The sequence below is a fragment of the Pseudoalteromonas sp. GW168-MNA-CIBAN-0100 genome, assembly GCF_040309225.1.
In the GTDB taxonomy this organism is placed as follows: Bacteria; Pseudomonadota; Gammaproteobacteria; order Enterobacterales; family Alteromonadaceae; genus Pseudoalteromonas; species Pseudoalteromonas arctica.
This window is the reverse complement of record NZ_JBEOOL010000008.1, coordinates 1-115,343: the sequence shown is the minus strand read 5'-3', so window position 1 is coordinate 115,343 and position 115,343 is coordinate 1. Positions and strand designations below refer to the sequence as shown.

Here is a 115,343-nt window from a genome sequence, read left to right as displayed (position 1 = left end):
AATGGAGTCCATTGGCCTCATTGCCAATAATAACCCTAGAGGATGGGCTAAAGAATTTGTTGATAATTTAAAAAATTACAGTAGCTCAAATACACCGTTATTAGAGTTACAAACAATCCCTATTACCAATTTAAAACAGCCTACAGAAAATAGCGAAGACGACACTTACAATAAGTGGTATGAAAGGGAAATAATTCAAAAAAACGTAAAGAGTATTCAAGCGTATGTGTTGGCAAAAACGAGGGCTGTTGTATTAAGTATTAACCCAAACATCCCGCTTCTTTCTCCGGGTGAAAATATTGTTTTGTCGTCGCCTATAGGTAGAGATATACCAGCTACTTTCGTCACTGAAACTAACTTAGCGGTGATAACCGGTACTAACAAGATACTACCCAAAGGGTTGTATAGAGTAAAAATAAGGCTTCAGCGGAATACCTATGAGGCCAATATTGCAAGCTGGTGTACTAAATCTATTAAATTTGACGGCACACATTATTACTATGAACTTGCCGAAATGATCCACTTTGATATAAAAAATGAGGCAGGTGAGTTTGATGTAATTAACTGCGATCCGCTTTCGGTTGAAGAGGCAATAATAAAGCAATTTCCTCGCTTTTATAGCCACTTAATAAGTTATGCAAAAGATTTAAAAACCGAGCATGCTACCTATGACCCTAAAAATATTAGTATTAAAGATGAAAACGGTAAAGAGGTTGGTCGCGCAAAAGTTAGTGATGAACCAATAAAAATAGCCAGCGGCTTTGAGAGCTTTTGCCATGGATGGGCGGTGGCTAAAGGCCGTGCACAATTAGCCGCAGGGTTAATAAATACCGATATAACAGCCAGTGCCAGTAACGGTAATTTTACCACTAATGGTAAGTTTGTTTTAGGGAGTAAAATTGCTAAAGCAATACATACTCATTTAAACGAAACAGAAGATAAAACTATTCAAGCAACGCTAGATTCCGTGTTTGCTATGCAAGATGGTCAGGATGCTTGGAAAAAGCTACGTGAAGCTCGCGCAGCCTTTACAACCGATGCTTGGCGGCAAGCACTTGCAGAAAATTTGTGGCGCTTACCAGCTAACACTCCAGCAGCAATGGAAAGCTATAATAAAAGTTTAGGTAAAAAGCTCGGCATTCCTAAGGTGGCAATGGATGCAGCAGGTAATGCACTCAATATAGCTGACTTAACCACAAATATTGCAGCACTTGGGCAAACTACGTTGCAGCAATTTGGTACAAATATCCCTAATTTAGCGCAAGCTAAACGGCACTATAAAACGGTTGCTAACGATTACTTTGAGCATTTAAGTGCCAAAGAAATTGTAAAAGATGTCGTAATTGAAGGAACGTTTTCGCTTAATAGCGAGCAAGTAACCGATGATTACCGCAATACTATTTTGCAGCAAAGCGAGGCCGTTATAAAAGCGCTTAAGCAAAATGAGAACCTTAAAGTAACCGTGGCAGGCCACACCTGCGATATAGGTAATTACGATTATAATATTGCGTTATCTGAGCGACGAGCAGAGGCTGTTAAGCACATTTTAGTGACCCAAGCAGGCATTGATGAAGCGCGTATTGAAGTGCTTGGGCTGGGTTATGCTCAACCACTTATAAATAATAAAGATGAGGCAAGCCGAGCACAAAACCGCCGTGTACATATTGCGGCGTATGCTATTAGCCAAATAAATGTTTGCCCATCTCGTGAAGGTATGGACAGTTTAGAGCGCTTTCGTAATTTAACCGTAGCCAATGATATAAAAGTAGATGAAACAGGCGACGATATGGCGTGGCAAATGATTAACATTGCTCTGGGTGTTATGGCATTTATCCCAATAACAGCTCCCATTGCCGCGGCAGTAGCGGTAATAAAAGCGGGTGGCGCTATTGCTACGTCGGCTGCGAATTTAATGGATGAAGCACTCCTCGATAACGCCTGTAAACAATTCTACGCAGAAATTCAGCGAGATAAACGCCTAGGCCAGGAGTGTGCAGCTAATCAAGGTATGATGCATGAGCTATTAAGTGAATATAATAAAGACGGAAAAACGCAGCAAAGTACACAATGGGCAGCTCAATTTAGGCTGCGCTCAGAGGCAATATCGGGCCTTATGGGATTGCTACTAAGGGCTCAGCGTGAAGGTGATAAAAGCCAATATTATTCAAATTTAGAACGCTATAAAGTAAAACAATACATAGAAAACTTTTTATTAGGTGATAGCTGGGCACTGCCTAATTTGCCCGGTGCATCAATTAGGATGGATACATTTTGGGTATTTTTAATTGATAGCATTACCAATCAAAAGCAAAGTAAAAATGGTGATAAAAAAGCACTTTACGGCTTTAGTGATAACTACAGCTTGCTAGATAAAGCGACACGTAAAGCCGTAGTTACAGATCCTGAAAACACGCTTTATTTGCAATCGCAATCTAACCCGTATGGTTTTTATATGATGACGGTGCCGACAGTAGCGCGTGAGCATAATTATATTACGGCTGAATTTCAAAATTACTTCCCCATTCACACATTTGCTACGCAAGAAAAAGAAGGCAATAAATACCTCGAAAGCTTTGCAAACACATTTGAACCAGTATTTTCTGACTATGGTGAGGCGAGCTATCATCACAGCGCTATATATTATCAAGACCAGACTTCAAAAAAATGGTTGCCAATTATTGCCAATAAACTAAAGCGGCTAACGCCATTCACCCCGATTCGTGTTCTCGTTGTGTTTAACGATACGATGACCGGTATTGCCCCTATTACCTTGAAAGTAACGCGCTGTGATGGCGTAAATAACGAGCTTGCTTATAAAGAGCTAGTAAGGCCGCTTGTAGAGTCTGAGCTATTAAATAATGAAAAGCACTTTGCCGGAAAGTTTGGTTGTGTATTTACACCATTTTTTCAGTTGGGGCCAAAAACGTATTTAGGTACCAAGCCTATGGTGCACGAAGAAGCTTTTTACTCGATTATAAACGACTCTGCAGTTGAATATTATCAAGATGACAATTTCTCTGATATGCGTTATTTCATTGGTGCGCAAGTTGGCAGTAGCCGTGAAGTTGTATTGCCACTAATGGGGGAGCGTAAAGATAATAGTGATGAGATGATTTTTGAGTCTGACACTGCTGAGGTCCTCTATGCCTTAGGCATAAAAAATAAGTTTGTGGCGAATGAGTTTTATGTTGATTTAAATACAAAGCGTAACGGTGGTAATGAAGAGTCACTATTAATAAAAGATTTTTTAACGAGCAGTAGCTCAAGCTTTGTATATCCAGAGCTTTTTGCTGGGGAAAAAAGCATTAGAATTTTGGTGCGCTTTGGTGGTGAGGGTAAACCTTATTTAATAACCAGTAAAATACAAAGGCAAGGGCAATTTATTCGTTTATTTGAGAGTGAATTTGCTGCCGCACAAAGTTTAGGGTTTAAAGTACGCCAGTTTGGCGATGACATAATATTTGATGACTTTGATTGGAATACCCAAGTCGATATTATGGTTGTAGCCACCTGTACAGAGCTAGAGTCTGATAATTATACAAAAAAACTCATTGGTTTAGATTGGCGTAGTGTGCCATGTGATTTAATACTGCAGCAAACTATTGGTATTAATGATCAAGGCCCGAAGTATAAGTCAAAACTTTGCTATTTAGGCAAAGCTACACGTAATGCAAATAAAGGTTATAAAACAGAGCGTATTTTAAATAAAATGGTGGATACGTGGCATGACGATGACTATCAATTTGAGGATAAGTGGTATGACAACCAGTGCCAAATTGATGAGCAGGTAGGCCCAGAGTATGAAGAGTTAATTGAATTATTGAATAACGCAGGCCCTTATAACGAAAAAGGTAAACAGGCTCGAGCGCTGCTTAATTGGCATAATAAAGACGCTGAAGCATTTGCCGGTGAAGAGCAGGTTTTTGTTTTTGCGGCAAATTTTAGTTTGAAATATGAGTCGCCAAAGCGTGTTGAAGTAAACGGCTTAAGGCCTTTTGGAGACATATTTACAAGCCAATTTAGTGATATGTTTACTGACAAAGAGGACAGGCAATATACGATGGAGCTAGGTATTGCTAGCTTTAACTCGGCGGGAAATTCGGGCTTTAATTTTAATGATATCGGTTCGATGACTGATAAAATTAGCAACCATGGCTTGCAGTTAAAGTTACCACTACCGAACCCTACAAATAGCAATTTACCTTGGGGTAAAACATTACCAGAAGCTGATTTAAAAGAATTAGCCGCTGAGCTAAATAGCGATCATTCAACCCCATCACAAAAAGACCTATATAAGCGCTTGTCAGAGGAAGGGTTGACTGAAGATGAAGTGAAACAGTGGTTTGTTGAAGATGCTACAAAGAAGAAAGTAAGGCCGCTAGGAGCTTTTAAAAGCGAATAAATTTATTCGTAATTTAAGTAGTCACCACTAACATAACTGAGCGCAACAGCGCAATTATAGCAAGAATAAAAAGCTCATGAATATGAGCTTTTTATTTATTAGGGTATGGGCATAGTGTGCAGATTGGCTCAGTACTTTAACTGCTTAAAAGGATTTTAATAATGACGTTTTTAAAAAATCACAGCGTGCTTTGCGTCCTCTGCGTTTGTTTTAGCTTATTGCTAAGCGGTTGCTCAGAGCCATCATCGCAAAGTACAAAAAACACAACAGCCGTTGACGTTTCTAAATACCCATGGGTTAAAGAGCACAAAAACCATCCAGAGTGGCCACTTGAAATACGCGAAGAGGTGTATGGTGATGCAGATACATTTTCAACCCCGCGGTTAATGTTTTGGAATAAATATAAATACAGTGCAGTGCGCACGCTGTGGTCATCACGGTTAGATGGCTCAGACAGGCGCCGTATTATTCCAGAAGAGGTATTTCAAAAGCTTGAATCTATTAGTATTCATGCACCAGCACGCTCACCAGATAACCGTTATATTGCTATTTCGGGCTATATAAATGACCGAGCGACTCGCCAGTTATACGATACCAAAGAGAAAAAACTCATTACCATGTCAAGCGGGGGCGGCTACCCTTGGTTTAACTGGACCTCAGACAGTGAAAACGTCATTTTTTACTCAGATGGTAAAAATTTTAACTACAATGTACCAACAGGGGAACTAACCTCTCGGCCGCAAATTCACCACAGTGGCGCTGCTTTTTTACTCCCAGGTGATAAAGAGTTTTTAGCTGTAAAGCACGATGGCTTTTGGATACATAAGTTTAATGGTGAAGTAGTGCGTAAAGTGAACTTTGGTTTTCCGAGGAAATGGGAGATGCTGGACCACCGTATCTCACCGGATGGAAAATACTTAGCGTTTATGACTCATATTAGACCAAAAGCGCATTTTCATTGGGTGAATATTGCCAATCCTGAAATAGAGCATTCAGAGAAAGGTATGGGCAGCAATGTAATTTTTTCACTTGATAAAGACGTTACCCTCAAATTTGGCTATAACGATTTTAAAAGGCCAACTAGTCGGGATGAAGTGCCTGACATATACAGTATTATGACTAAAACGAATATTTTAACAGGTGAAAAAAAATCACACGCGTAAAGGAAATGGGTATTTGGGGTCTTGATACTTTAGGTCCAATAGCGATTACAAATGTAGCAGCGCAGGGGTTGTAACCATACATGCCTTTCTCTAAATAAAAGCCAAAAAGGATTTTGATAATGACGTTTATAAAAAATCACAGCGTGCTTTGCGCCCTCTGCGTTTGTTTTAGCTTATTGCTAAGCGGTTGCTCAGAGCCCTCATCGCAAAGTTCACCACAAGTAGAAGTTGATGTTGCTAAATACCCATGGGCTAAAGAGCATAAAAACCATCCAGAGTGGCCACTAGAAATACGTGAAGAGGTGTATGGCGATGCAGATACATTTTCAACCCCGCGGCTAATGTTTTGGAATAAATATAAATACAGTGAAGTACGCACGCTGTGGTCATCACGGTTAGATGGCTCAGACAGGCGCCGTATTATTCCAGAAGAAATTTTTACCCAACTGGAGCCTGCGGGATTGCATCCACCAGCACGCTTACCAGATAACCGTTATATTGCTATTTCGGGTTATATAAATGACCGAGCGACTCGCCAGTTATACGACACCAAAGAGAAAAAGCTAATTACTATGTCAGGCGGGGGTGGCTACCCTTGGTTTAACTGGACCTCAGACAGTGAAAACGTCATTTTTTACTCAGATGGCAAACACTTTAATTACCATGTACCAACAGGGGAACTCATCTCTCGACCGCAAATTCATCATAGCGGCGCTGCTTTTTTACTGCCTGGTGATAAAGAGTTTTTAGCGATAAAGCACGATGGCTTTTGGATACATAAGTTTAATGGTGAAATAGTACGCAAAGTTAATTTTGGTTTTCCGAAAGCGTGGGAGATGAAAAACCACCGTATTTCACCTGATGGGAAGTATTTAGCATTTATGACTCATTCAAGGCCAAAAGCACATTTTCATTGGGTGAATATTGCTAACCCGGAAATAAAGAACTCAGAAATAGGAGAAGGTAATGGCGTTATTTTCTCTGATAAAGAAGATTATCAGCTGGAATATACCAATCGCAATTTGCCTGAGCGTAATGAGAAAGGGTGGTTCCTTTCCGAGCGTATTATAAGAATAATAAACATAGTGACAGGCGAACAATCAGAAGCATTAGAAAAAGAGAATAATATTTGGGGTATGGGCTCAATATACCCTATAGCAATTACTAATTCGGCAATGCAAGGAAGTTAATATGCATGAACTAAGCAAAGGATCTGCAAGCCCAATAGTTTACTTATTAACAGAATACTTTGAACAGAATGAATCGATTCTATTGATATGCAAGTAGGCTCAATATAGCTCAAATCACTTTGACTATTTTGTCGATAAAGTGAGTAATGGCACTTTTTAATTATTAAACATGGGATTACTTTATAAGCCCAGATAAAAATAATAAAACTTATCTAATCGGAGATCACTTTAAAGCCGATTTGATTATGGTGGCAAGAAGCGTGTTTGGTATTTTTAATCTTGTTATTTAAGGTTTATTGGTTTTTATTTTCTTTATGATTATGTTTTAAAGGTGTTTTGTGGAATTTTTATGCTTGCTTCCATGGCTTTGTAATGTTAAAAATAGGCTTCACTGAACACACACATAAGAAAACAAGATGCATATTATTCGTTTAATTACACTAAAACTTAACCTCTTACTGCTATGGCAAGTAAGCGGGGATTAGTGTGTTTGCATCGAGTTGAACACTAAAAAACCCCGCAATTGCGGGGTTTTTTTTATCTCGCGGCTGGGATTAATTGAAATTTGGGTAACATAGGAATGAGGGGCAGTTATGCAAGAGCAAGATAAAGTATGGATTTTTGATACCACCTTACGTGATGGCGAACAGGCACTTAAAGCAAGCCTTACTGAAGATGATAAAATTCAATTAGCACATACAATTAGCCGCTTGAATGTGGATGTGATGGAAGTAGGCTTTCCGGTTTCGAGCCCTGCTGATTTTCGCTCGGTGCAACGTATTGCAACCGAAGTAAAAGGTCCTATTATTTGTGGTTTAGCACGCTCAGTTGCTAAAGACATTGAAGCCTGTGGCGAAGCTCTTCGCACAGCTCAGCAAAGCCGTATTCATACTTTTATTGCTACAAGCCCTTTGCACCTTGAACATAAATTACGTATGAGCCTAGACGATGCAACGGCCATGGCTGTTAAATCAATTAAATTGGCACGTAACTATACTGATGATGTTGAGTTTTCGTGTGAAGATGCCGGTCGTACGCCGCACTGGGATTTATGTAAAATTGTTGAGCAGGCAATTAATGCCGGAGCTTCAACTATTAACTTGCCAGACACCGTTGGTTTTGTAACGCCAGACGAATACGCCGCGATGATCCGCCATTTAATGAATAACGTGCCAAATATTGATAAAGCGCGCTTAAGCGTGCATTGCCACAATGATTTAGGTTTAGCAGTAGCAAACTCGGTAGCCGCAGTGCAAGCCGGTGCGCGCCAAATTGAGTGTACTATTAATGGCATTGGTGAGCGTGCTGGTAACTGCTCGCTTGAAGAAGTGGCGATGATCATGAAAATGCGCCACGACCACTTAAAAGTATACACCGATATTAAAAGTGAAGAAATTTACCGCGCATCTCGTCAAGTGGCTAAAATTTGTAATATGCCAGTACAACCAAATAAAGCGATTGTTGGCGAAAACGCCTTTGCGCATAGTTCTGGCATTCACCAAGACGGTGTATTAAAAGCGCAAAATACGTATGAGATTATGTCGCCAGAAAGCGTTGGTGTGCCAAGTAACCAATTAAATATGACTTCGCGTTCGGGTCGTCATGTTATTGAGCATCGCCTAGAAGAGTTAGGCTATCAAAAATCTGATTACGATATGGATGGCTTATACAAAAGCTTTATTGAGTTGGCTGACCAAAAAGGCACCGTATACGATTACGACCTTGAGGCGATGATTTACTTTAATCAAATTAACGACAAAGACGAAAAATACCAATTAGAATTTGTTAACTCAGCCTCTAACTCACAATCAGTAGCAAGCTCTACCATTGGAATGCGTATTGATGGCGAAGCTAAACAAGAAGCGGCGACAGGTAATGGTCCAGTTGAAGCCTCGTTTGCAGCTATTGAGCGTTTAACCGGTATGAGCGTTGAAATGATTGAATATAACTTAGAAGCAACAGGCCAAGGTGCAAGCTCATTAGGCCAAGTAAATATTATAGCTAAATACGATGGCCGACCTTACCACGGTGCGGGCATTGCAGCGGATGTGGTTGAAGCGTCGGTACGCGCCATGATCCGTGTTTATAACTTAATTTATCGTGCACAAAAAGTGTCTGATTTAAAACAACAAAGGAAAGCAGGATGAGTAAAACAAACTACAGCGTTGCAGTATTAGCTGGCGACGGTATTGGTCCAGAAGTAATGGCAGCAGCAGAGCAAGTACTTGATGCTGTGAGCAATAAGTTTGGTTTTACCCTAAACCGTCAGCATCATGCTATTGGTGGCGCAGCCATTGATGAATTTGGTGAAGCATTACCAGAGAGCACGCTTACTGCATGTGAAAACTCAGACGCTATTTTATTTGGTTCGGTAGGCGGTCCTAAATGGGAAAACTTACCACCAAACGAGCAGCCTGAGCGCGCATCGTTATTGCCGCTTCGTAAGCACTTTGGTTTGTTTTGTAATTTACGCCCTGCACAGTTATTACCTGCATTAAGTGCAGCGTCGCCACTTCGCGCTGATATTAGTGAAAAAGGTTTTGATATTTTGTGCGTGCGCGAACTAACTGGCGGCATTTATTTTGGTGAAAAAGGTCGCAGTGGTGAAGGCGCAGAAGAGTTTGCATTTGATACGCAAACATACTCACGAAAAGAAATCGAACGTATTGCACGCTTTGCTTTTGAAGCGGCAAAACTACGTAGTAACCACGTTACCTCTGTTGATAAAGCCAATGTATTAGCATCAAGCGTATTATGGCGCGAAGTAGTAACTGAAGTTAGTAAAGACTACCCAGAAGTAAGCTTAGATTACATTTACGTAGATAACGCGGCTATGCAGTTAGTTAAACAGCCTAGCCAGTTTGACGTACTACTTTGCGATAACTTATTTGGTGATATTTTGTCAGATGAGTGCGCTATGATCACAGGCTCAATGGGCTTATTACCATCGGCAAGCTTGAATCAATCGGGTTTTGGATTGTACGAGCCAGCAGGCGGCTCAGCGCCAGACATTGCAGGTAAAGGCGTTGCAAATCCAATAGCACAAATTTTAAGTGCCGCATTAATGTTACGTTACTCGCTAGGGCAAGACGAAGCGGCTCGCACGATTGAAAAAGCAGTAGCAGAAGCCGTAGAAGCAGGCGTTGGCACTCCAGATATATATCCAAATGCAGGTTACAGCACAAGCGATGTAGCAGCAGCCATCGTTTCACGCATTTAATAACATAGTAAAGTTGCAGCACCGTTATGCTGCAACTCAAACAGATTAGGGAATTAGCAAGTGGCCCAAACGTTATACGAAAAAATTTGGCAAGCACACACCGTTGCCAGCATAAACGAGCAAACCGACTTACTTTATATTGACCGCCATTTAGTGCACGAGGTGACTTCTCCGCAGGCTTTTGCAGGTCTACGTGAAAAAAACCGTACTGTACGTTGCCCAGAAAAAACCTTTGCAACGATGGATCATAACGTATCGACTAAAAGCCGATCACTTGATGCCGCAAGCGAAGTATCTAAAAACCAATTAATGGCGCTTGATAAAAACTGTAAAGAGTTTGGTATTGTACTTTACGATTTAAACTCAATTAACCAAGGCATTGTCCATGTAATGGGCCCAGAGCAAGGCATTACTTTGCCAGGCACAACCATTGTATGTGGCGATAGCCATACTTCTACACATGGTGCGTTTGGCGCATTAGCGCATGGTATTGGTACGTCTGAGGTTGAGCACGTATTAGCAACGCAAACGCTACAGCAAAAAAAGGCGAAATCGTTAAAAATTCAAATTAACGGTGTATTGCGTCCAACGGTTACGGCTAAAGATTTAATTATGGCGGTAATTGGCAAGTTAGGTACCGCTGGTGGCACAGGTTATGTAGCAGAGTTTTGTGGTGCAGGCATTGAAGCGCTTTCAATGGAAGCCCGTATGACGCTATGTAATATGAGCATAGAAATGGGTGCAAAAGCGGGTTTAATTGCATCTGACCAAATTACTTATGATTACTTAAAAGGTCGTCCGTTTGCACCAAAAGGCGCAGATTTTGATGCAGCCGTTGAATATTGGGAAACATTAAAAACAGATGAAGGCGCACACTTTGATTTAGTTGTTGAGCTAAATGCTGACGACATTCAACCGCAAATTACCTGGGGCACAAGCCCAGAGCAAGTAATTGGTGTTGATGAGTGCATACCCGATCCAGATAAAGAGCCAGATTTAATTAAAGCCGATGCTATTCGCAGCGCACTTAAATACATGGACTTAAAAGCGGGCGATAAATTATCAAGCGCGAAAGTAGACACGGTATTTATTGGCTCATGTACAAATAGCCGCATTGAAGACTTGCGCGCTGCTGCAAAAATTGTAGAAGGCAAACAGGTTGTAGCCGGCATAGAGGCGTTAATTGTACCGGGCTCTGGCTTAGTTAAAAAACAAGCCGAAGACGAAGGCTTAGCTGATATTTTTAAAGCCGCTGGCTTTGAATGGCGCGAACCGGGTTGTTCTATGTGTTTAGCGATGAACGATGACCGCCTAGGAGCAGGCAAGCGTTGTGCATCTACTTCTAACCGTAACTTTGAGGGTCGCCAAGGTCGTGGTGGGCGTACCCATTTAGTTAGTCCCGCAATGGCGGCAGCCGCTGCAATACATGGTCACTTTGTTGATATTAGAGGAGAAGCCTAATGAGCGTATTTTTTAGTGGCTTAATGGCCCCACTTGATAAAAACAATGTAGATACTGACCAAATTATCCCTAAGCAGTTTTTAACATCAACTAGCCGCGAAGGCTTTGATGCGGCATTGTTTTATGATTGGCGTTACCTAGATAACGACGAGCCAAACCCTGACTTTATTTTAAACCGCCCATGCTACCAAGGCGCGCAAATATTATTAACGCGCGACAACTTTGGTTGTGGCTCATCTCGTGAGCACGCGCCATGGGCGCTGAAGCAATATGGCTTTGAAGTTATTTTAGCTGAAAGCTTTGCAGATATTTTCTTTAATAACTGTGGTAACAACCAAATGTTAGCCATAGCGTTACCTGCCGACACGCTTGAGCAACTGTTTGTACTTAGCGAGCAGCACGACGATATTAACATTGAAATCGACCTTGAAAATCAAACACTAACAAGCAGTAAGTTTGCACCAATTAGTTTTGATATTAGTAAAGAGGTAAAAGAACGTTTGTTAAGTGGTTTAGACTTTATTGGTGTAACCGAAACGCTAAACCCACAAATTGATGCGTTTGAAAAACAACTAGCGACTGAGCGTTCTTGGCAGTAATTGCTTAACCGTGTGTATTAAAAATCACGTATTAAAAAGCACGGCAATTGCCGTGCTTTTTTGTGGGTAAATATGAGATGTAATAGCTAAAGGTTAATGCCTAAAGTCAGCCATTAACGCAGGTATACCGGGTAACATGCCTACAATTGCCATTACAGTGGTAAGTAACACAAACATAATAAGTGGAATCACCCAGCGGCTCATTTTAGTTAGCTCAGCGCTGCGCTCTTTACAGCCAATCAGCCCTAAGTTATCAAGTAACATAGTAAGTGACCAACCAAAAGCAGGATTAACCAAGGTCGAAGCAAACACCACAATAGCGGCGGATTGCGTCGTTTTACCTTCGCGCGTCATTTCCATGCCAGCTTCAAGTAGCGGGATAAACACCCCAACAATAAGCGCTACACACAATACAGGCTGCCAAATTGCTAAATCCATAGGGTAACCCCATAAACCAGCAATAATACAAAATAATGCAGTTAAAATAGCGCCAGCAGGGATAGGGCGTTTAGCAATAGCGGCAGGCACAATATAAGTACCCCAAGAGGACGCAAAGTTAGCACCACCGGCAAGTGAGCCAAATGTTTGTCTAACCGATGCGCTCAGCATGGTGTCGTCGATATTCATTTGTACTTTTTCAGTACGTTGCGGATAGCTTATTTTTTGAAATACTTGATGACCTAAAAAATCTGGCGACCACATGGCAACGGCAAGCACTGCAAACGGGAGTACAACAACAAAGCTTTCAAGTGTTGGTAAACCTAGCATCCAGCCCGTGTTTTCACCCCACCAGTAAGCTGGGTTCATATTTGGTAAACCCGGTGCAGTATGAAACTCAAACGGTGCACCTAAGGCAAAGGCAACCACACCACCAATAAGGCAGCTTAACGGCACTGCTAACCAACGTTTTTTAAAGTGCTCTAATAGCGCATACAATAAAATGGTGGCTAAAATAACAATAAATGCAATGTGTGCCATATCAATGGCTTCCGCCCAAGCAAACAGCTTTTTAACTTGCGAAATAGTACCAATAAAGCCTAAATAAATGAGCAGCCCGCCACATACACCTTTACTGGTTAGGCGCGCGAGCATACTTCCTCCCTTGGTTATGGCTAAAATAAAACCAAAGGCACCAATGAGTAAGCCAAACGCCATAGGGTGACCGCCAGCAGCAACAACAATAGGAATTAACGGAATAAGCGGGCCGTGAGTACCAGCCAAGTTGGCTGTTGGTAAAATAAAGCCTGAGAATAAGATGATAAAAATAGAAACAATGAGTAATTCGTAACGTACATTTTCTAAAACAAATGCATCGCTTAAACCAAGAGGCGCCGCAAAGGTTGCTGCAATAGCCCCCACCATAACGACTTTACCAATAGTGCCCGCCATTGCTGGAATGGTGTCTTCAAATTCAAATCGGTAATCTCTAAACGGTAAATTAGGACGCCAGCGCTTAGGCTGCATAATTTGTAATTCATGTTCGAGATACTCGTCGCGAGTATTAAACTCTGAACTCGGCTTGTGAAGTTGCTCGTAGCTTTGAGCATCCTTGTGCGTGTTTGATGGTGCATCACCGGGTGGTGTAGTTTGCATGCGTTCTCCTGCAACATTGTTGCTTAATCAAATAAATACGGCTTTTGTTAAAGCAAATGAATATTGAACATGCAGGGTAAATCAGCTCTTAGGCTGGGATGTATAGGCAAAAGGTCGTGCATGGTTGTTTTTAATACAGTTAATCTGACAATCAGCTTTACGTTAAAAATTATAAAACTACACAAAATGATTTAAAGTTATTACAAATCAATAGCTTGGTTTTTATTTCAAGGAGTTTGATCACTGTTTATAGCGGGAAATAGTGTTAATGGCAGGTTATTATCCTTTAGTCTTAGTGGCTGTAAAAGCCGCTTTGTTTGAAAAGCTTATTGGTAGCAGCCGTTAATTTCGTTTTATTTGTGGTGAAATAATACTTCTGTTACTTTCGGATTGTTAATAACAACAATAAAGAATAGAGATGCAACTCAACTCCCCTAAATCAATTGGTATTTTACTTGGTACGCTTTACGGCATATTTATGCGGCTGTTTGTAGAGCTAGTCAATGCTTACAATTTAGGTAGCTTAGTCTCTATATCATTTATGTTTTTAGTGCCCGTTGCAATTGGTTATATTCGTGTTCATTTTGAATTTAAAAGCACAGAAACATTAACTAAAAGGCAAATGATCACGATTGCTTGGCAGCCTATTTTTGTTTTTTTATTTGTAAGTGTAATTACTTTGCTTGAAGGGAGCATTTGTGTGGCAATGGCTTTGCCTGCTTTTATGTTTTTTGCCAGCATTGGTGGGTTACTTGCGGGCTTTGTTAGAAAACGTAAAATAAAAAAAGCGAATAGTTCTTTATTATCAATCGCGTTATTACCTATATTGCTCTCACCTATTGAAGTTAACTTTTTACATTTATCAAAAACATACGAAGTAACAAATTCAATAGCTATTAACGCGCCCATCAATGTTGTGTGGCAGCAGTTAGCTAATGTGAGTGACATAAAACCACAGGAAGTGCCTTTTTCACTCACTCAATTAATTGGTGTACCAAAGCCATTAAAGGCAAGTATGAATGCTAGCGGTATAGGCGCTGTTCGCACAAGTACTTGGCAAAAAGGCGTTGTGTTTAAAGAAGTAATAACCGACTGGCAACCAAATAAACAGATGCATTATAGATTTGATATAGACCCAGATGCTATCCCCGATGACGCACTCGATAAACACGTAAAACTAGGCGGTGAATACTTTTCACCTCTTTACGGTGGATATGAGTTAAGTGAAGATAAAAGCGGCAATACGATTTTAACGTTAAAAACGACCGTGCAAGATAATACAAATTTTGGTGTTTATTCGCGAATATGGGGTGAGGTGATATTTCAAGATTTTCATCATTCACTTTTAACGTTGATGAAAAACAGAGCTGAAAAATCACTTATCGTAACTGTTTATTATAATTAGCTTAAACCATCATATTTTTAAAAAATATTACACGCTAAAAGGTAAAGCCTTTGCATTTGCAAAGGCTTTTGTTTTAACTGCTAACTTTTACCAAATCATTTCTACAAATTCAGGGTGGTCGATATACGGGTTACGATTACCTTGAAATTCAAACGCTGCTTGGTTACGGTCAAGTTCCATTTGGCTTACAGGATCGCTGTTATGCCAGTTAAGCAGCATGGCTACAACCCAGTTCTCGAATACTTGGTTGCTTGAACCATTAAGTACAGCATTACTTGAGGTCGTTTTGGTTTGCCAAGTGCCTATTACATTTTCGTAGCGCGTTGCCATGTAAAAATAAGCGCGAGCAAAGTCACCTTTAAATTCGTCAATTGGCTCAAATACAGTACCTGAGTAATTTAATGAATTTGCGGCAGAACCTAATTTACTTCCGTTAGTTGATGTAAATGAAGCGCTTGCTACTTCACCAAATGGGAAGTTACTACGTTTTGAGTTTACATAACCGTCGGTTGCGTAAATATGATGCACATCTGAGTTCATTGGCTCAATAGTGCCGCCAAACCAGCTTTTAGGAAATGAATGCTCACGGTTGTAACAGCCGCCTTCTCCACTATAGTTACCACATTGATCGCTCACCGCAGCATAATTGTAGCTATCTGAGCCGTTTGGTTTTTCGCTATACATATCTAAAATGCTGTTATCGTTTTCAAAGTATGTATCACGTGCAGATGAATCGTAAAAATTCCAAATAGCCGAGTAACCCTGTGCATTATGATCTTTAATAATATTATAAAGCTCAGTTTTTAGTGAATAGCCCGATAGCCCTTGAGCTGTACCATAGTAGCCAGTGGGTGTTGGGTTGGTCCCGCCGCCATCACCAGAGCCACTACTTAAAGTAAATGCCGTGCTGTCTGTATTATTAAAACTTGCACCGCTAGCAAGTGTGGTAGAGCCTTGCTTAAGCGCATAACTGCCATTACCTGTTGAACAACACATGCCATCGCCGTAGCTGTCGTTAATAACAAGTGTGTAAGTTCCATCAGTTAGGCATATTTGCTCATCATACTGAGTGTTTGATGCGTAACCACTGCCGTTAGCAACAGCGCTACCTTGATTGTTATTAACGGCCCAGCTAGTTTCGCTACCGTAATTATCGGTATTAAGCGTTAAGGTAAGGCTATTGTCGGTACAGCTTGTTGATGCGCTGCCATCAGCGTTTGGTAAAAAGTTATCTACGTATACGGTTTCGCTGCCATCAAATCCACTTACATCATAAAACCTAAGCCCTACGCTAATTGTTTTATCACTACTTGCTGTATAGCTATGGCTAACTGTTTGCCATTGGTTAGTTTGTGCTTGATTTGAATAGCCTTGATAACCATCTACATACAAGCGAGCTTTAATTTTACCTTCGGTGTGGTAAACATCAGCCGAAAAGTTATAGGTTTTACCTGCTTCTACAGCAACTTGTTGTAGTAAATCAGTGTTACTTTGCGACCCTGTAGTTACATTTACAGCAGCAGAGCTACTGCCACTTTTAACTGTGCTGGTTGAGCGAGATAAAGCAATTCCGCTATCTATCGTAGTCCATGCATCAGGTGTATTACCTGACCATTGTTCAAATCCGCCATTAGCTACATTGGCCATTACAGGTAATGAGCCAAGTAACAATGCGGTACTAAGTAGTTTATTTTTATATTTCCCGTGTAACATAGTTGTTCCTATTTTTATTTTGAATGAGGAATATACCCTACATTAGTTAGGTTACAAAATTGTTAATTTAAAGTGCTGTAAAAGGCAATAATTGCCCTTTAATCTGTTTTTGAAGGTATTTTTATAAATTAATAACTAAATGGAATATCAAAGCAGATTCTATTCTTTTTTTATCTATGCAGAGCCCGTTATCCTACATACTTAGAAAACCTCAACAGATACGCTCTGGATGAGGTAAAACTCATTTTTAACAATACACAAAGTGTGTTGTGTTTAATTTTCAGGGTTATGGGGAATCGATTCATGTTGTTAGGTCAACTAAATGCTGCGGCAAGCCCGCTATCGCAAGATCAAGTACAAAAGCTGCAAGGTTTAGTGGCTGAACTTAATCCAATTCAACAAGCATGGGTAAGTGGTTACTTAGCTGCAAATGCTAATTCGGCTGCGTTAGGTGCCCCTACGGCAGGCGTACCGGCTGCGGGTGATGCAGCAGCGCTAACTATTTTATATGGTTCGCAAACAGGTAACGCAAAAGGTGTAGCTACCAAAATGAAAGAGCAGGCTGAGTCGCGAGGCTTAGCAGTTAAGCTTGTTAGCATGTCAGATTACAAACCAACAGCCCTGAAAAAAGAAAAGTTTTTAACTATCGTTGTATCTACTTACGGCGAAGGTGAGCCACCTGAAGACGCAGAAACACTTCACGAATTTTTAGCCACTAAAAAAGCGCCAAAACTAGAAGATGTAAAAATAGCGGTTATTGGCTTAGGTGATTCTAGCTATGAGTTTTTCTGCCAAACAGCAAAAGATTTTGAAGAACGTTTAAATAAACTCGGTGCACAAACCATATATCAACGTGCTGATTTAGATGTAGATTACGAAGATGAAGCTGCAACATGGATTGCCGGTGCAGTTGATGCATTTGAACCTGATTTAAAAGCGCAGCAAGAAGCCGCTGGTGGTCAAGTTGTATCAATGCCATTTGGAGCACCAACGACCGCTTCAAGCCAATACACAAAGCAAAATCCATTTGAAGCAGAGCTATTAACAGTTCAAAAAATTACCGGTCGCGACTCAACTAAAGATGTACGCCACGTTGAAATTTCGCTTGAAGGTTCAGACATTACTTACACACCTGGTGATTCATTAGGTGTGTACTTTTTAAATGATGATGTATTAGTTGATGAAGTACTTACACTTACTCAAATAGATGCAACAAGCATTGTAAAAGTAGGTGATGAAGAGCTAAGCGTACGCGGCGCACTTATTGAAAAACTAGAGCTGACTCAGTCATACCCTGGTTTTGTAGAAAAATACGCAATAGCAACTGGTACGCCTGAATTATTAAAGCTTGTAGAAGATAAAGCCGCAATGCGTGCGTATATTGAACCTCGCCAAATATTTGATGTAATTCGCCAAAACCCTGCAAAAATTGATGCGCAAACATTAGTAGACTGCCTACGTAAACTACAAGCTCGTTTGTACTCAATTGCATCTAGCCAAGCTGAGGTTGAAGACGAAGTACATTTAACACTAGGTCTAGTGCAATTTGATGCATTTGATAGCGAGCATTTAGGTGGTTGTACTGGTTACTTAACTCGTCGTGCAGAAGAAGGTTGTAAAGTTAAAGTATTTAGCGAACACAACGACAATTTCCGCCTACCCACTAACGATGATACACCTGTGATTATGGTTGGTCCTGGTACGGGTATTGCGCCGTTTCGTGCATTTTTACAAGAACGTGATTCGCGTGAAGCGCAAGGCAAAAACTGGTTGTTTTTTGGTAACCCACATTTCACTCAAGACTTTTTATACCAAGTAGAAATACAGGGTTATTTAAAATCGGGTTTACTTAACAAAGTAGATGTTGCATTTAGCCGTGACCAAGCAGAAAAAGTATATGTGCAAGATAAGTTACGCAGTAACAGTAAAGACGTGTTTGAATGGTTAGAAGCTGGCGCTCACTTTTATATTTGTGGCGATGCAAATCGCATGGCAAAAGATGTACACAACGCCTTGCTTGATATTGTTAAAGAAAACACAGGCAAGAGCAATGAAGACGCAGAGCAATATTTAAAAGATTTGCGTAGCGCAAACCGCTATCAGAAAGACGTGTATTAATCACGTTTCTTATTTTATTTAACAGCTAGCAGCCGTCACTGTAACAAATTTAGGATTTAAAATGAGCGAACAAGATAAAAACGTAAAACTTTCTGATAACGAACGTTTGAAAAGAGAAAGTAACTTTTTACGTGGCACCATAGAAAAAGATTTAACAGACGAAATTACCGGTGGCTTTACAGCCGATAACTTTCAGCTAATTCGTTTTCATGGCATGTATCAGCAAGATGACCGCGATATACGTGGTGAGCGCGCTAAGCAAAAGCTAGAGCCGCTACATAATGTAATGTTACGTGCACGTATGCCTGGCGGTATTATTAAGCCAGAGCAGTGGTTAGCAATCGACAAGTTTGCAGATGACAAAACAAGCTACGGCAGTATTCGTTTAACTACGCGTCAAACATTTCAGTTTCATGGAGTGTTAAAGCCAAATATTAAAGGCATGCACCAAATGCTTGATAGCGTAGGTATAGACTCTATTGCTACAGCAGGTGACGTTAACCGTAATGTACTTTGTACTACTAACCCCGTTGAGTCTGAGTTACATCAAGAAGCTTACGATTGGGCTGCAAAAATTTCTGAACACTTATTACCAAAAACGAAAGCGTATGCCGAAATTTGGTTAAATGGCGAAAAAGCAGAAACCACAGAAGAGCCAATTTTAGGATCTAACTACTTACCGCGTAAGTTTAAAACCACGGTGACTATTCCACCTAACAACGAAGTTGATGTGCACGCTAACGATTTAAACTTTGTGGCAATTGCTGATAACGGCAAGCTAGTTGGTTTTAACGTATTAGTGGGCGGTGGCCTTGCCATGACGCACGGCGATACAGCAACGTATCCGCGTAAGGCTGATGACTTTGGCTTTATCGCGCTAGAAGATACCTTAAAAATTGCAGAGCATGTTGTATCTGTGCAGCGCGATTGGGGTAATCGTTCAAACCGTAAAAATGCAAAAACTAAATACACATTAGACCGTGTAGGTGTTGATGTATTTAAAGCAGAAGTAGAAAAACGCTCAGGCGTTACGTTTGCACCAAGCCGTCCGTTTGAGTTTACTCATCGTGGCGACCGCATTGGTTGGGTTGAAGGCATTGATGGTAAGCACCACTTAACGCTATTTATTCAAAGTGGTCGTATTTTAGACTATCCAGGCAAGCCGCTTAAAACAGGTTGTCGTAAAATCGCAGAAGTTCACCAAGGTGACATGCGTATGACGGCAAACCAAAACTTAATTATTGCTGGCGTACCTGCAGATCAAAAAGCCGTGATTGAAGAGATTGCACGTAGCCATGGCCTGATTGATGACACAGATTCGCAGCAGCGTAAAAATTCTATGGCGTGTGTTTCACTGCCAACGTGCCCACTTGCAATGGCCGAAGCAGAGCGTTACTTACCAAGCCTAGTAGAAAAAACTGAAGCATTACTTGCTAAGCACGGTATACCCGATGACAGCATTATTATGCGCGTTGTAGGTTGCCCGAACGGCTGTGGCCGCGCAATGCTTGCAGAAGCTGGTTTAGTGGGTAAAGGCCCAGGTAAATACAACGTTTACTTAGGTGGTAATTTAGAAGGTACACGTATTCCTAAATTGTACCTTGAGAACGTAGGCGAAGACGTTTACCTAGAAGCATTCGATAAGCTCATTGGCCAATGGGCAAGCGAGCGCAATGACGGTGAGTGTTTTGGTGACTTTGTTATACGCAAAGGCATTGTTGCTGAAGTAAAAGTATCGGTAACCGATTTTCACGCTTAATTAAATACCAGCGCTTTGGCGCTAGTGAGGTTTGGAATTTACCATGAGTGAATTTAAAAACATTTTACAGCTAGATAAACAAAGCCAGGCGGCTATGTTAGCTGATGCTAATGGTTTACTAGCGAATATGAGCGCAGAACAGCGTGTTGCATGGGCGCTTGATAACTTGCCTAATACGGCTTTTTTATCATCTAGCTTTGGTATTCAAGCGGCAGTAATGCTGCATTTAATGACCTCACAACGTCCAGATATTCCCGTTGTATTAACCGATACAGGCTATTTGTTTCCTGAAACGTATCAGTTTATTGAGCAAATGAGTGAGCGTTTATCACTTAACTTAAAGGTGTATAGAGCGCCGCTTAGCCCAGCATGGCAAGAGGCTAAATTCGGTAAACTATGGGAGAAAGGCGAAGACGGCATTAAGCAATATAATCAGCTTAATAAAGTAGAGCCGATGACCCGCGCGTTAAAAGAAATAGAAGCGGGCACGTGGTTTAGTGGTCTGCGCCGCGATCAATCATCTACACGTGCTGATAAGCAATTTGTAGAAATTAGCCGTGGTACCGTCAAAGTGTACCCGATTATTGAATGGTCTAACCGCGACGTGTATCAGTATCTTACTAAGCACGATTTACCTTACCACCCATTATGGGAGCAAGGTTATGTGTCTATGGGAGACGTACATACAACACGTAAGTTAGAACCAGGAATGACTGAGGAAGAAACTCGCTTTTTTGGTTTAAACCGAGAATGTGGACTACACATGGATGGTGACGGTATTTAACGCGACTACGGTGTAGTTAAATTGCAAATAAAAACGCAGCTTCTGCTGTAATGCCGATCATTTAAGAATTAGTTAATAGCACTTGAACGATCTTCTAGGTATGTAAGAATCCGAATTCTTTTGTAGAATTCGGATTTTTTTATGCAACTTTCTAATGCTCTCGATATTATTAACAACATCAAACCTAATGACGTTGAAACACTCGCAGATTTACTCCCTTTATCTCTTATCGAAGAAGCCTATGCACTGACCGAAACCGTTACACTACGAAAAAGAAAACTAACCCTAGAATCGATGGCTTGGTTGTTGATCGGGATGGTTATTTATAATGACAAATCGATGGCCGATGTCGTTAATATGCTCGACATTGTTGACCGCGATGGTAAGCCATTTGTTGCGCCAAGTGCTTTAACTCAGCGTCGTAAAAACCTAGGTGAAGCCGCCATGAAAGCCTTATTTGAATGCACCCAAAGGCATTGGAATAATGGCGCTAATCATCCTCATTGGAATGGGCTTACCTTGCTTGGTGTCGATGGTGTTGTTTGGCGTACGGATGACTCACCCCAAAACAATGAAGCCTTTACAAAACCGACCAATACACAATACCCACAGGTCAGAATGGTGTGTCAAATGGAGCTAAGCAGCCACCTAATCACGGGGAGTGCTTTTGATGATTACAAGGTCAATGAAATGGTGCTGGCTGAAAAGCTTATAGAAACCACACCCGATAACAGTCTCACTTTATTCGGCAAAGGTTTCTATTCTTTAGGGCTTTTACATAAATGGCAAACAACTGGCAGTGAACGCCATTGGCTAATCCCCCTGAAAAAAAATGTGCAATATGAAGTTATTCAAACATTAGGGCGTAATGATAAATTAGTCCAACTTAGCAGCAACCCAAGAGCAAGAAAGATGTGGCCAACGCTGCCTAACACCTTAATCGCGAGGTTAGTGACTCGAAAAATAAAGGGGAAGTCATATAGTGTGATGACATCTATGACAGATCCGATGCGATATCTGTCAGCCGATATAGGCGATTTGTACAGTCACCGCTGGGAGATAGAGCTTGGTTATCGGGAACAAAAGCAATATATGCTGGGCAATCGATTAACATTAAGAAGTCGCTTACCAGCGCTTGTAAAGCAAGAGCTGTGGGGAGTGTTGCTTACTTATAATATGGTGCGATATCAGATGGTAAAAATGTGCCACACATTAAAAGGTGATTATTTACCGTACCAACTGAGTTTCAATGGTAGTTTAGCTCAAATAATGAGGTTGCTTGTTGGATTACCTTATTCAACACCTGGAGCCATACCACGTCAATTAAAATACTTTTATGCGATGGCAGAAAGCCTAATTCTAGAGCCTCGAAGGGAACGAGGTTTTCCTCGTGCAGTCAAGCCAAGACCACAGCGGTACGCTAGAAATAAAAAAGCCGCTCACCTTAAGTGAACGGCATTACAGCTTCTGCTGCGTTTTTATTTTTTTATTAGGGTACAAAAAATTGCCTAATTAAGTATTTTTTATTAGACTCAGGGCAATAAAGGATTAATTAAAGCAGGAACGCTATGAAATACTTTACCTACTTAGCTATATCAATCATGGCTATTGCAGTTATCTCTTTGTTTTATTTAAAAAAGCCCGATGGTCAAACATGGCTTTCTGCATCATCAATTAGCAGTGAATCTCAACAAATTAAAGAAAAAATGGTTGCGCTATCTAGCAATACTTTGGACCAAGCAGTGCAGGGCTTTAAGCAAGCAGGCGATAAAATTGCGAGCAGTATTTCTGATGAACCAATCCCTGAAAGTACTACCTCAAGTAGCAAAATTTTTAAGTGGCAAGATGAAACAGGCCAATGGCACTTTTCTGATACACCTAACCCGCATGCAAAAAGTATTGAAGTAAAACTCGACCCTAAAGATATTACTGTTATTGCTGCAGAAGACACGTCTATTTTAAATACCACTCCAAGTAAAAATACAATGTCGGCTGCACCAGAGGGGATCAGTATTTTGAACCCAGACTCGGTTAAAAAGTTATTTAATGACGCCGAAAATGTAAAAGACAAACTAGAAAAACGTAATAAAGAAATTAATAATTTAAGTGCACTCTAATTATTTAGAGTGAGTGCTTTTATGGTTTTTTAAATAACGTTTTTCGGCTTCCATCAATAATACGGTTAAATATATTTTAGTGGGAAGCGACAGCAGTACACCTACAGCAATGCATGCCGCCGCTATAATTATTCCTTTAATACCATGCTCGACAGTAAAGTAACTCGACACAATTAAAGTGTGGCCAGTCACGATAAGGCACAACCCAAGCACTATTGATGTTTTAAGCAGCCTAATTATCATTGTTTGCGACATAGTTACCTCACTAATAGTCGCTATAGTGTAGGCACGCTTTAAATGCTTAGCATTGATTTAAGACAACAAACAGCACACATAAAAAAGCCCAGCTTATTACTAAGCTGGGCTTTTAAATGTATTAACTACTGTCTTTGTTAGTCGAGCATATTACGCAGTACATATTGTAAAATACCGCCGTGTTTGTAGTAATCCCACTCTTTAGGGGTATCAATACGTACGTCAGCACTCAAGGTTACTTTTTTACCTTCGGCATTTGTAGCAATAACGGTTACTTCATCGGTTTTATCGTACAGGCCATCAATATCAAATTGTTCTTGCCCTGTTAACCCATGAGACTCGTAGCTTTCACCTTCTTTAAATTGCAGCGGTAATACACCCATACCAATTAAGTTAGAGCGATGAATTCGCTCATAGCTTTGTGCTACAACCGCTTTAACGCCTAGTAAAAGTGAGCCTTTGGCCGCCCAGTCACGAGATGAACCCGTACCGTACTCTTTACCCGCTAAAATAATGAGTGGCGTATTATTTTTTTGATACTCCATTGCTGCATCATAAATACTCTCTAGCGTATCGCCAGGCTGAGTACGTGTTACGCCGCCTTCAGTACCTGGTGCTAGTAAGTTTTTAAGACGAACATTAGCAAACGTGCCACGCATCATTACTTCGTGATTACCACGGCGTGAACCGTACGAGTTAAACTGCGCTTTATCTACGCCATTTTCTTGCAAGTATAAACCTGCTGGTGCATCTGCTTTAATAGCGCCCGCAGGAGAAATATGGTCAGTGGTTACTGAATCCCCAAGCTTAGCTAAACAACGTGCACCTTCGATAGTAGGAATACCCGGTGGTTCTACTTTCATACCATCAAAAAATGGTGCTTTTTTAATGTAGGTAGATGCGTCATCCCAATCGTAAAGTTTGCCATCTGGTATTTTAATTTGCTGCCAACGGCTATCGCCTTCGTAAACGTTAGCGTAGCTTTTTTCGAACATTTCTTTAGTTACTGTTTCTTTAACTAGGTCACTTACTTCTTTAACGCTCGGCCAAATATTTTTAAGGTAAATATCGTTACCGTTAGCATCTTGAGCCAGGGGTTCGTTGTATACGTCAATATCGGTTCTGCCCGCAATGGCGTAAGCAACAACAAGCGGAGGGGATGCTAAAAAGTTCATTTTAACATCTTGGTGAATACGACCTTCAAAGTTACGGTTACCCGATAAAATAGAGCTAACCACTAATTTATGCTTTTGAATCGCATCTGATATTTCAGTCGCTAGTGGGCCTGAGTTACCAATACAGGTAGTACAACCATAGCCAACTAAGTTAAAGCCTAAGCTTTCTAAGTCGTCCATTAAGCCGGCTTTTTCTAGGTAGTCGGTAACTACTTTAGAACCTGGAGCAAGTGATGTTTTAACCCAAGGTTTTACATTAATTCCTAACTGTTTTGCTTTTTTAGCAACCAAACCAGCAGCTAAAATTACACTTGGGTTAGAAGTATTAGTACAGCTGGTAATCGCGGCAATAACGCAAGCACCATCGTTTAGCTCAAACTCTTGTCCTTTAAATTTAACTTTAGCGGCGCCCATAAACTGCGCTTCATTAACTGGTTCATCTGGGTTTGTTGTTGGACCTTCGCCTTCGATACGAGCTTGTTCTTCATCGCTATTATCACGACGAGCCATACGTTCATCTTGAAAGTTTTTTAAATGCTGGCTAATCACTTCACCAGCCTTGTTTAGGGAAATTCTATCCTGTGGTCGTTTAGGGCCTGCAAGGCTTGGTACAACATCACCCAATTTAAGCTCGAGTGTATCGGTATAGCTAGCTTCGTCGCCATCGTTACGCCATAAACCTTGGTGTTTTGCGTAATCCTCAATGAGTTTTAGCTGCTTTTCGTCGCGGTTTGTTAAGCGAAGGTAGTTAATGGTTTCATCATCAATCGGGAAAATACCACACGTAGCGCCGTATTCTGGTGCCATATTCGCTATGGTTGCTCTATCGGCAAGTGGTAAGTCGGCAAGGCCGTCACCATAAAACTCTACAAATTTACCCACTACGCCATGGTTACGCAGTATCTCTGTTACTGTTAATACTAAATCGGTTGCGGTCGTGCCTTCAGGTAAGCGGCCGCTTAGCTTCATACCCACTACTTGTGGGATCAGTAAACTAATTGGTTGACCCAACATAGCTGCTTCGGCTTCAATGCCGCCTACACCCCAACCAAGTACACCTAAGCCATTTATCATGGTTGTGTGAGAGTCGGTACCTACGAGAGTGTCTGGGTAAGCGAATTTTTTGCCATCGCGCTCTTCATTAAAAACAACGCGTGCTAAGTATTCTAAATTCACTTGGTGAACAATACCGGTTGCTGGTGGCACTACTTTTAAATTATCAAAAGCGGTTTGTCCCCAGCGTAAAAATTCGTAACGTTCTTTATTTCGGTCGTATTCTAGTTTTGCATTTAAATCAAAAGCACCATCGTTACCATAACCATCTACTTGTACCGAGTGATCAATGACAAGCTCAGCAGGTGATAACGGGTTTATTTTTGCGGGATCTCCACCTAGTTTTTCCATTGCGTCACGCATCGCGGCTAAATCAACAATAGCGGGTACGCCGGTAAAATCTTGCATAACAACACGGGCGGGAGTAAAGGCAACTTCAGATGCAGGCTTTGCTTGAGGGTCCCAATTAAGGAGAGCTTGAATATCTTGTTCTTTTATATTTGCGCCATCTTCGTTACGAAGAAGGTTTTCAAGTAATACTTTTAAGGAAAAGGGCAATCGTTTCGCTTTGTCGCCAAGTCCTTTTAGAGAATGAATATGATATTGCTCACCATTTATTGTGAGCTGATGTTGGGTATCGAAACTATTATTCATTATTTGCCCCTTTATGAATTAGAAAAATATTTTGAAGAGTGACCTCTGTAGTGTTCGAGTTGCAAAGTACATACCAGTGTAAAAAATCGTGTTTAGAGAATGAATTTTGTACAGTTAATATAGTAGAGATGATGCTGAAAAGTTTAATTTCAAGAGATGATTTGAAAGAGGTAGGGTCAAAAGTTATTTCGACCCTTATTAATTATTGTAACCAACCTTGTTGCTTACCTTTAATACTCAAACAAAGTAAAGCAATGGCAATAATGATTACAAAAATAGGCATAAATACAGCACTTGCGCCAAGTAGCTCAATACTGTTTATGACCACAAAATTATAATATTGCTGAATTAAAATAGCGCCGAGCGATAGCGCAAAAGTAGGTGTTGCCAGCGCGTTTTTAGCAAGTAAAAACAGACAACCAAAAGTGCTTCCAAATACAGCTATAGCAAATGCAATGGTTGACCAAATAGGAATGTTAGAGTAGGCAGTTTGTTGATCTAGTGGAAGTTTACCTATCATTTCGGGTGTCATCATCATGTGCATAGCAAATGCAATAACGCCAAGTAAGTTCCATATTAGTGCCGCCCATACAACTGGCTTAAACCAATTTTTAGGTGTTTTAACAGACATTTTATAACCTTGTTTTTATTATTATTAACTAGGTTATTAAAGAGTAAAAAGGCCAACTATACAAGTTGACCTTTTTATATAAAAAGAGGGCTTTTAAATGCTTAACCAAATGAAATAGGACGACGACCTGTTTTATCATCTACTTTTGGTTTTTTAGTTCGCTTGCGCTTACTTTTAGCTGGCTGATTTGTTGGTTGTGGTGCAGCTTGCTTTGACTCTGCCTGAGTTTGTACCGCAGGTTTTTCTGCAGGGGTTGCATCTTCACTTAGCGCAAGTTTAAAAAATTCGCCATCAAATTCTAATACATCGCCACTGTATAATTTTTTCCGCTTTATTGTACAAATTTCATGGTTAACACCCACATAGCCTTCGGTAATTAGGTTTTTAGCTTGGCCGCCACCTTCAACTAAGTTTAGTACTTTTAATAATTTACAAAGCTCAATCGGCTCTTCTTCTAATTCTATTTCTATGTATTCTTCGTTCATATTTGCTCTCGGTGGGGTAACGCACAAGCTGTAGTATAAAGGCTTGCAGCTACTTTTGCACCAAAGCAAGTGACTTTCGTTAATTGTAATACGTAAATAGTTATGAAATTTTTTATGTATTTTATCTGTCTTTAAAAAAACTGAAGCAATTGAAGAGTAACCTTTGCAGCAGTTAATTTTACGTATGGCCTGCTAATTGCTAAAACTTTGGCGGATTAAATAGTTTTCATTAAATGGAGTAGGAAATGGGCGTAAGATTAGCAATGAAAAAAGAGCTAATGGGATTAGACAATTCAGGTATGTTAACTGCTGACGATGTTAGAGAGCACCTTGCTAATTCTGTAAAAAAGCAAGCTGATCAAGATGAACGCGGTTTTTCTGTAATTTCAAAGTTCAATGATACCCATAGCCGTTTAGTTAGTGGTGATGCCACGAGAAAAACAAAACTCGAGTTTGAACGACATCGTTTATTTAAAGAAGTTTTATATACTCGAAAAAGTGTTGATGCTTGGTTAGATAGCCAAACAAATTAAATTGCTATAAATAGTTACCTTTAATAGACTACAAGCGTAATCAAAAGGGGTAACTATGAAAAATGGAATTTTAATGTGTGTGTTGGCATTACCATTAGCTGCGTGCCAACAACCTACCGTGTATGTATTTAGTGAAAACTTGCAAGATGAACAGAGCAATCAGCTCGATGCTGCGCTAAAAGCACAATCGCTCCCTTATGAATATGTACCGCTGGCAATCCCATCAGAGTTTGGTGAGGCTACATTACTCTTATCAAGTGACAAAATTTACCCAAAAGAGACTGAGCAGTTAGCTACTATTATGCAGGGGCTAGGTTACGAGCCACAAGTTAACTATACAACGCGTTCAAATCATTTTTATGGTGATGGCAATATAGGCTTTTATCTAAAAAATGCAGTGGCGGGTACAACCTTTGTTATGCCTAAAAAGTTACGAACAACTCAATGCAGCGAAGACAAGTACAATGATTTACTCGTCACATTTACAGATAAATATGCTGACTTTACCTTACCCAGTGGCGCTGTTGTAAGGTTAGGTTGGGAGTTTTTATACGGTTACGTTGTCATTTATTACAAAAATTATTCGCAAACATACAGTCACTCACAACCACTTATAAATACGCCCTTTGGCGCCAAACCATCTGATACTTACAGGTTTACAGCTCACGTTAATAACCCCAGCTGGCTTGATTGCTCACTACAAATTATTTATATGGACTGAACTAACCGTGAGTTTCTATATGCTCGCTTAGTTTGGCAATGCGCAGACTCATACCTTCTATAATTCGGTCTTTAATTTTTTCGCGGATAACATTAGGTAAGCGGGTGAGTGCTTCAGGGGTAATAGCGAGGACTATACTGTCGGTTTTAGCGCGAGCACTAGTACTACGCTCTCGGTTATTTATAAAGGCACCTTCACCTATAAATTCACCGGGCTCTATAGTGCCAAGTTCTAGCAAATGATTATGTTTAAATACTAATAACGCGCCGCTAAGTACAATGTACAAACGTTTGTCGTTATCGTATTGCTTAAATAAAAATTGATGCTGGCTTACTAAATACAACAGGCCGAACGACTCTAATAAGACTTGGCGCTCGCTGAGCGTAAATTCTTTAAAAAAGTGCAGCCTGTTTATAATTTCCATTTGTTTAAACAAAGGAATATGTTCGATTAGCTTCATCAATAACCAAATGTGTTAAAAGCGTTTAATCAGCTAATATTGCGCTCTTTTAATTTTCGGGTCAACGTGTTGCGTCCCCAACCAATTTTTATAGCAGCATCTTGCTTATGACCAGAACAATTAGCCAGTGCGGTTTTAATTAAGCGAGTTTCTAGCTGGGCTTGAATGTCAGGCCAAATATTTTCTTTGCCTTGTTTAAGCTCTTGATTAAGCCATTGCTGAAACGCATCTAGCCAATCACCTTCTTCCTGGGTTGGCGAAGCATCCAGAATCTCTGGAGGTAAGTCTTGCTCGCTTACAAGCTCACCCGGTGCCATTACAGTAAGCCAGCGACAGGTGTTTTCTAATTGGCGTACATTGCCTGGCCAATTAAATAAGCGTAATTGCTCAGTTGCCTTAGGGCTCAGCACTTTGCTTTCTACTTGTAGCTCTTTAGCGCTTTTATGTAAAAAGTGTTGCGATAAGCTTTCTATATCTTCAGTACGCTCTCGAAGAGCAGGTAAACGTAGGCGCACAACATTAAGACGATGGAATAAATCATCCCTAAACTTGCCCTGTTTAACTAAATCTTCAAGGTTTTGGTGCGTAGCCGCAATAATACGCACATCTACTTTTATACTTTGATGGCCACCAACGCGATAAAACTCACCATCGGCAAGAACGCGTAATAAACGTGTTTGTACATCAAGTGGCATATCACCAATTTCATCTAAAAATAGTGTGCCGCCATTGGCTTGCTCAAAGCGGCCTTTACGCACGCTGTCGGCGCCCGTAAATGCGCCTTTTTCGTGGCCAAATAACTCTGACTCAACAAGCTCTTTTGGAATGGCTGCCATGTTAAGTGCAATAAATTGATTTTCTTTACGTGGGCTATGATTGTGCAGCGCACTGGCGACAAGTTCTTTACCTGTTCCAGATTCGCCATTTATTAATACGCTCATGCTAGAGGCCGATAGTTTACCTATCGCTCTAAACACTTCTTGCATTGCGGGCGCTTCACCAATTATGTGGGCACTTTTTGGTGGAGCTTGCTTGCGTTTAGTTTTTTTAGTGGAGTTTGCTCTGCATGCGCTTTCGACTAGCGCCACTGCTTCGTTTAAATCAAACGGCTTAGCGAGGTATTCAAAAGCACCTTTTTGGAATGCATTTACAGCTGAGTCTAAATCTGAGTGCGCAGTCATTATAATAACCGGCAGCCCAGGGTTTTGCTCTGCAATAAGTTCAAGCAACGCCATACCATCCATACCAGGCATTCGTACGTCAGAAACTAAAACAGTAGGTTGGCTAAACTTTAGGGCGCTTAGTACATCTTGCGCATTAGCAAAGCTCTCTGTGTTAAACCCTGCACGGGTTAGTGCTTTTTCAAGTACAAATCGAATAGAAGCATCATCATCTACAAGCCAAACTGTTTTCATGCAAACTCCAAACATTAATCTGCAAAGGGCAGATAGATATTAAATTCAGTATGTCCAGGCCAGCTATCACATTCTATATAGCCATCATGTTGATCTATCAGTGTTTGCGCTATTGAGAGTCCTAACCCAGAGCCACCTTCTTTATTGGTGATCATAGGGTAGAACAGTGTTTCGCGTACACTGGGATCAATACCTGGTCCGTTATCAGATATTTGGATCAACAAGGCTTTTTTAGGTGCTTTACCTGGGCGACGATGCTGATGATTAATGCGGGTTTTTATTGTTATTTCACCGCCATCTACAAGCGCCTGTTGGGCATTTCGAACAATGTTTAATACCACTTGCTGAATTTTGCCTTGATCAATGTATACATCAGGAATACTTGGGTCGTAATCTTTAACTAAGCTAATGTTAGAACAATTATCTAACGTACTTAGCCTTGCAACTGATTCAAGTGATTGATGTATATTGCCATACGATTTTTGCGGAAGTTGATTGGGTCCCAAAAGCCTATCTACTAGTTCGCGTAATCGGTCGGCTTGCTCAATGATGAGCTCAGCACATTGATCTCTTTCTTGTTGATCAACCTCATACTGCAATAACTGCGCCGCTCCGCGAATTCCACCTAAAGGATTTTTAATTTCGTGAGCTAAGCCTCTAATTAGGTTTCGGGCAGCTTGATATTGATGCATTTGATTAGACGCTTGGTCGTGCTTAATTTCGTCATCGGTTTGGCGCCACTCAAATAAAATATAAAGCGAGCCATTAAACTTAATTTGTCGTGTACTTACGGCTACTTTTGCATGGCGAGAATCGCTAAAAACCACGTCAGCTCTATGCTGCTGGCAATCTACGCCTTCAACTAATGAGTATTGTTCTATACGCTGTAAATCGATTGAATGGTAGTTAAAAAGGCTATCAAACGGTTGTTCTAACAAGCGCTTATTACCAAGGCCAAGCAGCTCGCTGGTACTGGTGTTGGCATATACAACGGTGAAGTTTTTATCAAGTAGCATGATAGCGGTTGTTTGATTTTGCCAAATGGCATCGAGTAGCTCAGGGCTAAAGTTTTTATTATTAATCATAGCTGCACCATTTTAGTGCGTGGATGTTTGCAAGCAAGTTATATGGTTAAATACACTGCTGCACGTTTAGTAATGCCCCAATTTAGTTACCTAGGTTTAGCCCTTTTCGGTGCATAAAAAATATGCAGGGTTCGCTTGTAGCAATAACTTGGTTTTTACTATTAAAAAGCTTTAATTGTAGTGTGTGCTGACCACGTTCTACATCTCTAATTGCAAAGGTTGAGCTGTCACTGGCTGGGCCGTGTGCTTTACCATCAATAAAAAGTTGTATAGTAAAACCCGTTTCAAAGCGTGGTTTTATTCGGCTAGTTACATAAACAGTGCCGGTATTTTCACGAATAGTCTGGTTATGATCAGGTGAGGAAATAGCAATACTAAAGGCCGCTTGTTGAGGCTGAGGTTGCTCGTCAAAAATGTCAGTATTTGTTGCAGGCATATTAAGATCTTGGCTGGTGAGTTTTACCTCTTGGGCCCCTTTATGAGGGGTGTCTGAGAACACTAATACGCCATTTTTATCTTTCCAAGCGTATATTTTTGTTTCACCGGCATAACCATAATTACTTAATCCTAAAGTAATTAATAGTAATAAAATCTTGTTATTCACTCTGCAGCCCTGCATTTTTATCGGTAACTTAACTTTAGTGGAGATTGACTAATTTTACCATTAAAAAAGCCCGCAAAGCGGGCTTGAGAACACACATATTTTTTACAGCTTAATTAACAGCTGTAGTACATTTCAAACTCAACTGGATGAGTTGTCATGTTAAGCTTTTCAACTTCTTTAGACTTAAGTTCGATGTAAGCATCGATTAAGTCATCAGTGAATACGCCACCTTGAGTTAAGAATTCACGGTCTGCGCTAAGTGCAGATAGTGCTTCGTCAAGTGATGCTGCAACAGTTGGAATTTCTGCTGCTTCTTCAGCTGGTAAGTCGTATAAATCTTTATCCATAGCATCGCCAGGATGGATCTTGTTTTTGATACCATCAAGGCCAGCCATAAGCATTGCTGAGAAAGCAAGGTATGGGTTAGCAGTTGGATCCGGGAAGCGTACTTCAATACGACGACCTTTTTCAGATGGAACCACTGGGATACGGATTGATGCAGAACGGTTACGTGCAGAGTATGCAAGCATAACTGGTGCTTCAAAACCTGGTACTAAACGTTTGTACGAGTTAGTAGACGCATTTGCAAAAGCGTTAATTGCTTTAGCATGCTTGATGATGCCGCCAATGTAGTAAAGTGCATCTTCAGAAAGACCGCCGTACTTATCACCAGCAAAAAGGTTTACACCATCTTTAGCAAGTGACTGGTGACAATGCATACCAGAACCGTTATCACCAACAACTGGCTTAGGCATAAACGTTGCTGTTTTACCGTATAAGTGAGCCATGTTATGGATAACATATTTCATTTCTTGAATTTCATCCGCTTTTAATACCATTGTATTAAAGCGAGTAGCGATTTCGTTTTGACCTGCTGTTGCTACTTCGTGGTGATGTGCTTCTACTACTTGGCCCATTTCTTCTAGAACTAGACACGTAGCTGAACGCCAATCTTGGAAGTCATCAACTGGAGCAACTGGGAAGTAACCGCCTTTAACACCTGGACGATGACCAGTGTTGCCATCTGCATATTCTTTATCTGAGTTCCAAGCAGCTTGCTTAGAATCAATTTTGTACATAGAACCAGACATATCTGATTTGTATTTAACATCGTCAAATACGAAAAATTCTGGCTCAGGGCCAAATAAAACAGTGTCTGCAATGCCTGTAGAACGCATGTAATCTTCAGCACGCTTAGCAACAGAACGCGGGTCGCGCTCATAGCCTTGTAGTGTAGAAGGCTCTACTACGTCACAACGTAAAATTAATGTCGCTTCTTCAGTGAAAGGGTCTAGTTTGATTGACTCAGGAACTGGCATTAATACCATGTCTGATTCGTTTATGCCTTTCCAGCCTGCAATTGAAGAACCGTCGAACATTTTACCGTCTTCGAAAAAATCTTCATCAACTTGGTGATGAGGAATCGATACATGTTGCTCTTTACCCTTAGTGTCAGTAAAGCGTAAATCAATGAACTTGACGTCATTTTCTTTAATAAAATCTAAAACCGATTGTGACATGTGTCCTCCAACTATTGGGTTTTGTTATTGCTGCATAATTGCTTTGGTATTTACTAAGCTGATTTTGTGCCATTATTGTAACTGGCTGTTTATAAATTAAAAAAATATCATTGCATCAAAATGGAATATATAAACGCACCATGTTGGTGCGTAAATATTCCATTTTAGTGCAAAATTTACAGAGCGTAATTTGTTGTTAATTTAATCAGCTGAAATTAGCATAACCTAAATGCAAAAGAGTAACAAAAAGATCAGAAAAATAGTCAAAAAGACTGTTTTTCAAAAAAATATTGAAATTTAATTCATATAATTGTCATATATAAAACAGATACTTAGTAAAAGTATTGAGAAAGTTTTAAAATATGTATTGGATAAACTTTCATCCATGTCATTAATGAGGGATAATATGCGCCCTTTTAAATCCTATGCTGGGACATCTCGCGAAAGCGTGGATGAGTGCGTAGATCTTGCAGGATCATTGAGAATTTAATTTCTCTGAGTAAATATATGAGCATCGAAAAGTTAAGAAATATAGCGATTATCGCGCACGTTGACCACGGTAAAACAACTCTGGTTGACAAACTACTTGAGCAATCAGGTACATTAGAAACACGCGGCGGTAACGAAGAGCGCGTGATGGACTCAAACGACATTGAGAAAGAACGTGGTATTACCATTTTGGCTAAAAACACAGCCATCTCTTGGAACGACTACCATATCAATATCGTAGATACTCCGGGACACGCCGATTTCGGTGGTGAAGTTGAACGCGTACTTTCGATGGCTGACTCAGTATTATTACTTGTTGATGCTCAAGAAGGTCCAATGCCACAAACGCGTTTCGTTACGCAAAAGGCATTCGCGCAAGGCTTAAAGCCAATCGTAGTTATCAATAAAATTGATAAGCCAGGTTCACGTCCTGATTGGGTTATGGATCAAATCTTTGATTTATTCGACAACCTTGGCGCAACTGACGAACAGTTAGACTTTAAAGTAATCTACGCTTCAGCTATCAACGGCTGGGCAACACTAGATTTAGACGAGCCATCAGACAACATGGAACCTATGTTCAAGATGATCGTTGACGAAGTATCACCACCGGATGCAGATCCTGAAGGTGACTTCCAAATGCAAATTTCTCAACTAGATTACAACTCTTATGTTGGTGTAGTTGGTATTGGTCGTATTAAACGTGGTTCTGTTGCTCCTAACCAACAAGTTACTATTATCAGTGCTGATGGCACTACACGTAATGGTAAAATTGGCGCAGTACAAAGCTACCTAGGTCTTGAACGTATCGAAACTGACAGAGCTTACGCTGGTAACATCGTAACTGTAACAGGTATTGGTGAGCTTAAGATTTCTGATACAGTTTGTTTCCCAGGAAACGTTGAAGCATTACCACCATTAAGTGTTGATGAGCCAACTGTAACAATGACATTCTCTGTAAATAACTCACCTTTCTGTGGTAAAGAAGGTAAGTTTGTAACGTCACGTAATATCCGTGAACGTTTAGACAAAGAATTAGTACACAACGTAGCACTTCGCGTTGAAGATACTGGTAGCCCAGATAGCTTCCGTGTTTCTGGTCGTGGTGAATTACACCTAGGTATCTTAATCGAGAACATGCGTCGTGAAGGTTACGAGCTTTCAGTTTCTCGTCCAGAAGTTATCTTACGTACTGTAGATGGCGTTCTAGAAGAACCGTTTGAAACAGTTACTATTGACTGTCAAGACGAGCATCAGGGTTCTGTTATGGAACAAGTTGGCCTACGTAAAGGTGAGCTTACTAACATGACTCCAGATGGCAAAGGCCGTATGCGTTTAGATTTCATGATCCCTAGCCGTGGTTTAATTGGTTTCCAAACTGATTTCATGACGCTTACTTCGGGTTCTGGTCTTATGTACCATACGTTCGATCATTACGGTCCTCACAAAGGTGGCGACATCGGTGTTCGTAAGAACGGCGTAATGATTGCAAACGCAACTGGTAAAGCACTTACTAACGCATTATTCAACTTACAAGAACGCGGCCGTTTATTCATCGGTCACGGTGTTGAAGTATACGAAGGTATGGTTATCGGTATTCATAACCGTGATAACGACCTTACAGTTAACGCCCTTAAAGGCAAGCAGTTAACTAACGTACGTGCATCTGGTACTGATGAAGCGCAAACGCTTTCTCCACACCTTAACTACTCACTTGAGCAAGCGCTTGAGTTCATCGATGATGACGAGCTAGTTGAAGTAACTCCACTAAACATTCGTATTCGTAAGCGTTACCTTACAGAAAACGAACGTAAACGTGCAGGTCGTGGACCTAAGTCATAATCTATTAATTTAGAATAATGATTTTAAAAGCCGCTGTATTGAAAAATACAGCGGCTTTTTTGTGGATGAAAATAAGAGCTGTTAGCTATAGGTCGTCAGTTGAAAGTATTTAGCTCGAAATTATATGACTACTATTTTGAGATGAAATTTCATAATATATTTACCTCTAAAAGCGCAGCGCCTCTTAACCTCTTTGTGAATAATTTACTTAAAGATCTTTTGCACAAGGAGAAGGGAATGAGAAGAGAAAGAGAGAGCTGAAACAGCCATAATGCAAAGTATCAGTGTTTGTTGGTGGGATTTTTTTGCGTTGGGTTTCGCTTCGCTCAACCCAACATACGTGTTCAATTATTTTATTGGTAGTTACTTACTTTTTAGGGAGTAGGGTGATTTTGCCAAATACGTCGGCATCTATAAATCCACGGTTTCTGTCGCCATTTACTGGCTGTACTTCGTGTGAGCCCATAAAGTGCTCGCGCACGTCACTGCCATCGTTATCGCAATACGCTAACATAAAGCCAATTACTTGTTTTTCGCTAAGTGTAATTGGGGTGTTTTTAGCACCTTCTTTATAATCATTAGGGTAGAGCTTTATTGCTACTTCCCAGGTAATGTTAAAAGGCGCAGTGGTGTTGCGCTTCCAGTTACTGACTAGGTGGTCGGTATACAAATGGGCTTTTTTATCAGGTCCGTAATCGGCGGCTTGGTTATCAAGGCCAATATGGTATGCCAAAGCGGTGTGATTAAATTGATGATTTCCGCCTGATGCATCGCTATCAATAAATACTTCAAGCGCATCGTCATCCCAATATTTATACGTTGGATCGGCGTGTGTATCTATTAAAACGTCATCCACAATATCGGCTTGTAGGTATAAATAGTTTTGATCCCACAGTAAGCGATAACGCCCTTTAAAGTCGGCATCGTTTGATGGCAGTGTGCCATCCATTAAATAAGGCATATCGTGCCAAGCGGCTTTATCCCACGCACTTTCTGATAGGCCATCAATAGTAATTGGAGTTGATGTATGTTCAACATCAATGGCCATTGCAGGCGTGCTTAATAAAAAGCTTAAGGCGAGTGCTAATTTTTTCATTAATTTCTCAATTTTATTGTGGATTTGTCTTAATGTAATAACAATCTTAAAACAGCTAAGTAAATAGTTATAGTGAAATACTTTCGCCTTCGTTTAAAATATACAGCGGTACTTTTGAATCCATTTTATTGTACATATGCAATAAGCGCAGCAAGGCAGAGTGGCTAGTATGGTCACCCATTTTCCAACTTGAGTTACCGTATCCCCACGGTATCATTACTTTGCAGTTAAGCTCTTGTGCTGCGTTGAGCGCATCCTCTGGTGTGGTGTGGACGTAACGATAAAATTTACCACTTTCTTTACTGTAGTAAGATGCGATTGGTATTAAGCACACATCTATATCGCCATATTTTTGCTGTATATCTTTAAAGTGTTTTGAGTAGCCCGTATCGCCTGCAAAAAATAAGGTACTGCCGTTTTGTTCAAGCAGCCAGCCATTCCATAAGTCTTTATTGTTATCTTCGTAAATAAAGGGCACCAATACACGAGCGCTAAAATGATGAGCTGGCACGGCATTAATAATTAAGTCGTCAATGTTGGTTGTTGAGTACCACGGCATTTCGCTAATATTAAAACCACCGGTAGGGAAGTTGTCGGCCATCCCGAGTGGTGTTAAATAGCGAGGTTTATTGCCAATGCTTTGTATGTCGGCTTTATTAAAGTGATCGTAATGAATATGTGAATACATTACCGCATCAATATTTTCCAGTTCTTGCTCACTAGGCCAAGCGCCTGCTTTACGATAAATACCACCGCCGAGTTTAAAGCCAAGTGCGACTGGAGAATCAAACTGATTTTTTACCGGATCAAACAGCACACTTTGACCATTTGGGGTGTTAATTACAAAACTAGCGTGACCAAGCCAGCGTACGGTATAGCCGGTGCTAAGCTGTGGTTTAGTTTGCAGGCCTTGGTACTGGCAGTTTTCGCTGCCGGTTTTGCATAGTAAGTCTGGATGGGCTGGGTAGCAGTTTTCAGTACAGCTAGTGGGATATGTTTTTTCACCTGTGTATAAATTTTTATAACGACCGTTCTTATCATTAATAACAACAACTGAGTCAGAGCTGGTAATACGATTAATATTATTAGGTGCACCGCAGGCAGTCAGTATACATAAGAGCATTGTTGCGATTAAAAAGCGTTTCATTGTAAATCCCTTTTAGCATGCCTTTAACATAAAAAAGCCTGCAATTAAGCAGGCTTGTTAAAGTAACAAATAATTAGCCAGCGCTGTTCATTTGTTCAATAAATTTGTTTGAATCGGCAATCGATTTGTTCATGTCGTTCATTAATACTTGAATATCACGCTTAAGGTTAGTGAATTCACCTTTAATAGCCGATACCGCTTGTGCATTTAAGTTATGCTTTAAGTATAAAACGTTATCATGAAGCGAGGTTAATACTGGCTCCATTTTACTCTCTGCGCTGCGCATTGAGCGTAATAGCTGATCAAATTGACGCTTAGTCGCGGCTAGCTTTTTGCTGCTTTCACGCTTAAGTGATGCACTTTTGTACTGCTCTAACTCATCGGCCCACTCATCAAATAGCGCTTCCGCCACGTCTTCTACTTTATTGATGTTAGTTGATACTTCGTTAGCGGCATTTAAGCTCGACTCGTAATCATCGTTTAGTTGATTGTAAGTGTCTTGTAGTTCGCCACCATTAAAATCAATTAGAGTAGTTAAGCGCTCTAGTGCCGATTTAAATTCTTCTTGTGACTCTTGTTGCGAGTCTTTGGTTTCTTCTACGCGGTCAATTAGAATATCGCGTTTGTGAACACCGACTTTTTCCATCGCAGAATAATAAGCTGATTGGCAGCCAGTTAAAGTAAGTGTTACTACAAGCATTGAAACACTGAGTAATGTTTGTTTTTTCATTTGAATTCCTGTTTACGAGCGTTAGTGCTGTAAATTATGGCGCTGATTGTTATTATAATCAAAACTATATAAGCACAAGTCAATTGTATGAATGATAAGCTCTCACATTACAAACAGCAAGTTAAGTCCTTTATACGCCAGCAACCTGGTTGGTGGATGCAGTATTTTAATCGGTGTATAGACGATCAAATAACGGTTAATGCAGGTTACCTTGCTTACGTGACACTTCTGTCGTTAGTGCCATTAATTGCGGTGGGTGTTGCTATATTTTCAGCCTTTCCGGGCTTTGAATCTACTCGCATGGAAATTGAGAGCTTTTTGTTTACTAATTTTGTACCTACCTCTACCGATGTTATTAGAGAGCATATTAGCTCCTTTGCCGGTAACGCTAATCAAATGACGGCAGTAGGTATTGGCTTTTTAGCTGCAATAGCCTTGCTGTTAATACGTAATGTAGATGCCACATTGAACCGAATTTGGCGCATAAAGAAAAAGCGCCCAATGATGATCTCATTTGCTGTGTACTGGATGGTTTTGAGCTTAGGGCCTATGTTGCTCGGTGCCAGTATTGGTGTTACCTCTTATATTGTATCTTTGGTGTCTTTTGCTGATCAGGGGATTCCTGGGTTTAGCGGGTTTTTGTTAAAGTTATTGCCGTATGGAATTTCGATGGTGGGCTTTATTATGCTCTACACCTTAGTGCCTAATACGCGGGTGTCGTTTAGGGCGGCAATACCTGGCGCTTTTTTTGCGGCACTTTTATTTGAGCTGACTAAAAAAGGGTTTGCTCTTTATATTAGCCATTTTCCGTCATACGAAGTTATTTACGGCGCAGTAGCAACCATTCCTATTTTGTTTGTATGGGTGTATTTGTCGTGGGTCGTTGTTTTGCTTGGTGCTGAATTTACTGCGTGCATTAGCCCAAATGATATTCCAGAAACACCAGAGCTTGAACTAGAAGATGATGAACCAGCAATAAAGGACACAGTTTAAATGCAAGGTTTAATACAACGTGTAAAGCATGCCAAAGTAGAAATTAACAACCAAGTGGTAGGCGAAATTAGCCAAGGTATATTGTTGTTGCTGGGCGTTGAAAAACACGACGACAAACAAACGGCCGATAAGCTTTTACACAAGGTAAGTAATTATCGTATTTTTACTGACGAAAACGACAAAATGAACTTAAGCCTTAAAGATATTAAAGGTGAGTTACTTGTTGTTTCGCAATTTACGCTAGCGGCTGATACTAAAAAGGGTATGCGCCCTAGTTTTTCATCTGCGGCAACGCCAAGCCAAGCTAACGAGCTTTACGAATACTTTGTAGCTCAAGCTAAAGAGTTGGGGCTTACAATAGCCACAGGTGAGTTTGGTGCCGATATGCAAGTAAGCTTGTGTAACGATGGGCCCGTTACGTTTAACTTATCTGTTTAAGTTTTTGGTTACCACGACGATATGATTTACATAGCCCGTAATTTTTTGCGGGCTAACATTACAACCAAATACATCGAGTAATAGCTGCTGAAGTTGTTTTAATTGCGACTCATGCTGCGATAAAAAGTTAATAAATAGCACGCCGTTGTTATTTAAAGCCGAGTAGATTTTTTTATAAAATGCCTCTTCAAATAAAAATCGAGGCGCGTCTATTTGGCTAAATAAATCTAGAATAATCCAATCAATATTTTGCACACTTTCTAAAATCTGTTGCGCATCGGCGCACAGCAGTTGCTCATTCTTATTTGACGAAAAAAACTGGGTATAGCAATCAATAATATCGGCGTTTTTTTCAACCGATGTTATTTGTGCTTTAGGGTATTTGTGTTGTAAATAGTTACGAATTGCACCGCCGCCAAGGCCGAGTTCTAACACTTTTTGTGGCGGCTTAAGAGTCTGCCAGTGCTTATCTAGGTACAATAAGTGTGGAAAAAGTAATGAATCCGGGCTATTTGAATCAATAACAGATTGAAGAGTATCGTTAATAAGTAACCAGCGTAACTGCTCGTGCTCACGTACTTGAATGTGATCGCCACTGCATTTATGCCAATAGATTAACTGACCAATGCTGTGGCTATTTTCAATAAATTGATCGCTCAGCAAACCCGTCAGTGAATTTATATAATTGATTTTTTCAGTCATATCCTCAGCATAAACTAGCAACGTTAAAGCGCAATGGCCTTTGTCATTATTTTTTTTCGTTATTTTACAGCCATCACCAAAGTCGTATTTGCAGTTTTTTTAAGATGGAGTATGGTATTTGCCATAATAATGCCAATCAATTTAATTATTTTATTTTTTTAGCTTGGTAGATAACCAATACTATTAGTATAGCGCCGTAGCCTTCTTTTGACTTTTATTTACGGCTTATATAACAACAGGAGTATGTATGTTTCAGGTAAGCACCCCACAAAGTAGCGAAGATTGGCAAGCGTATTACCAATTGCGTTGGCAGGTATTACGCGCGCCTTGGGGCGAGCCTCGAGGCTCTGAACAAGACGATATGGAACAAGACTCTGAGCATCGCTTTATAAAAAATAAAGAAGGCGAAGTGCTTGGTGTAGCACGTTTGCACTTTAACAGTCATGAGCAAGCACAAGTGCGCTACATGGCAGTTGCAGAGGGTAATCGTAATCAGCATATTGGTAGTCGTTTGCTTCATGAGCTTGAAAAAATAGCATGGACACAAAATGCCGATGAACTGGTTTTGTTTGCACGCGAACGAGCGCTTGAGTTTTATAAACGCCACGGTTACGAATTAAAAGAAAAAGCGCACTTAGCGTATGGCGATGTACAACATTTTAAAATGGTAAAGCAAAAACCGTGTGAGCCAGGCTGGTTCCGCCATCCTAATTGGACGCAAGTGCTACAAAATACGTGGCGTGAGTCTATTCCAATTAGTGACGCGATGGGTATTAAGGTAGAAAGCTATACCGATTGGCAATTTACAACCAGCGCCGACCTAGACGCTAACTTAAACCTACATAACACCATGTTTGCAGGCTCTATTTATAGCTTGGCCACGCTAACAGGTTGGGGCGCTACGTACTTAGCACTTAAAGAAGCTGGGCTTGAAGGTAATATTGTATTAGCCGATGCTAACATTAAGTACTTAAAGCCGCTTACTACCGACCCACGTGGTTGTGTTGATATACAAACCTGTAAGGGCAAGTTAAGCGATTTAGAAACCGACGGTAAAGCAAGTTACGTAGTGCCTGTAACTATTTACGATGGTGATAACGTGGTTGCAGAATTTGAAGGGCAGTTTGTAGTAAAAAAATAACTGTTTAGCTGTTCAAAACACAAAAAAGCCAAGCGATGCTTGGCTTTTTTGTGCGTAAAACTTAGGGAAGTATTACAGCAGATCGGTTAATAATATACCTACACCAATACGTTCTACATCCGCATTGTAATCAATTAAGCTTTCGCCATAACCGTTAAAGTATTGTGCATAACCACGAACGCGGCCCCATAAAGGAAACGACCAGTCGAGTTGAATTGCACCACGATTATCTGAATTTAAGTTGTTACGTGTCATAAAGCTAAATTCATGGTCATGAAAACGATACGCGCCGCTAAACTCAAAGTAACCCATGTATTTATATATGTCTGGGTTGTCGTCGCCATTGGCTTCTAAAATATCTTCTTTTTCGTCCTCAGCTATTCGGTACCAAGGTTTAAAGCTAAAAACAAAGCCTCTGTTTTCCCAGATAAAGTCTGCATAAATACGGTTCCACGAACGTGAGTTTGGTTGGCTTCGACCATTTGATTGATGCGAAATACCTAATGCGATTGCCATTTCGTCGCCCCATAATACGTTTTCTGGGTCGAGGTAATTTATCCAAAATATCTCTGGTTCGTAGTTGGTTTCACGAAATGGAGAAGAAATTTCTGAGTTATAAATCTGCCAATATGATTGCAGTGTAAAGCCAAAAAATATGGCTTGGTCTTTATCCGAAAAATCATCGTAAAGAGGCACTTTTATCGATAGCTGGTATTTTGCTTCTAAGTTGTCGAGCGGTTCACCGTCGTTATCGTCGGTTAGTGCATCAAAGCCATCAAATGGGCGATCGTTTGGGTGTGATACGTACGAAAGAGGTAAAATATAGTTACGCTTATGTGGAGTAATTACATTTCTATTTTTTTTACCAACTTCTTCACGAGCTTGGCGTTTATCAAGCGCGGTAAGTTGTTTGTTTTCTTCAAGAGCTGAACACTTTTTACGAAGATCGTCTAATGTTTGTTTACCATCTCCGCCAATTACCTCATTTAAAATACACTGCTTTACAAGTTCGATGTCGTTGTCTTGCTCATTTGTAGCAACTTCTTCTTGTGCGAAGGTAGCTGTACTTATTAAGGCAGAAAGTGTGATCCAGTGGCGCCAGCTCATTGTAATTCCTTGTGAGTTTGGGTTGTTGTATGCGTTAATTTAATTATAACGTCTTTTTACATATGTAACGGTGAACTTTTACTGAATTTGTATTTATAACAAGTTCACTACGTATACAAAGTAAATATAGATCAGAAAAAAAGCGGCCTAAGCCGCTTTTTTAATGCACATTAACTATTTTGGTTAATGCGCTCTCACGCAATGAGAAGGGTGAGCTAAAGCTCAAATACGTTAGTAAAAAACTTATAAAGCTCGGTGCCTTGGTTAACACTCGCTGAGGCAAAGTGCAAAATGGCAATTGCATCGCAATCGAGAGTAAGTGTTTGCAGTGGTTGCTCGCTTAAGTAGCGCTCCATGCGTAAAATATTAGCAATAGGCTCACCGGCTTTAATGTGCCCACCAAGTGGGGCTAAGTATTCAACCATGCCGCCAATAGGGGCGTAATAAGCAAAGTAGTCATCTAAATTACATGCATAGCGAGTCATATTGGCTGGCGTATGCGGCGCGTTTTGCAGTACGCCTTTGTGATTTAAGTAACTTAAAATGCTGTTAGCATCGTTTAGTGCTTCTTTTAAGTCTATTTTTTCTTGGCTGCCTAGCTCTACAGTAAATGCTTCTACAGGTATTGATAATTCACGACCTTGCTCGCTAAGTGCATCACTCAAATGCCACCATGGGCAAAAGTTAGCTTCATCCATAGCTCCGTCAAAATCACTAGGAATAAGCAGTACATGTTCAATATTAAAGTAAAGCGCGCTGTCGGTTGCATAGGTTGGGCAGTACAAATGCTTGCTTGAAATAGGACCTGTGTGTAAATCGAGTACTATATCAGCCTGATGAGCGAGCTTTTGTAGGTTAAGTGCAATGCGTTTACCCGTATTAAGTAAATAAGCCGGGCCGTTAAGTTTGCTGTCTACATCGTCAATAAGCGCCTGTTTGAAGTTACTTTTTAATGTAGCGTCGTCATACTGGGTATGATTTTGTGCAAACTGTGCCACTAAATTTTTATTGTAGTGATACATGCGATTCCAATTAGTGCCCGTAATTGGATCGAACCTGCCAAGGGTAAACTCGCCAGATTTTTGATTACAACCAATCGGATTTGCATAAGGTACAAGGGTAATATCGCCACTAAGGTTAAGATGCTTTAATTGCTCAAGTAGCTGAAAAATAACAGCGTTGCCTTGTACTTCAGCGCCATGCATATTGGCCTGAACATAAACACTAGGCCCTGTGCCATCACCTTTTAAACGATACACCGGAATTGTAAGTGGTAAGCCGTTTGCAACTTCCCCTACTACAATGTTCTCTTGGCTGATGTGTGTTGTATTACTCATGCTTATTACCTTAAGTAGTGGCTGGCATTTTCGGCTTGGCGAACACAGGTAAGTTCACCGTTTTGCAATGTGTACTCGCCGGCGAGCTCGTGGCATAAAAAATACGGCATACTTTCGGTAAAGCCGTAAGCACCGCACTGGCTAAACACTAGCCAGTCGTGCTCATTTAAATCGCTTGGCAGGTTATGCTCACCTAAGCAATCAAGCGCTGTACAAAGCGGGCCGTATAAAGTGACCGCTTGAATTTTAGCACTGGATTCACGCAGTAACGCAGCAGGAAAATCTTGGCTGGTAACAGCAGGGCGTAATAAGTGGTTTATACCGCCGCTTAAAATGACTTGCTGTTGATTATAGTTTTGTTTGCGCTCTATTACTGGGTTTGCGTAATGACCACATTCTCCCACGGCATAGCGGCCAAGTTCCATCCATAGCTCTTCTACACCCGCATCATTTTTAATTTTAGCGAGCGCAGCAATTAAGTCATCCCAATCAAGTGTTGCTTCATTTTGTGTATAAGGAATACCTAAGCCGCCGCCTAAATCGAGAATTTTAAGGCTAATATTTAAATCGCTGGCAAGTTGGCTAAGAGGTGCAATCATTTGTGACCACAAGTAGCTTAGTTTTTGCGTGCTAAGCATGTTGCCCCACTGAAAAATATGTAAGCCGTCAAACTTAAGTGCAGGGTAGTCGGTTACATTGAGTGCTTGCCACTCATCACAACCCAAACCAAACGGCGTAAGGCTATCGCCGCCCAGTGGATTTTTTTCACCTTCAGGCCAGCGTAATTGCACTCGCAGTAATACTTGTAACTGCGTATTTTGTAGTTGCGCTTGTTGGTTTAACCAACGTACTTGATTGAGGCTTTCGGCTACGAATATACGTACTCCGCGCTCAATAAAGTGTTTAATTTGTTTAGGGCTTTTTGCAGGCCCTGTGTTGAGCACGCGCTGTGAGCTAATACCTTGTGCTAGCACTTGCTCAAGCTCACCTTTACTTGCTACGTCAAAATTAAAACCAGCGTTGTCTAAGCTTTGAATAATTTTAGACAGTGGATTTGCTTTTACCGCGTACCACAGTTTTACATCGGTTTGCGCAACTAAACGTGCAAGATGCGCGTTTAGTTGATCTAGGTCGTAAACAAAAAAAGGTGTATCAAGTTGTTGTGTAATTGTATTTACAGCGGTTTTGATAGGCGTGCTCAAAAAGCTCATTATCGTAAAACCTCTTCAAGCAATAACGATGCATCGCTTTTCTCGTCGCGGTATTTAACAATTAACGCACACGACATGCTTAAGCCTTGCTCGCGCGCCCACTCGTTTGACGCAGGGCGAGAGCCTGGTATTACAATCGCGTATTCTGGGATTGGCTCGCCTTTATCTAGTTGGCGCTCGTTTACGCAGTCGTATACCGGAATAGTTGCTGATAAACGCACGCCTGGGGCAAGTACTGCACCTTTTTTAATAACTACACCTTCAACAATAATACAGCCAGCGCCAATAAAGGCGTCGTCTTCTACAACTACTGGGCTTGCACCAATTGGCTCAAGTACACCACCAAGCTGCACTGCAGCACTTAAATGTACGTTTTTACCTACTTGTGCACACGAGCCAACTAATGCGTGGCTATCTACCATTGTGCCTTCGTCGATATATGCACCAATGTTTACATACGCTGGTGGCATAATAATCGTGCCTTTAGCCACATAAGCACCACGGCGAACACTTGAGCCACCCGGTACCATACGAACGCCATCGTCAGTACTAAATTCTTGTGGAGCTAAGTTATGTTTATCAACAAAACCACCTGCAAACTCAGTATTAGTGCCATTTTTGAAGGCATCCAAAATGCCTTGTTTTACTTCTACGTTAGCTTGCCATTGGCCGCTTTCGTTTTGTGATGCTGCGCGTACTGCGCCCGATTCTAAATTATTTAATAGTTCTAACCAGCTCATTATAAAAACCTGTATTTAATGCCAAGATAAAATGGTGTTGTTTGCAGTTGTGATGCAATCGGTTTGAGTTAACTCAAGGTGTGTTAAAGGTGGACGAAGTTGCGGGCTGCTTAAGCGACCTTGCAAATGCATCAATACCTTTACGGGAATAGGGTTTGCAACAGCAAATAGGCTATTAATAGCGCTTGACCACTGGGCAAATAAATTAGGGTGTTGACCACTTAAGCTGCGTTTAACAAACTCGTGAGTTTGTGCGGGCCATGCATTTGCAGCTACCGACACTAAACCTTTTGCGCCAGCTTGAGCAAAATAAGGCATTAGAGCATCGTCGCCACTAAAAATAGCTAAATTAGGCGCAGCTTGGCGATAAGCTTCAAACTGAGCAATGCTGCCGCTCGCTTCTTTTAACGCCCATAAATTTTTATTATTTTGTAAGTTTTGAATTGTTGCCGTTGGAATGCTAACAGCACTTCGACCCGGTACGTTATAAAGCATACACGGGTGAACACTTGCATTAAGTAGGCTTTCAAACCAATGAGTTTGACCTATAGCGCCAGGCTTTGTATAAAGCGGTGAGCCAAGTAAAAAGCTATGAATTGGGAGTGTATTACAGTAGTTAACCCACTCAATTTGTTGCTTTAGGTTACTACCGCCCACAGCAACCATGAGTGGTACTGCTGGTTTTAGCTGGCATACGTGTTCAACAATGGCTTGTTGCTCTTTTAGCGTTAGTGCTAAACCTTCGCCCGTACTGCCAAGTAGTAAAATACCGTTATGTGCCGCTTCTTGCTCGCTAACCAGTTTAGTTAACGTGTTGTAGTCAACATCGCCGTGTTGATCAAATGGCGTTACGAGCGCGGTCCACAATGAGTAGTCGTTTAAATTGAAGTTGTTGATCATCTCTCACGAACTTATAATTTGTACCAACTTTATTAAAAACGTGATCATTTTAGCGATAACTAATTTAATGCAATTGGTATTATTCGAAGAGTTAAAAAGCTTTATGGAAGGAGCCGCATTAACGTCGTTCGAACTAATAATTCGAAGAGCGAATGGGCTTAAAATAATAGGGCGCACGGCCTTAATATTTAAGACCAGAAGCTCTCCACCAAACTAATAAGCTGCTTTTTATAAGCAGCTATTGGTGACAGTCGCTAGGGTTCAACCTAGTCGCCCGAAATAAACACCTCGCAAAAGTGGTTACTTCTCGGCGTTAATTCCCCTCACGTATGCTCACTGGAGTTTGCGCTCCTAACATACGCTACCTGAATAACGCACCTCTTCTAGCCCTTTGCACCTGTTTGTAGAGTAAAACTTACAAACCTGTGCAATTTAAATAGGGTAATTACGGCGATTAAAGCATTTTAGCCATCTGGGTGTCAAGCTACTAAATACAGATTAATTCACCGAAAAGAGGGGTGGTTACGTATTGGGTGCTTTTCTCGTACACTAGACCCATAGTAGAAGTAAGGTATTAATCAGATGGAAAAATTTAGCGATATTTATAAGCGAGCGGTAGAGCGAAAAGGCTCTGAAAAAATGCTTAAGTTATTACTCGCAAAACCGCTATCTAAAAAACAACTAAGCACGTTAAGTGACGACGATTGGCTTGAGGAATTTACTCGAAAAGTATTTCAAAGTGGCTTTTATTGGTCAGTCATTAATAATAAGTGGCCAGGCTTTAGAGAGGTTTTTTGGGATTTTAGCGTTGATAAGTTATTAATGATGCCACCTGATATGCTGGAACAAAAAGCAACGGATGAGCGAATTGTTCGTAACTATAAAAAAGTAAAAACAATTACCGAAAATGCTTACATGATCCACGAAATAGCAGGGGAACATGGCAGTTTTAGTCAGTTTATCGCTAATTGGCCAACAGACGATATTATTGGTTTATGGGCGTATTTAAAAAAGCATGGTGCGCGTTTAGGCGGAAATACAGGGCCTTATGCACTGCGAGCACTTGGTAAAGATACTTTTTTACTATCACGCGATGTAGAGAATTATTTGCGTGCCCATAAAATTATAGACGGCGGCTTACAAACTAAAAAATCACTGAGTGCAGCCCAAGCCTTTTTTAACGAAATGCAAAAGCAAAGTGGCTTAAGTATGCAAGAGTTGAGCTTAATTGTGGCCTATGGCGTAGGTGACAACCGTGTTGGTATAAGTCAGCAATAATAGGAATTACCATGAAATTAGTGCCAAGATACACAGACATTACGGAAAACTTTGCGATAGAAGATTTCCCTGCAAGTGTTGCCTTTCCTCAGTTATTACTGTGGAACGAGAGCTTAGCAAAAGAGTTTAATATTAACGTTGCAGCTGATTTGCGTGCTAGCACTTTTAGCGGTAACGAAAAACAGGCGATTCCTGCAGTAGCACTTGGTTACTCTGGGCACCAATTTAGACATTTTTCACCACGTTTAGGCGATGGGCGAGCGCATTTACTGGGCGCTATTAATGATGATAAAAACCAGTTGTGGGATATTCAATTAAAAGGCTCTGGTGCTACTCCTTACTCAAGAGGGGGAGATGGGCGTTGTGCTCTTGGTCCTGCTATTCGTGAATACGTAATGAGCGAGGCAATGCATGCACTAGGCATTAAAACCACACGCTGCTTAGCGGTTGTTGGTAGTGGTGAAACGGTTTATCGTAATCCGCCACAAGCAGGCGCCATAGTGACTCGTTTAGCAACGAGCCATATTCGTGTTGGCTCGTTTCAATATTTAGCGACGCAAGGCGATGTTGAAGGACTTAAAAATTTAGCCGATTTAGCTATAGAGCGACACTACCCAGAAATAACAGATACAGGATCGCAGCGCTATTTAGCATTTTTAGGCGCTGTGATTAAAAACCAAGTTAAGCTAGTTGTGAGCTGGATGCGTGTTGGCTTTATTCACGGAGTAATGAATACCGATAATACGCTAGTAAGCGGAGAAACCATTGATTACGGCCCGTGTGCCATGATGAATAGCTTTGACTTTGATACTGTATTTAGCTCTATCGACAAACAAGGTCGGTATGCATTTGGTAATCAACCTAATATAGCTAACTGGAACTGTGCTCGTTTAGCTGAGAGTTTAATACCGCTTATCAGCGATGATGACGAACAAGCTGTTTCGTTAATGACGCCATACATTAATAGCTTTGCTGAGCAATTTAATACTGAGTTTACGGCTATGTGGGGAGAAAAGCTGGGTTTAAATGAATCTTGCAATAGTAGTGGCGAGTTAATCGCAGAGTTGTTAGCACTATTAAAAGATAATCAGCTCGATTACACCAATACCTTCGATGCGCTTACTGAATCTTTAAAAGAAGAAACAGTAATACCTGAGTCGCTAATTGAATGGAGAGCTAAGTGGGTAAGCTTAACCGACGATAATAGTTATGAAATAATGAGAGCTGCAAATCCTCGTGTAATACCGCGTAATCATGTGATCGAAGAAATAATTGCACAATATAACGCTACAGGGTCTAGTGAGTTACTACAGCGCTTTATAAAAATAGCCAGTAACCCGTATTCTGACAGTGAAAAATTATCAGAATTTCAGGCTGCACCGATAAATGATAATGATTACCAAACTTTTTGTGGTACTTAATACTTAACTTTGAGTATAACTACATGATTAAAAAGAGTCATTTTTTAATCAAATATGTGCATATACCTAGGGTAATGTTAATTCTGGTGGTATTATGCGCCGAATTAAAGCCAAGCAATATTTCTTTGCATTTATAAGTGCATTTAATTTAATTGCTCTTACATTCCTTGCTAAGTACTAATTTACAACAAACTACTATATTTATTTTTCAATAAAGTTTTAATTTCGCCTATAGTAAGTGGATGTGTGTTGTGACGAGGCATAGAAAAAAGTTATAAACTTTATTTTTCGTTAAGTATTGATTAACAAAGGCTCAGTTAGTCTATATAAAACTGATTGAGCTAGTATCGATTAGCTACAATTTAAAATTGTTCAAATGGGAAGAAAACAATGAAATTAAAATCACTTACAATTGCAATCGCGTTGGCTGCAACTAGCGCATCTACATTCGCTGCTGATAAAGAAGAAGGTTTCTACATTGGCGCATTTGGCGACTATTATGACGCATCTTGGAAAAACATGCGTGCTCAAGCTGGTCTTGATGTAAATGAATCAACTGGCTGGGGTGTTGAAGCCGGTTACCGTTTCAGTGATTACTGGAGCGCACGTCTTGAATATGCAGATATGGATTTTAATGCTTTTGATAAAGTTGCTGGCAACCGCAACGGTATTGATGGCGAGCGTTACGGTATTGATGCTCTTTACCATTTAAATGGCGGTCCTTTCTACGGTCTTTTCGGTATTAAAGAAATAGACGTAGTAGATGACAATACATTCTTAAATGCAGGTGTTGGTTACCAACATTTCATTACAGATGGCTTATTTGTAAATGCTGAAACAGCTGTATACCAAGGTCTTGACCGTGGTTACACAGATGTAGGCGCTAAAATTGGTATTAACTACTTATTTGGCCAAAATTCAGCTCCTGTAGAGCCAGTTAAACCAGCTCCAGAGCCTAAGGTAATTGAAGTAGCTGTAGCTCCTACAGATAGCGACAACGACAACATTCCTGATGCAGATGATAAGTGTGCTAACACACCTATGACTGATGCAGTTGATGGCACTGGTTGTACTTTATATGAAGATAAAGAAGTGACTGTAAGCTTATTAGTGACTTTCCCTAACAATGCTTCAGCAGTATCTACTCAGTACTTAAACGATATTGAAAAAGTATCTGCATTCTTAAAAGATTACCCAGATACAACAGTACTTTTAGAAGGTCACACTTCTTCTGTAGGTAAAGCAACTTACAACAAATGGTTATCTAAAAAACGTGCTGATGCAGTAGCTAAGCAATTAGTTACTGATGGCATTGCTAAAGACCGTATTACTACAGTTGGTTTAGGTGAAGAGCGTCTTAAAAATGATGCAAACACTAAAGCTGCAAACGCAGAAAACCGTCGTGTAGAAGCGCATATCAAAACTATCAAAAACGTTAAAGTTTTACGTTAATTAAATAGTTTATAATAAAAACCCAGCCAAGTGCTGGGTTTTTTTATGCCTGTAATAAATTAGTATTGTTTAATGGTAATGATTCTTACTTAACAAGTATTCATGAAAATAGTTTTTACTACAACCACTATTCATAGTATTTATAATCGGTATAATCAGTTGCGTAACTGGATGGATTTTCATCTATCCATAAAAGCTTTATAATTACGCGTTAGAATACTATAAGTATTGGGTAACTTATTTGCGCTTGAAGCGCTACCGGATACTTTCACGTCACCAAGAGGGCAATATTGTGCTACAAGAATATCGTAAACACGTAGAAGAACGTGCCGCGTTAGGTATCGTACCAGCGCCATTAGATGCTCAGCAAACTGCTGATCTTATTGAATTAATCAAAACTCCACCTGCAGGTGAAGAAGAATTCATTTTAGATTTGTTCATTCAGCGTATACCAGCAGGTGTTGATGATGCTGCTTATATTAAAGCGGGCTTCTTAGCAGCTGTAGCTAAAGGTGAAACTAATTCTCCACTTGTTTCTAAAGAAAAAGCGGCAGAATTATTAGGTACAATGTTGGGCGGTTACAATATCGCACCAATGATTGACCTACTTGATGACGAAACACTTGCACCAATCGTAGTTAAAGGCCTTTCAAATACATTACTTATGTTTGATGCGTTCTACGATGTAGAAGAAAAAGCAAAAGCAGGTAATACATTCGCTAAGCAAATTATTGAGTCTTGGGCAAATGCAGAATGGTTTACTAATAAGCCAGCTGTTGCTGAAAAGATCTCAGTTACTGTATTTAAAGTAACTGGCGAAACAAATACTGATGACTTGTCTCCTGCACCAGATGCATGGTCTCGTCCAGATATCCCACTTCATGCTTTAGCAATGCTAAAAATTGAACGTGACGGTATTACACCTGATAAAGCGGGCGAAGTAGGTCCAATTACTCAGCTTGAAGAATTAAAAACTAAAGGTTTACCACTTGCTTACGTAGGTGATGTTGTTGGTACGGGTTCTTCTCGTAAGTCTGCAACTAACTCTGTACTTTGGTTTATGGGCGATGATATCCCGTTCGTACCAAACAAGCGTGTTGGCGGTGTATGTTTAGGTAATAAAATTGCTCCAATTTTCTTCAACACAATGGAAGATTCAGGCGCATTACCAATCGAATTAAATGTTGATGAACTCAACATGGGTGAGCAAATCGACATTTATCCGTACGAAGGTGTTGTTAAGCAACATGGTACTGATAAAGTGATTTCTACTTTTGAACTTAAATCTGATGTGATTTTAGATGAAGTTCGTGCTGGTGGTCGTATTCCACTAATTATCGGTCGTGGTTTAACTGATAAAGCGCGTACATCTCTTGGCTTAGGTGCAACTGATACATTTAAAGTACCAACAGCAACAGAAGTTTCTGATAAAGGCTTCACACTAGCGCAAAAAATGGTTGGTAAAGCATGTAACGTTGCAGGTATTCGCCCAGGTCAGTACTGTGAGCCTAAAATGACAACTGTTGGTTCGCAAGATACAACAGGTCCTATGACACGTGATGAACTTAAAGATCTAGCATGTTTAGGTTTCTCTGCAGATTTAACAATGCAGTCATTCTGTCATACATCAGCTTATCCTAAGCCTATCGATGTAAGCACTCACCATACGCTTCCTGATTTCATCATGAACCGTGGCGGTGTTTCACTTCGTCCAGGTGATGGTATTATTCACTCATGGTTAAACCGTATGTTATTACCAGATACCGTAGGTACTGGTGGTGATTCACATACACGTTTCCCATTAGGTATTTCATTCCCAGCAGGTTCGGGTGCAGTAGCATTCGCAGCAGCAACTGGTGTTATGCCACTTGATATGCCTGAATCTATTTTGGTTCGTTTTAAAGGCGAAATGCAACCAGGCATCACTTTACGTGACCTTGTTCATGCAATCCCTTACTACGGTATCAAACAAGGTTTATTAACAGTTGAGAAAAAAGGTAAAATTAACGAATTCTCTGGTCGCGTACTAGAAATTGAAGGCGTTGAGCACCTAACTGTTGAGCAAGCGTTTGAATTATCAGATGCATCTGCAGAGCGTTCGGCAGCAGGTTGTACTGTTAAGTTATCTAAAGAGTCTATCTCTGAATACCTAGAATCAAACATTGTTATGCTTAAGTGGATGATTTCTGAAGGTTACGGCGATGTACGTACGATTGAACGTCGTATTACTGCAATGCAAGATTGGTTAGCTAACCCAGAACTAATGGAAGCTGACGCTGATGCAGAGTACAAGCATATCGTTGAAATTGATTTAGCTGAGATTAAAGAGCCAGTTCTTTGTGCTCCAAATGACCCAGATGATGCGCGTCTTCTTTCTGATGTTGCTGGCGAGAAAATAGATGAAGTATTCATCGGTTCTTGTATGACTAACATTGGTCACTTCCGTGCTGCTGGTAAGTTGCTTGATGGCTTTAAAGGTCAACTTCCGACTCAGCTTTGGGTTGCTCCACCTACTAAGATGGACAAAGACCAACTTACAGAAGAAGGTTACTACGGTATTTTTGGTCGTGTTGGCGCACGTATCGAAACTCCAGGTTGTTCACTATGTATGGGTAACCAAGCACGTGTTGCAGATAAAGCAACGGTTGTGTCTACCTCTACACGTAACTTCCCTAACCGTTTAGGTAATGGCGCAAACGTATTCTTAGCATCATCTGAGCTTGCTGCAATTGCTGCAATCATTGGTAAATTACCAACAGTTGCTGAGTACCAAGAATATGCTGCGAAGATCAATGCAACGGCGTCAGATACATACCGTTACTTGAACTTCCACCGTATGCCTGCTTACACTAAAAAAGCAGACAACGTGATTATTCAACAAGCTGTATAATTTTTAGAGTTTGTTTAAAAACCCGCTTAGGCGGGTTTTTTATTGGCTAAAATAAATATTAGATAGTTCATGCTTCTTTTTTTATATTATTGTATTAAATCTAGTCTTAAGTTGCTTTTAAAGTAAGTAATCGCGCAAAAATTCCTATCAAAATGCATTAAAATCCTCATCAATATTCTCATTATCTTAGGCGAGATTTTATGACAGCATTAAACAACCAGAATTTACTGCAACTACGTTTTGTTAACCAAGCAAATATTGATTTGGTTAAGCCTTCTTTTGATAACCTGCCTGCAAATCCATATGCAGATGGTGCCTTTCGTAAACGTCGTTACTCAGTAGTTAAAATGCAAAATGGTGAAATAAAGTTACAACAAACCAAAGCATTTGTTCAAGACGATTCAATTAATACTTTTCAAGGTAATGTAGAGCGTACTTACGAAAACCTAGAGCAAAGTTTACTTGAGTCAGAAGGCATGAAAAGCATTGTAAATGAGTTTCGCCAACTTACGGGTATTGATGAGCAGCGTGATATTGAAATTCATCAGTTCCGTATGCTTGCAATTAACAGCGATACGCCGGCAGCGCCAGAAGGCGTGCATCAAGATGGTTTTGATCATGTATGTATATGTGGTGTTTCTCACGAGAATTTAGAAGGCGGCGAGCTACTTGTATACGAAAACAAGCAAGCTGAGCCTTGTTTTAAAATGGAAATAAAAGACGGCATGTTTGCATTAATAAACGACCGTCAAGTGTGGCATAACGCAACACCTATGAACAAAATTGATGCTAGCAAACCAGGTTACCTGGATTGTTTTGTATTAACGTCTTAAGGAATAAGCATGAACATAACGCAATTACGTGAGCAGTTTCCTGCATTAATGCAAAACGTTGATGGTAAATCGCCCGTATTTTTAGACGGACCAGGTGGCTCGCAAGTGCCAACATCGGTGCTTAATGCGATGACAGCTTATTTAGGTCATTATAATTCGAACTTAGGTGGCGCGTTTTTTTCAAGTGATAAAACGGTTGAGTTGATGGCGAATGCGCGCCAAGCCGCCGCTGATTTACTTAATGCACCTAGCTCACAACAAATTGTGTTTGGTCCAAACATGACCAGCCTAACATTTAGCTTTAGCCGTGCAATTTCACGTGACTGGCAGGCTGGCGATGAAATAATTGTAACCAATGCAGATCACTTCTCAAATGTATCGTCGTGGCAACAAGCCGCAGAAGATAAAGGCGTAAAGGTAAATACAGCGCTTATTAACGAAGCAGATTGCAGCTTAGATATGGCGCAGTTTGAAAGCTTATTAAACAGCAACACTAAGCTTGTAGCGGTAACGTATGCTTCAAATACCACCGGTTCAATTAATAATATTAAACGTATTGTTGAGCTTGCTCACGCTGTAGGCGCACTTGTTTATGTTGATGCCGTACATTACGCACCGCACGAACTTGTAGACGTGCAAGCACTTGATTGCGACTTTTTAGCCTGCTCTGCATATAAGTTTTTTGGCCCGCATTTAGGTATGGTTTACGGTAAAAAAGAACATTTAGAAGGGTTTACACCTTATAAAGTTGAGCCAGCTAAAGACGTAGCACCAGGTCGTTGGGAAACCGGCACACAAAGCTTTGAGGCAATGGCGGGTTTTATCGCGGCTGTTGATTACATTGCAGCAATTAGCGAACTTGACGATAGCCATTCACGCCGCGAAAAGCTAAGCATAGCTTTTGCTAAAACTAAACAACACGAAATGGCGCTTAGTGAGCACTTTTTAACGCGCTTGGTAAACTACCCACGCATTAAGCTGTTTGGTATTGATGACTTTGATCGCTTAAATGAGCGTACACCTACTTTTGCTTTAACTTTTGAAGGGCTTGAGCCACGCGCTGTTTCAGAATTTTTAGGTAAACAGCATATATGCGTGTGGGATGGTAACTTTTATGCCCAAGGTTTGTGCAAGCAATTAGATGTGCTTGATAAAGGCGGTGTAGTGCGCATTGGTTGTATGCACTACAACACCATTAAAGAGCTTGATCAGTTATTTGATTTATTTGATGAGCTACTAGGTTAATCATATAAGTTTTGGTGCGCTAACTCTTTGGCGCACCATATATTTGTTCTGCACGATTAAACAGCACCCACGATGTTAAAATATACTTATCGTTTGATACTGGCTTATTACCTCTATGAGTATGTGTAAAGTAGCCTGGGGCTATTACCATAGTGCCTTTTTTAGGTGCGATTTTACGATTTTGATAGTAAAACTCAGTTTCACCACCTTCTTCTACATCGTTTAAATAAAACATAAATAACAACACGCGATGCAAAGCTTCATTGTGCTGTAGCTGCGGGTAAACTTCACTATGCCAGTAAGGGTAGCCACCTTTGTTTACTTCATATTTTTGCGCTTGAATATTACCAAGTCTAAAAATTTGCTGCACTAGCAAAGGTAATTGCGGTTTACCCACTTCTTCAAAATTCTCTTGGGTTAAATCGACTACTTCACCTGTTTTTGGGTGATAGACCTTTAAGCCAAACGCCCCAATCATCATAAAAATATGCTCTTCAACATACTTAAAAACATGCTGTGCAGTCGTTTGTTGTATATGTTTTAATTGTTGTGCATATTCGGGGTGATTATTTAAGTGTAGGTCGTGACTGTCTTTTTTCTTTAAGTCGACACCGCCCGATGTTACCCCTTGTCTTACATGCGGGCTTTGCGCGAATGTGGAAATAAATTCATCGCAAAACTCATCGCTTAATGCGTTATCAACAACGCGTATAAAGTCCGTCATGGTTTACCTTTATATAATTATTATTGGATTTTTATGTTTATTGAAAAAGTGATGCCGCGCTTTAGCGAAACAGATGCACTCGGACACATTAACAATACCGTACTCCCTGTATGGTTTGAAGTCGCACGTGGACCTATTTTTAAGTTTTTTACACCGGACTTAAACCCGCATGATTGGAAATTGATTATCGCCAAAGTTGAAGTGTCGTTTGTGGGCGAATTATTTTATGGCCACGAAGTGACCGTAAAAACCTCTGTAGAGCATATAGGCATTAGCTCTTTTACGCTTAGACAGGAAGCATGGCAACACGATAAATGCTGTGCAATAGGCAAAGCTGTGATGGTGAGGTACGATTTTATTGCTAAATCAAAGCAAGCGCTTAGCATTGACGAAAAAGCAGCGCTTAACGAGCACATTTACCAAAGCAGTTAACCTTACGAGGCTTATGTTTTACATAAGCCCATACTGAGCTGAATTATTGTAAATATATGATGGCAGCTGTAAATATTTGTCGAGAAATTTCAACGTATTTAGATTGAGTTACAGGCTTCAATTATATACTATTTATATTATATATTGTTGCGCCGTTATAACAGGAAATGTTAATTCGGTAATTTGATTGGAGAATGCGTGTGACATCTATTGCCAATAACCAACCTTTACAAGTTATTCAGCTCAGTGATGGTCAAAATTTAACAGCTGAAATTTTGCCATTTGGCGCAATAATAAAAAGCATTAAATTTAAAAAACAAGAAATGACGCTTAGCGTCGATGATCCTCAATACTATCTTGAAAACCCATTTTATCTTGGCGCTACAGTAGGTCGATACGCTAATCGCATTGCAAAGGGGCGTTTTAACTTATCTGGTACGCAGTATCAACTAGAAGCAAATAACGGCCCTAATAGCCTGCACGGCGGCGTTAAAGGCTTTAATAAAGTACTTTGGCAAGTAACCAAACAAACTGAAAGTGAAGTTGAACTTTATTATTGCTCGCCCGACGGCGAACAAGGTTTCCCCGGTGAGTTGCAGGTTTGGCAAACGATTAGCGCTAAAAACGGCGAGCTTACTCTGCACTTTAAAGCGCTAACCAATAAAGAAACGCTCGTTAACTTTACTAACCATTGCTATTTTAATCTTGATGGCAGCGAATCAATTAATGAACACCTTGTTCAAGTTAATGCCAATTACTATCTTTCTATTGATACAACTAGTATTCCACTTAATGAATCTGCATCAGTCACCGGTACCTGCTTTGACTTTACTAAGCCAGCTCAAGTTGGTGAGGCCTTAAGCGCCGTTCATCCTCAACTAGAAGCTGGAAATGGCTTTGATCACTGCTATATTTTTAATGATGACAGCAGTTTAAAGACGATGGCTACATTAACTTCGCCACACACGAACGTTAGTTTAACCCTTAAAAGTACGCAGCCAGGCATGCAGCTTTATACCGCAAACTTTGTTGGTTCGCCTTTTAAAGCACGGCAAGCTTTGTGTTTTGAAGCGCAAAATTGGCCAGATGCGCCAAATCGTGAAAATTTTCCAAAAGCTAATTTATTGCCGGGAGAGGATTACGAACAGGTTATTATTTACTCTTTTTCTGAATGAATACAGCATTCTAATGTTAATTTAAAGAAAATTAAAAGCAAAAATACAGTGATTAAATGCTATCCATAATTCAGGAAAAGGTTGCACTTTTTGCTGGTTTAAAGTATTTATAATATAAATAGTATTTGAAACTATATGCACTACCACAACGACACAACGACTACACACAATCAGGAGTTTTTAAAAAATGATAATTAACAATAAGTTATCGTTCAACAAGAAAACCGCGATCAGTATTGCTATCACAGGCATATTGGCAAGCGGAAACGTTGCAGCTCAAGGCGCTGAAGGCAATACGCCTACAGTAGTAAATGAAGATGTTGAAGTTATCGCAGTAACGGGTATCCGCAGCAGCTTACGTTCATCAATGTTAGATAAAAAAGCATCTAATGTTGTTACAGACGGGATTAAAGCAGAAGATCTTGGTAAATTTCCTGATTTAAACGTAGCAGAATCTCTGCAACGTATTACAGGTGTAGCAATTGACCGTAGTGGTGGTGAAGGCCAAGCGGTAACTATTCGTGGTTTTGGTCCACAATTTAATACTGTACTTGTTAATGGTCGTCAAATTGCGACAGACAGTGCAGGTCGTGAATTTAACTTTGATGTATTGGCTGCGGATCAAATCACCGGTGCTGATATTTATAAAAGTAATACAGCAACTCTTCAAGAAGGCGGCATTGGTGGTACGGTTAACGTAACTACAGCACGTCCTTTTGATTTTGGTGGTTTACATATTTTAGGTTCAGTTAAAGGTATGTACGAAAGCCTTTCTGAAGAAGTATCTCCATCAACATCATTCTTAATAAGTAATACGTTTAACGATGACAAGCTAGGTGTGCTTTTTGCCATCACTAATCAACAACGTAAACTTCAAAATAACCAAATTTTAACGGCTGGTTGGCGCGGTGGCCAAACAATTTCTAATCCAACGGATGGTGTATTGTTTGAAAATGCTTACATTCCTCGTAACTGGGACCAAGTAGTTGATGAGCAAGACCGCGAGCGTACAAATGCAAGTTTAGTACTTCAATACGCACCGTCTGACGATGTTACGATTACTGTTGATGGCATGATTTCAAAATTCGAAGTTGACTCAACAGTACGCGATTTAGCATCTTGGTTTGAACCAGACCGCGTAGGCAGTGCAACGATTGATCCAGAAACAGGCACTCTTTTAACTTTCTCTCAAGAAGTTGGTTTAGGCGCGCCAAGTGGCGACCCTGCAAGTGACTTTGTATCGCATACACGTAATTCACGTGATGTAACTAATAAAGCATTTGGTATTAACGTTGATTGGCAAGTAAACGAGTCATTAAAAGCTAAATTTGATGTATCTCGCTCAACAGCCGAAAATGACCGAGCAGGTACTGACCGTTTTAACGTTGTAGGTATTATTAATAGCTATACTTTTGACGGTACTGGCAGTATTCCTACTGTACAGCATGACGGTTTTGAAAATGGTTCATTGCCTGATCCAAGCCTAGCGAGACTTCATTACAACGAAATTGGTAATCAATTTACAGATGAAGATGAAATTACTGAAGTAAAAGCCGATTTTGAATATGTGCCAGATAAAGGCCCAGTTGATCGTATTAACTTTGGTGCTTATCGCCAAGAGCGTGAAAAATCAAGCTTTCAAATCTTTGGTAGTCAATGTCAGTTCTGTGGTTACGGGACAGAAGCGCCACTTGATGCAATTGATTTTGAAGCATACCAAGCAAGCAATTACTTCCCAGGCTTAATCGATACATTTTATAGCTACGACGGTGATAAAATGCTTGATTACCTAGCCGATCAAGGTTTCCCTGTAGAGCCAACACTACAAAATAACCGTTATACAATTAACGAAGACATCACTAGCTTATACATGGACTTTACGCTTGGTTTTGACCTTTCAGATATGCCCGTAACAGTTAACTTTGGCGCGCGTTACTCAGAAACTGATATTGAAGTTGCTGCAATACAAAGCTTTATTAGCGATGTAATACCAACATCTGACGCAACATTGTTTGCTAACGTATTTGGCCCGGCTACAAGCATTGAACAAGGTACTAGCTACTCAAACTTACTCCCTTCTTTAAATGTTAAGTTAGAGCTGCAAGATAACATGATTTTACGCTTTGCAGCGTACGACAGTATCACTCGCCCAACTATGTCTCAGCTATCTCCTGCGACAAACTTTAACGAGCCACGTCGTCAAAATTTAACGGCAAGTGGTGGTAACCCAGCACTTAAACCATTCCAGTCTGAAAACTGGGATATTTCTTACGAGTGGTACTACAACGATGCTAACTTATTTAGCTTTGCAGTATTTAGTAAAGAAGTAGATGACTTTATTGTTACCCTAACAGGTGCAGAAACATACGAAATGTCTGACCGTTCAGGTCCTGATTTTGCGTGTACTACATGTACAGACCAAACAGATGACGAACTTGTTGGTAGTTCAGAAGTTTACACTGTAAGTCGTCCTCAAAATGGTGAGTCTGCAACTGTAACCGGTTTTGAAGTCGGTGTTACTCACATGTTTGAAAATGGCTTTGGTTTTATTGCCAATGCAACTGTTGTGAATAGCGACATTAGTGTGGGTGACGATACTACACAAACATTTGCACTAGAAGGTCTTGGGGATTCACAAAACTTAATATTTTTCTATGAGCAAGATAACTGGCAAGCACGTGTTGCATTTAACAACCGTGAAGGCTTTTTACGCTTAGTTGATAACGGCTTTAACGGTGAACCAGTTAACGTAGAAACTTACGGTCAGTGGGATATTAGTGCAAGCTACGATATTAACGAAAACTTCACTATTTTTGCAGAAGGCATCAATATTACTGAAGAAGAGCTAGTACAAACAGGTCGTTTTGCTAACCAAATCTATTCAGTAGAAGATAATGGCTCACGTTACGCGTTTGGTATTCGCGGATCGTTTTAATTAATGATGGAGGCGTATTTTTAGCCTCTTAGTTTTCATTACAGCACCAAGGTGCTAATACCAATTAGGTTAATTTAGCAGTAATGTATATTAGTTAACCTAATTGGCTAAAATGAATACACATTAAATCAAAATGCCCTAACGGGCATTTGTTGTATAAAACGTTATTAAAAATACTCAAAGAGTAGTCCATTATGAATAAAGCAATAAAAACAGTAGCGGTAGTTGGCGGTGGTACAGCAGGATGGCTGAGCGCTGCAATTATAGCTTCGTATCACCAAGGTCAAAATGGTGACGGCTTAAAAGTGATGTTGGTTGAATCGTCAGACATTCCAACTATTGGCGTAGGTGAAGGTACCTGGCCCACGATGAAAAACACACTTCAGCAAATAGGCTTGCGTGAAGTTGATGTGTTTAAAGCCTGTAATGCTACCTTCAAACAAGGCGGGAAGTTTGTAAATTGGACTCATGGCAATAACGACTTTTACTACCATCCATTTACTGTACCGCTAGGCTACGGCCGTATAGATTTAGCCCCATATTTAGATAATGTTGAAGACTTTGCACAGCAAACTAATTTTCAACATGATATTTGCGAAGCAAGCTTAGCCCCAAGAGGTATAGCGCAGGGTGAATATCAAGGTAATTGTAATTACGCTTATCACTTAGATGCCGGCGCTTTTGCAGAAATGCTTAAACAGCATTGTAAAAGTAAGCTTGGCGTAGAGCATATTATTGGTACTGTTGATCAGGTAAAGCTTGATGGCGGTGGTGCAATAAATACGCTGACATTAAAAGATCAAACCCGCACCATAAATGCCGACTTATACATAGACTGTACTGGTTTTTCATCATTGTTATTAGGCCAAGCGCTCAACGTACCGTTTAAAAAAATGGACCACGTGCTATTTAACGACAGCGCACTGGCTATGCAAGTCCCTTACGATGAAAACGAGCAGCTTCTTGCCAGCCATACCATAGCAACAGCGCAAAACGCTGGATGGATTTGGGATATAGGTTTAACGCACCGCCGAGGTGTAGGGCATGTCTATTCAAGCAAATTTTTATCAGACGATGAAGCAGAGCAAAACCTAAGAGACTATTTAGGCGATGCAGCAAACGGTTTAACTGCCCGTAAAATTAGTTTTGAATCAGGATACCGTGAGAAGTTTTGGCATAAAAACTGTGTTGCTATTGGTATGTCAGCAGGATTTGTAGAGCCGCTTGAAGCAACCGCTATTATGCTTGTTGAAATTTCAGCACGCTTTGTAGCAGAGCACATGCCAGCAGACACACAAGTAATGTCTATTGTAGCTAAACGCTTTAACGAGCAAATGGATTACCGCTGGCAGCGTATTATCGACTTTTTAAAGCTTCATTACATGCTAACCAAGCGCTCAGAGCCTTACTGGCAAGCACATGTACAGCCCAATACTATTCCACAAACCCTGCAAGAAGATTTACTTCTTTGGGGAAGCCGTGGCCCACTTATTCAAGATTTTCATGGCGCATTAGAGTTATTCCCTGCTGCCAGTTATCAGTATGTTTTGTACGGTATGGGCTTTAAGCCTGACTTTACTAAACAAGCATATTTGTATTCACAACATGTGCAAGCCAAACAAATAATTGAACGTAACAGCCAGCTTACACAGCAGATGTTGCAAACTTTGCCACCTCACCGTGCTTTTATAGAGCAGTGGTTAGCAGCTAACCCAGTTTAAGGATGTGTAACTATGGCTATTAGTGAACTAGTAAACACCAAACACCAAACATTAAAAATTAACCCTAATGCCGCTGTTGAATACGCAAAAAAACAGCATTTAGTTAATTTAAGAGCAAATGAAATAGCAAAAGCAGCCTGCGACTTACCTGTTTTTTTAGCACGTAACGCACAAAATGGCAGCTATACCGTATCAGCGTTAACAAGCTTTAGTGCTGGGCAAAGTCTATTGGTAAATAACAACCAATGGCAGGCACTTTACACACCCGTATGCATGCAAACCCAGCCGCTTTACTTAATGACTCGAGAAGCAAATAGTAGCGATTATTTTATTGCGATTGATGAGCAAAGCTCAGCCGTAAACACCGAGCAGGGTGAGTCACTATTTGATGCTAAAGGTAACCCAAGTTTATTTTTAAGTGCACAGAAAAAGTTGTTAGAAAGCGATTTAAAAAATGATTACCAAACGTATCAATTTACCCAAGAAGTTGCGCGTTTAGGACTCATTAAAAACATAAATATTGTATTGCAGTTTGAACAAGGCGAAACCCAAACTATTCAAGGTTTGAGCACCGTTGATGAAGACAAATTGCAAACATTAGATAGCAATACCATTGCAGAACTACAAAAGCAGGGTTACTTAAGTGTGCTTAACAGTATGCTTATTTCTTTGTTTCAGTTAAATGCATTGGTAAAGCTGCATAACCAACGTCCCGAACTTATGCCTTTAAAGCAGATTAAGTTAGAACTAAGTCGAGATGCGCACGCGCTGTAGCGTACACTTTTTTATTACACAGACATTGCGCATAACGCGCAGGAGACACACACATGTCAGATAACATTTTACAGCTGGTGGTTTTTGTTTTTGTCACCGCTTTAATTGGTGGCCTTACTTATTGGAAATGCCGAGGCCAAAATCGCAATAACGGACAAAGCCAAACCAAAGAGTATTTTTTAGCGGGCGGTGGCCTTACTTGGATGTTTGTTGCAGGTTCAATCACATTAACTAATTTAAGTACTGATCAGCTTGTAGGTATGAATGGTAACCAAATGGCTTTACTGGTTTGGTGGGAGCTTGCAGCAATTATAGGTTTGATTATTTTAGCCAAAGTGTTCATTCCTGTTTATTACAAATACAACTGTACAACGACCACAGAGCTTTTAGAAAAGCGCTATAACAACAAACATATTCGCGCTGTTATTGGTGGTTTATTCTTTTTAGGTAATGCACTTATTTATATGCCAGCGGTTATTTATTCTGGCGCGCTATTTATGCAAACCATGTTTAAGGTTGATATTCCGCTAATGTATATCGCCACCGCATTTGCCATTATTGGTGCTGTTTATGCGTTTTTTGGCGGTCTGCGAGCAGTTGCTGTATCGGATACCTACAATGGCATACTTGTACTAGGCATGGCTGTTTTAGTCGTGTTTTTAGCACTTAATGCGATTGATTATGACTTTACGGGTATTCCTGAGGAGCGCTTAACACTCATAGGCGATGCTGACTCACCTATTCCGTGGCCAACACTTTTAACCGGTATGATCTTTATTCAAATGTATTACTGGGGTACTAACCAAACAATCACACAGCGAGCAATGGCAGCACCTAATGTTAAAGAAGCGCAAAAAGGTATATTTGCAGCTGCGGGTATTCGTTTTTTAATCGTCCCTGCAATTGTGGTATTACCGGGTATTATTTCGTTTAAACTTTATGGCGATATTGGCGACGCTGCTTATGGTCGAATTGTGGGTGATGTAATGCCAGCATGGTTAACCGGTGTGTTCGCAGCGGCAATGGCAGCAGCTGTGCTTTCTACTTACAACAGCTTATTAAATTCAGCTACAGCACTATATGTGTGTGACATTCACGAAGCGTACTTTAATAAAGAGCCAAGTGTTGTAAAGCTAAGTGGTTACGTAACATTGCTACTCACAAGCTTAACACTGGTACTTGTACCAATTTACCAGCAAGCAGATAGCATTATTAACTTACTACAGCAATTAAATGGCTTATTAAGTATGCCTATATTCTCAATTTTTGTAGTGGGCTTATTATTTAAAAATGTGGATGCACGTGCAGGTATTGCAGCAGTAATTTTAGGTGTTGTAATGTACGGCATGCTTACATTTGCAAACTCACCACTACATACTGACATTCATTACATTCACTTAATGCCAATTACACTGATTGTATGTGTAGCCTTTGCATTGATAGTAAATAAAGTGGTATTTGGTTTGAATGCGCAGTGGGCAGGTAAAACACCGGCACTTGATGACGCAGGACAAGTACAAAAATAGATTATAAATAGTTTAAGCTGACAAAATCGGTCATGGGGAAACTCTGGCCGATTTTTTATATGTATTAAAAGCAACATGAGAACTTCCAAGCGAAGGTTAGTTTAATACTTTTTATTACAGTGGTACTTCCAGTGAGTTTATCTGACTATTTGCGATGTAAAGACTATCAAAACCTAATTTATATGATATATACTATTATTATTGAGTGTCACCATCTGATAGATTGTGGCTCAAGCAAAGAGATACATTTAGTACATAGTGTAGCTTACTAATTTTCGTTATATTTATAACTCACACAATGAACAAGAGGATAGGAAAATCATGGCCGACACTAAATCATTTTATCGATTAGACAGTGTAAACAGCACCGTTATTTTCGACTGCCAGAGCAAAACACCGGCGTTACTGTACTTTGGTAAACGCCTATCTGAGCAAACAACAGAAACAATGCTAACTCAGCTTGCTACGCGTCAAGAAGTAAAATGTGCCGTGGTTGAAGAAGCGCCTATTTCTCTATCTCCGTTATTAGGCGAAGGCTTTACTGGTGCGCCAGGGCTTGAGCTAGTAAATGATTCAATCGCATGGTCAGTAGGGCCACAACTTCAAGAAGTTCGTCAGCCTTCAAGTGCGACTGTTGAGTTTGTAAGTGTAGATAAGCTCCGTGGTATTGAAGTCGTGCACAGCATTACACTTGATAAAAACACTGACGTACTAAGTGCACATACTGTATTAACTAATTTAGGTGACTCACCACTGGGCGTTAATTTTTGCGCCGCGCCAACATTTCAATTGCCAGATAGCGTAAGCAAAATAGTGAGCTTTGAAGGTCGTTGGTCAAATGAATTCCAACGTCAATCGGTTGATTTAGTCTTAGGCAGTTTTGTTCGTGAAAACCGTAAAGGCAAAACATCACACGATGTATTTCCTGGTTTATTAGTGCATAACGCAAATGCAGGCGAGCAGCACGGCGAATGTTACGGCTTTCATTTAGGTTGGAGTGGTAATAATAAACTACGCGCAGAGCTTTTAGCTGAAGGTCGTCGTTACGTGCAAATGGGTGAGCTATTACTTCCTAGTGAGCTTACGCTTGCTAAAGGTCAAACGTATCAAAGCCCGAGCATTTATGGCTCGTTTTCGAGTGAAGGTTTTAGTGCGCTTTCTCGTAATTTTCATCGTTTTGTTAAAGCTAATTTACTTAGCCAAGCACAGCGTGAAAAAACGCGTCCTGTGCATTACAACACATGGGAAGGCATTTACTTTGATCACGACGTAGATACGCTTAAGCAGCTAGCGGACAGAGTAGCGCCGTTAGGTATTGAACGTTTTGTACTTGATGATGGTTGGTTTAAAGGCCGCCGTGGCGATAACGCTGGTTTAGGTGATTGGACAGTAGATTATAAAATTTACCCAGATGGTTTATCACCAGTCATAGATCATGTGAATAGCTTAGGTATGGAGTTTGGTATTTGGTTTGAACCAGAAATGGTTAACCCAGATAGTGATTTATACCGCGCGCATCCTGATTGGGTTTTAGGCTCTCAAAACAACGAACAGTTAAGCTTTAGAAATCAGCTAGTACTTGATTTAACGCGCTCTGAAGTTGTTGAGTACCTATACAAAGCAATTGACGATATTTTAGTTGAATACCCAACTATTAAGTACATTAAATGGGATATGAACCGCGATATTAACCATGCGGGTAATTTTGATGGTAAGCCAGCAGTGCACCAGCAAACATTAGCACTTTATCGTTTAATTGACCGTATTAAAGCGGCGCACCCAGGGCTTGAAATAGAAAGCTGTTCGTCAGGTGGTGCACGTGTAGATTACGGCGTACTTGCACACACAGACCGTGTATGGACGTCAGATTCAAACGATGCGCTTGATCGCCTTGAAATACAGCGTGGATGTTCGTTCTTTTTCCCATCGTCGGTTATGGGTGCACACGTAGGCCCACGCGATTGTCATATCACAGGGCGTAATGTAAGTATTGAAATGCGTGCTGCGGTATCAATGTTTGGCCACATGGGAATCGAAATGGACCCACGTGAACTGAACGATCACGAATACAATTCACTTAAGGCGGCAATAGCACTTCATAAAGAGCATCGTGACTTTATTCATAGCGCCGATTTGTACCGCCTTGATAGCGACGATTTATCAATTAACTTTGGTTTAATCGATGAGCAAAAAACAAAAGCGTTATTTGCGTATAACAGTGTTCGCGAAACACCGCGTACAGCGCCTAATAAATTACGTTTTGTTGGCCTAGATGCCGATGCGCAGTACACACTTAACTTAGTGTGGCCGGTAAAATTTGAAGAGTATCGCCCATCTTCTATTGCTGCGGTAAATGGTCAAACATTTACAGGTGAAGCGCTAATGCAGTTTGGTTTACAAATGCCAATATCATTCCCGCAAACATCGCTTATATTTGAGCTTAACAAAGCTTAAATTTAACTAAGAGCAGTAAAAGGCGCTAATCGCTTTTATGCTGCTTAGCTTAGATATCAGTAGTCAGCTCTATATTGTTTAGGGCTGGCTTTTTTATATCCTTTGTAAGCTAATTTAGTAAATTAACTTAGTAAACTCAAAAGTATCGAAAATAGAGTGGTTACGCTTGCGCGTAATTTTGCTTGTTACCCAACCAACGTTGAATTAGTGGGTCAACAACCTCTGGGTGTTGCTTAAGCATTTGCTGTGCAATCGGTCTAACTTGGTTAAGTATGTGCTTATCGCGGGTAAGATCGGCAATTTTAAACTCGGCTAACCCTGTTTGTTTTGTACCGAGTACTTCACCAGGGCCACGAATTTCTAAATCGCGCTCAGCTATCACAAAACCATCGTTACTATCGCGTAGTACACCTAATCGCTTTTGAGCAGTATGAGACAATGGTGCGTGGTATAAAAGCACGCAATGCGATGCAGTAGCGCCACGGCCAACTCGCCCACGTAACTGATGCAGCTGTGCTAAGCCTAAGCGCTCAGGGTTTTCTATAATGATTAAGCTCGCATTAGGGACATCTACACCAACTTCAATAACCGTCGTGGCAACTAAAACATGTATATTACCTGCTTTAAACTCGCTCATAATGGCTTGTTTTTCAGCTGATTTCATTCGCCCATGTACTAAGCCTACGTTTAGCTCTGGTAGCGCCTCTTTTAACTGCAGTGTACTGTCTTCGGCGGCTTGGCATTGCAGTACTTCAGATTCATCAATAAGTGTACACACCCAATAAACTTGGCGGCCTTGCTCGTTACACGCTAATTTAACGCGGGCAATAATATCGTCTCTGCGAGTATCAGGAAGTGCCACTGTTGTGATTGGCGTACGCCCAGGTGGTAGCTCGTCAATCACAGAGGTTTCTAAGTCGGCATAGGCGGTCATAGCGAGCGTACGTGGAATGGGGGTTGCGGTCATAACTAGTTGATGAGGGTAACAATCACCAAACTTACCCTTTTCACGCAGTGATAAACGCTGGTGGACACCAAAGCGGTGCTGTTCATCGATAACGATAAGCACTAAGTTATTAAACTTAACTTCATCTTGAAATAAAGCGTGAGTACCAATAATCATTTGCGCCTCACCAGAGGCTATTTTTTCAAGTGTTGCTACGCGCTCTTTGCCCTTTGTTTTACCGCCAAGCCAAGCAACGGTTATACCTAGTTGATTAAACCACGTTGTAAAATTAACGCCATGTTGCTCTGATAAAATTTCAGTAGGAGCCATTAAAGCTACTTGAAAGCCCTGCGCAATGGCTGTTAGTGCACTAAGTGCTGCTACTAGGGTTTTACCTGAGCCTACATCGCCTTGTACTAAACGCATCATTGGATACGCGTGTTGCATATCACCTTTAATTTCAGCAACTACACGGCTTTGCGCATTTGTGGGTGCAAAAGGAAGCAGCTCTAAAAATTGGCTTTCTAATGTGTTTACCGGATTTAATGCCACGGCTTTAACTTGTTGCCCTTGCTCTCGTACTTTTAATAAGCTGAGGTTTTGAGCAAGTAACTCCTCAAATACAAGGCGCTGTTGAGCAGGGTGAGTACCTTGCTCTAATGCAGTTACATCAACATCATTTGGTGGGCGGTGCAGTAATAATAAGGCGTCACTTAGCTGCATATTTGATGGCTGCCACTGTGAAGGCAGTAGTTCTTCTACTGAGTATTTATGTAGTAAATCAATAGCCTGCTCGCTTAAAGCTCTAATCGATAGTTGCTTTAAACCTTCGGTTGTTGAATAAACAGGCGTTAATGTCGTCGCTACTGGTTGCTCGTTAGAGGTATCGCTGATGCTGTATTCAGGATGACTCATTTCAAAGCCAACGCGGCCACGTCGCACTTCACCAAAACAACGTATTATTTTACCTGCACTAAATGCGTTTTTTTGTGCGGCGGTAAAATTAAAAAATCGTAGTGTTAGCCTGCCAGTACCATCATTGATTTGGCAAACAAGCATGCGCCTTTTACCAAACGTAATTTGGCTTGTTTCAATTGTTGCTTCAACACTCACATGGCTATGCAATGCCAGTTCATTAATCGCGTATAAGCGAGTGCGATCTTCATAGCGAAGTGGCAAATGAAAAAGCATATCTTGCACAGTTAAAATACCTAGCTTTAACAAACGCTCAGCCATTTTTGGGCCGACCCCTTTGAGCTCTGTAATTGGGTATTGATTTAAGCTAGGTTTAGACAAAGTGTATCAATCTTATTATTTGTGAGTAGGCTAAGTGTACTTACAGAGCTTTAGTCCATCAAGTATGTTTTAAAGCTTGCCAAAATTGCTCGTCAGCGACTATTTCGCCGTTTTCATCAAGTGCAGGATAAGGTAATTTTTTTTGTTTACACTGCCTTGCGATAATAGGGTGGCAGCCTTCAAAGTAAAGTGGATGTTTAACTTCGGCGCTCAGCATATCTCTATTATATAAACCAGCCAGCTCACGTTGGCGCTGTGCTTCAAACAATATTAGCGCAGCAGCAACCGAAACATTTAGCGATTGCACCATGCCTTGCATTGGAATAATAATATTTTGATCGGCATATTCTAGGGCTTTTTCTGATATCCCCGTTTTTTCTTGTCCAACAATAATGGCCGTTGGCTTGGTGTAATCTACTTCTCTAAAATCAACGGCATCTTCTGATAGGTGAGTCGCTAATATTTGTATTTCTGGATTGCGCTCACGCATTGCAGTAACGGCATCATCAATATTTCTATGCAGGTGCGTCTCTAGCCAATTTTTGCTACCACCTGAGGTATTGTTTGTTAGCCATTTTTGCTTTTCAGGCCATACAGCATGTACGTGATGGCAACCAACCGCATCAGCACTTCGTACTATTGCAGATAAGTTATGGTGTTTGTGCACGTCTTCTAAACACACGGTTAGGTCTGTTTGACGGCGCGAAAGTACGTCTTCGATTCTTTGATAGCGAGTTTGCTGCATGGTTATCCTCTTTTTTCGGCAATTATACGAGATTTTTGCAGTTAAGGCATTACCGTACGGCTAATTGGATTTTGTAGAGAAATAAGTGTTTCTGTTGACTGAATGGCTTCTATTGCCTGTATTTTATTAATCAGCACATCTTGTAAGTGATCAATGGACTTTGTCATTACCTTTATAAATATGCTGTAGTTACCTGTTGTGTAATAAGCCTCTACCACTTCCTCCAATGCTTCTAGCTTTATAAGCGTTTGCGGGTAATCACGTGCGTTATTTAAATTAATGCCTATAAAGCAGCACACATCGTAGCCCAGCTGTTTAGTATTAATCGTTAATTGCGTTCCTGTAATGATCCCTGCTTGCTTCATTTTTTCAATTCTTACGTGAATTGTCCCTGCGCTTACATTAAATCTTTTTGCTAATTCGGCATACGCAGTACGGGCATTTGCCATTAACGCATGAAGTATCTGTTTATCGAGATTATCGATTAAATAATTTTCCATTATATATTTGTCATAAAATTATCGAATATATGCTTTTTATACCACTTAATTGATGGTTTTTATATATTAAAGCTATTTTTGTTATGGGATGTTGAATTAATCCTTTAAATCGTTACATTAACTTCATTAAGGGCGCTAGTTAGAGCGCTTTTTATCAATTAAGCAAGTAACAATAACTGGGAATGAGGCCAATTATTATGAGTTCACACTATGTGCAGCAACAGCAGCAAATAAGTAAAGTTAAGCAATTTTTTTCACAACAACTTGAAACCCAACTTGGGTTGGTTGAGGTTCAAGCCCCAATTTTGGCTAAGGTTGGCGACGGTACGCAAGATAACTTGAGTGGCCATGAAAACGCAGTTGCTGTAAATGTGAAAGCGATTACAGATAGCCGCTACGAAGTGGTGCATTCACTGGCTAAGTGGAAACGTAAAACACTGGCAACTTATGGCTTTAGTGTTGGTGAGGGTATTTACACTCAAATGAAGGCTTTGCGCCCAGATGAAGATTCATTAAGTCCTATTCATTCTGTATATGTTGATCAGTGGGATTGGGAAAAAGTAATTAGCGAAACGACAGAGCGTTCGCTGGCAACACTAAAGCAAACTGTTCAGTCTATTTATAAAGGGATAAAAGAGACGGAAGCTTTTGTAAGTGAGTCTTATGGTTTGACGCCTTTTTTACCGGACGATATTAAGTTTGTACACAGTGAAGAGCTACGTAGAATGTATCCTGACTTTAGTGCTAAGCAACGCGAAAAAGCCATTGCACAAGAATATGGTGCTGTATTTTTAATTGGTATTGGTGGCGCGCTTGGAGATGGCAAAATTCATGATGTAAGAGCCCCAGATTACGATGATTGGTCTACGCCAACATGCGATCAATATATGGGTTTAAATGGTGACATTTTAGTATGGAACCCAGTACTTGAAGATGCATTTGAAATATCATCAATGGGTATACGTGTAAGCCCTGAGGTTTTAAAAGCGCAGTTAAGTACAACTGGAGATGAAGACCGCTTAGAGTTTGATTGGCATAAAGCGCTACTACAAAGTAAATTTCCGCAAACGATTGGCGGTGGAATAGGGCAGTCGCGGCTAGCGATGCTATTGCTACAAAAGCAGCATATTGGCCAAGTACAAGTGGGTGTATGGCCAAGTCAAACTTATGATACGGTAAGTGGCTTACTTTAAATTGTAAAAAAGTGAGTTAATTTGAGTGCTCAATAGAGCACTCAATTTTTTAGTGTGTTTTAAACTCTATTTCAATTTTATTATTTAAAAGTTTAACGTTGCACGGAGGGTAATTGCGGATTGTTTTAAGTACTTTATCAAAAATATGAATCTCTACGCCTGAATGCAAAACAGAATTCACCGTTAAATTAGCGTCGCTAAGTAAATCGTGTAAGTCATGATCTAAGTTTGAAAGACGTTTTTCTAATTTCTCTGCTTGCTCACAATAATGTTTCTGAGTAGCTCCAATTTTAGTGATTAATATTTTCTTCTTTTCGGCATCCTTCACTAAATCAGTTTTTTCTAGCGCTGCTTGCAGCGTATCTAATTGTGCATCTGTTTTAGCTAAGTCTCTAAAGCAATTATCAGTATCCGCTGTTATTTCAGCACCAGAAGCTGCTAAATTAATAATCATTTTAGCACCTGATTCATTCCCTATTTCGCCAGCAATGAGAGTTGTTGCATCAAGTATTTCACCACCAAATATTTTACCTTTAGGTAAGTCTGGTTGGCCTACTTGCAGTAAGCGTTTAGCTTTCATTACACAATGGCTTGTTTGGCGATCAATAAAAATATTATTTGCATCGAGATAACAATACTGTGAGTGAGATACATGAATATCACCTAGCGCAATTAGCTTGCAAGAAAGTGACTTACTATCCACTTTTTGATGGCCAATAATGCCTTGTTTAACAGTGATGTTTCCGCCTGCGGTAAGCTCACCTGATTCAACCGTGCCAAATATAGTAATATCGCCTTTGGCAGTTACTTTCATCCCAGGGTCTATATTGCGAGTAACAATAACACTGCCTTGAAAGTCAATATGGCCGCTTTTTACATTTACATCTGAAATGGTAAAAATATCGTCGACACGCATACCATTATTAATTTCAACCGGAACACCAGCAATAGTAGAGACTAACTCAAGCGGATTCATTTTTGATATTTCAGTCCCTTCGCCTGCCACTAATTGTTTATTTTCTCCGGGCTTTGCGGGCAGTATGTCACCTATTACGGTAAAGCCTTCTTTACCGGGGGTTGCTGGTTGCTGGCGAATAAGCACAGAGCCAGGTTCTACGCTTGCAAGCTTGCCAAAGTCGCGCATGTCCACACTGCCATCTTCTTTGAGCTTGGGCGCTTTTAAGCGGTCTTTTAAAGTCTCTACGGTTGTTATTAGTTTAGTGGCTAAACCATCGCTTGGGAGCCTACCTTTAGCTAATATCCCTTTAACTACAGATCCCGCAGAGTGTTCAGATTGTTTTTGCAGCAGCTGTTCTAAAAAAGCTTGTTTATACCCACGCACAATGCCTGCTTTAACGAGTTGTTTTTTTGCATCTTCTAAACTTAATAACTTTCCACCTTGGGCAATCGTTAGCTCGCCAATGGCCAGCATTTTATCGTCGCTAATTGTTACATTTAAAGTGGCATTGTGTTTTGTTGCTACAACGAGAGTTTGTTGTGTGTTTTCGTTTTTAAAAAAATCATTAATAGCGTCATGATCTATTTTACAGTCGCAAAAAGCTGACTTTTCGAGAGCCTCTAAAATAAATGCAGCGCTGGGAGGAATATGTTCTTTTACATCAAGTAAAACATTTCCATTGTTGGCAAGCTTAAACACGAGTTAATCCTTTTTTACTACTTAAGTTAAGTTTGTTTTTTAAAACACAACTACAGATTGCTAGAAATTTACATTTGAGTCAAGAAGTCAGATAAAACGAAGTGCGGAGCGAAAAATAAAGGCTATAGAGAAGCTCTATAGCCTGTAATACTTAATTGGTAGAAGGTAATTCCATTATTCCGTCTATTTCAACTTGTGCACCTTTTGGTAGTGCACGAACACCTAATGCAGCTCTCGCTGGGTAAGGTTGTTTAAAGTATTGGCTCATCACTTCATTTACAGTGGCGAAGTTAGATAGATCAGTTAGGTAAATATTGATTTTAACTAAATCGTGAATTTTTCCGCCTGCTTCTTCACATACCGCAGCAATATTTTTAAATACTTGATGCGTTTGCTCGCTAAAATCTTCTGAAATCATTTCCATCGTTTCTGGAACTAATGGAATTTGACCAGATAAATAAACAGCGGTACCTACTTTAACTGCTTGGCTGTAAGTGCCAATAGCTGCAGGTGCTTTGTCGGTAGAGATAAATGCTTTATTCATGTGTTTCCTATTTTATTTTTTACGATAGACTTTTTGTACATCAGGCATAACGCGAATGCGGCGCATAATGTTAGCAACGTGGATACGGTTTTTAACGGTAACCCCCAAATCTATCACGTATAAATTACTTTCTTTTTCATCGGTGGCAATTTCGACAATATTGGCTTGGGTTGTAGCGACAACATTGGTTAGCTTAGCTAACGCGCCTTGATGGTTAATAATTTCAACTCTCAGAGCTGCAATATATTCTTTTTCTGGGTTATCGTCCCATTTTACAACTAAGTATTTAGAGCGCTCATTTTCCCAACCACGAATATTTTTACATTCTTGGCGGTGAACGGTCAGGCCCTTACCTTGGCTTATATGAGCTGTAATGGCATCGCCTGGTACAGGTCGGCAACACTTAGAGTAATTCACTAACATGCCTTCAGTACCAATAATGGTCGCTTTAGCTTGGCTTGTTATATCAGTTAAATCGTCATTGTCATTTTGCAATAAGCGCTTGGCAATTAACATACTCATTAAGTTACCAGAGCCAATTTCTACAAGTAATTCAAGAAGCGTAGTTAGTTCGTGCTCTTCAAGTACTCTCGCTATATTTTCATCAGCAATGCTATCTAGTTTGTTTTCGCCTAATGCCGAATCAAGTAAACGACGCCCTAAAAGCATAGCCTCTTCATGATGCTGGCTTCTAAGGTAATTACGAACACCTAAGCGTGCTTTACCAGTAACAATAAAGTTTAGCCATGTTGCATTAGGGTGGGCACCTGAGCTTGTTATTATCTCTATGGTTTGCCCTGTATCTAATGGCCGACTTAAAGGATGTGGCTTGCGATTAACGCGAGCGCCTACACAAGTGTTGCCTACATCAGTATGCACTGCATACGCAAAATCGACTGCGGTAGCGCCCATTGGTAGCTCAACAATACGACCATCAGGTGTAAATACGTAAATTTCTTCTGGGAATAGCTCAGTTTTTACGTTTTCAATAAATTCAAACGATGAACCCGCACTTTGCTGAAGCTCTAATAAGCTTTGCATCCATTGGCGAGCACGTTGCTGCGAAGTATTACCGGCACCATCACCTGATTTTTTATACATCCAGTGCGCCGCTACACCTTTGTCGGCCATCTGATCCATATCGTGAGTACGAATCTGAATCTCAACAGGTATCCCGTGTGGGCCAACTAATGAAGTATGAAGCGATTGGTAACCATTAGTTTTTGGTACAGCAATATAATCTTTAAAGCGTGTTTCTATAGGCTTATAAAGACTATGAGCCACACCTAATACGCGATAACACGTATCCATAGAATCAACTGCAATTCTAAACGCGTAAATATCCATAACTTCGTTAAATAGCAGTTCTTTATTAAGCATTTTTTTATAAATACTATATAAATGTTTCTCACGGCCTGACACAGTCGCTTTAATGCCTGACTCTTCAAGACGTGCTTCTATTTCATGTTGGATATTAGTGATAACTTCTTTGCGATTACCACGTGCTTTAGCTACTTCAGATTTAAGTGCGCGATGACGCATAGGATATAAAGCTTGAAAACCTAAGTCTTCAAGCTCATTTTTAATATCGTGAATACCTAAGCGGTTTGCTATTGGCGCGTAAATCTCAAGCGTTTCACGTGCTATTCTGCGGCGCTTATCTGGGCGCAGTGCCCCTAAAGTACGCATATTGTGCGTTCTATCAGCAAGCTTGATTAAAATAACTCGAATATCCTGAGTCATTGCCATAATCATTTTGCGGTAGTTTTCAGCTTGGAATTCTTTTTTATCTTTAAAGCTGAGCTTATCGAGCTTACTTACACCTTCAACGAGTTCTGCCACAGTTTCGCCAAAAATTTCGGCTAAATCTTGTTGGCTAAAATCAGTATCTTCAATTACATCATGCATTAGCGCGGCCATGAGCGTTTCATGGTCAAGATGCATGCCTGCAAGAATTTGGGTTACTTCTACTGGATGAGTTATGTAAGGTTCGCCACTTGAGCGAGTTTGTCCTTCATGGGCCTCTCGGGCTACCACGTAAGATTTTTGAACCAGCTCTACATCAGCAGCGGGCAAGTATTCTGAAATTTTCTTTTTAAGACCTTCAAAAAGATACATTCACACTCCAATGTTCTAGGGCCTGTTGACCTTTCAGGATTAAAATTTGTTCAATCTAGGGGCGATTTAATCGCGGCGCGAGGTTTTTAGCCTAGCGGGCTAAGTAAAAATCGAGCAACAAAGAGTAAATTGCCCCTAGGCAGAACCCTTTGGGCAGCACATGTTTGGCATTTATACTGCGTTATCGCCTATTTATGGGAAATAACCACACTACATAGGCTCTGCCTTGCCTAAATACCAAGCATACTGCTGCAAATTTAACCTCGAAAGATAAACAGGCCCTAGTGAAGCAAATTAGGTAAGCTACGAATATACGATGAAATGAAAGGATTGCCAACGGCTATAGTAGAAATACTGCGCCGTTGGCTAAATCAGACCGGGAGGTCGATTATTGGTTGCCACCAACAATGGCAGCAACAGCAGCTAATTCTGCTGCTTCTTGGTGTTGTTGTTCTTCACGGTCAATTAAGTCCATTGAAGCGCTATCAACTAAACCTAATTCAATTTCACGTAAAGCAACTACCGTTGGCTTATCGTTTTCAGGGTCTACTAGTGGAGTTTTACCACCAACAGCAATTTGGCGGGCACGACGAGCCGCAACTAAAATTAAGTCAAAACGATTACCAACTGCATCTACTGCATCTTCAACTGTTACGCGGGCCATCACAGCACTCCAAAAATAATTTAAAAGCAAAGACGTAGTTTACTCCAAGGAGCCACTTTCGCCAATAGCCAGTGTTCAATTTTTATCAGTTTTACTTGCCTAAGCCTAATTTAAGTAAGCTTAAATTATTTAAGCAGACTATTTAGTAAAACTTGGTGACGATCTTCTTGCGCTTTTAGTGTTAAGCGCTGAGCCATTACAATTATTTCTATGTCGGCAAGTGCGCTCTCAAAGTCATCATTAACAATTACAAAGTCGTATTCGTTATAATGTGATGTTTCAGATTGTGCTTTTGCCATACGAGAGGCAATAATTTCAGCCGAATCTTGGCCACGGTTATTTAAGCGTTGTTCTAATTCTTCTTTTGAAGGAGGTAGAATAAAAATAGTTTGTACGCTTGGCATAATTTTGCGCACTTGCTGAGCGCCTTGCCAATCAATATCTAAAAACACATCAATACCGGCATCAAGTTGCGACTCAATAGCCTGCTTTGATGTGCCGTAGTAATTATCGAATACTTGAGCCCATTCAAAAAAGTCATCTTTGGCAATAAGCGCTTTAAATTCGTCTGTAGATACAAAGTGATAATGCACGCCATTTTCTTCACCTGGGCGAGGGGCGCGAGTTGTATGTGATACAGATACTTTCATGTCAGCGTGTTTTTTTAATAACGCATTGATTAAGCTTGATTTACCAGCACCAGAAGGGGCTGACAAAATAAATAAGTTACCGCGAGTTTGTGCCATGTTTTTATCTACCTAAAAATAAACAGGCTTGGGTTACAAGTAAGCCAAGCCTTTAATTAACTGCATTGTACTTTAATTAGCTCACCTTGCTCAAGTTAGTCGTGCTCATGTTGGTCATGCCCAAATTGGCTCGGGAGTGTTTTACTAAGTTACGCTTTAAATAAAATTGCAGTTTAAAATTATTAACAGAACTAGCCGCTAGATATAAGTATTTGATAAGGTGAAGTATCACCTATTACAGGATCCGTCATGCTCAATAAAACTTTATTTACCGCACAACAAGTAAGAGATAGTGAAGCTTTAGCTGCTAAAAATAGTCATTGTGATTTATTTACCCTAATGCAGCGTGCAGGCGAGGCCATATATAAGCAATGGCAGTTATTTGATGCACAGCATACATTAGTTATTGTTGGCCATGGTAACAACGCTGGAGACGGTTACATTGTAGCTAGGCTTATTATGCAATCAGGTAAAGAGGTAACAGTATGCGCAGCTGAGCCTAATAAAGTATTAACCGGTGATGCAGCAAAAGCGCAGCAGTTATGGATTGAAGCGGGTGGGGTGGTTTCTCATTTTACAAAAGACACTCTTAATAAGTGCGATATAGTTATTGATGCGCTCCTTGGTACTGGCCTTAAAAACGCAGTGCGCGATAATTTTGCGAATATAATAAAAGCTGTAAATAACAGTGATAAGCCCGTAATAAGCATTGATATTCCATCAGGTATTGAAGCAAATACAGGGCAGCCTTTAGGATGTGCAGTACAAGCGACTTCAACCGTTACTTTTGTGGGCATTAAGCAAGGGCTCGCAACGACGGCAGGTAAACAATATAGCGGTAAGTTAGTATTTGATGATTTAGCAATTGGCGATGCGTTTACTTGTATCGCTCAATCTTCAGGAACCCTTGTTAATATCAATAGCTTTAAAGGAATAGCCACGCGGGCAATCAATAGTCACAAAGGAAGCCACGGTAAACTTTTATGTGTTGGTGGCAATCAAGGTACTGCAGGTGCAATTAGGTTAAGTAGTGAAGCAGCTCTTAGAACGGGTGCTGGCATGGTAAGAGTGTATACACACGAAAGCTCAATAACGCCTATTAGTATTGGCAGACCAGAACTTATGGTAAGCAGTAATAACTTACATCAAGCGCTAGAGTGGGCAAGCTGCGTTGTTATTGGCCCAGGGCTTGGGCAAGACGAGTGGGCACAACAAACATTCGATGAAGTAATGCAATATTGCCAAAACAATAAAATGCCATTGGTTATAGATGCAGATGCCCTTAATTTACTGGCTAAGCAAGCTTCATCATACACGTTAGAGCAATGCGTACTTACTCCACATCCCGGCGAAGCTTCGCGACTGCTAAGTGTTAGCACCAGCGAAATCGAATCTGATCGTTTTAACTATGCTCGTCTTTGCTCCAAGCGCTATAACGCGACTTGTGTATTAAAAGGCGCAGGAACATTAATAGATAATGCCCAGCACACGTGGGTATGTGAAGATGGCAACCCGGCATTGGCCGTTGGCGGCAGTGGCGATGTACTCACTGGTATTATTGGGGCATTGCTTGCCCAAGGTTTAACTATTGATGAAGCAGCACGCTATGGTGTAACACTGCATGCTAAAGCCGGTGATATTGCAAGTGAGCGAGACGGGCAAAGGGGAATGCTACCCAGTGATTTATTCGCAATTGTAAGAGAGTTAGTTAATAAAGTGACGTGAGTTTAAGCGTCACTCAACTATCAGTGTTCGGCTTTAAATTGTGGAACGTTATTGCACCCACTAAAAAGCATACACCTACATAAAGCCAAACACTGCTCGCTATAATATTCCACGTATCGGCTCGTATTAATGCAGGGATAATTATTAAGCTTCGTATGATACACAAGGTTGCAATAGCAGTTAAAGCGGTTCTAGTAAGTACTATGTTACGCACTAAGCCAATTGCTGATAAGGCAAATGCAGTACAGGCAAACATGAGTCCAGCTATTGCAATACTACCTAAAGGCGCAAGGAATGTACCTTGCTGTGATGATTCTATTATTTGTATTGGGGCGCGAGCAAATATAAACCAACTAGTGCCACCCCATATACAAAGTAAATGCCATACAGCCGCTGCAGATGCAATAACTCCTGCGCTTAATAAAAATTTTGCTTTTATATTTAACAGCATTTTATCTCACTGATTATTAAGCTGTAATAAATCCCATTTTGTACCATACAAGTCTTCAAAAACCGCTACGGTGCCATAGGGTTCTACTCTAGGCTCTTCGTTAAATGTAACGCCTTTAAAAAGCATTAAATTATAATCTCGCCAAAAGTCATCAGTATGCAAAAATAAAAACACGCGCCCACCCGTTTGATTACCAATAGCGCTGATCTGTTCGGGTGTTGTGGCTTTAGCAAGCAGTAGATTAGTCCTGCTCGAATTAGTCCCATTTGAACTAGCCCCGTTTGAATTTGGAGGTGAAATCAACACCCAGCGTTTACCCTCTCCTAAATCAGTATCCTCAACTAACTCAAAGTTAAGCTTTTGAGTATAAAACTCAATGGCATCGTCGTAGTCCTTAACAACTAATGCAATGCTGCCGATATGCTGTTGAACGTTAGTCATGTTTAGCTCACTCCGTACTATTAAATAAATGTGCTTTTTATCATATTTAGTAAACGATTACGCAGGTATATGCCCGCAGTATGTAATATGAATTAACTTACGAGTTCGTCTTCATCATCGGGTGGATCACCTGAGTCTTCTTTGCGTTTTCTTTGTTCTTGTTTTGCTTTTTGTACATTTTCGTATGTAGGCGGTGGGATAGGAATAATAGAAATAAGCGGAAAGAATGCCAAAAATAAATAAGCCCCCTTAGACATACTTTTACCCCACGTGACCATTTTGAGCATAGCCCAAACTACGAATGAAAATAACCCAGTCACAAGGGCAACAAAAACAAAGAAGATGAATATTCCGTTATTATTTAATAAATCCATTTAATATAAATCTTAGTTATACGTAACTTAGATGTGGGTATAAATTAAACAATATCAATCTGCTTTATAATAAAAAGCAAAACCCAGCCGAGGCTGGGTTTACTTTAAATCGATTTTTTAGTACTAAGTGCATAAAGTGTTTATCTGTGTAATTCACCAGCACGTTCTGGTTGATAGGTTACTTCTTTTATTTTTACCTTTATTAAGCCGCCACTCGGTTTAGGCCACTCAATTTCGTCGCCTTGGTTTAGCCCAAGTAATGCGCTACCAACGGGTGATAATATCGATATTTTATCGCCGCTAGAGTCACTGTTCTTTGGGTACACCAAGGTTAACGTAAATTCTTCTTTAGAAGACTCAACAATAAAGTTTACAGTTGAGTTCATCGTTACAACTGACGATGGCATATCTTTAGGTTCGACTATTGTAGCTCGTGCCAGTTCAGCTTCCAATTCTTCTTTATTAGCAAAGCTACCTGCAGGCAATGATTCCATTAAGTCATACAATCTATCTGCATCGAGTGATGAGATGATCAGTTCAGGTTTTTTATTCATCTTAATATCCTTAATAATTTTTAATAAATAAAATTAACTCTGAGTATGGCTTGGCATGCATTTAAGAAGCAAAGGGATACGCGAAGTCATTTTATTAATTAGCCACACCTGTGGCTTTTACTTTATTTGTGCCCAATAGCTAAAAACCCAGCCGAAGCTGGGTTTTTATTTGAGCTAGGTGTTTAGGGGATGATTTACATCATTCCGCCCATACCACCCATTCCGCCCATGCCACCCATATCAGCGCCACCAGCTTCATCTTTTGGGATTTCAGCTACCATTGCTTCAGTAGTGATCATTAGACCCGCAATAGACCCTGCAAACTGTAATGCAGAGCGTGTTACTTTAGTTGGATCTAGGATACCCATTTCAATCATGTCGTTGTATTCGCCAGTTGCTGCGTTGTAACCAAAGTTACCGTCGCCGCCTTTAACTGCGTTAATTACAACTGATGCTTCTTCGCCAGCGTTAGTTACGATTTGACGAAGTGGTGCTTCCATCGCACGAAGTGCAACTTTAATACCGTGGTTTTGATCTTCGTTGTCGCCAACTAAATCTACCAGCTTGCTAGCTGCACGTACAAGTGCAACGCCGCCGCCAGGTACTACGCCTTCTTCAACCGCTGCACGAGTTGCATTTAATGCATCTTCAACGCGGTCTTTTTTCTCTTTCATTTCCATTTCAGTAGCAGCACCTACTTTGATTACTGCAACACCGCCAGCTAGTTTAGCCATGCGCTCTTGTAGTTTCTCTTTATCGTAGTCTGATGTTGCTTCTTCGATTTGTGCTTTGATTTGTGAAACACGACCGCTAATACCCGCTTCTTCACCAGCACCATCAATGATTGTTGTATCATCTTTAGTGATAATTACGCGCTTAGCTGTACCTAGGTCTTCAACTGTTGCTTTTTCAAGCTCTAAGCCGATTTCTTCAGAAATAACAGTACCGCCAGTTAATACAGCGATATCTTGTAGCATTGCTTTACGACGGTCGCCAAAACCAGGTGCTTTAACTGCTGATACTTTAACAATACCGCGCATGTTATTAACTACTAATGTAGCTAGTGCTTCGCCTTCAAGGTCTTCTGCGATGATTAGTAGTGGTTTGCTTGCTTTAGCAACCGCTTCTAATGTTGGTAATAATTCGCGGATGTTAGATATTTTTTTATCTACAAGTAGAATAAATGGGTTATCTAGTTCAACAGTGCCTTTTTCTGGGCTGTTGATGAAGTAAGGAGATAAGTAACCACGGTCAAACTGCATGCCTTCAACAACATCTAGTTCGTTTTCAAGTGATTGACCTTCTTCTACAGTAATAACACCACTGTTACGGCCTACTTTTTCCATTGCTTGTGCAATGATGTCGCCAATCTCTTTATCAGAGTTAGCTGAAATAGTACCTACTTGTGCAATTGCTTTAGTATCAGAACAAGGAACAGATAACGCTTTAAGCTCTGCAACAGCAGCAATAACTGCTTTGTCGATGCCGCGCTTAAGATCCATTGGGTTCATGCCCGCTGCAACAGCTTTAAGGCCTTCATTAACAATAGACTGTGCAAGTACTGTAGCGGTAGTTGTACCATCGCCGGCTGCATCATTTGCTTTAGATGCAACTTCTTTAACCATTTGTGCGCCCATGTTCTCAAACTTGTCTTCAAGTTCGATTTCTTTTGCTACAGATACACCATCTTTAGTGATAACTGGTGAGCCAAATGATTTATCTAGTACAACGTTACGGCCTTTAGGACCTAATGTAACTTTTACTGCGTTTGCCAGGATGTTTACGCCAGTTAGCATTTTAGCGCGTGCGTCACCTGCAAAAAGTACTTCTTTTGCTGCCATGTTTTAAATTCCTCTAAATTCTTAAATGTTTATAAACGAAAAGTAGGTTTAGCCTACAATGCCTAAAATATTATCTTCACGCATGATCAGGTACTCTTGACCTTCGATCTTTTCAACTTTTTCAACATATGAGCCAAATAACACAGTGTCACCGGCTTTAACTTCTAACGCTCTCACGTCACCGTTTTCTAAAACGCGACCATTACCAACGGCTACAACTTCTCCGCGAGTTGATTTTTCAGCTGCAGAGCCAGTTAATACAATACCGCCAGCAGATTTTGTTTCTTCTTCTAGACGTTTAACGATTACGCGATCTTGTAAAGGACGAATGTTCATGTTTTTTAGTTCTCCTAACAGTTTCTGTACATTACAGAAAAAAGCTTTTCTAATTTGCATTCATTAATGGGGGTAGAGTGTAAAATTCCAAGAGAAAAAACGATAAATTTTTAATCTTTTCTCTCATATTCACCATCAATAGTGGTTGGTTGTTCCATTTGCCCTTGCTCTCGTTCAGCATGTTGCTGCCCAGCAAACGGCGATGGCCCTTGTTGCATGCCAGCGCTCATTCTAACAGTTGCTTGGCTAGCAAGGCCTGCAGCCAATTTGTTACGAATTGCAGGGGTTAATAATAGTAGCCCAAATACGTCGGTCATAATGCCAGGAGTAAGGAGCAATACACCTGCAATTACAACGCATATTCCGGTAAATAATTCTTTGGTTGGCATTTGCCCTTGCGCCATTTGCGCTTGTACGTTTTGCAGCGCACCCATACCTTGTGTTTTAACCATTTTGGCACCTAAAATCGCAGTAATAACAACAAGTGCAATTGTTGCAAATCCACCAATCACGTCGCTTACTTGAATCAGCAAAGCGATTTCGATAATAGGGATGATAATAAACAACACAAATAAAAATCTAAACATAGCGCTCTCTAAATAATGACACTCAAAAGAGTTGATGAAATATAAATGAGGGTGACGAGGTCTCTTTTCAAGGTTAGGGCATAGGTATCGTCATTTTACTGATATTTTAGCGTCTACACATTGTATCGGCTATCAGATACTATGAAGCTAGACACTGTCCAATAAGTAAAGGTTCATAATGAGTACGCAATTTAAAATGATTTTTACGACCTGCAAAGATGAAGCCGAAGCACGCACCCTTGCAAGGGCGCTAGTAGAGAAAAAGCTGGCCGCTTGTGTAAATATTTTACCTAACATGGGTTCTATCTATATGTGGGAAGGCGAAGTGGTAGAAGCAACTGAAGCCAAGCTACTTATAAAAACAAAAGCAGACAAAATGAACGATGTGTTTCTAACAATAAAAGAGCTACATAGCTACGAAGTGCCAGAGATTCAGGTTTTAGAAGTTTCTACGGGAAATTTGGCGTATTTTAATTGGATGGACGAGGTACTGAATTAATGCGTTTTTTCTTTTTATTGTTGGTTACATTATTAACCGTACCTGTAAAGGCTGCGACTAATAATGTGCTTGGTGATCTACTTGGGCCTCCTCAACACACTTTTTTACCTGTAGACCAAGCGTTTGTATTTGACTTTGACCAGCAAGGCAGCACCTTGTTTGTAGGTTGGGATATAGCACCAGACTATTATTTATATAAAAAGAAAATAGAAGTTATTGCCAAGGGTGCAAACATTCAAGTAGGTGACTCTGGTAGTGGCGAAATTATTGAAGATGAATTTTTTGGTAAAACAGAAGTCTTTTTTAATACCGCGAGCGTTGTTAGTAAGTTAAGTAATATCACTGAGGGAGCGGTTGTTAAGGTTCGCTATCAGGGCTGTGCAAAAGCGGGGCTTTGTTATCCACCAGAAGTGATTAGTATCCCACTTAGCGTAATTAGTGGCGCACAGATTAAAAATGTAGATCAAAATAGCGCTACAGATGAAGCGGCAACAGCGCAAAGTACATTTGCAGCACTCAACGAGCCAACTACTGAACCTACAACAAATTCAGGTGACACCGAAAAAGAACTGACTTTTACTGAGCAATTAGCCAGTCAGAGCTTAATAACTAATTTACTCATATTTTTTGCTGTTGGTGTAGGCCTTGCTTTTACGCCATGCGTATTCCCAATGTTTCCAATTTTGTCGAGCTTAATTGCGGGTCAGCAAAACCTTTCAACTAAAAAAGCGTTTGCGTTGTCGTTTGTATATATACAAGGTATGGCGGTTACCTATGCAGCGCTTGGTTTAGTTGTTGCGGCGCTTGGTGGGCAAGTGCAGGGGTATTTACAGCATCCATTTGTGTTAATCAGCTTTAGTTTATTGTTTGTATTATTGGCTATGTCGATGTTTGGCTGGTACGAAATAAAACTGCCAAGCAGTATGATGAGCAAGTTAACCCAAGTAAGTAACAACCAAAAAGGCGGCAACTACGTTGGCGTATTTTTAATGGGCGTACTTTCAGGGTTAATAGCATCACCTTGCACTACGGCACCACTGTCGGCGGCGCTCTTATTTGTAGCGCAAAGTGGTGATTACTTAGTAGGTGGTTTAACACTGTACGTACTTAGTTTAGGTATGGGGTTACCATTGTTATTACTCGGTACATCTGGCGGTAAATTGCTGCCTAAAGCAGGTGGTTGGATGGAGCAAGTTAAAACCTTGTTTGGTTTTGTAATGCTCGTTGTGCCGCTTATATTACTTGAGCGACTAGTAAGCGCCGACATTATATTATTAATGGCAGGTGTGCTTGCATTAGCAACAGCACTTTACTTACATCATTGGCAAAGTAACCAAACACAAAGCAAGTTAAAAACTGCACTTTGGTTTGCTGCAACCTTACTTGTTATTACAGGCTTTACGTTAACTAAAAACTACTTTTGGCCAGTACAAGTACAAACAGTACAGGTAAGCTCACAAAATAATGAGTTTAAACAGGTTGCTGATTTAGCAGAACTAAAAGAAGCAGTTGCACAAGCAAACGACGAAGGTCGAATGGTTATGGTCGATTTATATGCCGACTGGTGTGTGGCGTGTAAAGAGTTTGAACATTACACCTTTCCTGATGCCAAAGTGCAAAGTGAGTTTAGCCACTATCAGCTTATTCAAATTGATTTAACTGAGAGTGATAATAAAACAATTGAGCTAATGGAAGAGTACACGGTGTTTGGTTTACCTAGTATTTTGTTTTTTAATACTCAAGGACAAGAGCTTAGTACGCAGCGCGTAACGGGCTTTTTAAATGCTGAGGACTTTGCTAAACACCTAGCAGTTGTGCGCGCCAGCGCACAATAATAGTGCAATAGTGCCACTTGAATTGACTAAGTGGCACCTTCTTAATTCTTCTTATATTTGTACCCACGACACTGATAAGACCAGTATTTTGCTGCTATTTACGTCGAAATCACTATAATAGTTGGTTAACGTGAGAAATTGTTGCTACATTGCTTTTTCTGCTTACTTAAAAGTGAAAAACTAGTTAGTAACCGCTTAACTCATTACTTATAGGATATATCGCGTATTATGGCTGCAAAATTTAACCTTTTAGTTATAAATGGTCCAAATTTAAACATGCTTGGTAAACGTGAACCGGATAAATACGGTTTTCAGACGCTGAGTGAGATTATGGAGGAGCTAACCAGTGCTGCTAATAGTCTAGATGTTGAGTTAACGCATTTTCAAAGTAATAGTGAGCAAGCACTCATCGAACGAATTCACGATGCTTGGCAAGCGGTTGATTACATAATTATCAACCCAGCTGCATTTACGCATACTAGCGTCGCATTACGTGATGCACTGTTGAGTGTTGATATTCCGTTTTTTGAGGTGCACTTAAGTAATGTGCACGCACGTGAAGCCTTTCGTCATCATTCGTATTTTTCTGATGTGGCACAAGGCGTGATATGTGGATTAGGCGCAATGGGTTATCACGCAGCATTAAACGCCGCTGTTAACCGGTTGCAAAGCGCAATTTAATTTAAATTAACACACAAACTAACAGGCGGGTCGTGTAATGGATATTCGCAAGATAAAGAAGCTTATCGAATTAGTAGAAGAATCAGGTATTGCTGAGCTAGAAATCACTGAAGGTGAAGAATCAGTACGTATTAACCGTAACAACATGAGCGCTGGCCCAGGTTACCCGCAATTTGCTCCACAGCAATATGCACCAGCGCCAGCAGCACCAGTTGCAGCGGCTCCTGTAGCTGTTGAAGCAGCAGCACCAGCTGAGCCTACGGGTCATCAAGTTAAATCACCAATGGTTGGTTCTTTTTACTCAGCTGCGTCTCCTGAAGCTCCAGCATATGTAGAAGTTGGTCAGCAAGTTAAAGTTGGCGATACACTTTGTATTATCGAAGCTATGAAAATGATGAACCAAATTGAATCAGATAAAGCCGGTACAGTAAGAGCTATCTTAGCTGAAAATGGCGAGCCAATAGAATTTGATCAACCACTATTCATCATTGAATAATAGCGTAACCTAAAAGGCCAACTCTAATGTTAGATAAAGTAGTCATTGCAAACCGAGGTGAAATTGCACTTCGTATATTGCGCGCCTGCAAAGAGCTTGGGATCAAAACGGTTGCTGTGCATTCAACGGCAGATCGCGATCTTAAGCATGTATTGCTTGCAGATGAAACCATCTGTATTGGTAGACCATCAGCAACTGAAAGTTATTTAGATATTCCGCGCATTATTGCTGCGGCTGAAATAACTGACGCTGTAGCGATTCATCCTGGTTACGGTTTCCTTGCAGAAAATGCTGATTTTGCCGACCAAGTTGAGCAAAGTGGTTTTGTATTTATCGGTCCTCGTGGCGACACTATTCGCCTTATGGGTGATAAAGTGTCTGCTATCGCAGCAATGCGTAAAGCCGGCGTTCCATGTGTTCCTGGCTCTGACGGTCCGGTATCAGATGATAAAGAACGCAACATGCAAATTGCTAAGCGTATCGGTTACCCGGTAATCATCAAAGCCGCTGGTGGCGGTGGTGGTCGTGGTATGCGTGTTGTTCGCAGCGAGTCTGAACTTATTGATTCAATTGCATTAACACAGCAAGAAGCTAAGCAATTCTTTGGTAATAGCATGGTTTACATGGAGAAATTCCTTGAAAACCCACGCCATATCGAAGTTCAAGTATTAGCAGACGGCCAAGGTAATGCAGTACATTTAGGTGAACGTGATTGTTCTATGCAACGTCGTCACCAAAAAGTAGTTGAAGAAGCTCCAGCACCAGGAATTACTGCTGAAACGCGTAAATTCATTGGCGAGCGCTGTACACGTGCATGTATCGAAATTGGATACCGCGGTGCAGGTACGTTTGAGTTTTTATACGAAAACGGCGAGTTTTACTTCATCGAAATGAATACACGTATTCAGGTTGAACACCCTGTAACTGAAATGGTTACTGGTATCGATTTAGTGAAAGAGCAGTTAAAAATTGCAGCGGGTCAACCGTTATCATTCACTCAAGACGACGTTGTTATTCGTGGTCATGCTATTGAGTGTCGTATTAATGCTGAAGATCCTGAAACGTTTATCCCGTCACCGGGTAAAATTACACGTTTCCATCCAGCAGGTGGTTTAGGTATTCGTTGGGACAGCCATATTTACGCTGACTACACGGTTCCACCACATTACGATTCAATGATTGGTAAGTTAATTACTTACGGTGAAAACCGTGATGTAGCTATTGCCCGCGCGCGCAATGCACTTAACGAGCTAGTAATTGACGGAATTAAAACTAATACTCCTTTGCATAAGAGAATTCTTGCAGATGAAAACTTCCAAAATGGTGGTACTAACATCCACTATCTTGAGAAGAAATTAGGATTGTAATTCTAGCCTGCAAAAGGCGTTTTATCTCAGTTAATAACCAGAGTTATTAATCTGATTTAAATAATTAAAAATCCGATATCAGGAGACTGATATCGGATTTTTTAACGCCTGTAATTTATACCAATTCGCTTAATTAAATGATCTATTTTGAGGGCGGAAAAACGTGTTGGTAGCTAGGCAAAAAATTCGCTATTTAGTTGTTCTCGGCAATTGCTCCTGCATTGCTCTACCTTCTGCATCCATGCAGTCGTAAATGAGAATTTTTTAACGCAGGTAGCGACACGTTTAGCCCCGCAAAATGATTAAGTATTATTGCGGATTGGTATTAAGCCTTATAGGCAATAAAAAAGTCCATAAAATATACTGCAAAGAGTAAATTCGATGGACTCAATATTTATACAATATGTTGAACTAACATTAAACTAATTTAGATTCAATTAACTGTAGTGCTTCTTCTAAAATTGTTTCTACTGCTTTTTTAGCGCGTTCAGGATCGCGTGACTTTATGGTTTCTAAAATATCAGCGTGCTTAGCAACGTCTGCGCCCGGTACACCTTTAATGTGGTTTGTATAACGAATACTTACTCTAAGGGCAGTACTAATAAACTCAGTTAACTGCACAAAAAAGCGATTGTTACTGGCAACTAATATACTGGTATGAAAAGCAATGTCAGCTTCTAGTGGGTCGTCCAAGCCTTCGTCTGCTTCAGCCATACGGGCTAAGGCGTTATCAATTTCAGCGAGTTGTTCAGCAGTTGCATTTAGTGCTGCAAGAGCGGCCGCTTGTGGCTCAAGGGCAACGCGTACTTGAGTAAACTCTTTTAATAATGACAGTGATGGCTTGCTGCTTAAAATCCAACGTAGTACGTCGGTATCAAACATGTTCCAGCTACTTTCAGGTAATACACGAATACCTTGCTTAGGACGGGATGAAATTAATCCTTTAGCAGAGAGCATTTTTACCGCTTCGCGGGTAGCGCTGCGACTTACATCATACTTTATACATAAATCGGCTTCAGAAGGCAGGCCTTCGCTTACAGGGTAAACACCACGCACAATAGCAAAACCCAAATCGTGGGTTAATTGTTGTGTTAAATTTTGACGGGGTTGGCTTTTCATTGCGCAGGATTCCGAGTTGATATATTGCTTTATTATATATCATATATCATATTAATGTACTTAAGGATATGATATAAACTTTTAATTAGTTAAATATTTTAGCACAGCAATAACAACTTAGTTTGGCTATTTATACTGTAAATGTAAGTTTATAAAGGGTTTAATTAAAATTGAAAATGCGCTGTATGGAGAGTTGAATTTGAACACCCTAGCTCAATATCATAGTCTTTCTGGTAAAGTTATTTTTATTACTGGTGGTGCATCAGGCATTGGCAGAGCAATGGTTAAGTCCTTTGTAAACCAAAATGCAAAAGTAGCATTTATAGATATTGATGATAAGGCAGCGCAATCGCTTATTCGTGATTTACCCAATGCAAAACTATGGTATAGGCAAGTTGATGTAACTGACTCTCATGCACTTCAGCAATCACTTGTGGATGCATGCGCCGCTTTTGGTGCCATTAATGTACTAGTCAATAATGTAGCGAACGACCGCCGCCAAGCGAGCGAAGACGTTACAGTGCAAGACTGGGATCAGTGCTTACAAATAAACTTAAACCCTGCATTTTTTGCCTCTCAAGTTGCTATGTCTTTTATGAAAGGCGATGGAGCCGGCAGTATCATTAATTTTAGCTCTATTAACGCGATTATGGGCCAGCCACAAATGGCAGGCTATGTAACCGCAAAAGCAGGGCTAATTGGTATGACTAAGGCATTGGCTCGCGATTACGGCGAGTTTGGTATTCGCGTTAACGCTATTTTGCCAGGGTGGGTGGCTACCGACCGTCAACTAGCAAGCTGGTTTACCGAAGAAGAGCAAGTTAAGTGGATGGAAGCCATGGCGCTTAAAAAATTAGTAACTCCTGAAGATGTTGCTAATTTGGCACTCTTTTTAGCCGCCGATGAAAGCAGTATGATCACCGGGCAAAGTATTAAAATTGACGGTGGGAGGCTTTAAAGCTTGGCTAATTCATCTCTTTTTATTGCTGTTGACTGGGGCACGAGCCATTTACGTGCTTATTTGTGCGAAGTACAAGCGCAATCAACACTTAAATTATTAGCACAACGTGATGGCCCTGGCGTTGTTAAGGCGAATCAAAATTTTGAGCAAACCCTAATCGACACGATTTCGGTGTGGAAGCAAGAATATGGGAGTTTACCTATATATATTGCAGGGCAAATTACCTCAAGCATCGGCTGGCACGAAACGCCATATTTAGAATGCCCAATTAATCCCGAAGGGCTACTTAATGCTGCGGTTAGCTTTGATTGCGATGGACATATTATTAAAGCGTTACCTGGCACAAAGTGTACGCTGCAAAACGGCTTGTTTGATGTAATGCGCGGCGAAGAGCTGCAAATTTTAGGGTTTTTAAAGCAAAATCCAGAATATCAACAAGGTAAAATATTATTATGTTTGCCTGGCACACATACCAAATGGGTGCTTATAAATAACGGCGAAATCATTTGCTTTAAAACAGCCATGACCGGCGAGTTATACGATTTGTTATGTCATCAAAGTGTTTTAATTCCTAATGACTGCGCAGAAGGTGAGTTTGATTTTAAAGCATTTGAGCAAGGCTGTGAGCTAACTTTAGGTAGTGATAGCGGTAACTTGGCTCATGGTATTTTTAGTGTGCGTACACGCCAGCTTTCAAAAGAGTTAACGCCAGTACAAGCCAAAGCTTATTTGTCGGGTGTATTAATTGGCAGCGATGTACGAGCAGCTCGCCATGCAAGCGAGTGGCAATTATTGAGTGATACACAAGTAGTGGTGATTGGCACAAAGCAGCTTAATAAGTGTTTTACCACAGCGCTTAAACAAATTGGTGTTAAGTGTGTTGAGTTTGATATTAAAACAGCCACGCTAAGCGGCTTTAATTACTTATTTAATTTAGAGTCAAAAAATAAACCCCTCTATAATAATTAAATTATAAAGGGGTTGCACGGGAATTTTTTAGGACTATAACAGCCAATTACTTTAGCGGTTATTAAGCAATTTTAGCCGCTTTGCTTTGCTCAATATAATCATTAAGCGCAGCAACTTGTGCCTCATTAAAACGTAGTCCTAATTTGCTGCGGCGCCATAAAATATTGTATGCGTTTTCTGCCCACTCTTCATTTAGCAAGTAATCTACTTCTGCTGCAAATAAACCATGGCCAAAATCTTGGCCTAAATCACTCAACCCAGTTGCACTGCCTAATATATTTTTAGCACGAGTACCATAAGTGCGTACAAAGCGTTTAAGTGTTATTTCAGGTAACCATTCATATTTTGCTTTTAGCTCTGATTTAAGTGCTTCTACAGAGCTAAAATCGCCACCAGGGAGCGAACTATGCTTGGTCCATGCTTTGCTCATTTGTGGGTAAAAGTCTTCAAGCTTATTAACCGCAGCTTCGGCAAGTTTGCGATAAGTTGTAATTTTTCCACCAAACACACTCAGTAGAGGTGTTTGTTTAGCATCACTCGAAAGCTCTAATTTATAATCGCGTGTAACGGCTTGCGCATTAACTGATTCGTCATCAAGTAATGGGCGTACACCTGAAAAGGTATGTACTATGTCTTCGCGTTTAATCGGTTGTTTAAAGTAGGTATTAGTAATATCAATTAAGTAATCAATTTCTTCATCACTAATTTTAACGTCTTGTGCTTCACCTTTGTGTTCTACATCGGTTGTGCCAATAAGTGAGAAGTCATCTTCAAACGGAATAACAAACACAATACGCTGATCTTTATTTTGTAAAATATAAGCTTGTTTCTCATCGTGAATGCGAGGCACTACAATGTGGCTACCTTTTACAAGGCGAATATTTTGTGGCGATTTTTCTGTTAGGGCTTCATCAAATAACTTAGCAACCCACGGGCCTGCAGCATTAACGATACCTTTGGCTGAAATGCTGTATTTAGCTTTACTCTTTTGTTGTTCAAGCGTTACCTGCCATTTACCGTGCTCACGTTTAGCATTTACACACTTAGTTTGTGTGGTAATAACGGCGCCTTTTTCCTGCGCCGCAAGGGCGTTTAAAACGACTAAGCGAGAATCGTCAACCCAGCCATCAGAGTATTCAAACCCTTTGGTAATAGAGGGTTCTAAAACGCTATTTTCGCCAAATTTAATGCTTCGAGAACCCGCTAGTGTTTCGCGTTTCGCTAGGTTGTCATACATAAACAAACCAATGCGAATCATCCATGCAGGGCGTAAATGCTTTTGATGCGGCAATCTAAAAGTAAGTGGCCACATAATATGGGGTGCGTTCTTAAGTAGCACTTCTCGCTCTGCTAGGGCTTCTTTTACTAATCTAAATTCGTAATGCTCAAGGTAGCGTAGACCACCGTGGATCAGCTTAGAACTATTTGAAGATGTTGCACAGGCAAGGTCTGATTGTTCGCACAAGAGTACTTTTAATCCTCTGCCTGCTGCATCAGCTGCTATTCCAGTGCCGTTTACACCGCCACCGATGACTAGTAAGTCATATTCGTTATCTGCTAATTCCACCGAGCTAACCTTTTTATTTGTAATATAAATAAGACATAAGCATCATAAAGCTGCTGTTTTCATTTGACAATAGAAAACCCAGTTTTTTATTCGTTAATTTTGACGCCAATCCATTTTCAATTTAAAGCAGTAAAGCATGCCTTTTAAATCTAGCATTTAGCTAAGTTAAAAAAGCAAAGTGGTTAAAGTATTGGCCTTAACCACTTAGTATTTACTATGGGCAGTTTTTATTCGTTAAGCATACTTGAGCTACGCAGTGCTGCCATTTTGCGTATAGGTCGTTACGCTCGTCGGCACTCATGGTTGGCTCAAAACGACGGTCGCATGTCCACATTTTAGATAACTGCTCAGTTGACTCGTACACACCCGTTTGTAAGCCTGCTAAATATGCTACGCCTAAAGAAGTGGTTTCGGTCACAGTTGGGCGCTCAACTGTTGCGCCTAAAATATTTGATAAAAAGGTCATAACCCAATTATTTTTTACCATACCGCCATCTACACGAAGCACACTTGGGCGAAGACCATCACGCTCCATCGCTTTTTGTAAATCTTTGGTCTGGTAGCCAACTGATTGCAGCGCTGCAGCAACTATGGTGCTAATACCCGAATCGCGTGTTAGCCCTAAAATAGCGCCACGTGCATTAGGGTCCCAATAAGGAGCACCTAAACCCGTAAACGAAGGCACTAAAAATACACCATGATCGAGCGGTACATCTTTAACCATCGACTCACTTTCGCCAGCATGGCTAAGTAGCTTTAAGCCTTCAACAATCCACTGCATAGTTGCGCCAGCCATAAATATACTGCCTTCAATGGCGTAAGTTGGCTTGCCGTTTAATCTATAAGCAACAGTGGTCAATAAGCGGTTTTCTGAGGTCAGTGCTTTTTCGCCAGTGTTAAGCATTAAAAAACAGCCAGTACCGTAAGTACTTTTTGCCATGCCTTGTTCAAAACATGCGTGGCCAACAAGCGCAGCTTGCTGATCGCCTGCAATACCACAAACACGAATTGGCGCGCCAAAAATGTCAGCACTCGTTGAACCAAACTCGTCAGCTGAATCCATTACTTCTGGCAGCATAGATTCTGGAATATCGAATAACTCTAGAAGCTCTTGATCCCACTGCTGGGTGTGAATATTAAATAACATGGTGCGTGATGCATTGGTTGCATCGGTGCGGTGCTCTTTGCCGCCTGTTAGCTGCCAAAGTAGGTAAGTGTCAACTGTACCGAAGGCGAGTTCGCCTGCGAGGGCTTGTTCGCGTGCGCCTTCAACGTTATCTAAAATCCAACGAATTTTAGTGGCTGAAAAATAAGGGTCGAGCAATAAGCCTGTTTTTTCGCTTATCGTTTGGCAAAGCTCATCAGTTGTTAGGCTTTCGCAATAGTCACTTGTGCGACGGTCTTGCCATACAATAGCGTTATAAATTGTTTTGCCTGTTTTTTTGTTCCACACTAAAGTGGTTTCGCGCTGGTTGGTGATACCAATGGCAATAATTTCTTCAGGCTTTACATCGTTTTTAGTTAACACTTCGCGACTAGTGCTAAGCACTGTTTGCCAAATATCGTTAGGGTCGTGTTCTACCCAACCATTTTGTGGAAAATGCTGCGAAAATTCTTGTTGTGCTGTACCAAAAACGTCTGCATCTTTTGTAAACAAGATGGCCCGAGAGCTTGTGGTTCCTTGATCAATTGAGAGTATGTATTTGGACATAATTATTAATATTATTTATCTTATATATAGCTAGATTGCCTTTAACTGAGGCTAATGGCAATGATTTTTTCTTAAAATTCCTGATTAAAAAGTAAGCGTGTTTTTTTAACAGGTAACTCTTTAATAAAACACGTTTTACTTTGAGGTGATTTTAAGTGCGAACACGGCTATAAAAAAAGATAGCCGTGTTGAGTAAGTTATTTAGCGTGTGGTTTAGCTTGCTGCCAATCCATACCGGTAGAAAAGCGATTATCAAACCCGCGCCACTGTGGTAGTGGTTTACCGTCAACAACAGCTTGGTCGCCGTTTTGTGGTAAATCTAAGTATTCACATTGAGTGGTTATGCCTTTTACATGACAGTCCATCATCGCAAGTACAAAATGCTTGTTGGTTTCGTTAATTGTGCGCATAGACCACGAAGGCTCGTAGTAATGGCCTATATCTAGCTCACTGCTGCTTTGTGCAATAGCAGGGGCTGGGTGTGGTGCAATATTATGGCGTGCATTTTTGTAAGTAAGCATGTATTTATCTTTGCTGCCTGTTTGGTTATAAAGGTTTTTAATACCTTCATAGCCAGAAATGTCATCTAAGTTACCGGCGACATAAAGCGAAGGTACTTTAATATTTCCCATCGCTTTGGCATCAAATATAGCGTGCTGTCCGCCCCAAGGCGCAAAGGCCACCATCGCTTTTATACGTGGGTCTACTTTTGGGTTTTTGTATTGCCCACCAGCGCAGCTGTTTAGTAATTGCTGTACTTTTTCAATTTGAACAGGGTCTTTCATACCCGTAAACATAGCCGTTGTTTGCTCATTAAAAGCGTAACAACCACCTATCGTATTTACAGCGCCATAGCCACCCATTGAGTAACCAATTACGCCTGCGCTTTTGTTATCTACTTGCTTGCTTGCAAAGTTGTTTTGCTCATTAAAGTAATTAATAACAAACTGCTGATCGCGTGAGCGATTTATAAGCGTGCTAAAAAAGCCAGAGAACGGCGCATTTTTAAAATCAACATCGGCATTGGTTGAGTCAGTATGATCAATAGCTACCACAATGTAACCGTGCGACGCTAAATGCTCGCCAAGGTAGTACATAATTGTACGGTAACCGGTATAACCGTGCGAAAGCACTATCACAGGGTAGTGTTCTTTATTATTAATGGCGACATCACGCATTGCATCGGCTTGCAGAGTAAACTCTTTACCTGAGCGAGTTTCATCTGTGTAGCTGCTAAGTGGCGCTTTTGCTGTATTTGCAGCCGGATACCACACTTCTACTTTTAAAGGGCGATCTTTTTGACCTTGTGTAGCGGGGTCAAATTGCGCAGGGTTAACTAAATCAAGTGTTTGCACACCTACATTGTAGCTACCTTTAGCTGCAAGCTCTGGGAGTACTTCGCTAGTGATTGGCGGGTATAGCTGCTCTGGTTTATTAGATTCAGCAACAGCTACACTGGCAGATAAACTGCACGTAGCAAGTAATATGGCTTTTGAAAGCGCCTTGAGTGTGTGTGTCATTGTGTGTCCTTGTTGTGTATTTTTATTTTTTAATTTGTCAGTTCAGCTGACTCGATGGCATTGCTATATTGCAACTGCCATTGTGCTCGTAAGGTATCCATTATGTTCATAACTCGTAAGCTAGTACCCAGTGGTAATACACAGCTTTGGGTTTGTTTTTGTAATATACACTGCGTGACATGTGCAATTTCAAACTTAAAGTTTTCATCGTCGCTAAAATCGTATTTAAAGTACTGAGGGTCTTGGTCGTTTATGTGTAGCTCTAGCGTTTTTGCACCTACAAACTGAGGTATTCGAATATAGCCAAGCTCACCATTAATACATGCTTCTGTTGGGCCATTTTGCTGCAGTGCGCTGGCAAGAGATGCAAATTGCCCGTTACCGTAATCAACTATAGCAGTGCTTCGCTCATCAACGCCGGTTGTGCTTTTATATACAAAGGATTTGATGTGTTCAGGGGCTTTATTAAATACCACATCAGCAATCGAAATAGGGTAAATACCTAAATCGAGCAGGGCGCCACCCGCTGTTACAGGGTTCATTAATCGGTGAGTGTCGGCAAAGCTGCCAGGTAAACTAAAGTTGGCATTAACACTGTGCACATTACCAATAACACCTTCACTTAGGAGTTGTTGTAATTTTACTATGGCTGGTAAAAACCGCATCCAAACGCCTTCCATTAAAAAGCAGTTTTGTTGCTTGGCAAGCTCAGTGAGGTTTTGCAATTGCTTAGCATTAACGGTAATCGGTTTTTCGCTTAGCACGTGCTTATTGTGTGTTAAGCATTGGGCGATAGTTTTAAAGTGTTGATCGTGCGTATTGGCAATATAAATAGCGTCTATATTTGGGCACTGCATAAGAGCTTGATAGCTCTCGTAGCCTTGAATATTGTACGGTGTGGCAAATTCTTTAGCGCGCTGCATACTCGTTGAAGCCGCGCCAATAAGCTGTGCATCACTGCAATGCGCAATGCTTTTAGCAAAGGTGTGAGCTATATTGCCACACCCAATAATTCCCCAATTAACCTTTGCCATGCTTATTCCTTAAGTTTATTTAAAAAGACGTAATTTGTAATCCTGAGCCCGCTGAACATACGTAAATATCAGCATTTAGGCTAAAACGCTCAAAGTAATGCTTTTCTACCGCAGCTTTAATTAGTGGTACTTCCGCATCGCGACACAAACATACAATAGCACCACCAAAGCCGCCACCCGTCATACGTACTGCGCCACGGTCGCCCATGGCTTCTTTACAAATCTCTACTAGGCCATCGGTTGCAGGTACGGTTACTTCAAAGTCGTGTTTAAGTGATTGATGCGATGCTGCCATTAGGGTGCGAAGTGCATCCATATCGTTATTCTGTAGTGCAGTTGTTGCTGCAATTACACGATCGTTTTCGCTAATTACGTGGTGTGCACGTTTATATTCGTTTTCGCTTAATGTCGCTTTTACTGCTTGCAGGGCAGTCATGGTTGCTTGGCGAAGTGTTTCTACACCCATTTTTACAGCTGCTTGTTCGCAGTCAATACGGCGCTGGTTGTATTCGCTATCAACCAACTTACGCGGGTAGTTAGAGTTAACAATAACAATATTTAAATCATCAGGAACTTTAACTGATTTAGTTGCTAGGTTTTCACAGTCGATTAATAGTGCATGCCCATTTTCGCCTTTAGCTGAAATAAGCTGATCCATAATGCCGCATTGGCAATGCATAAAGTCATTTTCGGCTTCTTGGCCAAATAGCGCAATTTGCTCTGGCGGTAAACCAAGCTGTGCAATATGGTTAAACATACCGCCAACTGCAACTTCTAGTGCGGCCGATGACGACAAGCCACTACCTTGCGGTAAGTTACTGTCAATTAGTAGGTCGGCGCCACGTAGTTTGTAGCCCGCTCTTTTAAGAACATAAGTAACAGCACGAATGTAGTTACCCCATTGCGATTGGCCTTCAGTAATTTCTTCATCAACGCTAAAGCTGTCTTGCTCGCCTGGATAATTTAAAGAATGCACAGTGATAATATTGTCGTCGCGCTCTTTAAACATTACTTGGGTACGAAACTCTAACGAACACGGTAAAACAAAACCGTCGTTGTAGTCGGTAAATTCGCCAATAAGGTTTACACGGCCCGGTGCTGCAGCAATACCTTGAGCAGGCGCGCCATACAGTGACAAAAATTGTTGTTGGAATTCGTTAAGCTTCATCTGTGTGTCCTGCTGTATCTTTATAGTGTGTGGTACTGGCTGCTTTTAAAATAGAAGCAGCGGTTTCTGCGCTTAAGTCGCGTTGGCTTTCGCCTAGCATTTCGTAGCCTACCATGTGTTTTTTAACAGTAGCAGAGCGAAGTAGCGGCGGATAAAAATGAGCATGTAAGCGCCAATGTTGCTCATCAGAGCCTCTGTTAGCCGGTGCATTGTGCCACCCCATTGAGTATGGGAAGCTGCAATTAAATACGTTGTCGTACTTAGTGGTTAATACTTTAAGTGCCTGAGCCAAAGAGTCGGTTTGCACATCGTTTAGCTGGCTAAAGTTTTGAATATTATCTTTAGTTACTAGCATTGTTTCAAACGGCCATGCTGCCCAAAATGGCACCACAACAAGCCAATGTTCGTTTTCAAATACAACACGTGTTTGATCTGCTTGCTCTTTTTGCGCGTAATCGGCAAGCATAGCTGTACCATGCTTTTTATAATAGGCAAGCTGCTGGGTATCTTCGGCTTCTATTTCGGTTGATAAATGCGAGTGAGCCCATACTTGGCCGTGAGGATGAGGTTGCGAGCAACCCATGATCTCGCCTTTATTTTCAAAAACTTGTACACATTCGTACTGCTGTGCAAGCTCTGTGTAATTTTGTTTCCAGGTTTTTACTACTTCGTGCAATGCGTTTTGGCTAAGCTCTGGTAGTGTTTTATTGTGCTCTGGAGAAAAACAAATTACGCGGCATTCGCCACTGGCTTCATCGGCAATAAATAAATCGCTGTCTGACTCTAAGGCTTGTAATTGCTCGCTGGCATTAGGTGTTAATGCGCCAAAGTCATTTCTAAATACGTGTGTGTATTTGTAATCTGGATTGCTGTCGCCATTTGCACGGGTATTACTTGGGCAAAGTGGGCAGCTGTCATCGTGTTTTGGTAGTACGTTTTCGTTAACGGCTTCTGTTGCGCCTAACCATGGGCGGTTATTACGATGTGGTGACACTAATACCCAACGACCCGTTAGCGGATTTTTACGTCTGTGAGTACTTTCTAATAAAGCCATGTTAACTCTCCAACCCACTTGGGTAATTAGTTTGCCAGCGCCATGTGTCGTTTGTCATGTCGCTAAGTGTTAGTTCTGCGTGCCAGTTAAGTGTGTTTTGCGCTTTCGTGGCATCGGCGTAGTTACAGGCAATATCACCTGCACGGCGCGGTGCAATCTTATACGGAATATCTTTATTGGCTGATGCGCTAAATGCTTTGATCATATCAAGCACAGAATAACCTTGCCCTGTGCCTAAGTTGTAAGCATGAAAGGCGGTATCTGTTTTATGCTGCATAAATGCCGCAACATGACCTTTCGCTAAATCTAAAACATGAATATAGTCGCGCACGCCTGTGCCATCTTCGGTGTCGTAGTCGTCACCAAAAATATTAACCACGTCGCGTTTGCCTACTGCGGTTTGAGCAATAAAAGGCATTAAGTTATTAGGAATACCATTAGGGCTTTCACCTAATAAACCACTTGGGTGTGCACCTACTGGGTTAAAGTAACGAAGCGCAATACCCATAAATTGACTGTTGGCATTACATACGTCTTGCATGGCTTGTTCAACCATGACTTTAGTCCAACCATAAGGATTAGTTGCGCGTATAGGATGCTTTTCGTCAATAGGGAGGTAGTCTGGCTCACCGTATACTGTAGCCGATGAGCTAAATATAATATGGTTAACGCCTGCCTCTTGCATGTTTTGTAGCATGCTTAATGTGCCCGACACATTATTTTGATAATAACGCAGTGGTTGCTCAGTTGATTCGCCAACGGCTTTTAAAGCCGCAAAGTGAAAAACAGCTTCGGCTTTAGTATGTTTTAGGGCGAGTTTAAATTGTTGCTCGTCTTGAATGTCACCCAATATAAACTCAAACCGAGTGCCAGTAATCTTTTCGAGTTGGTCAAGTACCCGCGAACTAGCATTAGACAAGTTATCATAAATAACAGGTGTAATACCTGCTTCATGCAATGCAATACATGTGTGGCTACCTATGTAACCCATGCCGCCAGTGACTAAAACTTTCATGTTTATTCTCGAAAAGTGTATTTATATGATAAATACTACTATTAAGGTGGTTTAAAAACAATAGTTATGATTGTTGGATAATTCAAATAAAAGCATAAAAAACATTCAGATTAAACACTCGCCTGCCTCTAAATAGCATGCTTTTATTTTAACTAACAAAGGCTTAGCTTTATCAATTGATTAGATAAACTGTTTCGATTATTGACCTAATTTCAGCGGTAGGGGGGCTGCTAATATAGCGAGAACAAAGTTAGGAGAGAGCAACATAAATAAAACAGTTTTACTTACCGGTGCTACCGATAGCACTTGCTAGAAACGCAAAGATGTTATTAACCCAAGTACTGTATTTATGAAATCTGTGGGTGGCTTTGTAAAGTTTTAGAAAAAATCCTTATGGTTGATCTAAAGAGCTCACTTGTCAGTGAGCTCTTTTTTTAGCTGGATTACTGCTCTTGCTGCAAGCGCTCGTATAGCCAATCTTTTAATTCTGTACGTTCATGTTTTAGCTGATGCATTTGCTCATCGCTTATGGGCGCATCTTTGAGCTCTAACACTCTAATTTCTTTATCTAGCTTGTCGTACTTATCTGCTTTTTTTGCAAATTCAGTATCGCTTTCATTTAACTCGGCAATTGTCCTTAAGTACTCTGGAAAGTCATTAGTTAATGAGTGGTCTTCGCCTAACATATTCGCTCCTTAATAGGATATAAATGAGCTCACAAGTAAGTGAGTTGTATAAGTGAATTACTGCCTTTCATATAATACACTGGGGCTTACATAGATATAATTCAACCATTGAGCCGCTAATTTGATGTAGAGCAAACAATCTGTTTATTTTGCCCAGTAAGGCATTTCACCAAAGTATTTAACAGAGCGATCAATAAACGCACGTACTTTAGGAGTCAATAATTTATTGTTGGGGTATACAGTTTAAATAGTTGTATTAACTACTCGTGAAAAGCTTAGGGTTCGATATTATTGCTCAAGGTGCAAGGAATCTCTGGCTAGAGAAAATAAATTTAAATATAACCATGATTCAATACGTTAATAAATCTATTAACCAGAGTTCAGGTTAAGTAAACTAGTACCCGCTAAAGACTTTTAAGCATTTTAGCTAAAAGAGTTAATTTTTAACGCTTTTTGCTAATTTATGTTGGTTAATTAATAGTGGTAGAATGCAGCGCTTAGTACTACTTGTGTGAAGTAAGTGGTCAATAATTTATAAGGTTTGTTGTGTAATGCTGTTAATGATCGATAACTACGATTCGTTTACTTACAACTTAGTGCAATATTTTCAGCGTTTAGATCAAGACGTTTTAGTAAAACGTAATGACGAGCTAAGCATTGCACAAATAAAACAGTTGAACCCGAAACACATCGTTTTATCGCCGGGGCCATGCACCCCTAACGAAGCGGGTATTTCGTTAAATGTTGTTGAGCAACTAAAAGGGCAATATCCTATTTTAGGAATTTGCTTGGGGCATCAAACTATCGCACAAGCTTTAGGGGGAAATGTAATACGTGCTAAAAAAGTAATGCACGGTAAAACATCACCCATAGTTCACACTAATAAAGGGGTGTTTAAAGGTTTAGCTAACCCGTTAACAGTGTGTCGTTATCATTCTTTAGTGGTTAAATCACAAACTCTACCTAAAGAACTTGAAGTAACCGCATGGACTCAGACTGAGCAAGGCGAGTTTGACGAAATTATGGGGTTACTTCATAAAGAACTAGCAATCGAAGGTGTGCAGTTTCACCCCGAAGCTATTCTAACTGATCAAGGCTTAGAACTGCTTGATAACTTTTTAACTCGCTTCTAATGTTATAATACACAGAGCATTTAATACTTTATTAATGGATGTCATGACTGAACTTGTAGCCCAGCAGCGTACTGCCAAAATACTAAGCCAACGGGCTCATGACTTATTGCTTGGGCACAGCTTTGCGCATCAGCAAATTGGTTTCATCCATACATTAGATATAGATTACGGCGAACCCATGAAGCAACGCACTTTGCTTCAGGTTGAAGTGGCCGCACAGAATAAACGCCAGCAAAGCAGTACTGCACATCATAAGTACCGCGCTCAAGCGAGTGAGCAACTACACAAAACAATTGAAACAGCTATATATAAGCAGCTCGAAGATATAGATGGTGTAATTCACAGTACTATAGGCATTGAAGATGGCATTGCCAATATACTCGATATATTAGCTGTAAAGTCGGCATCAGTAGGGCGCTTAGAACCATTGGTAAATGATATAGGCTGGTTGGGTAGAGAATTAGTAACGCTTGTTAATTTACCTTACTATCGTAATCAGCGTAGTAAAAACACGTCTGTGAAAGTAGATAAACCATCGCTTGCCCTTCGTTATATTGGCCTTGATAACTTACAGCTAGTGATTCCTACATTTGCTGCCCGTCATTGGATGCCACATAGCACCGAACCATTTTCATTATTAAAACGCCGGCTACGCGACAGCGCGATGGCAAACGCGATTGCAGCGCAAAAAATTGCACAAATTAATAATGTGAATGACGTACATGCATTTACCCTTGGAATGCTTTTAGATGTAGGGCGAATTGCATTAGTGCGCTTGTACTTAAAAACGTTTGAGAAAGTATGGCAACGCAAAGTGCAGTTAGCCCGAAATGAAAACCAAAAAGATTTACACACCGCATTATTAGAGCTACAGCCCGACCCGCTATTTTTAACCACTCTACTTAGCAATAAGTCGATAGAAGTAAGCGCCAAAGTAATAGACAAAATGGCTTTTAAATATTTACCGTTTAAAGGTGTAATGCAGCAGCTAGTAAATGGGGTAGATAAAGGCGATACATTACTGCCATTAACAGAAGTAATGCTAAAGGCACGTTGCTACTCTCAATATCTTAATTTAAAAGAGCATCAACTTATTGAGCCTGATGAAACTCTAAGCTGGTTTTCGTACTTTAAGTTCACTAAAACGGAACTAAAAACCCTCCAATCGAGTAATTTTACCAATTTAGCTATTCAAATTGACTAAAAATCTGAATTTTTTGTTAATTTTTTTGCGACTAACCATTCATTCTCACTCTATTGTTATATTGCATATTTGCCGATTAAAGCATGCGCGCCTTGGTGCTCATGCGGTTAGTTGTTTAAAAATAAGCATAAATAGCTATGCAAATAGTTATTCACTATCTATGAAATAATATCTTTAGCCCTTTATTTTCAAGGGATACATGAAAGTTTTTAACGAGACAGATATAAGTAATTCTGAAATAATGTGCGTCTGAAAATTGAACCACAAAGCAATTTTGCGCAATTATCAGGTTACTGATCTTGCCTATAAAGTTGGTTACAAATATTAACCAAACACCTATTTTGATGTTTTGTGTTGCTCACAATTAAGAGGAAATAAAATGACAGTCAATCGCGAATTATTTGATCACGTAATGGTTCCTAACTACGCACCTTCAAGCGTAATTCCTGTTCGAGGCGAAGGTTCTCGCGTATGGGATCAAGAAGGTCGAGAGTTTATCGACTTTGCTGGTGGTATTGCAGTTAACTGTCTTGGCCATTGCCACCCTGCATTAGTAGGCGCATTAAAAGAGCAAGGCGAAAAAATCTGGCATCTATCAAATGTAATGACCAATGAGCCGGCACTTCGTCTAGCTAAAAAAATGGTTGATGCTACATTTGCTGAAAAAGTTTATTTTGCCAACTCAGGCGCAGAAGCAAACGAAGCAGCGCTTAAGTTAGCGCGTCGTTTTGCACTTGATAAGTTTGGCGCAGAAAAATCACAAATCATCGCGTTCAACAAAGGTTTCCACGGTCGTACATTCTTTACCGTAACTGTGGGTGGCCAAGCTGCATATTCAGATGGTTTTGGTCCTAAGCCTGGCGACATTGTACATTGTGATTATAACGACCTAGCTGCTTTTGAAGCGCTTATCAGCGACAAAACATGTGCCGTAATGATGGAACCTCTACAAGGTGAAGGCGGTATTGTTTCACCCACTGACGAGTTTGCTCAAGGCGTTCGCGATTTATGTACTAAACATAACGCACTGCTTATTTTTGATGAAGTTCAAACAGGTGTTGGCCGTACTGGCGATTTATACGCATACCAAGGCTTAAACATAGTACCTGATATTTTAACTTCAGCTAAAGCACTTGGCGGCGGTTTTCCTATTGGCGCTATGATCACAACAACTGAGATTGCACAGCACCTTAAAGTAGGTACTCATGGTTCTACTTATGGCGGCAACCCGCTTGCGTGTGCTGTTGCAGAAGCTGCATTTGATACAGTAAATACGCCAGAAGTACTTGCTGGCGTAAAAGCTAAAGCAGCATTATTTAATGAACTACTTACTGCGGTTAACGAAAAATACAACGTATTTAGCGAAATCCGTGGCCAAGGTTTATTAATTGGTGCAGTAGTGAGCGAGCAATATAAAGGTCGTGCAAAAGAGTTTTTAGTGGCAGGGACTGAGCAAGGCCTTATGTCATTAGTTGCTGGTGCAGACGTAATACGTTTCACTCCATCTTTAGTAATTCCTGAAGCGGACATTCGCGAAGGTATGGCACGCTTTGAAAAAGCAGTAGCAAGCGTAGTAAACGCATAAGCGACTTAAGCCAACCAATTAAGGGCAAGCACTACTTGCCCTGCAATTCCTATTTACCGTTATTTATAAGGGAGCAAGCGGACTCATGATGATCCTTCGCCCAATCCAGCAAAATGATTATTCAGCATTACTGAAAATTGCCCACGAATCAGGGCATGGTTTTACGTCTTTGCCATTAAACGAAGAACTATTGCAAAAAAAGATCGACCATTCAGTAAGCTCTTTTGCTAAACAAACGTCACAACCTGGTGACGAAGGCTACCTGTTTGTTCTTGAAGATAGCGAAACCGGTGAAGTTGTAGGAACATCTGCAATTGAAGCTGCGGTAGGGCTTGATGATGCATTTTATCATTATCACTTAAGTAAAGTGATTCACTCTTCGCGCACATTAGACGTATACAAAGCGGTTGATATTCTAACGCTATGTAACGACTACACAGGTGCTACAGAGCTTTGCACATTGTTTTTAAAAGATGGTTATCGTAAAAATTGTAACGGTAAGCTACTTTCAAAAGCGCGCTTTATGTTTATAAAACAGCATCAAGAGCGTTTTGCGCAAACAGTGATTGCAGAAATGCGCGGTGTGTCTGACGAAAACGGCAGTAGCCCTTTTTGGCAGTGGCTTGAAGAGCACTTTTTCTCAATGGATTTTCCAACAGCCGATTACCTAACAGGTATTGGCCAAAAGGTTTTCATTGCTGAATTAATGCCTAAATACCCAATTTACGTAAACTTGCTAAGTAAAGATGCGCAAGCCGTAATAGGTAAAGTACACGACAACACTCGCCCAGCAATCGAGTTATTAAAAAGCGAAGGCTTTACGTTTAATGGCTACGTAGACATTTTTGACGGCGGCCCAACGGTTGAAGCAAAAGTAGATAACATTGCGACTATTCGTAATGCACGTAACTTTAACGTTGAAATTGGCGAAATGACTGGCGACACCATGGTGTTACTAGCTAACGAAAAGCTTAATGACTTTAGAGCAACCGTTGCACCAATGACATTTGACGAGCGCGCAAAAAGCCTTATTTTATCGCAAGAAATAGCAGATGCACTGCATTTGCAAACTGGCGATATTGTTAGTGCAACCACGATTTAATTTAGGAGAAAGTATATGACTCATCCTGCACAATTTATAAATGGTCAATGGTCACAAGGCCAAGGCACAGAATTTAATTCAGTAAACCCTGCAAATAACGACGTTATTTGGCAGGCTTCATCGGCAACTGCGGCGCAAGTAGACACCGCAGTAAATGCAGCGCGCGAAGCGTTTTATGCATGGGCTGATAAAAGTTTTACTGAGCGTTTAGAAATAATTAAAGCATTTGCAGCGCAATTAAAAGAAAACAGCGAAGAGCTCGCTATTACTATTGCACAAGAAACAGGTAAGCCACTGTGGGAAACTCGCATAGAAGCGGGTGCTATGGTTGGTAAAATTGCCATTTCTGAAAAAGCATTTTTAGAGCGCACTGGCGACGTAGAAAACGCAATGCCACTTGGCCGTGCGATGATTCGTCATAAGCCACATGGTGTTGTAGCCGTATTTGGTCCGTATAACTTTCCGGGTCACTTACCTAATGGCCACATTGTGCCAGCGCTTTTAGCAGGTAACACGGTTGTGTTTAAACCGTCTGAACTTACTCCTAAAGTAGCTGAGCTTACGCTTAAACTGTGGGAGAAAGCAGGTTTACCAGCAGGTGTAATTAACCTTGTACAAGGTGAAGTAGAAACGGGTAAAGCCCTTGCTGCTCACAAAGGTATTGATGGCTTGTTCTTTACGGGTTCTTCGCGTACTGGTCATATTTTACATGAACAGTTTGCGGGTCAACCGGGTAAAATTTTAGCGCTAGAAATGGGTGGTAATAATCCACTTATTATTACTGACGTTGAAGACACTAAAGCGGTTGTTCACGATATTATTCAATCAGCGTTTATCTCAAGCGGCCAGCGTTGTACATGTGCACGTAAATTGTTTTTACCTAAAGGTAGCAAAGGCGATGCAATTTTAGAGCGCCTTATCACTGCAACTAAAGCGATTAAAGTAGGCAACTACGATGATGCAGACCAGCCATTTATGGGCTCTATGATCTCATCAGCTGCAGCTGCAGGCATGGTTAAAGCGCAAAACGAACTTGTTGAGCTTGGCGGTCAAGTATTAGTAGAGCTTGAGCACACAGCCAATACTGGTTTTGTAACACCAGGTATTATTGAGTGTACAAATATTAGTGACTTCCCAGATGAAGAGCATTTTGGACCACTTTTAAAAGTATTCCGCTTTGACGACTTTGACCAAGCCATTGATAAAGCAAACGATACAACCTTTGGTTTATCGGCTGGTTTATTAAGTGACAGTGCAGCAGATTACGACCATTTCTTACGTCGTATTCGTGCAGGTATTGTTAACTGGAATCGCCCAATTACTGGCGCATCAAGCGCAGCACCGTTTGGTGGTATTGGCGCATCGGGCAACCACAGAGCAAGTGCGTATTACGCAGCCGATTACTGTGCATACCCAGTTGCTTCGGTAGAGCTTGAAAAAGTAGCTATGCCAGCAACACTAAGCCCAGGCTTAAAAATAGATTAAGTAGTAATACTACTTAATTATTATAAAAGCAGCTTCGGCTGCTTTTTTTGTATTGCTAACGCGCAAAGCTAGCAATCAACAGCGCTTTCTGCTTAAATCAAAAATAATTAATTATACAAAGGTGGTACAAAAATGGTTTTAGATAGGCAAGGGTACGATGATTTGATCATGTATCTAACTCAAAATTTAGCATTGTTTGAGAAGCCAGGCGAAATAAAACCAGGTGCCCCAACAGTAATGGAGTTAATTGAAGACGTTATTGCACAAAATGTGATGCTTATTTGCGAGCAGCACACAAACCTCAACACAGAGCAGCGTAGTCAAATTGTACGCGAAGTTGATGGCATAGTTTACGATTTAGAAGAAGTCCTCAGCAGCATCACCTCACAGCCTGTCACGGTTGAACAGCATGCCTTTATAGATGAATTTGCAGGTTTAGTAAAAAACCTCTTTGATAGCGCTTTAACACAACAATCTTAGCCATTTTATAGCCCTGCGTTGCATTTTCATTTGCAACTACGGCTAACTTGCTTACAATCAAGAAAATATTTTTTTGAGATATAACAATGCAAGCAAATGTAAAATGGGTTGAAGGCGATACGTTTATTGGTCGTTCTAATTCTAACCACAATGTTGTGTTTGATGGCGGCAGCGATAGTGCAGCACCAAGCCCAATGGAAATGGTTTTAATGTCAGTTGGCTGTTGTTCATCAGTTGATGTGGTTAGTATTTTAAAAAAAGCCAAACAAGATTTTTCAGATGTACAAGTACAACTAAGTGCAGAGCGCGCCGAAACAGCCCCACGTGTGTTTACCAAAATCAACTTACACTTTGTTGTTAAAGGCAATAATGTGTCTGAAAAGCATCTTGCACGCGCGGTTTCACTCTCTGCTGAAAAGTATTGCTCAGTTGCATTAATGCTTGATAAAACAGTAGAAATTACGCATAGCCACGAAGTTGTGCAAGATCAAGCAAAATAACGCTTTTTCCACGAGGGAAATTCGTATAAAATCCGCGAACTTTTCATTCTGCAGGTGCAGAACCCACTAATTTATAGGTTGGTTTATTATGAACAAACCCTTCGATAAACTTAAACTTCATGGCTTTAACAATTTAACCAAAAGTTTAAGCTTTAGTATTTATGATATTTGTTACGCAAAGACCGAGCAACAACGTAAAGAATATATTGAATATATCGATGAGCAGTACAGTGCAGATAGACTAACCGACATTTTAGGTGAAGTTGTTGATATTATTGGTGCTAACATTTTAAATGTAGCGCGCCAAGATTATGAACCGCAAGGCGCAAGTGTAACTATTTTGGTTTCAGAAGAACCAGTAGAAGAGCAGCAAAATTACGATGCTGACGAAGCACCAGGCCCATTACCTGATTCAGTTGTTGCGCACCTAGATAAAAGCCACATTTGTGTACACACATACCCAGAAGCTCACCCTGATGATGGTATTTGTACATTCCGTGCTGATATTGAAGTGTCTACTTGTGGCATTATTTCGCCACTTAAAGCGTTAAATTTCTTAATTCATAGCCTTGAATCAGACGTAGTAACAATTGACTACCGCGTTCGTGGTTTTACCCGCGACATAAACGGTGTTAAGCACTACATTGATCATGCTATTAGCTCGATTCAAAACTTCATGACAGAAGATACAAAAGAAGCGTACCAAATGATGGACGTGAACGTGTATCAAGAAAACCTGTTCCATACCAAAATGATGTTAAAAGAAACCGATCTAAACACGTATTTATTCGGCCTTTCTACGGCAGATTTATCAGAGGGCGAAGAAGACGAAATTCGCTCAAAGCTGACCCGTGAAATGCAAGAAATATTCTATGGCCGTAACCTGCCAGATACAGAATAATAGCAACGAATTAAATTAAAAATGGCGCTCAGTGAGCGCCATTTTTTTATACTTTATTTTACAAGCAATAGCTGTGTTTGTCGGCCATTTAAATACCAGACACCGCTTTTATCAAAAATAGCATCTTCCTCTAGCATTATTCTTATTTCTTTATTCCACTGTTTTATAAACACAGCATTGTTAAGCTCAATTGAGTAAGCCGTATTTAAATGCAGCGGATAGTCACCATCTCCCGGTACACCTTGCTGAGAATCCCACATACCTAATGTAGTGCCAGCAGCATGACCATGATAGCCAAGAGGGTGAGTATAAATAGTGGGTTTTAATCCCTGAACAATAGCGGCTTTTCGTGCTGCAGCTAAAACCTCATTACCGGTTTTACCTACCGCAAATTGATTGGTAAATATGTCTTGTAGTTTATTACCGCTTTTTAGTGCTTCAACTAAGTAACTAGGTGCACTTATTTCGTTTTCTTTGAGCACATACGCATGCTGCTGAGTGTCGGTATTTAAGCGTAAATAAGTAATCCCAAAATCTACATGAAGCAAGTCACCGGCTTGTATAACGTTATCATCGTAGCCATTGGTAAAGCTTTCTTCATGATCGAACGACTTCGCATCGGCGCGCTGAATAGCAATACTCGGGTGAAACCATGTTTGTAGTTTGAGCTCTTTTACGCGCTCTCTAAACCACCATACCAAGTCATCGTTAGTTGTTTCACCAACCGTAATTGTTTTACCCGAAAACCCCTCTGCAATAATATGATGGGCAATAGCGACAATATGTTTATACATTTTAACTTCTTCAGGAATGCGTTGCTCTAACCACGCAACAGCAAGCGGCTCTGCAGAAATTATTTTATTGTGATAAGTGGCGGGCAAGTTAGCCATTAAGGTTTTGTAATCGCCTAGCACAAGGCCATCGGCATGTGCCCAGTCGGTAGAAGTATTAAGCGCAATGTTGCGAGGTTTGTATTGCTCAATAAGTGTATTGAGTGCTTCCCACTGGCTTGGTTGTGTTTGTTTATCCCACCCTTTTTTAAATACGTTACCTATTTTATAAGGCGCAATAGCGTAAGCATCAACACCACCTTGTTTATTAAGTGCAAATAGCAAAATAGTGGTGCGTCTGGCTGAAAGCCATGTTGCAGGCAGCATTGTTTTTAATATTGGATCTTCGTTATATTCACGACTTATAAGTAGCCACATATCAGTGTTGTGCTGCTTCATTAATGAGGGCATTAAGGTATTAACTCTAAGCTCAGTTATTTTATCTATAAACGCAGCGCGCTCTTTCATCGATAAAATAGTGGGAGCGTCATCGGCTTTAACAAAGAGGCTTAAAACAAGCGTAGTTAGCAAGCTTACGTAAAGTAGGAGTTGTTTAGTAAAGTGCATAATTGTTTTATTTTTAGGCTAGTTAATTTATAACATGCCTGAAGAGCGACTATAAAAAAACAATTTGAGATAAACAGCACACAAAAAAGCCCGGCTAAAAAGTAGCCGGGCTTTTGTATAAACAGTTTTATTACTTAAGCATGCTGTATAAAAGTGCAAATACAGCAAGCGAGCCAACCGCTAATATAAATAGCGTGCTAAAGCGATTTCGGTATTTATTAAGTGCAGGTACTTTATAAACTGCAATCATTGGCATAATGAATAAAATCATCGCAATGATAGGGCCCGATAACTGATCCATCATGTCTAAAATACTTGGGTTTTTAACAGCACAAAACCAAATAGCTAAAAACATGATTAACACACCAATTTTATCGGTAACGCCAGCGCTTAAGCCTGTTTGTTTAGTTACTAAACCTGTAAAGCTTTCGCGTGCACCTAAAAAATGACCCAAAAACGACGATGTAATAGCAATAAAGGCAACAAGTGGCCCAAGTGTGGCAATAAACGAGTTATCAGTAATATTAGCAAGGTAGGATAAAACCGATACGTTAGCCGCTTTAGCTGCTGCCATTTGCTCGCCTGTAAGCGACAGCACGCAAGAGAACACAAATAACAGTACGAAAGTAATAAGTAGCAAGCTAGTGCGCTTTAAAATCGCCTCAGACTTACGTGTAGCTTGTTCGCCGTAATGACCGCGTTGCACATTTACAAAGCTTGAGATAGCCGCTGCGTGGCTAAACGAAAACACAATAATAGGAATCGATAACCACAACGTTTTACTAAAGCTGCCTATTTCAGGCACCGTCATATCTGGCATCTGCCAGCTAGGGATTAAATAAAGTGATAAAAAGAACAATATGCCCACAAGCGGATACACTAAAATAGCAAAGGCACGTAGCATTAAGCGCTCGCCGCCCATCATTAAGCTAATCATGCCTGCAACTAATACGCCCGAAAGTAGCACGCGAGAAGGTGATTCCATCCCCATTTGATTAACCATAAAACTATCAACGGTATTGGTTAAACCTACACCGTAAATAAGCAAAATTGGGAATATAGATAAAAAGTACAACAAGGAAATTAACCGCCCCGCAGTCACACCAAAATGCTCTTCAACTACGTCGGTAAAATCGGCATCTTTATTTTTTGATGAAAGTACAAAGCGCGCTAATCCACGGTGCGCAAAAAAGGTCATTGGGAACGCTAAACACGCCATAATAATTAACGGCCAAAAACCGCCAATACCAATGTTAATAGGTAAAAATAAAATACCCGCACCAACGGCGGTACCAAATAAACTTAATGTCCACTGCGTATCGTGCAGGTTCCATTTAGTTTTTGTATTTGAATTTTTGCTTGAATTTGTGTGTGTGTTTGGTGATGCATTTGAAAGCGTTGCATCTTGAGATGTTGTCATGTGTGTGTGCTCATCCATTATTTAAATAATAACTGCGCCGAAGGGTATAGTTTTTAGAGACATTTTTCATGTTTTGAAGAGATTTTTAGACTAATTAATTAGACTCAATTGGAGGGTAAGTGTCATGAATACGAAACAGTGGTGTAAAAGTGAGCAAAAGCCTTAAATAGCAACACCCATATTATAATTGAAGAGTAGATACCATCTCTTCTAACCAGCCTCAAGCTTTCTTTAAATAGCTTGGGGCTGATATTCAGTTTGATTCTTCACAACACCAAAACAGATATGTGTCAGCTTTCTCATTGCAGCACCAATTGCCTGCATTTTTGTTTTACCTTGCTCCACTAATCGCTTATTTTGGGCTTTTATATCTGGATTATGTTGTACAGCTACTACAGCAGCCATATACAATTTAGCCCTTATATACCCAGGCCCTTCTTTGCTTAAAGTTGTTTTTCCAGCCCGTTTGCCTGACTCATTAAGCTTAGGTATTAAGCCTAAGTAACAAGCTAATTGCTTGGCATTTTTAAACTGTTTACATGCCATCAAGGACACCATCATACGTGATATTACCTCTCCAACACCTTTGATACTTTGAAGCAATTGGCGGTTCTTTTTTAATTGTGGGTGTCTATCAATATGCTCATCAATGTCATTTTTTAGCTTGCCTATCTCAGTTTTTAGTACAGCTATCATATCTTCAATTGACTGAGTAACTCGAGTAGATGCACCTGAGAAACCAACAGCTTCATAACGATTTTCTTCGCGACGTAAGTCTAGCTCAAGTGCTTCAAGTCTACGCGTCATTACTTTTAACTCTCTCGCTTCAACAGGCTCAGGCTGCCAACTTAAAAGTGAGTGCTGTTGGTCATGACCATAACGAGCAAG

Annotated in this window: 96 protein-coding genes, 1 pseudogene and 1 riboswitch (1 of these 98 running past the window's edge); of the genes and pseudogenes, 49 read left to right on the top strand and 48 right to left on the bottom strand. The window is 40.5% G+C overall.

Going from position 1 to position 115,343, the window contains the following annotated elements; genetic code table 11:
* The 7 genes and pseudogenes from AAEY62_RS06830 to leuD all read left to right on the top strand — a co-directional run.
* Positions 1-4,402, top strand: partial view of an OmpA family protein gene (locus AAEY62_RS06830; protein ID WP_024589514.1) — the 3' portion only. It extends 275 nt beyond the left edge of the window; the window shows 4,402 of its 4,677 coding nt (coding positions 276-4,677); the start codon falls outside the window, past its left edge; its stop codon occupies positions 4,400-4,402.
* A 161-nt stretch (positions 4,403-4,563) separates the two neighbouring features.
* Positions 4,564-5,639: pseudogene (locus tag AAEY62_RS06825) on the top strand (TolB-like translocation protein).
* Between the two features lie 45 nt (positions 5,640-5,684).
* Positions 5,685-6,755, top strand: coding sequence for a hypothetical protein (locus AAEY62_RS06820; RefSeq protein WP_350634744.1), 1,071 nt, complete (start codon positions 5,685-5,687; stop codon positions 6,753-6,755).
* A gap of 593 nt (positions 6,756-7,348) precedes the next feature.
* Positions 7,349-8,902, top strand: a complete 1,554-nt coding sequence (gene leuA / locus AAEY62_RS06815; RefSeq protein ID WP_008171909.1) for a 2-isopropylmalate synthase — start codon at positions 7,349-7,351, stop codon at positions 8,900-8,902.
* Positions 8,899-9,975, top strand: a complete 1,077-nt coding sequence (leuB, locus tag AAEY62_RS06810) for a 3-isopropylmalate dehydrogenase (protein WP_024589517.1) — start codon at positions 8,899-8,901, stop codon at positions 9,973-9,975. The genes leuA and leuB overlap by 4 nt, the downstream gene beginning before the upstream one ends.
* A 60-nt stretch (positions 9,976-10,035) precedes the next feature.
* Positions 10,036-11,436: a 3-isopropylmalate dehydratase large subunit gene (gene leuC, locus AAEY62_RS06805; protein WP_024589518.1), complete on the top strand. Its 1,401-nt coding sequence runs from the start codon at positions 10,036-10,038 to the stop codon at positions 11,434-11,436.
* Positions 11,436-12,035, top strand: a complete 600-nt coding sequence (leuD, locus tag AAEY62_RS06800) for a 3-isopropylmalate dehydratase small subunit (RefSeq protein ID WP_010555450.1) — start codon at positions 11,436-11,438, stop codon at positions 12,033-12,035. Before leuC ends, leuD begins: the two co-directional genes overlap by 1 nt.
* A 93-nt stretch (positions 12,036-12,128) precedes the next feature.
* Here leuD and AAEY62_RS06795 read toward each other — a convergent pair whose 3' ends face one another.
* Positions 12,129-13,628: a DUF3360 family protein gene (locus AAEY62_RS06795; protein WP_007582201.1), complete on the bottom strand. Its 1,500-nt coding sequence runs from the start codon at positions 13,626-13,628 to the stop codon at positions 12,129-12,131.
* A gap of 418 nt (positions 13,629-14,046) precedes the next feature.
* On the opposite strand from AAEY62_RS06795, the gene AAEY62_RS06790 reads away from it, so the two are divergent.
* Positions 14,047-15,033 (top strand): SRPBCC family protein, encoded by a 987-nt coding sequence (locus tag AAEY62_RS06790; protein WP_024589520.1) that lies wholly within the window; start codon positions 14,047-14,049, stop codon positions 15,031-15,033.
* Positions 15,034-15,120: 87 nt separating this feature from the next.
* Here the strand turns inward: AAEY62_RS06790 and AAEY62_RS06785 are convergent, their stop codons facing one another.
* Positions 15,121-16,746, bottom strand: a complete 1,626-nt coding sequence (locus AAEY62_RS06785; protein WP_350634743.1) for an endonuclease — start codon at positions 16,744-16,746, stop codon at positions 15,121-15,123.
* A 303-nt stretch (positions 16,747-17,049) separates the two neighbouring features.
* Between AAEY62_RS06785 and AAEY62_RS06780 the strand changes: the two genes are divergently transcribed.
* From AAEY62_RS06780 to AAEY62_RS06760, 5 genes are all read left to right on the top strand, one after another.
* Positions 17,050-18,864, top strand: coding sequence for an assimilatory sulfite reductase (NADPH) flavoprotein subunit (locus AAEY62_RS06780; RefSeq protein ID WP_350634742.1), 1,815 nt, complete (start codon positions 17,050-17,052; stop codon positions 18,862-18,864).
* 61 nt (positions 18,865-18,925) lie between these two features.
* A complete protein-coding gene (cysI, locus tag AAEY62_RS06775) occupies positions 18,926-20,623 on the top strand; it encodes an assimilatory sulfite reductase (NADPH) hemoprotein subunit (RefSeq protein WP_024589523.1) in 1,698 nt (565 codons plus the stop codon).
* 43 nt (positions 20,624-20,666) lie between these two features.
* Positions 20,667-21,407, top strand: a complete 741-nt coding sequence (locus AAEY62_RS06770) for a phosphoadenylyl-sulfate reductase (RefSeq protein ID WP_024589524.1) — start codon at positions 20,667-20,669, stop codon at positions 21,405-21,407.
* 141 nt (positions 21,408-21,548) lie between these two features.
* A complete protein-coding gene (locus tag AAEY62_RS06765; RefSeq protein ID WP_024589525.1) occupies positions 21,549-22,859 on the top strand; it encodes an IS4 family transposase in 1,311 nt (436 codons plus the stop codon).
* 116 nt (positions 22,860-22,975) lie between these two features.
* Positions 22,976-23,524: a DUF4124 domain-containing protein gene (locus AAEY62_RS06760; protein ID WP_024589526.1), complete on the top strand. Its 549-nt coding sequence runs from the start codon at positions 22,976-22,978 to the stop codon at positions 23,522-23,524.
* Here the strand turns inward: AAEY62_RS06760 and AAEY62_RS06755 are convergent, their stop codons facing one another.
* From AAEY62_RS06755 to AAEY62_RS06740, 4 genes are all read right to left on the bottom strand, one after another.
* The gene (locus tag AAEY62_RS06755) at positions 23,525-23,779 is read right to left on the bottom strand and encodes a hypothetical protein (RefSeq protein ID WP_024589527.1); all 255 of its coding nucleotides are present in this window, start codon (positions 23,777-23,779) and stop codon (positions 23,525-23,527) included.
* A 137-nt stretch (positions 23,780-23,916) separates the two neighbouring features.
* Positions 23,917-26,661: an aconitate hydratase AcnA gene (acnA, locus tag AAEY62_RS06750; protein WP_024589528.1), complete on the bottom strand. Its 2,745-nt coding sequence runs from the start codon at positions 26,659-26,661 to the stop codon at positions 23,917-23,919.
* A gap of 202 nt (positions 26,662-26,863) precedes the next feature.
* A complete protein-coding gene (locus tag AAEY62_RS06745; protein ID WP_024589529.1) occupies positions 26,864-27,292 on the bottom strand; it encodes a hypothetical protein in 429 nt (142 codons plus the stop codon).
* 101 nt (positions 27,293-27,393) lie between these two features.
* The gene (locus AAEY62_RS06740; RefSeq protein ID WP_010554787.1) at positions 27,394-27,777 is read right to left on the bottom strand and encodes an RNA-binding S4 domain-containing protein; all 384 of its coding nucleotides are present in this window, start codon (positions 27,775-27,777) and stop codon (positions 27,394-27,396) included.
* Between the two features lie 245 nt (positions 27,778-28,022).
* On the opposite strand from AAEY62_RS06740, the gene AAEY62_RS06735 reads away from it, so the two are divergent.
* Both AAEY62_RS06735 and AAEY62_RS06730 read left to right on the top strand, forming a co-directional pair.
* Positions 28,023-28,310 (top strand): hypothetical protein, encoded by a 288-nt coding sequence (locus AAEY62_RS06735; RefSeq protein WP_007582180.1) that lies wholly within the window; start codon positions 28,023-28,025, stop codon positions 28,308-28,310.
* A gap of 55 nt (positions 28,311-28,365) precedes the next feature.
* Complete coding sequence (locus tag AAEY62_RS06730) at positions 28,366-29,031, top strand: hypothetical protein (RefSeq protein WP_024589530.1); 666 nt, start codon at positions 28,366-28,368, stop codon at positions 29,029-29,031.
* 1 nt (position 29,032) lies between these two features.
* Here AAEY62_RS06730 and AAEY62_RS06725 read toward each other — a convergent pair whose 3' ends face one another.
* The 5 genes from AAEY62_RS06725 to glnA form a co-directional block, all read right to left on the bottom strand.
* Positions 29,033-29,491, bottom strand: coding sequence for a cyclic nucleotide-binding domain-containing protein (locus tag AAEY62_RS06725; RefSeq protein ID WP_010554789.1), 459 nt, complete (start codon positions 29,489-29,491; stop codon positions 29,033-29,035).
* A 29-nt stretch (positions 29,492-29,520) separates the two neighbouring features.
* On the bottom strand, positions 29,521-30,906 hold the full coding sequence (gene ntrC, locus AAEY62_RS06720) for a nitrogen regulation protein NR(I) (protein WP_007582175.1): 1,386 nt from the start codon (positions 30,904-30,906) through the stop codon (positions 29,521-29,523).
* A 14-nt stretch (positions 30,907-30,920) separates the two neighbouring features.
* Positions 30,921-31,991 (bottom strand): nitrogen regulation protein NR(II), encoded by a 1,071-nt coding sequence (gene glnL, locus AAEY62_RS06715; RefSeq protein ID WP_007582173.1) that lies wholly within the window; start codon positions 31,989-31,991, stop codon positions 30,921-30,923.
* Positions 31,992-32,073: 82 nt separating this feature from the next.
* Positions 32,074-32,595, bottom strand: a complete 522-nt coding sequence (locus tag AAEY62_RS06710; RefSeq protein WP_024589531.1) for a DUF4124 domain-containing protein — start codon at positions 32,593-32,595, stop codon at positions 32,074-32,076.
* A gap of 113 nt (positions 32,596-32,708) precedes the next feature.
* Positions 32,709-34,115 (bottom strand): glutamate--ammonia ligase, encoded by a 1,407-nt coding sequence (gene glnA / locus AAEY62_RS06705; protein ID WP_010554792.1) that lies wholly within the window; start codon positions 34,113-34,115, stop codon positions 32,709-32,711.
* Between the two features lie 507 nt (positions 34,116-34,622).
* Between glnA and typA the strand changes: the two genes are divergently transcribed.
* Positions 34,623-36,446, top strand: a complete 1,824-nt coding sequence (gene typA / locus AAEY62_RS06700; RefSeq protein ID WP_010554793.1) for a translational GTPase TypA — start codon at positions 34,623-34,625, stop codon at positions 36,444-36,446.
* Between the two features lie 367 nt (positions 36,447-36,813).
* Here the strand turns inward: typA and AAEY62_RS06695 are convergent, their stop codons facing one another.
* The 3 genes from AAEY62_RS06695 to AAEY62_RS06685 form a co-directional block, all read right to left on the bottom strand.
* Complete coding sequence (locus AAEY62_RS06695; protein WP_024589534.1) at positions 36,814-37,542, bottom strand: CBM9 family sugar-binding protein; 729 nt, start codon at positions 37,540-37,542, stop codon at positions 36,814-36,816.
* 67 nt (positions 37,543-37,609) lie between these two features.
* The gene (locus AAEY62_RS06690) at positions 37,610-38,689 is read right to left on the bottom strand and encodes an MBL fold metallo-hydrolase (RefSeq protein WP_350634741.1); all 1,080 of its coding nucleotides are present in this window, start codon (positions 38,687-38,689) and stop codon (positions 37,610-37,612) included.
* A 73-nt stretch (positions 38,690-38,762) separates the two neighbouring features.
* Positions 38,763-39,419, bottom strand: a complete 657-nt coding sequence (locus tag AAEY62_RS06685; RefSeq protein WP_197112425.1) for a DUF2959 domain-containing protein — start codon at positions 39,417-39,419, stop codon at positions 38,763-38,765.
* 87 nt (positions 39,420-39,506) lie between these two features.
* Here AAEY62_RS06685 and AAEY62_RS06680 point away from each other — a divergent pair, with 87 nt between their 5' ends.
* Positions 39,507-40,412, top strand: coding sequence for a virulence factor BrkB family protein (locus AAEY62_RS06680; RefSeq protein WP_024600023.1), 906 nt, complete (start codon positions 39,507-39,509; stop codon positions 40,410-40,412).
* Positions 40,413-40,850, top strand: a complete 438-nt coding sequence (dtd, locus tag AAEY62_RS06675; protein ID WP_024589537.1) for a D-aminoacyl-tRNA deacylase — start codon at positions 40,413-40,415, stop codon at positions 40,848-40,850.
* Here dtd and AAEY62_RS06670 read toward each other — a convergent pair.
* Positions 40,839-41,552: a spermidine synthase gene (locus AAEY62_RS06670; RefSeq protein ID WP_165722241.1), complete on the bottom strand. Its 714-nt coding sequence runs from the start codon at positions 41,550-41,552 to the stop codon at positions 40,839-40,841. The genes dtd and AAEY62_RS06670 overlap by 12 nt on opposite strands.
* Before the next feature lie 247 nt (positions 41,553-41,799).
* Between AAEY62_RS06670 and AAEY62_RS06665 the strand changes: the two genes are divergently transcribed.
* Positions 41,800-42,693, top strand: coding sequence for a bifunctional GNAT family N-acetyltransferase/hotdog fold thioesterase (locus tag AAEY62_RS06665; RefSeq protein ID WP_024589539.1), 894 nt, complete (start codon positions 41,800-41,802; stop codon positions 42,691-42,693).
* Positions 42,694-42,765: 72 nt separating this feature from the next.
* Here AAEY62_RS06665 and AAEY62_RS06660 read toward each other — a convergent pair whose 3' ends face one another.
* From AAEY62_RS06660 to dapA, 5 genes are all read right to left on the bottom strand, one after another.
* A complete protein-coding gene (locus AAEY62_RS06660) occupies positions 42,766-43,800 on the bottom strand; it encodes a phospholipase A (protein ID WP_002958796.1) in 1,035 nt (344 codons plus the stop codon).
* Between the two features lie 215 nt (positions 43,801-44,015).
* Positions 44,016-45,137 (bottom strand): succinylglutamate desuccinylase/aspartoacylase family protein, encoded by a 1,122-nt coding sequence (locus AAEY62_RS06655; RefSeq protein ID WP_101163274.1) that lies wholly within the window; start codon positions 45,135-45,137, stop codon positions 44,016-44,018.
* A 5-nt stretch (positions 45,138-45,142) separates the two neighbouring features.
* Positions 45,143-46,348: a PLP-dependent decarboxylase gene (locus tag AAEY62_RS06650; protein WP_101163273.1), complete on the bottom strand. Its 1,206-nt coding sequence runs from the start codon at positions 46,346-46,348 to the stop codon at positions 45,143-45,145.
* On the bottom strand, positions 46,348-47,088 hold the full coding sequence (locus tag AAEY62_RS06645; RefSeq protein ID WP_007376223.1) for a 2,3,4,5-tetrahydropyridine-2,6-dicarboxylate N-succinyltransferase: 741 nt from the start codon (positions 47,086-47,088) through the stop codon (positions 46,348-46,350). The genes AAEY62_RS06650 and AAEY62_RS06645 overlap by 1 nt, the downstream gene beginning before the upstream one ends.
* 15 nt (positions 47,089-47,103) lie before the next feature.
* Positions 47,104-47,988: a 4-hydroxy-tetrahydrodipicolinate synthase gene (gene dapA / locus AAEY62_RS06640; RefSeq protein ID WP_101163272.1), complete on the bottom strand. Its 885-nt coding sequence runs from the start codon at positions 47,986-47,988 to the stop codon at positions 47,104-47,106.
* Between the two features lie 190 nt (positions 47,989-48,178).
* A riboswitch (Lysine riboswitch) is annotated at positions 48,179-48,379 on the bottom strand.
* Between the two features lie 191 nt (positions 48,380-48,570).
* Here dapA and AAEY62_RS06635 point away from each other — a divergent pair.
* The 6 genes from AAEY62_RS06635 (at position 48,571) to AAEY62_RS06610 (ending at position 57,107) form a co-directional block, all read left to right on the top strand.
* Positions 48,571-49,266, top strand: coding sequence for a DNA-3-methyladenine glycosylase I (locus AAEY62_RS06635; protein WP_008167263.1), 696 nt, complete (start codon positions 48,571-48,573; stop codon positions 49,264-49,266).
* Positions 49,267-49,277: 11 nt separating this feature from the next.
* Entirely contained in the window at positions 49,278-50,687 is a 1,410-nt protein-coding gene (locus AAEY62_RS06630) for a protein adenylyltransferase SelO (RefSeq protein WP_101163271.1), read from the top strand.
* A gap of 390 nt (positions 50,688-51,077) precedes the next feature.
* Complete coding sequence (locus AAEY62_RS06625) at positions 51,078-52,139, top strand: OmpA family protein (RefSeq protein WP_024607656.1); 1,062 nt, start codon at positions 51,078-51,080, stop codon at positions 52,137-52,139.
* Between the two features lie 292 nt (positions 52,140-52,431).
* Positions 52,432-55,029, top strand: a complete 2,598-nt coding sequence (gene acnB / locus AAEY62_RS06620) for a bifunctional aconitate hydratase 2/2-methylisocitrate dehydratase (RefSeq protein ID WP_101163270.1) — start codon at positions 52,432-52,434, stop codon at positions 55,027-55,029.
* A 200-nt stretch (positions 55,030-55,229) separates the two neighbouring features.
* Positions 55,230-55,862: a 2OG-Fe dioxygenase family protein gene (locus AAEY62_RS06615; protein WP_007579988.1), complete on the top strand. Its 633-nt coding sequence runs from the start codon at positions 55,230-55,232 to the stop codon at positions 55,860-55,862.
* Positions 55,863-55,871: 9 nt separating this feature from the next.
* Entirely contained in the window at positions 55,872-57,107 is a 1,236-nt protein-coding gene (locus AAEY62_RS06610) for a cysteine desulfurase-like protein (RefSeq protein WP_101163269.1), read from the top strand.
* A 19-nt stretch (positions 57,108-57,126) separates the two neighbouring features.
* On the opposite strand, the gene AAEY62_RS06605 is transcribed toward AAEY62_RS06610, so the two are convergent.
* On the bottom strand, positions 57,127-57,831 hold the full coding sequence (locus AAEY62_RS06605) for a 2OG-Fe(II) oxygenase (RefSeq protein WP_101163268.1): 705 nt from the start codon (positions 57,829-57,831) through the stop codon (positions 57,127-57,129).
* Between the two features lie 33 nt (positions 57,832-57,864).
* Here AAEY62_RS06605 and AAEY62_RS06600 point away from each other — a divergent pair, with 33 nt between their 5' ends.
* The 7 genes from AAEY62_RS06600 (at position 57,865) to AAEY62_RS06570 (ending at position 68,848) form a co-directional block, all read left to right on the top strand.
* Positions 57,865-58,263 (top strand): acyl-CoA thioesterase, encoded by a 399-nt coding sequence (locus AAEY62_RS06600; RefSeq protein WP_101163267.1) that lies wholly within the window; start codon positions 57,865-57,867, stop codon positions 58,261-58,263.
* A 200-nt stretch (positions 58,264-58,463) separates the two neighbouring features.
* On the top strand, positions 58,464-59,438 hold the full coding sequence (locus AAEY62_RS06595; RefSeq protein ID WP_101163279.1) for an aldose epimerase family protein: 975 nt from the start codon (positions 58,464-58,466) through the stop codon (positions 59,436-59,438).
* Between the two features lie 187 nt (positions 59,439-59,625).
* Positions 59,626-62,373, top strand: a complete 2,748-nt coding sequence (locus AAEY62_RS06590) for a TonB-dependent receptor (protein ID WP_101163266.1) — start codon at positions 59,626-59,628, stop codon at positions 62,371-62,373.
* Between the two features lie 194 nt (positions 62,374-62,567).
* Positions 62,568-64,094: a tryptophan halogenase family protein gene (locus AAEY62_RS06585; RefSeq protein WP_101163265.1), complete on the top strand. Its 1,527-nt coding sequence runs from the start codon at positions 62,568-62,570 to the stop codon at positions 64,092-64,094.
* A gap of 12 nt (positions 64,095-64,106) precedes the next feature.
* Entirely contained in the window at positions 64,107-64,868 is a 762-nt protein-coding gene (locus AAEY62_RS06580; RefSeq protein WP_101163264.1) for a SapC family protein, read from the top strand.
* A gap of 53 nt (positions 64,869-64,921) precedes the next feature.
* The gene (locus AAEY62_RS06575; protein ID WP_024589554.1) at positions 64,922-66,394 is read left to right on the top strand and encodes an SLC5 family protein; all 1,473 of its coding nucleotides are present in this window, start codon (positions 64,922-64,924) and stop codon (positions 66,392-66,394) included.
* Between the two features lie 321 nt (positions 66,395-66,715).
* Positions 66,716-68,848, top strand: coding sequence for an alpha-galactosidase (locus tag AAEY62_RS06570; RefSeq protein ID WP_350603403.1), 2,133 nt, complete (start codon positions 66,716-66,718; stop codon positions 68,846-68,848).
* A 160-nt stretch (positions 68,849-69,008) separates the two neighbouring features.
* On the opposite strand, the gene recG is transcribed toward AAEY62_RS06570, so the two are convergent.
* The 3 genes from recG to asnC are packed head-to-tail and all read right to left on the bottom strand — an operon-like array spanning position 69,009 to position 72,335.
* The gene (gene recG / locus AAEY62_RS06565; protein WP_024589556.1) at positions 69,009-71,090 is read right to left on the bottom strand and encodes an ATP-dependent DNA helicase RecG; all 2,082 of its coding nucleotides are present in this window, start codon (positions 71,088-71,090) and stop codon (positions 69,009-69,011) included.
* Positions 71,091-71,148: 58 nt separating this feature from the next.
* Entirely contained in the window at positions 71,149-71,835 is a 687-nt protein-coding gene (gene trmH, locus AAEY62_RS06560; RefSeq protein WP_007580009.1) for a tRNA (guanosine(18)-2'-O)-methyltransferase TrmH, read from the bottom strand.
* A gap of 41 nt (positions 71,836-71,876) precedes the next feature.
* Positions 71,877-72,335: a transcriptional regulator AsnC gene (gene asnC / locus AAEY62_RS06555; protein WP_002958822.1), complete on the bottom strand. Its 459-nt coding sequence runs from the start codon at positions 72,333-72,335 to the stop codon at positions 71,877-71,879.
* Between the two features lie 197 nt (positions 72,336-72,532).
* Here asnC and asnA point away from each other — a divergent pair, with 197 nt between their 5' ends.
* A complete protein-coding gene (asnA, locus tag AAEY62_RS06550; RefSeq protein ID WP_024589557.1) occupies positions 72,533-73,528 on the top strand; it encodes an aspartate--ammonia ligase in 996 nt (331 codons plus the stop codon).
* A gap of 49 nt (positions 73,529-73,577) precedes the next feature.
* On the opposite strand, the gene AAEY62_RS06545 is transcribed toward asnA, so the two are convergent.
* The 5 genes from AAEY62_RS06545 to gmk form a co-directional block, all read right to left on the bottom strand.
* Entirely contained in the window at positions 73,578-75,185 is a 1,608-nt protein-coding gene (locus AAEY62_RS06545; RefSeq protein ID WP_024589558.1) for a flagellar assembly protein A, read from the bottom strand.
* 151 nt (positions 75,186-75,336) lie between these two features.
* Positions 75,337-75,729: a deaminase RidA gene (ridA, locus tag AAEY62_RS06540; RefSeq protein WP_007580015.1), complete on the bottom strand. Its 393-nt coding sequence runs from the start codon at positions 75,727-75,729 to the stop codon at positions 75,337-75,339.
* Positions 75,730-75,741: 12 nt separating this feature from the next.
* On the bottom strand, positions 75,742-77,847 hold the full coding sequence (gene spoT / locus AAEY62_RS06535; RefSeq protein ID WP_007580016.1) for a bifunctional GTP diphosphokinase/guanosine-3',5'-bis pyrophosphate 3'-pyrophosphohydrolase: 2,106 nt from the start codon (positions 77,845-77,847) through the stop codon (positions 75,742-75,744).
* Positions 77,848-78,235: 388 nt separating this feature from the next.
* A complete protein-coding gene (gene rpoZ / locus AAEY62_RS06530) occupies positions 78,236-78,511 on the bottom strand; it encodes a DNA-directed RNA polymerase subunit omega (RefSeq protein ID WP_007378835.1) in 276 nt (91 codons plus the stop codon).
* 125 nt (positions 78,512-78,636) lie between these two features.
* Positions 78,637-79,257 (bottom strand): guanylate kinase, encoded by a 621-nt coding sequence (gmk, locus tag AAEY62_RS06525; RefSeq protein ID WP_024589559.1) that lies wholly within the window; start codon positions 79,255-79,257, stop codon positions 78,637-78,639.
* 249 nt (positions 79,258-79,506) lie between these two features.
* On the opposite strand from gmk, the gene AAEY62_RS06520 reads away from it, so the two are divergent.
* On the top strand, positions 79,507-80,982 hold the full coding sequence (locus AAEY62_RS06520; protein WP_350634740.1) for an NAD(P)H-hydrate dehydratase: 1,476 nt from the start codon (positions 79,507-79,509) through the stop codon (positions 80,980-80,982).
* A gap of 13 nt (positions 80,983-80,995) precedes the next feature.
* Here the strand turns inward: AAEY62_RS06520 and AAEY62_RS06515 are convergent, their stop codons facing one another.
* The 7 genes from AAEY62_RS06515 to AAEY62_RS06485 all read right to left on the bottom strand — a co-directional run bounded on the left by AAEY62_RS06515 (position 80,996) and on the right by AAEY62_RS06485 (position 85,566).
* Positions 80,996-81,433 (bottom strand): hypothetical protein, encoded by a 438-nt coding sequence (locus AAEY62_RS06515; protein ID WP_024589561.1) that lies wholly within the window; start codon positions 81,431-81,433, stop codon positions 80,996-80,998.
* Between the two features lie 6 nt (positions 81,434-81,439).
* Complete coding sequence (locus tag AAEY62_RS06510) at positions 81,440-81,874, bottom strand: VOC family protein (RefSeq protein ID WP_024607667.1); 435 nt, start codon at positions 81,872-81,874, stop codon at positions 81,440-81,442.
* Between the two features lie 92 nt (positions 81,875-81,966).
* Complete coding sequence (locus tag AAEY62_RS06505; protein WP_198551867.1) at positions 81,967-82,161, bottom strand: hypothetical protein; 195 nt, start codon at positions 82,159-82,161, stop codon at positions 81,967-81,969.
* Between the two features lie 227 nt (positions 82,162-82,388).
* Positions 82,389-82,802 (bottom strand): nucleoside diphosphate kinase regulator, encoded by a 414-nt coding sequence (gene rnk / locus AAEY62_RS06500; protein WP_010555031.1) that lies wholly within the window; start codon positions 82,800-82,802, stop codon positions 82,389-82,391.
* A gap of 194 nt (positions 82,803-82,996) precedes the next feature.
* Positions 82,997-84,643, bottom strand: a complete 1,647-nt coding sequence (groL, locus tag AAEY62_RS06495; protein WP_007580030.1) for a chaperonin GroEL — start codon at positions 84,641-84,643, stop codon at positions 82,997-82,999.
* Between the two features lie 48 nt (positions 84,644-84,691).
* On the bottom strand, positions 84,692-84,979 hold the full coding sequence (locus AAEY62_RS06490) for a co-chaperone GroES (RefSeq protein ID WP_007580032.1): 288 nt from the start codon (positions 84,977-84,979) through the stop codon (positions 84,692-84,694).
* Positions 84,980-85,089: 110 nt separating this feature from the next.
* Positions 85,090-85,566, bottom strand: coding sequence for an FxsA family protein (locus AAEY62_RS06485; protein WP_101164417.1), 477 nt, complete (start codon positions 85,564-85,566; stop codon positions 85,090-85,092).
* A gap of 178 nt (positions 85,567-85,744) precedes the next feature.
* On the opposite strand from AAEY62_RS06485, the gene cutA reads away from it, so the two are divergent.
* The 5 genes from cutA (at position 85,745) to accC (ending at position 90,444) form a co-directional block, all read left to right on the top strand.
* Positions 85,745-86,065, top strand: a complete 321-nt coding sequence (gene cutA, locus AAEY62_RS06480) for a divalent-cation tolerance protein CutA (RefSeq protein ID WP_024607669.1) — start codon at positions 85,745-85,747, stop codon at positions 86,063-86,065.
* Positions 86,065-87,900: a protein-disulfide reductase DsbD gene (locus AAEY62_RS06475; protein ID WP_350634739.1), complete on the top strand. Its 1,836-nt coding sequence runs from the start codon at positions 86,065-86,067 to the stop codon at positions 87,898-87,900. The genes cutA and AAEY62_RS06475 overlap by 1 nt, the downstream gene beginning before the upstream one ends.
* Positions 87,901-88,128: 228 nt before the next feature.
* A complete protein-coding gene (aroQ, locus tag AAEY62_RS06470) occupies positions 88,129-88,581 on the top strand; it encodes a type II 3-dehydroquinate dehydratase (RefSeq protein ID WP_350634738.1) in 453 nt (150 codons plus the stop codon).
* Between the two features lie 37 nt (positions 88,582-88,618).
* Positions 88,619-89,077 (top strand): acetyl-CoA carboxylase biotin carboxyl carrier protein, encoded by a 459-nt coding sequence (gene accB, locus AAEY62_RS06465; protein ID WP_007580042.1) that lies wholly within the window; start codon positions 88,619-88,621, stop codon positions 89,075-89,077.
* Between the two features lie 26 nt (positions 89,078-89,103).
* Positions 89,104-90,444, top strand: a complete 1,341-nt coding sequence (accC, locus tag AAEY62_RS06460; protein WP_007580045.1) for an acetyl-CoA carboxylase biotin carboxylase subunit — start codon at positions 89,104-89,106, stop codon at positions 90,442-90,444.
* A 417-nt stretch (positions 90,445-90,861) separates the two neighbouring features.
* On the opposite strand, the gene AAEY62_RS06455 is transcribed toward accC, so the two are convergent.
* The gene (locus AAEY62_RS06455; protein ID WP_007580047.1) at positions 90,862-91,563 is read right to left on the bottom strand and encodes a FadR/GntR family transcriptional regulator; all 702 of its coding nucleotides are present in this window, start codon (positions 91,561-91,563) and stop codon (positions 90,862-90,864) included.
* Between the two features lie 199 nt (positions 91,564-91,762).
* Here AAEY62_RS06455 and AAEY62_RS06450 point away from each other — a divergent pair, with 199 nt between their 5' ends.
* Together AAEY62_RS06450 and AAEY62_RS06445 are read left to right on the top strand one after the other, a co-directional pair.
* A complete protein-coding gene (locus tag AAEY62_RS06450; RefSeq protein WP_002958845.1) occupies positions 91,763-92,521 on the top strand; it encodes an SDR family NAD(P)-dependent oxidoreductase in 759 nt (252 codons plus the stop codon).
* Between the two features lie 3 nt (positions 92,522-92,524).
* Positions 92,525-93,493: a 2-dehydro-3-deoxygalactonokinase gene (locus AAEY62_RS06445; protein ID WP_024589568.1), complete on the top strand. Its 969-nt coding sequence runs from the start codon at positions 92,525-92,527 to the stop codon at positions 93,491-93,493.
* Between the two features lie 61 nt (positions 93,494-93,554).
* On the opposite strand, the gene glpD is transcribed toward AAEY62_RS06445, so the two are convergent.
* The 8 genes from glpD to AAEY62_RS06405 all read right to left on the bottom strand — a co-directional run bounded on the left by glpD (position 93,555) and on the right by AAEY62_RS06405 (position 103,248).
* Positions 93,555-95,060, bottom strand: a complete 1,506-nt coding sequence (gene glpD, locus AAEY62_RS06440; protein WP_101164419.1) for a glycerol-3-phosphate dehydrogenase — start codon at positions 95,058-95,060, stop codon at positions 93,555-93,557.
* A 214-nt stretch (positions 95,061-95,274) separates the two neighbouring features.
* The gene (gene glpK, locus AAEY62_RS06435; RefSeq protein WP_032826852.1) at positions 95,275-96,771 is read right to left on the bottom strand and encodes a glycerol kinase GlpK; all 1,497 of its coding nucleotides are present in this window, start codon (positions 96,769-96,771) and stop codon (positions 95,275-95,277) included.
* A 197-nt stretch (positions 96,772-96,968) separates the two neighbouring features.
* The gene (locus AAEY62_RS06430; protein ID WP_101164420.1) at positions 96,969-98,291 is read right to left on the bottom strand and encodes an alpha/beta hydrolase family protein; all 1,323 of its coding nucleotides are present in this window, start codon (positions 98,289-98,291) and stop codon (positions 96,969-96,971) included.
* A 29-nt stretch (positions 98,292-98,320) separates the two neighbouring features.
* Entirely contained in the window at positions 98,321-99,325 is a 1,005-nt protein-coding gene (locus AAEY62_RS06425) for a Gfo/Idh/MocA family protein (protein WP_101164421.1), read from the bottom strand.
* A 19-nt stretch (positions 99,326-99,344) separates the two neighbouring features.
* On the bottom strand, positions 99,345-100,493 hold the full coding sequence (gene galK / locus AAEY62_RS06420; protein ID WP_101164422.1) for a galactokinase: 1,149 nt from the start codon (positions 100,491-100,493) through the stop codon (positions 99,345-99,347).
* A complete protein-coding gene (locus tag AAEY62_RS06415) occupies positions 100,483-101,547 on the bottom strand; it encodes a UDP-glucose--hexose-1-phosphate uridylyltransferase (RefSeq protein ID WP_101164423.1) in 1,065 nt (354 codons plus the stop codon). The genes galK and AAEY62_RS06415 overlap by 11 nt, the downstream gene beginning before the upstream one ends.
* Before the next feature lies 1 nt (position 101,548).
* Positions 101,549-102,562: a UDP-glucose 4-epimerase GalE gene (gene galE, locus AAEY62_RS06410; protein ID WP_350634737.1), complete on the bottom strand. Its 1,014-nt coding sequence runs from the start codon at positions 102,560-102,562 to the stop codon at positions 101,549-101,551.
* A gap of 443 nt (positions 102,563-103,005) precedes the next feature.
* Entirely contained in the window at positions 103,006-103,248 is a 243-nt protein-coding gene (locus AAEY62_RS06405) for an HP1242/YdcH family protein (RefSeq protein WP_024600067.1), read from the bottom strand.
* 551 nt (positions 103,249-103,799) lie between these two features.
* Between AAEY62_RS06405 and AAEY62_RS06400 the strand changes: the two genes are divergently transcribed.
* The 8 genes from AAEY62_RS06400 to speD all read left to right on the top strand — a co-directional run bounded on the left by AAEY62_RS06400 (position 103,800) and on the right by speD (position 111,638).
* Complete coding sequence (locus AAEY62_RS06400; protein ID WP_350634736.1) at positions 103,800-104,381, top strand: anthranilate synthase component II; 582 nt, start codon at positions 103,800-103,802, stop codon at positions 104,379-104,381.
* Positions 104,382-104,424: 43 nt separating this feature from the next.
* The gene (locus AAEY62_RS06395) at positions 104,425-105,585 is read left to right on the top strand and encodes an HDOD domain-containing protein (RefSeq protein ID WP_024609238.1); all 1,161 of its coding nucleotides are present in this window, start codon (positions 104,425-104,427) and stop codon (positions 105,583-105,585) included.
* A 379-nt stretch (positions 105,586-105,964) separates the two neighbouring features.
* Positions 105,965-107,170, top strand: a complete 1,206-nt coding sequence (locus AAEY62_RS06390; RefSeq protein WP_101216823.1) for an aspartate aminotransferase family protein — start codon at positions 105,965-105,967, stop codon at positions 107,168-107,170.
* 85 nt (positions 107,171-107,255) lie between these two features.
* Positions 107,256-108,272, top strand: a complete 1,017-nt coding sequence (astA, locus tag AAEY62_RS06385; RefSeq protein WP_101216822.1) for an arginine N-succinyltransferase — start codon at positions 107,256-107,258, stop codon at positions 108,270-108,272.
* Positions 108,273-108,287: 15 nt separating this feature from the next.
* Entirely contained in the window at positions 108,288-109,757 is a 1,470-nt protein-coding gene (gene astD, locus AAEY62_RS06380) for a succinylglutamate-semialdehyde dehydrogenase (RefSeq protein WP_350634735.1), read from the top strand.
* Positions 109,758-109,889: 132 nt separating this feature from the next.
* Positions 109,890-110,237 carry a DUF3802 family protein gene (locus tag AAEY62_RS06375; RefSeq protein WP_007580087.1) on the top strand — a complete coding sequence of 116 codons (348 nt, stop codon included), beginning with the start codon at positions 109,890-109,892 and terminating at the stop codon, positions 110,235-110,237.
* An 86-nt stretch (positions 110,238-110,323) separates the two neighbouring features.
* Positions 110,324-110,737, top strand: a complete 414-nt coding sequence (locus AAEY62_RS06370) for an OsmC family protein (RefSeq protein ID WP_002958863.1) — start codon at positions 110,324-110,326, stop codon at positions 110,735-110,737.
* An 88-nt stretch (positions 110,738-110,825) separates the two neighbouring features.
* Positions 110,826-111,638 (top strand): adenosylmethionine decarboxylase, encoded by an 813-nt coding sequence (gene speD / locus AAEY62_RS06365; protein ID WP_007376266.1) that lies wholly within the window; start codon positions 110,826-110,828, stop codon positions 111,636-111,638.
* Between the two features lie 53 nt (positions 111,639-111,691).
* Here the strand turns inward: speD and AAEY62_RS06360 are convergent, their stop codons facing one another.
* From AAEY62_RS06360 to AAEY62_RS06350, 3 genes are all read right to left on the bottom strand, one after another.
* Complete coding sequence (locus tag AAEY62_RS06360; RefSeq protein WP_350634734.1) at positions 111,692-113,035, bottom strand: M24 family metallopeptidase; 1,344 nt, start codon at positions 113,033-113,035, stop codon at positions 111,692-111,694.
* 130 nt (positions 113,036-113,165) lie between these two features.
* Complete coding sequence (locus AAEY62_RS06355; RefSeq protein WP_197236717.1) at positions 113,166-114,455, bottom strand: SLC5/6 family protein; 1,290 nt, start codon at positions 114,453-114,455, stop codon at positions 113,166-113,168.
* 231 nt (positions 114,456-114,686) lie between these two features.
* Positions 114,687-115,343, bottom strand: a 657-nt coding sequence (locus AAEY62_RS06350; protein WP_350634733.1) for a transposase, incomplete at its 5' end; no start/stop codon positions are given.

What these genes read in the sequence shown, in the direction of transcription:
- AAEY62_RS06820 (WP_350634744.1), top strand. Translation starts at nt 5,685, where the DNA reads ATGACGTTTATAAAAAATCACAGCGTGCTTTGCGCCCTCTGCGTTTGT.
- leuA (WP_008171909.1), top strand. Translation starts at nt 7,349, where the DNA reads ATGCAAGAGCAAGATAAAGTATGGATTTTTGATACCACCTTACGTGAT.
- leuB (WP_024589517.1), top strand. Translation starts at nt 8,899, where the DNA reads ATGAGTAAAACAAACTACAGCGTTGCAGTATTAGCTGGCGACGGTATT.
- leuD (WP_010555450.1), top strand. Translation starts at nt 11,436, where the DNA reads ATGAGCGTATTTTTTAGTGGCTTAATGGCCCCACTTGATAAAAACAAT.
- AAEY62_RS06795 (WP_007582201.1), bottom strand. Translation starts at nt 13,628, where the DNA reads ATGCAAACTACACCACCCGGTGATGCACCATCAAACACGCACAAGGAT.
- AAEY62_RS06790 (WP_024589520.1), top strand. Translation starts at nt 14,047, where the DNA reads ATGCAACTCAACTCCCCTAAATCAATTGGTATTTTACTTGGTACGCTT.
- AAEY62_RS06785 (WP_350634743.1), bottom strand. Translation starts at nt 16,746, where the DNA reads ATGTTACACGGGAAATATAAAAATAAACTACTTAGTACCGCATTGTTA.
- AAEY62_RS06780 (WP_350634742.1), top strand. Translation starts at nt 17,050, where the DNA reads ATGTTGTTAGGTCAACTAAATGCTGCGGCAAGCCCGCTATCGCAAGAT.
- cysI (WP_024589523.1), top strand. Translation starts at nt 18,926, where the DNA reads ATGAGCGAACAAGATAAAAACGTAAAACTTTCTGATAACGAACGTTTG.
- AAEY62_RS06770 (WP_024589524.1), top strand. Translation starts at nt 20,667, where the DNA reads ATGAGTGAATTTAAAAACATTTTACAGCTAGATAAACAAAGCCAGGCG.
- AAEY62_RS06765 (WP_024589525.1), top strand. Translation starts at nt 21,549, where the DNA reads ATGCAACTTTCTAATGCTCTCGATATTATTAACAACATCAAACCTAAT.
- AAEY62_RS06760 (WP_024589526.1), top strand. Translation starts at nt 22,976, where the DNA reads ATGAAATACTTTACCTACTTAGCTATATCAATCATGGCTATTGCAGTT.
- AAEY62_RS06755 (WP_024589527.1), bottom strand. Translation starts at nt 23,779, where the DNA reads ATGTCGCAAACAATGATAATTAGGCTGCTTAAAACATCAATAGTGCTT.
- acnA (WP_024589528.1), bottom strand. Translation starts at nt 26,661, where the DNA reads ATGAATAATAGTTTCGATACCCAACATCAGCTCACAATAAATGGTGAG.
- AAEY62_RS06745 (WP_024589529.1), bottom strand. Translation starts at nt 27,292, where the DNA reads ATGTCTGTTAAAACACCTAAAAATTGGTTTAAGCCAGTTGTATGGGCG.
- AAEY62_RS06740 (WP_010554787.1), bottom strand. Translation starts at nt 27,777, where the DNA reads ATGAACGAAGAATACATAGAAATAGAATTAGAAGAAGAGCCGATTGAG.
- AAEY62_RS06735 (WP_007582180.1), top strand. Translation starts at nt 28,023, where the DNA reads ATGGGCGTAAGATTAGCAATGAAAAAAGAGCTAATGGGATTAGACAAT.
- AAEY62_RS06730 (WP_024589530.1), top strand. Translation starts at nt 28,366, where the DNA reads ATGAAAAATGGAATTTTAATGTGTGTGTTGGCATTACCATTAGCTGCG.
- AAEY62_RS06725 (WP_010554789.1), bottom strand. Translation starts at nt 29,491, where the DNA reads ATGAAGCTAATCGAACATATTCCTTTGTTTAAACAAATGGAAATTATA.
- ntrC (WP_007582175.1), bottom strand. Translation starts at nt 30,906, where the DNA reads ATGAAAACAGTTTGGCTTGTAGATGATGATGCTTCTATTCGATTTGTA.
- glnL (WP_007582173.1), bottom strand. Translation starts at nt 31,991, where the DNA reads ATGATTAATAATAAAAACTTTAGCCCTGAGCTACTCGATGCCATTTGG.
- glnA (WP_010554792.1), bottom strand. Translation starts at nt 34,115, where the DNA reads ATGTCACAATCGGTTTTAGATTTTATTAAAGAAAATGACGTCAAGTTC.
- typA (WP_010554793.1), top strand. Translation starts at nt 34,623, where the DNA reads ATGAGCATCGAAAAGTTAAGAAATATAGCGATTATCGCGCACGTTGAC.
- AAEY62_RS06695 (WP_024589534.1), bottom strand. Translation starts at nt 37,542, where the DNA reads ATGAAAAAATTAGCACTCGCCTTAAGCTTTTTATTAAGCACGCCTGCA.
- AAEY62_RS06690 (WP_350634741.1), bottom strand. Translation starts at nt 38,689, where the DNA reads ATGAAACGCTTTTTAATCGCAACAATGCTCTTATGTATACTGACTGCC.
- AAEY62_RS06685 (WP_197112425.1), bottom strand. Translation starts at nt 39,419, where the DNA reads ATGAAAAAACAAACATTACTCAGTGTTTCAATGCTTGTAGTAACACTT.
- AAEY62_RS06680 (WP_024600023.1), top strand. Translation starts at nt 39,507, where the DNA reads ATGAATGATAAGCTCTCACATTACAAACAGCAAGTTAAGTCCTTTATA.
- dtd (WP_024589537.1), top strand. Translation starts at nt 40,413, where the DNA reads ATGCAAGGTTTAATACAACGTGTAAAGCATGCCAAAGTAGAAATTAAC.
- AAEY62_RS06670 (WP_165722241.1), bottom strand. Translation starts at nt 41,552, where the DNA reads ATGACTGAAAAAATCAATTATATAAATTCACTGACGGGTTTGCTGAGC.
- AAEY62_RS06665 (WP_024589539.1), top strand. Translation starts at nt 41,800, where the DNA reads ATGTTTCAGGTAAGCACCCCACAAAGTAGCGAAGATTGGCAAGCGTAT.
- AAEY62_RS06660 (WP_002958796.1), bottom strand. Translation starts at nt 43,800, where the DNA reads ATGAGCTGGCGCCACTGGATCACACTTTCTGCCTTAATAAGTACAGCT.
- AAEY62_RS06655 (WP_101163274.1), bottom strand. Translation starts at nt 45,137, where the DNA reads ATGAGTAATACAACACACATCAGCCAAGAGAACATTGTAGTAGGGGAA.
- AAEY62_RS06650 (WP_101163273.1), bottom strand. Translation starts at nt 46,348, where the DNA reads ATGAGCTTTTTGAGCACGCCTATCAAAACCGCTGTAAATACAATTACA.
- AAEY62_RS06645 (WP_007376223.1), bottom strand. Translation starts at nt 47,088, where the DNA reads ATGAGCTGGTTAGAACTATTAAATAATTTAGAATCGGGCGCAGTACGC.
- dapA (WP_101163272.1), bottom strand. Translation starts at nt 47,988, where the DNA reads ATGATCAACAACTTCAATTTAAACGACTACTCATTGTGGACCGCGCTC.
- AAEY62_RS06635 (WP_008167263.1), top strand. Translation starts at nt 48,571, where the DNA reads ATGGAAAAATTTAGCGATATTTATAAGCGAGCGGTAGAGCGAAAAGGC.
- AAEY62_RS06630 (WP_101163271.1), top strand. Translation starts at nt 49,278, where the DNA reads ATGAAATTAGTGCCAAGATACACAGACATTACGGAAAACTTTGCGATA.
- AAEY62_RS06625 (WP_024607656.1), top strand. Translation starts at nt 51,078, where the DNA reads ATGAAATTAAAATCACTTACAATTGCAATCGCGTTGGCTGCAACTAGC.
- AAEY62_RS06615 (WP_007579988.1), top strand. Translation starts at nt 55,230, where the DNA reads ATGACAGCATTAAACAACCAGAATTTACTGCAACTACGTTTTGTTAAC.
- AAEY62_RS06610 (WP_101163269.1), top strand. Translation starts at nt 55,872, where the DNA reads ATGAACATAACGCAATTACGTGAGCAGTTTCCTGCATTAATGCAAAAC.
- AAEY62_RS06605 (WP_101163268.1), bottom strand. Translation starts at nt 57,831, where the DNA reads ATGACGGACTTTATACGCGTTGTTGATAACGCATTAAGCGATGAGTTT.
- AAEY62_RS06600 (WP_101163267.1), top strand. Translation starts at nt 57,865, where the DNA reads ATGTTTATTGAAAAAGTGATGCCGCGCTTTAGCGAAACAGATGCACTC.
- AAEY62_RS06590 (WP_101163266.1), top strand. Translation starts at nt 59,626, where the DNA reads ATGATAATTAACAATAAGTTATCGTTCAACAAGAAAACCGCGATCAGT.
- AAEY62_RS06585 (WP_101163265.1), top strand. Translation starts at nt 62,568, where the DNA reads ATGAATAAAGCAATAAAAACAGTAGCGGTAGTTGGCGGTGGTACAGCA.
- AAEY62_RS06580 (WP_101163264.1), top strand. Translation starts at nt 64,107, where the DNA reads ATGGCTATTAGTGAACTAGTAAACACCAAACACCAAACATTAAAAATT.
- AAEY62_RS06575 (WP_024589554.1), top strand. Translation starts at nt 64,922, where the DNA reads ATGTCAGATAACATTTTACAGCTGGTGGTTTTTGTTTTTGTCACCGCT.
- AAEY62_RS06570 (WP_350603403.1), top strand. Translation starts at nt 66,716, where the DNA reads ATGGCCGACACTAAATCATTTTATCGATTAGACAGTGTAAACAGCACC.
- trmH (WP_007580009.1), bottom strand. Translation starts at nt 71,835, where the DNA reads ATGCAGCAAACTCGCTATCAAAGAATCGAAGACGTACTTTCGCGCCGT.
- asnC (WP_002958822.1), bottom strand. Translation starts at nt 72,335, where the DNA reads ATGGAAAATTATTTAATCGATAATCTCGATAAACAGATACTTCATGCG.
- asnA (WP_024589557.1), top strand. Translation starts at nt 72,533, where the DNA reads ATGAGTTCACACTATGTGCAGCAACAGCAGCAAATAAGTAAAGTTAAG.
- ridA (WP_007580015.1), bottom strand. Translation starts at nt 75,729, where the DNA reads ATGAATAAAGCATTTATCTCTACCGACAAAGCACCTGCAGCTATTGGC.
- spoT (WP_007580016.1), bottom strand. Translation starts at nt 77,847, where the DNA reads ATGTATCTTTTTGAAGGTCTTAAAAAGAAAATTTCAGAATACTTGCCC.
- rpoZ (WP_007378835.1), bottom strand. Translation starts at nt 78,511, where the DNA reads ATGGCCCGCGTAACAGTTGAAGATGCAGTAGATGCAGTTGGTAATCGT.
- gmk (WP_024589559.1), bottom strand. Translation starts at nt 79,257, where the DNA reads ATGGCACAAACTCGCGGTAACTTATTTATTTTGTCAGCCCCTTCTGGT.
- AAEY62_RS06520 (WP_350634740.1), top strand. Translation starts at nt 79,507, where the DNA reads ATGCTCAATAAAACTTTATTTACCGCACAACAAGTAAGAGATAGTGAA.
- AAEY62_RS06515 (WP_024589561.1), bottom strand. Translation starts at nt 81,433, where the DNA reads ATGCTGTTAAATATAAAAGCAAAATTTTTATTAAGCGCAGGAGTTATT.
- AAEY62_RS06510 (WP_024607667.1), bottom strand. Translation starts at nt 81,874, where the DNA reads ATGACTAACGTTCAACAGCATATCGGCAGCATTGCATTAGTTGTTAAG.
- AAEY62_RS06505 (WP_198551867.1), bottom strand. Translation starts at nt 82,161, where the DNA reads ATGCTCAAAATGGTCACGTGGGGTAAAAGTATGTCTAAGGGGGCTTAT.
- rnk (WP_010555031.1), bottom strand. Translation starts at nt 82,802, where the DNA reads ATGAATAAAAAACCTGAACTGATCATCTCATCACTCGATGCAGATAGA.
- groL (WP_007580030.1), bottom strand. Translation starts at nt 84,643, where the DNA reads ATGGCAGCAAAAGAAGTACTTTTTGCAGGTGACGCACGCGCTAAAATG.
- AAEY62_RS06490 (WP_007580032.1), bottom strand. Translation starts at nt 84,979, where the DNA reads ATGAACATTCGTCCTTTACAAGATCGCGTAATCGTTAAACGTCTAGAA.
- AAEY62_RS06485 (WP_101164417.1), bottom strand. Translation starts at nt 85,566, where the DNA reads ATGTTTAGATTTTTATTTGTGTTGTTTATTATCATCCCTATTATCGAA.
- cutA (WP_024607669.1), top strand. Translation starts at nt 85,745, where the DNA reads ATGAGTACGCAATTTAAAATGATTTTTACGACCTGCAAAGATGAAGCC.
- AAEY62_RS06475 (WP_350634739.1), top strand. Translation starts at nt 86,065, where the DNA reads ATGCGTTTTTTCTTTTTATTGTTGGTTACATTATTAACCGTACCTGTA.
- aroQ (WP_350634738.1), top strand. Translation starts at nt 88,129, where the DNA reads ATGGCTGCAAAATTTAACCTTTTAGTTATAAATGGTCCAAATTTAAAC.
- accB (WP_007580042.1), top strand. Translation starts at nt 88,619, where the DNA reads ATGGATATTCGCAAGATAAAGAAGCTTATCGAATTAGTAGAAGAATCA.
- accC (WP_007580045.1), top strand. Translation starts at nt 89,104, where the DNA reads ATGTTAGATAAAGTAGTCATTGCAAACCGAGGTGAAATTGCACTTCGT.
- AAEY62_RS06455 (WP_007580047.1), bottom strand. Translation starts at nt 91,563, where the DNA reads ATGAAAAGCCAACCCCGTCAAAATTTAACACAACAATTAACCCACGAT.
- glpK (WP_032826852.1), bottom strand. Translation starts at nt 96,771, where the DNA reads ATGTCCAAATACATACTCTCAATTGATCAAGGAACCACAAGCTCTCGG.
- AAEY62_RS06430 (WP_101164420.1), bottom strand. Translation starts at nt 98,291, where the DNA reads ATGACACACACACTCAAGGCGCTTTCAAAAGCCATATTACTTGCTACG.
- AAEY62_RS06425 (WP_101164421.1), bottom strand. Translation starts at nt 99,325, where the DNA reads ATGGCAAAGGTTAATTGGGGAATTATTGGGTGTGGCAATATAGCTCAC.
- galK (WP_101164422.1), bottom strand. Translation starts at nt 100,493, where the DNA reads ATGAAGCTTAACGAATTCCAACAACAATTTTTGTCACTGTATGGCGCG.
- AAEY62_RS06415 (WP_101164423.1), bottom strand. Translation starts at nt 101,547, where the DNA reads ATGGCTTTATTAGAAAGTACTCACAGACGTAAAAATCCGCTAACGGGT.
- galE (WP_350634737.1), bottom strand. Translation starts at nt 102,562, where the DNA reads ATGAAAGTTTTAGTCACTGGCGGCATGGGTTACATAGGTAGCCACACA.
- AAEY62_RS06405 (WP_024600067.1), bottom strand. Translation starts at nt 103,248, where the DNA reads ATGTTAGGCGAAGACCACTCATTAACTAATGACTTTCCAGAGTACTTA.
- AAEY62_RS06400 (WP_350634736.1), top strand. Translation starts at nt 103,800, where the DNA reads ATGCTGTTAATGATCGATAACTACGATTCGTTTACTTACAACTTAGTG.
- AAEY62_RS06395 (WP_024609238.1), top strand. Translation starts at nt 104,425, where the DNA reads ATGACTGAACTTGTAGCCCAGCAGCGTACTGCCAAAATACTAAGCCAA.
- AAEY62_RS06390 (WP_101216823.1), top strand. Translation starts at nt 105,965, where the DNA reads ATGACAGTCAATCGCGAATTATTTGATCACGTAATGGTTCCTAACTAC.
- astA (WP_101216822.1), top strand. Translation starts at nt 107,256, where the DNA reads ATGATGATCCTTCGCCCAATCCAGCAAAATGATTATTCAGCATTACTG.
- astD (WP_350634735.1), top strand. Translation starts at nt 108,288, where the DNA reads ATGACTCATCCTGCACAATTTATAAATGGTCAATGGTCACAAGGCCAA.
- AAEY62_RS06375 (WP_007580087.1), top strand. Translation starts at nt 109,890, where the DNA reads ATGGTTTTAGATAGGCAAGGGTACGATGATTTGATCATGTATCTAACT.
- AAEY62_RS06370 (WP_002958863.1), top strand. Translation starts at nt 110,324, where the DNA reads ATGCAAGCAAATGTAAAATGGGTTGAAGGCGATACGTTTATTGGTCGT.
- speD (WP_007376266.1), top strand. Translation starts at nt 110,826, where the DNA reads ATGAACAAACCCTTCGATAAACTTAAACTTCATGGCTTTAACAATTTA.
- AAEY62_RS06360 (WP_350634734.1), bottom strand. Translation starts at nt 113,035, where the DNA reads ATGCACTTTACTAAACAACTCCTACTTTACGTAAGCTTGCTAACTACG.
- AAEY62_RS06355 (WP_197236717.1), bottom strand. Translation starts at nt 114,455, where the DNA reads ATGACAACATCTCAAGATGCAACGCTTTCAAATGCATCACCAAACACA.